Origin of the sequence: Actinoplanes sp. NPDC023936, assembly GCF_040639325.1 — a bacterium.
Lineage (GTDB): Bacteria > Actinomycetota > Actinomycetes > Mycobacteriales > Micromonosporaceae > Actinoplanes.
Genome location: NZ_JBEZZR010000037.1, coordinates 1 through 95,739 on the forward strand (window position 1 = coordinate 1; position 95,739 = coordinate 95,739).

General features: G+C 70.9%; 70 protein-coding genes and 3 pseudogenes. 44 read left to right on the forward strand and 29 right to left on the reverse strand.

The genetic code is table 11. The annotated features are described in order from the left end of the window. Positions 1–634 precede the first annotated feature (634 nt). From AB0F72_RS33520 to metH, 9 genes are all read left to right on the forward strand, one after another. The gene (locus AB0F72_RS33520; protein WP_360439985.1) at positions 635–1,621 is read left to right on the forward strand and encodes a MurR/RpiR family transcriptional regulator; all 987 of its coding nucleotides are present in this window, start codon (positions 635–637) and stop codon (positions 1,619–1,621) included. Between the two features lie 38 nt (positions 1,622–1,659). Then, positions 1,660–2,973 carry an extracellular solute-binding protein gene (locus AB0F72_RS33525; protein ID WP_360439988.1) on the forward strand — a complete coding sequence of 438 codons (1,314 nt, stop codon included), beginning with the start codon at positions 1,660–1,662 and terminating at the stop codon, positions 2,971–2,973. A 56-nt stretch (positions 2,974–3,029) separates the two neighbouring features. Then, entirely contained in the window at positions 3,030–4,007 is a 978-nt protein-coding gene (locus AB0F72_RS33530; RefSeq protein ID WP_360439991.1) for a sugar ABC transporter permease, read from the forward strand. Further along, the gene (locus AB0F72_RS33535) at positions 4,007–4,864 is read left to right on the forward strand and encodes a carbohydrate ABC transporter permease (RefSeq protein ID WP_360439994.1); all 858 of its coding nucleotides are present in this window, start codon (positions 4,007–4,009) and stop codon (positions 4,862–4,864) included. Before AB0F72_RS33530 ends, AB0F72_RS33535 begins: the two co-directional genes overlap by 1 nt. 19 nt (positions 4,865–4,883) lie before the next feature. After that, positions 4,884–6,320 carry an N-acetylglucosamine/diacetylchitobiose ABC transporter substrate-binding protein gene (gene ngcE, locus AB0F72_RS33540; protein WP_360439997.1) on the forward strand — a complete coding sequence of 479 codons (1,437 nt, stop codon included), beginning with the start codon at positions 4,884–4,886 and terminating at the stop codon, positions 6,318–6,320. A 21-nt stretch (positions 6,321–6,341) separates the two neighbouring features. Continuing rightward, a complete protein-coding gene (locus AB0F72_RS33545) occupies positions 6,342–7,241 on the forward strand; it encodes a sugar ABC transporter permease (protein ID WP_360440000.1) in 900 nt (299 codons plus the stop codon). 9 nt (positions 7,242–7,250) lie between these two features. After that, positions 7,251–8,150, forward strand: a complete 900-nt coding sequence (locus AB0F72_RS33550) for a carbohydrate ABC transporter permease (RefSeq protein ID WP_360440003.1) — start codon at positions 7,251–7,253, stop codon at positions 8,148–8,150. A 33-nt stretch (positions 8,151–8,183) separates the two neighbouring features. Next, entirely contained in the window at positions 8,184–9,818 is a 1,635-nt protein-coding gene (locus AB0F72_RS33555) for a bifunctional 3'-5' exonuclease/DNA polymerase (RefSeq protein ID WP_360440005.1), read from the forward strand. Between the two features lie 120 nt (positions 9,819–9,938). Continuing rightward, positions 9,939–13,574, forward strand: a complete 3,636-nt coding sequence (gene metH / locus AB0F72_RS33560; RefSeq protein ID WP_360440008.1) for a methionine synthase — start codon at positions 9,939–9,941, stop codon at positions 13,572–13,574. Positions 13,575–14,201: 627 nt separating this feature from the next. Here metH and AB0F72_RS33565 read toward each other — a convergent pair. Both AB0F72_RS33565 and AB0F72_RS33570 read right to left on the reverse strand, forming a co-directional pair. Then, positions 14,202–15,023, reverse strand: a complete 822-nt coding sequence (locus AB0F72_RS33565) for a metal-dependent hydrolase (protein WP_360440011.1) — start codon at positions 15,021–15,023, stop codon at positions 14,202–14,204. A 110-nt stretch (positions 15,024–15,133) separates the two neighbouring features. Continuing rightward, entirely contained in the window at positions 15,134–15,556 is a 423-nt protein-coding gene (locus tag AB0F72_RS33570; protein WP_360440014.1) for a DUF1707 domain-containing protein, read from the reverse strand. Positions 15,557–15,823: 267 nt separating this feature from the next. Here AB0F72_RS33570 and AB0F72_RS33575 point away from each other — a divergent pair, with 267 nt between their 5' ends. Beyond that, complete coding sequence (locus tag AB0F72_RS33575) at positions 15,824–17,197, forward strand: sensor histidine kinase (protein WP_360440017.1); 1,374 nt, start codon at positions 15,824–15,826, stop codon at positions 17,195–17,197. Then, a complete protein-coding gene (locus tag AB0F72_RS33580) occupies positions 17,194–17,871 on the forward strand; it encodes a response regulator transcription factor (RefSeq protein ID WP_360440020.1) in 678 nt (225 codons plus the stop codon). Before AB0F72_RS33575 ends, AB0F72_RS33580 begins: the two co-directional genes overlap by 4 nt. A 186-nt stretch (positions 17,872–18,057) precedes the next feature. Here the strand turns inward: AB0F72_RS33580 and AB0F72_RS33585 are convergent, their stop codons facing one another. From AB0F72_RS33585 to AB0F72_RS33595, 3 genes are all read right to left on the reverse strand, one after another. Further along, entirely contained in the window at positions 18,058–18,552 is a 495-nt protein-coding gene (locus tag AB0F72_RS33585) for an NUDIX domain-containing protein (protein ID WP_360440023.1), read from the reverse strand. A gap of 194 nt (positions 18,553–18,746) precedes the next feature. Then, positions 18,747–20,219 (reverse strand): GGDEF domain-containing protein, encoded by a 1,473-nt coding sequence (locus AB0F72_RS33590; protein ID WP_360440026.1) that lies wholly within the window; start codon positions 20,217–20,219, stop codon positions 18,747–18,749. 66 nt (positions 20,220–20,285) lie between these two features. Further along, complete coding sequence (locus AB0F72_RS33595) at positions 20,286–22,157, reverse strand: amylo-alpha-1,6-glucosidase (RefSeq protein WP_360440029.1); 1,872 nt, start codon at positions 22,155–22,157, stop codon at positions 20,286–20,288. A gap of 78 nt (positions 22,158–22,235) precedes the next feature. On the opposite strand from AB0F72_RS33595, the gene AB0F72_RS33600 reads away from it, so the two are divergent. From AB0F72_RS33600 to AB0F72_RS33610, 3 genes are all read left to right on the forward strand, one after another. Next, positions 22,236–24,848, forward strand: coding sequence for a glucosidase (locus AB0F72_RS33600; RefSeq protein ID WP_360440032.1), 2,613 nt, complete (start codon positions 22,236–22,238; stop codon positions 24,846–24,848). Positions 24,849–24,923: 75 nt separating this feature from the next. Then, complete coding sequence (locus AB0F72_RS33605; RefSeq protein ID WP_360440035.1) at positions 24,924–25,457, forward strand: SigE family RNA polymerase sigma factor; 534 nt, start codon at positions 24,924–24,926, stop codon at positions 25,455–25,457. Beyond that, positions 25,444–26,631: a hypothetical protein gene (locus tag AB0F72_RS33610; RefSeq protein WP_360440038.1), complete on the forward strand. Its 1,188-nt coding sequence runs from the start codon at positions 25,444–25,446 to the stop codon at positions 26,629–26,631. The genes AB0F72_RS33605 and AB0F72_RS33610 overlap by 14 nt, the downstream gene beginning before the upstream one ends. A 100-nt stretch (positions 26,632–26,731) precedes the next feature. On the opposite strand, the gene AB0F72_RS33615 is transcribed toward AB0F72_RS33610, so the two are convergent. From AB0F72_RS33615 to AB0F72_RS33630, 4 genes are all read right to left on the reverse strand, one after another. Further along, on the reverse strand, positions 26,732–27,019 hold the full coding sequence (locus AB0F72_RS33615; protein WP_360440186.1) for a hypothetical protein: 288 nt from the start codon (positions 27,017–27,019) through the stop codon (positions 26,732–26,734). 248 nt (positions 27,020–27,267) lie between these two features. Beyond that, positions 27,268–28,233 (reverse strand): type IV toxin-antitoxin system AbiEi family antitoxin domain-containing protein, encoded by a 966-nt coding sequence (locus AB0F72_RS33620; RefSeq protein WP_360440041.1) that lies wholly within the window; start codon positions 28,231–28,233, stop codon positions 27,268–27,270. Between the two features lie 390 nt (positions 28,234–28,623). Further along, the gene (locus tag AB0F72_RS33625) at positions 28,624–30,624 is read right to left on the reverse strand and encodes an anthranilate synthase family protein (protein ID WP_360440044.1); all 2,001 of its coding nucleotides are present in this window, start codon (positions 30,622–30,624) and stop codon (positions 28,624–28,626) included. A gap of 188 nt (positions 30,625–30,812) precedes the next feature. Continuing rightward, on the reverse strand, positions 30,813–31,064 hold the full coding sequence (locus AB0F72_RS33630; RefSeq protein WP_360440047.1) for a hypothetical protein: 252 nt from the start codon (positions 31,062–31,064) through the stop codon (positions 30,813–30,815). 166 nt (positions 31,065–31,230) lie between these two features. On the opposite strand from AB0F72_RS33630, the gene AB0F72_RS33635 reads away from it, so the two are divergent. Further along, complete coding sequence (locus AB0F72_RS33635; protein WP_360440050.1) at positions 31,231–31,605, forward strand: response regulator; 375 nt, start codon at positions 31,231–31,233, stop codon at positions 31,603–31,605. Positions 31,606–31,625: 20 nt separating this feature from the next. Here AB0F72_RS33635 and AB0F72_RS33640 read toward each other — a convergent pair whose 3' ends face one another. Beyond that, a complete protein-coding gene (locus tag AB0F72_RS33640) occupies positions 31,626–33,845 on the reverse strand; it encodes a glycoside hydrolase family 3 C-terminal domain-containing protein (protein ID WP_360440053.1) in 2,220 nt (739 codons plus the stop codon). Between the two features lie 156 nt (positions 33,846–34,001). Between AB0F72_RS33640 and AB0F72_RS33645 the strand changes: the two genes are divergently transcribed. Further along, entirely contained in the window at positions 34,002–34,616 is a 615-nt protein-coding gene (locus tag AB0F72_RS33645) for a helix-turn-helix domain-containing protein (protein WP_360440056.1), read from the forward strand. A gap of 18 nt (positions 34,617–34,634) precedes the next feature. Here AB0F72_RS33645 and AB0F72_RS33650 read toward each other — a convergent pair whose 3' ends face one another. Both AB0F72_RS33650 and AB0F72_RS33655 read right to left on the reverse strand, forming a co-directional pair. Beyond that, positions 34,635–35,885, reverse strand: a complete 1,251-nt coding sequence (locus AB0F72_RS33650; RefSeq protein WP_360440059.1) for an NYN domain-containing protein — start codon at positions 35,883–35,885, stop codon at positions 34,635–34,637. Positions 35,886–35,944: 59 nt separating this feature from the next. After that, positions 35,945–36,208 carry a GlsB/YeaQ/YmgE family stress response membrane protein gene (locus AB0F72_RS33655; RefSeq protein ID WP_360440062.1) on the reverse strand — a complete coding sequence of 88 codons (264 nt, stop codon included), beginning with the start codon at positions 36,206–36,208 and terminating at the stop codon, positions 35,945–35,947. A 202-nt stretch (positions 36,209–36,410) separates the two neighbouring features. On the opposite strand from AB0F72_RS33655, the gene AB0F72_RS33660 reads away from it, so the two are divergent. Beyond that, complete coding sequence (locus tag AB0F72_RS33660; RefSeq protein WP_360440065.1) at positions 36,411–36,875, forward strand: hypothetical protein; 465 nt, start codon at positions 36,411–36,413, stop codon at positions 36,873–36,875. Here AB0F72_RS33660 and AB0F72_RS33665 read toward each other — a convergent pair. Next, positions 36,872–38,983 carry a sigma-70 family RNA polymerase sigma factor gene (locus tag AB0F72_RS33665; protein ID WP_360440068.1) on the reverse strand — a complete coding sequence of 704 codons (2,112 nt, stop codon included), beginning with the start codon at positions 38,981–38,983 and terminating at the stop codon, positions 36,872–36,874. The genes AB0F72_RS33660 and AB0F72_RS33665 overlap by 4 nt on opposite strands. Before the next feature lie 200 nt (positions 38,984–39,183). On the opposite strand from AB0F72_RS33665, the gene AB0F72_RS33670 reads away from it, so the two are divergent. Beyond that, positions 39,184–40,836: a DNA polymerase IV gene (locus tag AB0F72_RS33670; protein WP_360440071.1), complete on the forward strand. Its 1,653-nt coding sequence runs from the start codon at positions 39,184–39,186 to the stop codon at positions 40,834–40,836. Between the two features lie 460 nt (positions 40,837–41,296). Here the strand turns inward: AB0F72_RS33670 and AB0F72_RS33675 are convergent, their stop codons facing one another. Continuing rightward, on the reverse strand, positions 41,297–42,967 hold the full coding sequence (locus AB0F72_RS33675) for a thiamine pyrophosphate-binding protein (RefSeq protein ID WP_360440074.1): 1,671 nt from the start codon (positions 42,965–42,967) through the stop codon (positions 41,297–41,299). A 197-nt stretch (positions 42,968–43,164) separates the two neighbouring features. Between AB0F72_RS33675 and ctaD the strand changes: the two genes are divergently transcribed. The 3 genes from ctaD to AB0F72_RS33690 all read left to right on the forward strand — a co-directional run bounded on the left by ctaD (position 43,165) and on the right by AB0F72_RS33690 (position 47,338). Continuing rightward, entirely contained in the window at positions 43,165–44,913 is a 1,749-nt protein-coding gene (gene ctaD, locus AB0F72_RS33680) for a cytochrome c oxidase subunit I (RefSeq protein ID WP_360440077.1), read from the forward strand. 135 nt (positions 44,914–45,048) lie between these two features. Beyond that, complete coding sequence (locus AB0F72_RS33685; protein WP_360440080.1) at positions 45,049–46,590, forward strand: hypothetical protein; 1,542 nt, start codon at positions 45,049–45,051, stop codon at positions 46,588–46,590. A 178-nt stretch (positions 46,591–46,768) separates the two neighbouring features. After that, positions 46,769–47,338: a TetR family transcriptional regulator gene (locus AB0F72_RS33690; protein WP_360440083.1), complete on the forward strand. Its 570-nt coding sequence runs from the start codon at positions 46,769–46,771 to the stop codon at positions 47,336–47,338. A 400-nt stretch (positions 47,339–47,738) separates the two neighbouring features. Here AB0F72_RS33690 and AB0F72_RS33695 read toward each other — a convergent pair. Continuing rightward, positions 47,739–48,119: pseudogene (locus AB0F72_RS33695) on the reverse strand (GtrA family protein); the annotation flags it as partial. Positions 48,120–48,378: 259 nt separating this feature from the next. Here AB0F72_RS33695 and AB0F72_RS33700 point away from each other — a divergent pair. Further along, positions 48,379–49,545: a M20 family metallopeptidase gene (locus AB0F72_RS33700; protein WP_360440086.1), complete on the forward strand. Its 1,167-nt coding sequence runs from the start codon at positions 48,379–48,381 to the stop codon at positions 49,543–49,545. Positions 49,546–49,613: 68 nt separating this feature from the next. Here the strand turns inward: AB0F72_RS33700 and AB0F72_RS33705 are convergent, their stop codons facing one another. The 7 genes from AB0F72_RS33705 to AB0F72_RS33735 all read right to left on the reverse strand — a co-directional run bounded on the left by AB0F72_RS33705 (position 49,614) and on the right by AB0F72_RS33735 (position 57,617). Beyond that, positions 49,614–50,534, reverse strand: a complete 921-nt coding sequence (locus tag AB0F72_RS33705) for an NAD-dependent epimerase/dehydratase family protein (RefSeq protein WP_360440088.1) — start codon at positions 50,532–50,534, stop codon at positions 49,614–49,616. Beyond that, positions 50,531–51,778: a cytochrome P450 gene (locus AB0F72_RS33710; RefSeq protein ID WP_360440090.1), complete on the reverse strand. Its 1,248-nt coding sequence runs from the start codon at positions 51,776–51,778 to the stop codon at positions 50,531–50,533. The genes AB0F72_RS33705 and AB0F72_RS33710 overlap by 4 nt, the downstream gene beginning before the upstream one ends. Next, positions 51,775–52,545, reverse strand: coding sequence for a glycosyltransferase family 2 protein (locus tag AB0F72_RS33715; RefSeq protein WP_360440093.1), 771 nt, complete (start codon positions 52,543–52,545; stop codon positions 51,775–51,777). Before AB0F72_RS33715 ends, AB0F72_RS33710 begins: the two co-directional genes overlap by 4 nt. A gap of 59 nt (positions 52,546–52,604) precedes the next feature. Beyond that, entirely contained in the window at positions 52,605–54,101 is a 1,497-nt protein-coding gene (locus AB0F72_RS33720) for a class I adenylate-forming enzyme family protein (RefSeq protein WP_360440096.1), read from the reverse strand. Beyond that, complete coding sequence (locus AB0F72_RS33725; RefSeq protein ID WP_360440098.1) at positions 54,098–54,832, reverse strand: glycosyltransferase family A protein; 735 nt, start codon at positions 54,830–54,832, stop codon at positions 54,098–54,100. Before AB0F72_RS33725 ends, AB0F72_RS33720 begins: the two co-directional genes overlap by 4 nt. Further along, entirely contained in the window at positions 54,829–55,809 is a 981-nt protein-coding gene (locus tag AB0F72_RS33730; RefSeq protein WP_360440101.1) for a 3-oxoacyl-[acyl-carrier-protein] synthase III C-terminal domain-containing protein, read from the reverse strand. Before AB0F72_RS33730 ends, AB0F72_RS33725 begins: the two co-directional genes overlap by 4 nt. A gap of 140 nt (positions 55,810–55,949) precedes the next feature. Beyond that, a complete protein-coding gene (locus tag AB0F72_RS33735; RefSeq protein WP_360440104.1) occupies positions 55,950–57,617 on the reverse strand; it encodes a serine/threonine-protein kinase in 1,668 nt (555 codons plus the stop codon). Between the two features lie 353 nt (positions 57,618–57,970). On the opposite strand from AB0F72_RS33735, the gene AB0F72_RS33740 reads away from it, so the two are divergent. The 3 genes from AB0F72_RS33740 to AB0F72_RS33750 all read left to right on the forward strand — a co-directional run bounded on the left by AB0F72_RS33740 (position 57,971) and on the right by AB0F72_RS33750 (position 60,906). Further along, on the forward strand, positions 57,971–59,104 hold the full coding sequence (locus tag AB0F72_RS33740; protein ID WP_360440107.1) for a hypothetical protein: 1,134 nt from the start codon (positions 57,971–57,973) through the stop codon (positions 59,102–59,104). Positions 59,105–59,258: 154 nt separating this feature from the next. Beyond that, positions 59,259–59,759, forward strand: a complete 501-nt coding sequence (locus AB0F72_RS33745) for a class F sortase (RefSeq protein WP_360440110.1) — start codon at positions 59,259–59,261, stop codon at positions 59,757–59,759. Then, positions 59,743–60,906 carry a hypothetical protein gene (locus AB0F72_RS33750; protein WP_360440113.1) on the forward strand — a complete coding sequence of 388 codons (1,164 nt, stop codon included), beginning with the start codon at positions 59,743–59,745 and terminating at the stop codon, positions 60,904–60,906. The genes AB0F72_RS33745 and AB0F72_RS33750 overlap by 17 nt, the downstream gene beginning before the upstream one ends. Before the next feature lie 187 nt (positions 60,907–61,093). On the opposite strand, the gene AB0F72_RS33755 is transcribed toward AB0F72_RS33750, so the two are convergent. The 5 genes from AB0F72_RS33755 to AB0F72_RS33775 all read right to left on the reverse strand — a co-directional run bounded on the left by AB0F72_RS33755 (position 61,094) and on the right by AB0F72_RS33775 (position 69,590). Beyond that, positions 61,094–62,653, reverse strand: a complete 1,560-nt coding sequence (locus AB0F72_RS33755; RefSeq protein ID WP_360440116.1) for a hypothetical protein — start codon at positions 62,651–62,653, stop codon at positions 61,094–61,096. Then, on the reverse strand, positions 62,650–64,026 hold the full coding sequence (locus AB0F72_RS33760; RefSeq protein ID WP_360440119.1) for a glycosyltransferase: 1,377 nt from the start codon (positions 64,024–64,026) through the stop codon (positions 62,650–62,652). The genes AB0F72_RS33755 and AB0F72_RS33760 overlap by 4 nt, the downstream gene beginning before the upstream one ends. Continuing rightward, positions 64,023–65,996: a glycosyltransferase gene (locus AB0F72_RS33765; RefSeq protein ID WP_360440122.1), complete on the reverse strand. Its 1,974-nt coding sequence runs from the start codon at positions 65,994–65,996 to the stop codon at positions 64,023–64,025. The genes AB0F72_RS33760 and AB0F72_RS33765 overlap by 4 nt, the downstream gene beginning before the upstream one ends. Positions 65,997–66,196: 200 nt before the next feature. Further along, on the reverse strand, positions 66,197–68,974 hold the full coding sequence (locus AB0F72_RS33770; RefSeq protein WP_360440125.1) for a PAS domain S-box protein: 2,778 nt from the start codon (positions 68,972–68,974) through the stop codon (positions 66,197–66,199). A gap of 112 nt (positions 68,975–69,086) precedes the next feature. Further along, complete coding sequence (locus AB0F72_RS33775) at positions 69,087–69,590, reverse strand: helix-turn-helix domain-containing protein (protein ID WP_360440128.1); 504 nt, start codon at positions 69,588–69,590, stop codon at positions 69,087–69,089. A gap of 422 nt (positions 69,591–70,012) precedes the next feature. Here AB0F72_RS33775 and AB0F72_RS33780 point away from each other — a divergent pair, with 422 nt between their 5' ends. From AB0F72_RS33780 to AB0F72_RS33840, 13 genes and pseudogenes are all read left to right on the forward strand, one after another. Then, a complete protein-coding gene (locus AB0F72_RS33780; protein ID WP_360440131.1) occupies positions 70,013–71,308 on the forward strand; it encodes a hemolysin family protein in 1,296 nt (431 codons plus the stop codon). A 64-nt stretch (positions 71,309–71,372) separates the two neighbouring features. Then, a complete protein-coding gene (locus tag AB0F72_RS33785) occupies positions 71,373–72,605 on the forward strand; it encodes an SLC13 family permease (protein ID WP_360440134.1) in 1,233 nt (410 codons plus the stop codon). A 350-nt stretch (positions 72,606–72,955) separates the two neighbouring features. Beyond that, a complete protein-coding gene (gene kdpF / locus AB0F72_RS33790; RefSeq protein ID WP_360440137.1) occupies positions 72,956–73,045 on the forward strand; it encodes a K(+)-transporting ATPase subunit F in 90 nt (29 codons plus the stop codon). Then, on the forward strand, positions 73,045–74,691 hold the full coding sequence (gene kdpA, locus AB0F72_RS33795; RefSeq protein WP_360440140.1) for a potassium-transporting ATPase subunit KdpA: 1,647 nt from the start codon (positions 73,045–73,047) through the stop codon (positions 74,689–74,691). Before kdpF ends, kdpA begins: the two co-directional genes overlap by 1 nt. Then, complete coding sequence (kdpB, locus tag AB0F72_RS33800) at positions 74,688–76,766, forward strand: potassium-transporting ATPase subunit KdpB (RefSeq protein ID WP_360440143.1); 2,079 nt, start codon at positions 74,688–74,690, stop codon at positions 76,764–76,766. Before kdpA ends, kdpB begins: the two co-directional genes overlap by 4 nt. Before the next feature lie 6 nt (positions 76,767–76,772). Next, positions 76,773–77,579: a potassium-transporting ATPase subunit C gene (locus AB0F72_RS33805; RefSeq protein WP_360440146.1), complete on the forward strand. Its 807-nt coding sequence runs from the start codon at positions 76,773–76,775 to the stop codon at positions 77,577–77,579. A gap of 2 nt (positions 77,580–77,581) precedes the next feature. Then, on the forward strand, positions 77,582–80,083 hold the full coding sequence (locus AB0F72_RS33810; protein WP_360440149.1) for a sensor histidine kinase KdpD: 2,502 nt from the start codon (positions 77,582–77,584) through the stop codon (positions 80,081–80,083). 114 nt (positions 80,084–80,197) lie between these two features. After that, a pseudogene (locus AB0F72_RS33815) lies at positions 80,198–81,574 on the forward strand (DUF4118 domain-containing protein); the annotation flags it as partial. Then, positions 81,571–82,236, forward strand: coding sequence for a response regulator (locus tag AB0F72_RS33820; RefSeq protein ID WP_360440152.1), 666 nt, complete (start codon positions 81,571–81,573; stop codon positions 82,234–82,236). The pseudogene AB0F72_RS33815 and the gene AB0F72_RS33820, both read left to right, overlap by 4 nt. 9 nt (positions 82,237–82,245) lie before the next feature. Further along, complete coding sequence (locus tag AB0F72_RS33825) at positions 82,246–82,398, forward strand: hypothetical protein (RefSeq protein WP_360440189.1); 153 nt, start codon at positions 82,246–82,248, stop codon at positions 82,396–82,398. Continuing rightward, positions 82,386–82,997: pseudogene (locus AB0F72_RS33830) on the forward strand (methyl-accepting chemotaxis protein); the annotation flags it as partial. The gene AB0F72_RS33825 and the pseudogene AB0F72_RS33830, both read left to right, overlap by 13 nt. Before the next feature lie 97 nt (positions 82,998–83,094). Continuing rightward, on the forward strand, positions 83,095–84,210 hold the full coding sequence (locus AB0F72_RS33835) for an exo-alpha-sialidase (protein ID WP_360440156.1): 1,116 nt from the start codon (positions 83,095–83,097) through the stop codon (positions 84,208–84,210). After that, on the forward strand, positions 84,207–84,503 hold the full coding sequence (locus AB0F72_RS33840) for a MoaD/ThiS family protein (RefSeq protein WP_360440159.1): 297 nt from the start codon (positions 84,207–84,209) through the stop codon (positions 84,501–84,503). Before AB0F72_RS33835 ends, AB0F72_RS33840 begins: the two co-directional genes overlap by 4 nt. 75 nt (positions 84,504–84,578) lie before the next feature. On the opposite strand, the gene AB0F72_RS33845 is transcribed toward AB0F72_RS33840, so the two are convergent. Continuing rightward, positions 84,579–85,901, reverse strand: coding sequence for a hypothetical protein (locus AB0F72_RS33845; RefSeq protein WP_360440162.1), 1,323 nt, complete (start codon positions 85,899–85,901; stop codon positions 84,579–84,581). 166 nt (positions 85,902–86,067) lie between these two features. Here AB0F72_RS33845 and AB0F72_RS33850 point away from each other — a divergent pair, with 166 nt between their 5' ends. Next, positions 86,068–86,625, forward strand: a complete 558-nt coding sequence (locus AB0F72_RS33850; protein WP_360440165.1) for a TetR family transcriptional regulator — start codon at positions 86,068–86,070, stop codon at positions 86,623–86,625. Positions 86,626–87,191: 566 nt separating this feature from the next. Here AB0F72_RS33850 and AB0F72_RS33855 read toward each other — a convergent pair. After that, positions 87,192–88,190 (reverse strand): SDR family NAD(P)-dependent oxidoreductase, encoded by a 999-nt coding sequence (locus AB0F72_RS33855; RefSeq protein ID WP_360440168.1) that lies wholly within the window; start codon positions 88,188–88,190, stop codon positions 87,192–87,194. Between the two features lie 116 nt (positions 88,191–88,306). Between AB0F72_RS33855 and AB0F72_RS33860 the strand changes: the two genes are divergently transcribed. From AB0F72_RS33860 to AB0F72_RS33880, 5 genes are read left to right on the forward strand one after another with little or no spacing between them, the layout of a single operon-like run. Continuing rightward, positions 88,307–90,286: an MDR family MFS transporter gene (locus AB0F72_RS33860; RefSeq protein ID WP_360440171.1), complete on the forward strand. Its 1,980-nt coding sequence runs from the start codon at positions 88,307–88,309 to the stop codon at positions 90,284–90,286. A 29-nt stretch (positions 90,287–90,315) separates the two neighbouring features. Further along, complete coding sequence (locus AB0F72_RS33865; protein WP_360440174.1) at positions 90,316–91,521, forward strand: hypothetical protein; 1,206 nt, start codon at positions 90,316–90,318, stop codon at positions 91,519–91,521. A gap of 42 nt (positions 91,522–91,563) precedes the next feature. After that, complete coding sequence (locus AB0F72_RS33870; RefSeq protein ID WP_360440177.1) at positions 91,564–93,834, forward strand: FdhF/YdeP family oxidoreductase; 2,271 nt, start codon at positions 91,564–91,566, stop codon at positions 93,832–93,834. Beyond that, on the forward strand, positions 93,831–94,814 hold the full coding sequence (locus AB0F72_RS33875) for a rhodanese-like domain-containing protein (RefSeq protein ID WP_360440180.1): 984 nt from the start codon (positions 93,831–93,833) through the stop codon (positions 94,812–94,814). The genes AB0F72_RS33870 and AB0F72_RS33875 overlap by 4 nt, the downstream gene beginning before the upstream one ends. Next, positions 94,811–95,404, forward strand: coding sequence for a dephospho-CoA kinase (locus AB0F72_RS33880; protein ID WP_360440183.1), 594 nt, complete (start codon positions 94,811–94,813; stop codon positions 95,402–95,404). Before AB0F72_RS33875 ends, AB0F72_RS33880 begins: the two co-directional genes overlap by 4 nt. Positions 95,405–95,739: the final 335 nt, after the last annotated feature.

Genomic DNA, 95,739 nt, shown 5'->3' on the forward strand with positions numbered 1-95,739 from the left:
CCCTACGGGCCGCCCCAGCGGCAGCCCACCACCCACCCGAACCGAATCACCAGCCACTGCCCACGAGCAGCCAACCCCAAAAACCAACAGGCTCCTCGGCCGGGATCTTGGCGACTGGTGCCCGCAGGCTGACCCTGAGTTGCCAAGATCGCGTCGGGGGCGCGGGCGGCAACGCGGCGAGGCGGCGGCGGGCGGCGGGCAGCGGGCGGCAGCGGGCGGCGGGCAGCGGGCAGCGGGCGGCGGGCGGCGGGCCGGGGTGGTGGGGCGTTGTGGCGGCTTCTGGGGCGGCTGAACCCCCGTACGGTAAATTTTTTGATCTTGTTTCCTGCGTAACGACGGCGTTTCGCCGCGTCACCGAGACTGACCGAACGGACTAGCTTGCGTCGGCCTTTCGGTCGGCTGCGGCATCACGTTCGGTGGATGACAAAACGGGCGTAACCGGTACATGTGATGGCGGACACATCGTAAGGGTTATTTGCTGATTGATGGACGTCATCCACCCTCCCCGAAACATCAGTTCATTACCCCAGCTCAGGTAACGGTTTGAAAACTTCACCCAACTGCTTGACATGAAGGGGCGGTTAGTAAGAACTTTTACCGCGACAGTAAACAGTCCTTCCTGAAAGGGTGTCCGATGGCTGAGCCGAAGATGGACGGCACCGCGTGGACCGCGGTCGCCGACTCGTCGGTTCGCGACAAGGCCGCCCTGAACGGGAGCCCGGAGATCGCGACCGTGCGAGAGGACATGCAGGCGCACGGTGTGTTGCTGCGGGTCCGGACGCTGCTGCCGGAGTTCACCGGCGCGCTGCAGCGGGTGGCCGAGCAGGTGCTCAGCGACCCGGCCGCCGCCTCCCGGGCGACGATCGTCGAGCTGGCCGAGCGCAGCGGCACCTCGCCCGCGACGATCACCCGGTTCTGCCGGGCGGTCGGTTTCGATGGGTACGCGGACCTTCGCCTCGGCATCGCGGCGGAGACCGGCCGGGCGCGATCGGCCGGCTGGACCGTCGACATCGGTCGCGAGATCCAGCCGAACGATCCGCTCGAGCGGGTCCTCGGTCAGATCATGGCGGCCGACACGCGGGCCATGCACGACACCGCCTCGCTGCTGGATCTGGGTGAGGTGGAGCGGGCCGCGGTGGCGATCGCCGCCGCGCCGCGTGTGAACATCTTCGGCGCCAGCGGCTCCGCGCTGGTCGGCGAGGAGATGCAGTTCAGTCTGCACCGCATCGGCATCCCGGTGTGGGCCTGGACCGACGTGCACAACGGTCTGGCCAGCGCCGCGTTGTCCCGGCCCGGCGACGTCGCGCTCGGCATCTCGCACAGTGGCGAGACCGGCGAGACGATCGAGCTGCTCGCGGAAGCGAACAGCCGGGGCGCCACCACGATCGCGCTCACCAGCTTCCCGCGCTCACCGCTGGCCGAGCTCGCCGACATCGTCCTGCTCACCGCCACCCAGGCGACGACCTTCCGGCCGGACGCGCTCAGCGCGCGGCACCCGCAACTGGTCGTCCTCGATCTGCTCTATGTCGCCGTCGCGCAGCGGACTCACGAGCGTTCGCACGCCGCGTTCCAGCGCACCGCCAAGGCGGTGCACGGACACAAGGCCGCGCAAGAAAGCTGAACGTCTTTCTCAAGAATTGAATCCCCTCGGGAGGAAAAGTGAAGCGCAAGTTTGCGGTAGCCGCGGCCCTCGCCGCGACGCTGCTCGGTGCCGCCGCGTGCGGTGGCGGCGGTAGTGAGGACGAGGCCGCCACCTCGGCGACCGGCGCCGTCGACGGCAAGGGCAAGACCCTCAAGGTCTGGCTCATGGTCGACGCCGAGACGGCCTGGAAGGGTGTCGTCGAGGACGCCAGCAAGCGGTTCACCGAGGCCACCGGCGCTCAGGTGAACGTCGAGTACCAGCAGTGGGCGAACCACCTCACCAAGCTGGACGCGACACTGGCCGGCACCGACGTCCCGGACGTGGTCGAGCTCGGCAACACCGAGTTCTCCAAGTACGTCTTCAACGGTGGGTTCGCGGAGCTCAACAAGGGTGACTTCGAGAACTCCGACACCTGGCTGACGGGCCTCTCCGGCGCGTGTGAGCTGGACGGCAAGACGTTCTGCGTGCCCTACTACGCCGGTGCCCGGGTGCTGATCTACCGCACCGACCTCTTCAAGAGCGCCGGCATCACCGAGGCGCCGAAGACCTACGCGGACTTCGTCTCCGCCGCTGACAAGCTGCAGACGGCGAACGCGAAGGACAGCAAGTTCAGCGCGTTCTACATGCCGGGCCAGTACTGGTACGCCGCGATGTCCTGGGTGAAGTCGAAGGGCGGCGAGATCGCCACCAAGGACGGCGACAAGTGGGTCGGCCAGCTCTCCTCGCCGGCCTCGCAGCAGGGCCTGCAGGAATGGGTGGACGTCACCAAGAAGTACTCGAAGGCCGACGTCACCAAGAACGAGAACGAGCAGGCCGGCATCTTCGCGCAGGGCTCGGCCGGCATGTTCTACGGCAACGGCTGGGAGCAGGGCGTGGCCGAGGAGGTCCGCAAGGACCCGAACGACCCGAACTCGGAGCTCGTCCCGACCAAGGTCAAGGGCAAGCTGGCCGCCGCGCCGATGCCGGAGATCCCGTCCTTCCTCGGTGGCTCGAACCTCGGCGTGACCCAGAAGAGCGCCAACAAGGAGCTCGCCGCTCAGTGGATCAAGGCCTTCACCGACAGCAAGTCGATGGAGGGCCTGATCAAGGCCAACGCGCTGCCGAACTCGACCGCGCTGCTGGACAAGGCCGCCGAGAACCCGGCGATCAAGAACCCGGCGCTCGCGGCGAAGTCCAGCTGGTTCCCGCCGAACGCCGAGAAGTGGGCCGACGTCGAGAAGGCCAGCATCCTGCAGACCATGCTGACCGACATCCTGACCGGTAAGAAGACGGTCGCCGACGGCGCCAAGTGGGCCGACGAGCAGATCAACGCCACGCTCAACGAGGCCTGATTCGCCGTGCCGCCCGCGGTGCCTACCGCGGGCGGCACGCCCAGGAGGGATCACTGATGTACGCCGTCGACACCCCGCCCCGGACGTCGGATCCGGCCCCGCAGCCGGCGCCGAAGAAGGTCAACCGGGTCCGCCGCCGCAGCCAGCGTGAGGCTCGGACAGCGTGGCTGCTCTCCCTGCCCACCCTGCTGATCCTCGCCGGTCTGCTGGCCTACCCGCTCTACCGCATGATCGTTCTGTCCTTCCAGAACATGCGGCTGCGGGAGCTGATCACCGGCCTGACCCCGCCGTGGGTCGGCTTCGACCAGTACTCGAAGGCGCTGACCGACAGCGTCTTCTGGGGTGTCGTGGCGCGTACCGCGGCCTTCACGGTCGTCTCGGTCACCATCTCGGTGCTGCTGGGCCTCGGCATCGCGCTGCTCATGCGCCGGGTGCACAGCAAGGTCCGGCTGTTCATGATGATCGCGATGATGTTCGTCTGGGCGCTGCCGGCCCTGGTCGCGGCGCAGGCGTTCCGCTGGATCACCGACTCGGACTTCGGCATCCTGAACTACCTGATCGACAAGATCCCCGGGGTGGACTTCGCGAACCACAGCTGGTTCGTCAACCCGTGGGAGGGCTGGGCGGTGATCACCACGCTGGTGGTCTGGGCCGGCATCCCGTTCCTCGCGATCTCGCTGAGCGCCGGGCTCACCCAGGTGCCGAAGGAGCTGCTCGAAGCGGCCACCGTGGACGGCGCCTCGGCCTGGCAGTCGCTGCGCAACATCACGCTGCCGATCCTCAAGCCGCTGCTCACGATCGTCACGACGCTCTCGGTGATCTGGAACTTCGGGCTCTTCACCCAGAACTGGGCGCTGCGCGACGGTCATCCCGAGCCGGTCTACCAGACTCTGGCGACGTTCTCGTACACGCAGGCGTTCGGTCAGTCCCGGTACAGCTACGGCTCGGCGATCTCGGTGATCACCGTGCTGCTGATGCTCGGCGTGATGGCGTTCTACATCCGCCAGATGTTCAAGATCGGAGAGGTGGACTGATGGCTCGCCACGACGAAGGCGTCGTCACCGTCGGACGCAGCCGGGCCGGCACGATCGCCGCGAACACCACCGGCATCATCTTCGGCCTGTTCATGCTCTTCCCGGTGTACTGGGTGCTGAACACCGCGTTCAAGCCGGAGAGCGAGGTCAAGAGCTTCACCCCGACCTTCCTGCCGATCAATCCGACCCTGGACAACTTCAAGTCGGCGCTGGGGGAGGAGCTCTTCCTGCCCGCGATGGTCAACGGCTTGATCATCACGGCCATGGCGGTCGCCGCGGCGCTCGTCGTCGGCTTCCTGGCGGCGCTCGCGATCGCCCGGTTCAGCTTCTACGGGCGGAAGGCGATTATTTTGGTCGTCCTGGCGGTGCAGCTGGTGCCGTTCCTGGCGCTGCTCATCCCGCTCTTCCTGATGCTCCAGCGGGCGGAGCTGACGAACACTCTGCCCGGGGTCGCGCTGGTCTACCTGGTGCTGCTGCTGCCGTACACGGTGTGGACGTTGCGTGGTTTCATCTCCGGCATCCCGCGGGAGCTGGACGAGGCCGCGATGATCGACGGCTGCACCCGGGCCCAGGTGTTCTGGAAGATCATCCTGCCGCTCACCGGTCCCGGTTTGGTGGCAACCTCGGTCTACGGGTTCATCCAGGCGTGGAATGAGTTCATCATCATCAACACGTTGAACAGCCCGGAAAAACAGAACCTGATGGCCTGGTTGCTCTACAACCAGACCGAACGCGGTACCGCCTGGGGCCCCCTCATGGCCGGTGCGATCATCACGTCGATCCCCGTCGTGATCTTCTTCCTGCTCATCCAGCGCAACATCGCCACCGGTCTGACCGCCGGCGCGGTCAAAGGTTGATTCTCTGAAAGGGACAAAGATGTCTGAGATAACGTCCTCCGAACTGGACCGCCGTACCCTGCTGCGCCGCGCCGCAGCGGTCGGTCTGGCCGCCACCCCCGCCGTGGGCATGCTCAGCGCCTGCGTCGGCGGTTCCGGCGACGACGCCGCACCCGCGCAGGCCACGGGCGAGAAGTCGGCGGAGAACCCGCTCGGCGTCGACCCGAAGACCGGCATCGAGATCATCATCTTCGACGGCGGCCTCGGCACGAAGTACGCGACCGACGTGGACACCCCGCTGTACAACAAGAAGTGGCCGGACTCCAAGGTGACGTACTCCGCCACCCAGGAGGTCTCCACCGTCGTCCAGCCCCGGATCAACGCCGGCGACGCGCCCGACATGATCAACAACTCGGGCTCGAAGCTGATGGACTTCGGCGCTGTCGTCAACGCCGGTCAGGCGCAGGACCTCACCGAGCTGTTCGCCGCCCCGTCCTGGGACATCGCCGGCAAGACCGTCGCCGAGACGCTGGTGCCGGGCGCCATCGAGCAGGGCACGTACAACGGCAAGCCGTACGCGGTGAACTACGCGTACACGGTCTTCGGCCTCTGGTACAACAAGGCGCTGTTCACCAAGAACGGCTGGGTCGTGCCGGAGACCTGGGCCGACTTCACCGCCCTGCTCGACAAGATCAAGGCGGCCGGCATCACGCCGTACGGCTACGCCGGCGCGAACGCGTCGTACTACCAGGTCCGGGCCATCCTGACCAGTGCCGGCAAGATCGGTGGCGAGCAGGTCCTCAAGGACATCGACAACCTGAAGGCCGGCGCCTGGACGAACGACGCGATCGTCAAGGCCGCCGCCGCGTGGGCCGAGGTCGGCAAGAACTACCTGGACAAGAGCTTCCTCGGCCTCAAGCACACCGAGATCCAGCTCCGCCAGAACCAGGACAAGCTGGCGTTCTACCCGTGCGGGTCCTGGCTGGAGAACGAGCAGGCCAAGGACACCCCGCCGGGCTTCGAGTACGCGGTTGCCCCGTACCCGAGCGTGACCTCCGCCGACGCGCTCCCGGCCGCCGCCCTCAACGCCGCGGCCGGTGAGATCTACTTCGTCGCCGCCAAAGGCAAGAACCCGCGCGGTGGCATGGAGTACCTGCGAACGATGCTCTCCAAGGAGGCGGCGCTGGGCTTCACCAAGCTCACCAAGTCGCTTACCGTGGTGGCGGGCGCGGCCGACGGTGTCACCATCTCGCCCGGTCTGACCAGCGCGAACGAGGCCGTCGGCAAGGCCGGCAAGGACATCTTCATGGGCTACCTGTTCGACACCTGGTACAAGAAGCTCGACGACGAGTCCCGCGCCGCCGCGAACGACCTGATGTTCAAGGACTACGACGCGCAGAAGTTCGCGGAGCGGATGGAGGCCGCCGCGCAGGCGGTGGCCGCGGACTCCTCGGTCACCAAGTTCACCCGCAGCTGAGTAGTTAGGCAGGCGCGCACCATGCGGCACGGCAAGTATCCCTTCATCATCGGCTTCCTTGCCGTGCCCGTGGCGCTCTACGGCACCTTCGTCGTCGCGGCATACATCCAGACGTTCCAGCTGGCCTTCACCAACTGGTCCGGGCTGGGGCCGATCAAGTACGTCGGCTTCGACAACTTCGAGCGGCTGTGGAACGACGACCTGTTCTGGCGGTCCGTCGGGCACAACCTCTACCTGCTGATCCTGTTGCCGATCATCACGATCGCGATCGCGCTGGTCTTCGCGTTCCTGCTGAACGCGGGCGGCGGCTCGCACGGTGGCAAGACCCGCGGCATCATGGGTTCCAAGGTCTACCGGGTGATCTTCTTCTTCCCGCAGCTGATGGCGCTCGCCATCGTCGCGGTGATCTTCGGCCGGGTGTTCTCCACGGACGAGAGCGGCATGCTCAACGGCCTCTTCCCGGACTCCTGGTCCCCGTGGCTGTTCCTGGCCGACGAGCAGTGGGCGCTGACCTGCATCCTCGCCGTCATGGTGTGGCAGGCGGTCGGCTTCTACGTGGTGCTGTTCTCGGCCGGCATGGGTTCGATCGAGCAGGAGGTCTACGAGGCCGCGGCGCTGGACGGCGCGAACCGGATCACCCTGTTCTTCAAGATCACGATCCCGCTGCTCTGGAGCACCCTCCAGGTCGCCTGGGTCTACCTCGGCATCGCGGCGTTCGACGCGTTCGCCCTGGTCAACATCATGTCGGTGGACCGTGGCGGTCCGGACGGCGCGACCTCGGTGCTGTCCATGATGATCTACCGGAACGCCTTCGAGTACTCGCAGGCCGGATACGCCTCCGCCCTCGGCGTGGCGCTCTTCTTCCTGACCCTGACCTTCGCCGCGCTGACCCTGCGGGTCACCCGGCGGGAAGCGCACTGAGGTTCACCGATGACGACTACCGCTGCTCCCGTCGCTGAGGTTGCTCCGCCGCAGGTGCAAGAGAAGAAGCGCGAGATAAACGCGCTCAACGGACTTGCTCATGTCGCCCTTTTCGCGTGGGCGGTCGCGACGGCCGGTCCACTGATCTGGGTGCTTCTCGCCTCGTTCAAGAGCAACACGGAGATCTTCCTCGGCAAGCCGTTCGCGCTGCCGTCGTCGTTCTCGTTCGACACCTATGTGAGCGCCTGGAACGAGGCCAACATCGGGCAGTACTTCCTGAACAGCGTCTTCGTCGTCGCGATCAGCACGGCCGGGACGATGCTGTTCGGCTCGATGGCGGCGTACGTGCTGGCCCGGTACCGATTCCGGGGCAACCGGTTCCTCTACTACCTGTTCGTCTCCGGCCTGGCGTTCCCCACGTTCATGGCGATCACCCCGCTCTTCTTCATCCTCAAGAACCTCGGGCTGATCAACACGTTCACCGGCCTGATCCTGGTGTACATCGCGTACTCGCTGCCGTTCACCGTCTTCTTCCTGGCCGCGTTCTTCAAGTCGCTGCCGCACGAGATCGACGAGGCGGCGACCGTCGACGGCGCGTCGCACACCCGGAAGTTCTTCCAGATCATGATGCCGATGGCGAAGTCCGGCCTGATCAGCATCACGATCTTCAACATCGTCGGGCAGTGGAACCAGTACCTGCTGCCGGTCGCGATCATGCAGGGCGCCGGCGCCGACTCGAAGTGGGTGCTCACCCAGGGCATCGCGAACATCAGCGTGCAGGCCGGTTACCACGCCGAGTGGTCAACGCTCTTCGCGGCGCTCACCCTGACGATCCTGCCGATGATCGTGGTCTATGCGATCTTCCAGCGGCAGATCCAGGCGGGTCTGACCGCGGGCGCGGTCAAGTAAGAAGTTGTCGTACCGCGGGCGCAGAATGACGGCGTGCTGGTAGCGGTACTCCCTGACGGTCGGCTGCAGGACCTGCGTGCCGACGGCGGGCCGGCCGGACCACCTCACCAGGTGGCCGACCTGCCCGCGACCATTGCTGCCCGGGAGGCCGCGGACCAGCCACGCTGGGTCTGGCCGTCCACCGCCGGCATCTATCCGGCGCTGCTGCGCGCCGGTGTCCGGGTGGCCCGCTGCCACGATCTGGAGCTCACCGAGGCTCTGCTGCTCGGGCACGCGGGGCGCTGGGGCGAGCCACGGGGGGTCGCCGCGGCGATTGCCCGCATCCGCGGCCTCCCGGCGCCCCCCGATCCGCCGCGTCCCGACGCCGAACCGCCGGGTTTCGCCCAGGCCGCCCTCTTCGAGACAGCCTCGGCCCCGATTGTGGAAATTCAAGACCTTCTTGAGGTGTACGGGGCGCAGCAGCGCCGGATCGCCGAAACTGATCACCCCGGCCGGTTCCGGATGCTCGTCGCCGCCGAGTCGGCCGGCGCCCTCACGGCTGCCGAGATGGGGCACACCGGGCTGCCGTGGCGTGCCGACATCCACGACGAGCTGCTGCGTGAGCTGCTCGGCGCGCCGCAGCCGGTCGGCCCGCCCCGGCGCCTCGCCGAGCTGACCGCCGAGATCAACGCGGCGTTCGGGGTGCGTGGCCTGCACCCGGACTCGCCGGCCGAGGTGGTGAAAGCCTTCGCCCGGGCCGGCATCCACGTGCCGAACACGCGCCGCTGGGTGCTGCGCGGCGTCGATCATCCGGCGGTCGCGCCGCTGCTGGAGTTCAAGGAGCTCTACCGGATCTGGACCGCGCACGGCTGGTCCTGGTGCGACGCCTGGGTGCGCGACGGCCGTTTCCGCCCGGAGTACGTCGCCGGCGGTGTCGTCTCCGGCCGCTGGGCGACCCGTGGCGGCGGCGCGCTGCAGGTCCCCAAGGTCGTCCGCCGGGCCGTGATGGCCGACCCGGGCTGGCAGTTCGTGGTCGCCGACGCCGGTCAGCTCGAGCCCCGCGTCCTGGCCGCCGTCTCCGGCGACTCCCGGCTGGCCCGCGCGGCGGCCGCCGGTGACCTCTACGCGGCGCTCGCCGCCGACTCCTTCAACGGCGACCGGGGCAAGGCGAAGATCGCGCTGCTCGGTGCCATGTACGGGCAGACCGGCGGGGATGCCATTCCGGCGCTCGCGGTGTTGCGGCGGCACTATCCGGTGGCTTTCGAATATGTCGAAGCGGCTGCTCGGACCGGCGAGAGCGGGGGTCTTGTCCGCTCGTGGCTGGGGCGGACGTGTCCTCCCGCTCACGTGGCTCGCGATGCGGGCCTCGACCCACCGGATGACGTCGCGCCGCCACCGGGGCGGGCACGCGGGCGATTTACCCGAAATTTCGTGATTCAGGCGACGGCGGCGGAGTGGGCGCTGGTGTTGCTCGCCCTGCTCCGGACGGCCCTGTCGGATATGTCAGCCGAATTGGTGCTTTTCGTGCACGACGAGGTCGTGGTGCACTGCCCCGAGTCGCAGTCCGCTGCCGTTGTCGAGGCGGTGCAGGAGTGCGCCGCCCGGGCCGGCCGGATGCTCTTCGGCGACACATCGGTCCGTTTTCCCCTGGACGTCTCAGTGGTTGGTGCCTACGCCGACGCGAAGTGAAGAAGTGGGTATCGTGGAGTCTCCGGCCGAGAGGCGCTGCAGCGGGCCACCCGTCACGCTCGACCGGTGATCCACCCCGAAACAAGGGCGCCTCCGACTTTCCTCGGAGGTGTGTACCCCGTGACTTCCACCGTCACCACGCTGCGCGAGTTGCTCGCCGAGCGGATCCTGGTGCTCGACGGCGCCTGGGGCACGATGCTGCAGGGCGCCAAGCTCACCCCGGCCGACTACCGCAACGAGCTGATCCCGGCGGACCACCCCAAGGACGTCACGGGCGACCCCGACCTGCTGATCCTCACCCGGCCGGACGTCATCCTCGACGTGCACCGGCAATATCTCGCGGCCGGCGCGGACATCACCACCACCAACACGTTCACCGCGACGAGCATCGCCCAGGCCGACTACGGCCTGGAGCACCTGGTCCGCGAGATGAACGTGCAGGGCGCCCGGCTGGCCCGGCAGGCCGCCGACGAGGCCACCGCGCGGGACGGCAAGCCCCGGTTCGTCGCCGGCTCGGTCGGCCCGCTCAACGTCACGCTCTCGCTGTCGCCGAAGGTGGAGGACCCGGCGTACCGTGCGGTCACCTTCGACCAGGTCAAGGCGACCTACGCGGAGCAGATCGCGGCGCTCGCCGAGGGCGGAGTCGACCTGCTGCTGGTCGAGACGATCTTCGACACGCTCAACGCGAAGGCGGCCATCGCGGCTGCTCACGAGGTCGCTCCGGACCTGCCTCTCTGGATCTCCGTGACGATTGTCGACCTCTCCGGGCGTACCCTGTCGGGTCAGACGGTCGAAGCGTTCTGGCGCTCGATCGAGCGCGCGAAACCGCTGGTCGTCGGCGTGAACTGCTCGCTCGGTGCGACCGAGATGCGCCCGCACGTCACCGATCTCGCCCGGCTCTCCGACGTGTACGTGGCCTCGCACCCGAACGCCGGCCTGCCCAACGCGTTCGGCGGCTACGACGAGACCCCGGCCGAGACCAGCGCCCTGGTCGCCGGCTTCGCCTCGGACGGCCTGGTCAACATCGTCGGCGGCTGCTGCGGCACCACCCCGGCGCACATCGGCGCGATCGCCACAGCGGTGGCCGGCATGACGCCGCGGGTGATCGACCCGCCCGCCCCGACGACCCGGTTCTCCGGCCTGGAGCCGTTCGAGATCGGCCCGGACACCGGCTTCGTGATGATCGGCGAGCGGACCAACGTGACCGGCTCCGCCAAGTTCCGCCGGCTCATCGAGGCGGGCGACCACCAGGCCGCCGTCGACGTGGCCCTGGAGCAGGTCCGCGGCGGCGCCAACCTGCTCGACGTCAACATGGACGCCGACCTGCTCGACAGCGAGCAGGCGATGACCACGTTCCTCAACCTGATCGCGACCGAGCCCGAGGTGGCCCGGATCCCGATCATGATCGACAGCTCGAAGTGGAGCGTGCTGGAGGCCGGCCTCAAGTGCGTGCAGGGCAAGGGCGTGGTCAACTCGATCAGCCTGAAAGAGGGCGTTGATCAGTTTTTGTCGCAGGCGCGCCGCATCCGTGACTTCGGCGCGGGCGTCGTCGTGATGGCCTTCGACGAGCAGGGCCAGGCCGACACCGCGGATCGCAAGGTGGAGATCTGCGGGCGGGCCTACGACTTGCTGGTCGAGGACGGCTTCGACCCCAACGACATCATCTTCGACCCGAACGTGCTCGCCGTCGCGACGGGCATCGCCGAGCACAACGGGTACGCGAGGGCGTTCATCGACGCCCTCCCGCGGATCAACCAGCGCTGCCCGGGCGCCCGCACCAGCGGGGGCATCTCCAACCTGTCGTTCGCGTTCCGCGGCAACGACGTGGTCCGTGAGGCCATGCACTCGGCGTTCCTGTTCCACGCCGTCAAGGCCGGCCTGGACATGGGCATCGTGAACGCCGGCCAGCTCGCCGTCTACCAGGACATCCCCGCCGAACTGCTGGAACTCGTCGAGGACGTGCTCTTCGACCGCCGCGAGGACGCCACCGACCGGCTCGTCACCTTCGCCTCCACGGTCACCGGCAGCGGCGCCAAGCGGGAGGTCGACCTCTCCTGGCGGGAGGCCCCGGTCAGCGAGCGGCTCACGCACGCGCTGGTGCACGGCATCGTCGACTTCATCGAGGCGGACACCGAGGAGGCCCGTCAGGAGCTGCCCAAGCCGCTCGACGTGATCGAGGGCCCGCTGATGGACGGCATGAAGGTGGTCGGCGACCTCTTCGGCTCCGGCAAGATGTTCCTTCCCCAGGTCGTCAAGAGCGCCCGGGTGATGAAGCGGTCGGTCGCCTACCTCGAGCCGTACATGGAGGCCGAGAAGGAGCAGGCCCGCCTCGAGGGCCGCATCGACCCGGGCCGTGGCCAGGGGAAGGTCGTGCTCGCCACGGTCAAGGGCGACGTGCACGACATCGGCAAGAACATCGTCGGCGTCGTGCTCGGCTGCAACAACTACGAGGTGATCGACCTCGGCGTGATGGTCCCGGCCGCGAAGATCCTGGAGACCGCGATCGCCGAGAACGCCGACGTGGTGGGCCTGTCCGGCCTGATCACCCCGTCGCTTGACGAGATGGTCGCGGTCGGCGCCGAGATGCAGCGCCGCGGGATGAACCTGCCGCTGCTGATCGGCGGCGCGACCACGTCGAAGCAGCACACCGCGGTGCGGATCGCCCCGGCGTACGAAGGCTCCACGATCCACGTGCTGGACGCGTCCCGGGTCGTCGGCGTGGTCTCCAACCTGCTCGACCCGGCCCGGGCCAAGACCCTCGACGAGGACAACCGGATCGAGCAGGAGCGGCTGCGGGTGCAGCACGAGCAGCGGCACTCCCAGCCACTGCTCACCCTCGCGGCGGCGCGGGCCAACCGCGAGTCGGTCGAGTTCAGCGAGCTGCCCACACCGGCCTTCACCGGGGTACGGGAGGTGGCGCCCCCGATCGCCGAACTCCGCCAGATGATCGACTGGCAGTTCCTGTTCCTGGCCTGGGAGCTGAAGGGCAAGTACCCCGCGATCCTCGATCAGCCGGTCGCCCGGGAACTGTTCGACGACGCCAACACGATGCTCGACCAGATCATCGCCGACGGCTCGTTCCAGGCCCGCGGCCGGTACGGTTTCTGGCCCGCCCACGCCGACGGCGACGACATCATCCTGGAGAACGGCTACTCGTTCCCGATGCTCCGCCAGCAGACCGAGAAGCCGGCCGGCCGCGCGAACCGCTGCCTCGCCGACTACATCGCCCCGGCCGGCGCGGGCTCGCGTGATCATCTGGGCGGTTTCGCGGTCGCCATCCACGGCGCCGACGAACTGGCCCACCGCTACGAGGCCGAACAGGACGACTACCGGGCCATCATGGTGAAGGCCCTCGCCGACCGTCTCGCCGAGGCGTTCGCCGAGTACCTGCACCTGAAGGCCCGCCGCGAGTGGTTCGAGCCGGACGCCGAGCCGAAGCTGGAGGACCTGCACGCCGAACGGTTCCGGGGCATCCGCCCGGCCCTGGGTTACCCGGCGTGCCCCGACCACAGCGAGAAGAAGGATCTCTTCAAGCTGCTCGGCACCGAGGCGATCGGCGTGCACCTGACCGAGTCCTACGCCATGACCCCGGCAGCGGCGGTGAGCGGCCTGATCTTCGCCCACCCCGACGCGCGCTACTTCACTGTCGGCCGTCTGGGCAAGGATCAGATCGAGGACTACGCCACCCGCCGCGGCCTCCCGGTCGCCGAGGTGGAGCGCTGGCTGCGGCCGAACCTCGCCTACAACATCGACTGACCCGCGTCCGGCGTGTGGAGGTGGGGCGATCCACACCTCATCCTCCACACGCTCGCTGCGCTGGGTACCGGCCGGAGTGTGGAGTGGAGGCACGGCTCGCCACGGTCGCGTAGTCGAGGGGTTCCGCCGCGGGTTGGGCGGCTCGGCTGGGTTTGGCGGCTCGGCTGGGTTTGACGGCTCGGCTGGGTTTGGCGGCTCGGCTGGGTTTGACGGCCGTATCTGCGGGTCGCCGCCGGGCGAGCCGTAGCTGGCGCAGCTGGTCAGGCCTTGATCCCCGGACTGGGCTACGGCGGGGCCCGGCGAACCGTCCAAGATCGGCCGAGCGAGGGTGGACGAGGACGCACACAACGGCTCCGTGTGCCTTCACCCGTGCCGGGGCGAGGGTACCGGCACACGGACGGCTTCTGTGCGACCTCACCCACGCCGACACGGGCTTGTGTGCGCTTCCGCCCGCGTTCGTGACGCTATCGATCACTCGAGCGGATGCTGCCGCCGGGCGAAAGCCGTCAACCACGTGGCCTTGCACGATTCGCGCCTCAAACTCCACACGTAACGCTGAGCGCACGCGACCGTGTGGGATTGAGGCACGATTCGTGCTCTAAACCCTGATGTAGGAGCGGGCGCGGGTCAGCGACTGGCCCAGACGTCGAGGTTGAGGCGTTCGAGGACGCCGGGCACGAAGAGGCCGGCGATCGACAACAGTGAGATCAGGGTGAACGCCGTGCGCAGGACGATGACCTCGACCTTGCCGCCGACCTTGACCGCCATGCTGTTCGGGATGCCGATCATGCGCCACATGCGACGGTTGATCGGAATCGGCCAGAGGATGGGCACGCCGTTCTTGGTGATCATGTCGCCGAGAATGTGGACCACACACCCGATGGCCACCGCCAGGCCCAGTAGCGGATAGCCCCGATCGCCGGGCAGGTTCGCCGCGGTGAACCAGGCGATGACCGCCGAGCAGAGCGTGACGATGACCCAGCCGGCGCGCTCGGCCCACTCGTCGAAGAGGCCCCGCAGCGCCAGGCCGGCCATGAAGAAGACGATGCCGACGACCGCCCACTTCCCGTAGGTGGACGCCAGCGCCGTGGTACCCCACCCGATCAGCGCGCAGAACGGCAGCGTGTGAGTGAACGTGCGGTGCCCGTTGTCACGCCGCGGGTCACGGCTCAGCTTCGTCGCCGTGTAGACGCCGAGAGAGAACTTCTCGACCACCTCGGCGACGAAGAGCGAGGCGACGCCGAACGTGCGGGCAACCGTCGCGCCGCCCTGGTTGCGGGTGACCTTTCCGGACATGTCCAGGTCGGGCAGGAGCGCGCCGCCGGCACAGACCGCCGTTCCGACCGCGACCTCGAGCGGTGTCTGGCTGACCCCGGCGAACTGAGCAAGCGCCCAGGAACCCGCCAGCCAGGCGGCCGCGCCCGAGAGCGCGTGCGACGGACCCATCATGTGTTTCGTCCCTCCCCGAACAAACTCGGCCACTGTGGCAGAGAGAGGGACGAAGATCAACGACCGTCGCGGCCATGTCGGGGTGGGGTCGGCCACCCGACAATCGGCGGTCAGCCGCAGTGGCCGTGGGCGTAGCTGTAGCGGAATTGATAGCGGCCGTAACGTGCGTGCCGCATCAGCCCGATGACCAGGAAGGCCAGCGGGATGACCGGCCAGAAGAAGTGGGCTCCGGAGAGCAGCCACAAGCCAGTGAGGACACCCGCGATGATCAAAATAAGACTGGCGTGCCGCCACAGGGAGCGGCGTGTCGCCGCCACGGCCTGCGGCGTACGCGCCAGAGCGCCACGGCCACCGTCGGGGAGATCCGCGGTGAGGGGCGCGAGCTCGTCACGAAATTTTGCGGCGTAGGTGGCCGCGAGCCGTTCCTCGCCCTCGGCCAGATCGAGGCGTCCCTCCGCCATCGCGGCGCGCAGGATCTCGGCGACGTGCTCGCGTTCCGTGTCGGAGGTGCGGAACCGGGTCCCGGGTTGCATGGGTCTCCTCCTTGGTGGGTTGCTGTGCTGCCCACCAGAGTCCTCGCCGCGGCGTCCCGGCGCGTCGCCCCGCGGGAGCATCCTGAGGGAGTGCTCGGGACCGCCGGACCCGATCCGGCGTACTCCCGGGGGAGTACGCCGGGAGGGCGAAGTGGGCCCGCGGGCGTATCCGCCGATCGCCCTCGCCGACGATGCCCCGCCGGTGCGAAGTGCCGTAGGTTCGGCGGCATGAGGCATCCGGGCAGGCGTTCGTGGCAGCGCGAGGCCGTGCGCGCTGAGCGAGGCGGCCCCGATGAGCGGCCCCCGCGGGCGCGGCGTGAGTTCGCCGACCGGCCTTCGCGAGCGCGGCGCGAGTTCGCTGACCGGCCGCCGTGGGCGCGGCAGCGGCATGTGGGCTGGCCGCCCGGCGCGGTGGTCGGGGCGCTGCTCTTTCATGTGCTCGGTGTCCGCAACGTCGAGGTGCACACCGATCTCCTCGTGCTCGTCTACGCGCTGCTGCTGATCGGGCCGCTCGCTCTCTTCTGGCGGCGGCGCGCGCCGCTCGTGGTCTTCGCGGTGGCGGCGTCCGCGTCGATCGCGCTCGCCACGATCGCCTCGCCGCACTGGACCTATCTGGTCGCCCCGCTCATCGCGTTGTTCTGCGTCTCCGGCGCGGGCCGGCACCGGACCGCCTTCGTGGCGGCCGGCGTTGCCTTCGCGGCCTATCTGGCGGTCATGTTCGCGCTCCTGGAGCCGCTTGGTCTCCCCGGCGACCCGCCCGGCCTGCGGCAGGCACTGCTGCTGGCGGCCGGACTCGGCGGGGCGGTGGTGACCGGCGTTGCGGGCCGGGGCCATGCCGAGCAGGCCGCCGCCGTGGCGAGGTTCCGGGCGGAGCAGGAGCGGGCCGAGGAGGAGCAGGCCCGGGCCCGCGCGGAGCAGGAGCGCCGGCAGGCTTCCGAGGAACGGTTGCGCATCGCCAGCGAGCTGCACGACGTGCTCGGTCATCACCTGTCGCTGATCAACGTGCAGGCCGGGGTCGGGCTGCATCTGATGGACAGCCGTCCGGAGCAGGCTCGAGAGGCGCTGGCGGCGATCAAGACGGCGAGTTCGGAGGCTCTGCGGGAGGTGCGGTCGGTGCTGGACGCGTTGCGAACCGAGGGCGAGGCGGCGCCCCGGCAGCCCGCGCTCGGTCTGAACCGGCTCGGCGAGCTCACCGCGGACGCCGGGATCCCGGTGCGGACCACGATCATGGGCGAGCCCCGCGAGCTCCCCGCCGAGGTGGACCGGGCCGCCTACCGGATCGTTCAGGAGGCGCTGACGAATGTGCGGCGTCACGCCGGTCCGAAACCGGATGCCGTGGTCTCCATCGGATATCTACCGTCATATCTGCACTTGTCGATCAAAAACGATGGGCCGGTGGTGCGCGCATCGGAGGGAGAGGCCGTGAACAGCGGTGGACATGGGAGTGGCATCGCCGGGATGCGGGCGCGGGCGGAAAGCCTCGGCGGGCGCTTGGAGGCGGGCCCACCGTCGGCCGGGGGTTTCCTGGTCTCGGTGATGCTTCCCGCACCGGGCGTGTACCCCGAGTTCGATGTTCCGCCTTCGCCGGATGGGCCCTTCCACCCGGCGTCCGGCACGGATGCGGAGGCTGAGGCGCGGTGATCTCGGTGGTGCTGGCGGACGACCAGGCGTTGGTGCGAGCCGGGTTCCGGGCGTTGCTCGACGCGGAGCCGGACATCACGGTGGTCGGTGAGGCGGCCGACGGGGTGCAGGCGGTCGAGCTGGTCCGGAGCAAGCGGCCGGACGTCGTGCTCATGGACATCCGGATGCCCGGCGTCGACGGCCTCGAAGCGACCCGCCGGATCGCCGCCGACGCCGAGCTGGCCGGGACGAGGGTGGTCATTCTGACGACCTTCGAGCTGGATGAGTACGTCTTCGAGGCGCTGCGGACGGGCGCGTCCGGTTTCCTGGTGAAGGACACCGAACCGGTGGAGTTGCTGCGTGCGGTGCGCGTGGTGGCGGCCGGGGAGGCGCTGCTGTCGCCGAGCGTGACGCGGCGGGTGATCGGCGGGTTCATGGCGGGGAACGGGCGCGGCCCGGCACCGAACCCGTCGTCCCAGCTGGAGCAGTTGACCGAGCGGGAGAAGGAGGTGATGGTTCTGGTCGCTGAGGGTCTGACCAACGACGAGATCGCCGGACGCTTGATGATCAGCCCAGCAACGGCGAAAACGCACGTGAGCCGGACGATGATCAAGCTGGGCGCACGCGACCGGGTGCAGTTGGTGGTGCTGGCCTACGAGTTCGGCCTGATCCGGCCAGGCTGGCTGACCGGCTGACCGGCTGACCGGCTGACCGGCTGACCGGCTGACCGGCTGACAGCTGGCCCCGCTCCGGCACCCGAAGGGCCGCCCTGGACGGCCGGCTGAGCTTGGACGGCTGGCTGGGCCCTGGACGGCCGGCTGAGCTTGGACGGCTGGCTGGGCCCTGGACGGCTGGCGGGCCGCCCTGGTCGGCAGGCGGTGTCACCAGCCGGGGATCATGCCTTCGCCTGGTTCGGCGAACCAGGCCGGGGCTTCCTGGGCCAGGGACGTTCGGATGCGGTGGTGGGCGTACGGGTTGAGCTCGGGCAGGGCGTCCAGTGGGAACCAGCCGACCTGCAGGGATTCGGAATCGTTCACGCGCGCCTCGCCGCCGACCGCTCGGCAGCGGAACCAGGTGTTGACCATCTGGCATTGGTCGCCGTTCGGGTAGGTGACCTCGTGCAGGGCGATTCCGGCCAGGCGCTCGATCTTCACCTGGACGGCGGTCTCCTCCTCGACCTCGCGGATCACCGCGTCGGCCGGTTGCTCGCCGGGGTCCATGATGCCGGCGATCAGGGTCCATCGGGCGGTGTCGCTGCGCTGGTGCAGCAGGATCTCGCCAAGGTCGTTGAAGACGACAGCGGTCACCGTCGGGAACATGATCAGGCCGGTGCCGACCTTGGCGCGCAAATCGGTCACATATTCGGAAGCAGGCACGCGGAAACCCTAGTGCCGCCCCGCCAACCGGTCCGGCAAGCCCGCGCCGCGCGCAGCCGCGCCGCACAGCCGCGCCGCGCCGCACAGCCGCGCCGCGCCGCACAGCCGCGCCGCGCCGCACAGCCGCGCCGCGCCGCGCCGCACAGCCGGGCCGGGCCGCGCGCAGCCGCGCCGCGCGCCCGCGCTGAGCTCGCTCAGCTCGTGGCCATGACTGAGCGGTTTCGGCCTGCGGCCTTTGCCTCGTACAGGGCCGCGTCGGCGACCCTCAGCAGCTCCTCCGGGTCGGTGCCGGTGGCGGCTCCCACCGAGACTGTCACGGCCAGCAGCATGTCGTCGTCCGCCCGCACCGGCAGCCCGGCCACGGCGGTGCGGATGCGTTCGGCGAAGGCTCGCAGGGCCGCCGGGCTGGTGTGCGGGGCCAGGACCACGAACTCCTCGCCACCGTACCTCCCGACCACCGAGCCGGCACGTGCGTTGCCGGCCAGGCGGTCGGCGACCTCGCGCAGGATGCGGTCGCCGGCCGGGTGGCCGTAGGTGTCGTTGACCCGCTTGAAGTGGTCGACGTCGATGATGAGGAGGCCTGCCTCGTACCCGTTGCGGGAAGCTCGGCGGCACTCCACCGCTAGGGTCTCCTCGAACGCGCGGCGGGTTCGCAGGCCGGTCAGGCCGTCCGTCACGGCGGCCTGGCGCTGGGTGGTGATCAGGCCGGCCATCCGGGCCAGGACCAGCAGGAACATGATGGCACAGGAGGCGCTCGCCAGCGGGACGCTCAGATCCTCGCCGCGCAGATGTTCGATCATCTGCACGGCCGGGGCCATCAGCACGGCGATGGCGAGCAGGACCAGGCGGCCCGGCGACGCGTCCGGGACAGCGGTCGCGGTGCGCTGGTCGAACGTCCGGATGCCGGGATGCAGGGCGGCCATGGCGAGCAGGCCCAGCGAGGCCATCCACACGGCGTCCAGCCAGGCCGCCGACGCGGCTTCGCCGGTGACCACGCCGAGCACCGCGTAGAGCAGGTCGGCGCCGAACATCAGGATCAGGCTGCTGATCAGCAGGTAGAGGACCGGGCCGCGGGTGCCGGCACCCATCACCAGGCGGATCGCCAGGATCAAGAGCATCAGATCCAGGACCGGGTACGCGGATTCGGTGAGCTTGGCGGCCAGCGGCAACTCGGAGTCCGAGGTCAGCGGGTTGACGAGATAGACCCAGGTCAGCAGGCCGGCGCTGCAGGCCACGATGAGCGCGTCCACCCCGCTCGGCAGGTCCCAGCCGGGGGCGCGCCGCCGGATGAAGATGAGGATCGCTGTCACGGCCAGCGCGTAGTAGACGAAGTACACGACGTCGGCGGGTGTCGGCTCGAGGTAGTCGCCCAGCCAGTCGTCGAACACCGACATCCCGTCGCCGACGGCGTAGAGCAGCTGCGCCGCCGCCAGGATCAGCCAGCCCGCGAGGTGCGGTGGCCGGTGCCGGATCGTGCCGACCAGGATGAGGATCGGCGTCGCGATGCTGACGATCATGTACGGGGCGATGACCACCAGATAGGGCTGGTCGGTCCCGCTCAGCCACAGCCGGGCCACCATGCAGGCGACCAGGACGACGAGCCAGCCGTACAACACTCGGACACCGGTCGGGGAACGCCGCCGGTGGGACACCTCATCACCCTGCACCTGGCAAGCATTCGCAGTGCGGGTTGTTTTTCGGGTGCGAACCGGGAAGTACCCGGTTGCCGACCGTCAGGACCGGCGGATGCGCAGGTGTTCGGCGACGGACCAGGCCTGGAAGGGACAGCCCGTCGCGGTGTGCGGGGCGTCGCCGTCGGCGGTCTCGGAGACCGATCCCAGCCCGTACTCGGTGAGGTGCCCGTCGATGTCGGGCGTGACGTCGACGCCCAGCTTGCGCCAGGCGGAGACGTACGGGCCGGTGAGCCAGGGCCAGACCGTGCCGGTGTGGTACGCCGTGTCGCGTTCCGCCGGCGTTCCCCGGTGCCGGCCGGAGTAGCCCGGTTCGCCGGGCGCCAGGCTGCGCGGGCCGAGCGGGGTGAGCAGGGCCGCGCCGAGCCGGGACAGCACGGCCGGGTCCGGGGTGAGCGGCGCGTGCGGCAGTGACCAGGCGAGCAGCTGGTTGGGGCGGAGCAGGGTGTCACCCCGGCCGTCGACCACGTCGTGCAGCAGGCCGCCGGGGGAGGGGAACCGCCGCGCGAAACCGTCCCGGGCAGCGGCCAGAGCACTGTCGAAGGACGAGGCGCCGAACGACGCGACGGTCGCCAGCGCGTTGATCCAGAGGGCGTTCACCTCCACCGGCTTCCCGGCCCGCTGGGTCACCGGCACCCCGTCGACCCGGGCGTCCATCCAGGTCAGCGCCGCACCCGGCGCTCCCTGCCGGAGCAGGCCGTCGGCCGGATCGACGCCGATGCCGTACCGGGTGCCGGCCAGGTGATGCTCGATCACCCCGCGCAGGGCGGGCAGCAGCGCGGCGGCCAGGTCGGTGTCGCCGGTGACCGCCACGTGCCGGCCGGCGGCGTGCACGAACCACAGCGTCCCGTCGACGGTGTTGTACTCGACGCTGCCGGTGTCAGCGGTGTTCGCCAGCATCCCGTCGGACAGCGTCGCGGCGTAGGAGAGCAGCAACTCCCGTCCGGCGGAGAACCGGCGAGTGGCGAGGAACAAACCCTCGTAACTGATCATCGTGTCCCGTGACCAGGCGCCGAACCAGGGGTATCCGGCCACCACGTCCGGCCCGGACGCCCCGCGGATCACGAACGCGTCGGCGGCCAGGACCAGGGCGGCCTGCGTCGAGTCGGCGGGCGCCGCGGCGGCGACCACCGCCCGGTTCCGCGCCCGCGCCGCGTCGACGGCCCGCACGGCGGGTGGCGGCGGGGTGCTCAGGTCGCCGGCCCAGGCGGACACCTCGGCCGCTGATCCAGGGCGGTCAAGTGTGGTGGTGAAGCTCCCCGCGTACACAAGATCCTCGGTTGCCGGGAGGCCGCGTGCCGCCTCCTCGCGGTAGGAGACGGACCGGAACCAGACGCCGGCCGGGAACGACCCGGCGAAGCCGGGGCCGGCCAGCCGGAAGGCGTCCTCGACGACGCATCCGCCGTCGGCCGGAGCGACCGAGAACGGGCCGGCGAGACGAGACCCGTGCGCGTCCCGCCAGGTGCAGAGCGCCTCCAGGGTCAGCGTGACCGGCCCTCCGGAGATCAGCCGGTGCACGATCGCGACCGCCGGGCGGCCGTGCACGGCCGCCAGCTCACGCTCGATCACCACGTCGCCGACCTGCCACCGCCATCGGGGGAGGCCGTCGACGAGCGCGAAGCCGGTGAGCAGCTCATGGCCGCGCGGGGCGATCGTGCCGTCCGCCCACTCGTGGATGCCGAGGCGCACGACCGAGCCTCCCGGGAGCGTGACGACCGGGTCGAGAGCGGCCAGTCCCAGATGGCGGGAGGCGACGGGCTGTCCGGAAACCATCAGAAGGCCGTGGTACCTGCGGGTCCGCAATCCGCTGACGGTTCCCATGGCGTAGCCCCCGGTACCGTCGGGTACGAGCCATTCGTCGTCGCATCGAGCGCCGGCCCGTGGTCCGAAGATGATGGGGCGCACAGCGGGCAACGCAAACGCTCCTCGCTTGACACATGGACTGTGACAGTCTCAGTGTGATCGACTCCGGGGCAGAATGAGGGTTGAGGGGTGAGAACGGACGTGTCGGAGCGCGACCGCCTGGCGCAGGCCGACTCCGGTGAGCAGCCGTGGCGCGCGTGGGGTCCCTACCTGGCCGAGCGGGCCTGGGGCACGGTCCGTGAGGACTACAGCGAGCACGGCACCGCCTGGGACTACTTCCCGCACGACCATGCGCGCTCCCGGGCGTACCGGTGGAACGAGGACGGCATGGCCGGCCTCTGCGACGACCGGCAGACGTTCGCCTTCGCTCTCGCCCTCTGGAACGGCAAGGACCCGATCCTCAAGGAGCGGATGTTCGGCCTCGGCGGCGACGGCGGCAACCACGGCGAGGACGCCAAGGACTACTGGTGGTACCAGGATTCGACGCCGACCCACTCGTGGATGCGCTGGCGCTACCACTACCCGCAGGAGGAGTTCCCCTACGACCAGCTGGTCCGGGTGAACGGGCAGCGGTCCCGCAACGAGGGGGAGTACGAGCTCGTCGACACCGGGATCTTCGACCACGACCGGTTCTGGGCGGTGACAGTCGACTACGCGAAGGCGTCGACGCATGACGTCTGCATCGCGATCACGGTCTCCAACCGGGGGCCGGACGCGGCGACCCTGCACGTGCTGCCGACGCTCTGGTTCCGCAACACCTGGTCGTGGGGCATGCCGAACCGGACCGCGCCGGTGATCGAGGGGACGCCGGGGCGGCTGGCCGGGACGCACAAGTCGCTGGGCGATCTGACGCTCGTCGGCGCGGGCGAGCCACCGGCGCTGATGTGTGACAACGAGACGAACTCGCAGCGTCTGTGGGGACTGCCGGGGCGTAGCCCGTACCCGAAAGATGGTATTAACGATCATCTGATTCACGGAATGACGACGGTGAACCCGGCTGGCCTGGGCACCAAAGGCGCCCTACATTACGAAATATCGCTCAAGTCGGGCGAAAGCCGGACCATTCGCCTGAGGCTCGCGCAGAACAGCGAGGAGTTGGATCTTGGAGCCGGCTGGGACGCGATCATGCGCGCCCGGCAGGACGAAGCGGACACCTTCTTCGACGAGGTGATCCCGGACGCCGCCTCCGACGAGGAGAAATCCGTCGCCCGGCAGGCGATCGCCGGGCTGATGTGGGGCAAGCAGTTCTACCACTTCGACGTGAAGCAGTGGCTGGTCGGCGACCCCGCCAACTCACCACCGCCGCCGGGCCGGCGCTACGGGCGCAACAACGGCTGGTGGCACATGAACAGCTTCGACGTGATCAGCATGCCGGATCCGTGGGAGTACCCCTGGTACGCGGCCTGGGACCTGGCCTTCCACTGCGTCAGCATCGCCCGCGTCGACCCCGGTTTCGCGAAGTCCCAGCTGCTGTTGCTGCTCCGCGAGTGGTACATGCACCCCAACGGCCAGATCCCCGCGTACGAGTGGTCGTTCGCCGACGTGAACCCGCCGGTGCACGCCTGGGCGGCGCTGCGGGTCTTCGAGATCGACGGGTCCCGCGACTACGACTTCCTGTCCCGGATCATGCACAAGCTGCTGCTCAACTTCACCTGGTGGGTGAACCGCAAGGACGTCGGCGGCAACAACGTCTTCGAGGGCGGCTTCCTCGGCCTGGACAACGTCGGCCCGTTCGACAGGTCCGCCGCGCTGCCGGTCGCCGGTGTGCTGGAACAGTCCGACGGCACGGGCTGGATGGCGATGTACGCCCTCAACCTGCTCGACATGGCGATCATCCTGGCGCTGCACGACGCCGCGTACGAGGACATGGCCACGAAGTTCTTCGAGCACTTCACGTACATCGCGGAGGCCGCGTACCGGCAGGGCCTCTGGGACGACGAGGACAGCTTCTTCTACGACGTGCTGCGGCTGCCCGACGGTCACAAGGTGCCGCTCAAGGCCCGGTCGATCGTCGGCCTGCTGCCGCTGGCGGCCACCACGCGGCTCACCTCGGCGACGCTGAACCGGCTGCCGAGCGTCAACTCGCGGGTCCGCTGGATGCTGCACACCCAGCGCGATTACGGCGACGTGATCAGCGCCCGTCGCCTGGGCGGCGCCGATCGGCGTCAGCAGCGGTTGCTGAGCATGGTGGGGCAGGACCAGCTTCTGCGGATCCTGGCGCGACTGCTCGACCCGGAGGAGTTCCTTTCCCCGTACGGGCTCCGCACGCTCTCCCGCTCCCACCTGGAGAAACCGTTCACCGTCTCGCTGGGCGGCTCCGACTTCACCGTCGGTTACGAGCCGGCCGAGAGCACCAGCGGCCTGTTCGGCGGCAACTCGAACTGGCGCGGCCCGATCTGGATGCCGGTGAACTATCTGCTGGTCGAGGCCCTGCGGGAGTTCGCGGAGTTCTACGGTGACGATCTGAAGGCGGAGTACCCGACCGGCTCGCATCAGAAGATGCCGCTCGGCGCGATCGCGGACGACCTGTCCCGGCGGCTGATCGCGCTGTTCCTGCCCGACGCGGAGGGCCGGCGGCCGATCTACGGGGCGACGGAGCTCTTCCAGACCCACCCGGACTGGAAGGACCTGGTCGTCTTCCCGGAGTACTTCCACGGGGACAACGGGGCCGGGCTGGGCGCCTGGCACCAGACCGGATGGACCGCCCTGGTCGTCGATCTGATCTTCGAACTGCATCGGTAGAAACTTTTTCGCTCCGGCGTGCAACCTTCTCGACGGCTGCCACCGTTCCACACCCGTCGAAGGAGGTAGCCGATCTTGAACGCCGAGGAAGAGGAAGGGTTCCGCCAGTTCGTCGCCGCCCAGCTCGGGCCGCTGCGTAAATTGGCGTACCTGACTTGCGGCAACTGGCACACGGCTGAGGACGCCGTTGCCACCGCCCTGGCAAAGCTCTACCCGCGCTGGCGCAAGCTCGACCGGCCGGACCTGTACGCCAAGACCATGGTGTACCGGGCCGCGGTCGACGAGACCCGCCGGCCATGGCGCCGGGAACGCTCCGCGGGTGACGAAATGCCGGACATCGCGCAGCGTGACCCGGCGGCGGCAACCGACGAGCGCATCCGGGTTCAGGTCGCTCTGCGCGCCGTGCCCCGCAAACAGCGCGCCGCCCTGATCCTCCGCTACTACCTCGGGCTCAGCCTGGAGGAGACAGCGGGGGTGCTGGGAATCTCCGTCGGCACCGCCAAGAGCCAGACGTCGCGCGGGCTGAGCCGCCTGCGCGAGGTGCTGGCCGCCGAGAAGATCGACCTTCAGGTCGCGAACATCGAGGAGTTGACCCGTGCGGTTGCATGAGGTGGTGGATCTGGCGACGTCCGACGCTCCGCCGGACCGGAACACGATCGACGAGATCGTCGGCAAGGGTCGCCGTGTGCAGCGCCGCCGCCGGGCGGGTTTCGCGGGTGCGGGCGCGGCCCTCGCGGTGGTCGCGGTGAGCGCGGCGGCCGCGCTTCCGTCGCTTTCCGGGGGTACGGGGGAGACCGCGCTCCCGCCCGCGGCGGCGCCGGCCGTCAGCAGTGTGGCGGAGGCGAACTGGCAGTTCCCGGAGGACCCGTTCACGTTCACGTTCGACGCGTTCGACGTCGGCCGCTGGCACGTGGCGGCACCGATCGTCGCGTCGACGTCGTACCAGATCTCCTCGGTGTACCTCGACGGTCGTAAGACGAACGACCGGGCGGCCACCGAGGAGGAGGCCGCGGAGATCGCCAAGAAATTCGAGCGCATGAAGGACGGCAAGGCGGCTGCCGGAGAGCCGGAGAAGACGATCTACGCGTACCTGGTGCTCTACCGGCCGGGCGCGTTCGACCCGGCCAAGCTCGCCGGGGCGAAGCAGCTCACCGTGGACGGCAAGAAGGCGTATCAGACCGGCGGCCCCGGCAACGGCGGGATGACCCGGCGGACGCTGGCGTGGGAGTACGCCGATGGCGCGTGGGCGGTGCTGGAGAGCCACTCGAACGGTGCGGACGACCCGTCCGCCGAGGAGATGCAGAAGATCGTCACCGGTCTGAAGCCGTCCGCCAAGCCGGCCAAGGCGAAGCTGCCGTTCACGCTCGACTACGTGCCGGCCGGCTACCAGCCGGTGGAGATCGGCGTGCACGCGATGTCCGGTCTCAACGGCATCGCGGCGGCTCGCGAGGGCGACTACGGCGGCGCGATCTTCACGAACAAGCCGCTGGCCACGACCGGTCTCGTCGAGCCGTACGGCGGTGTCGACGGGGCGAACCTGCCGAACAGCTTCGAGATCTTCGTGGTGCCGTCGGCCAACTCGAACCAGACCACCGGCAGCACGGCCATCAAGTGCGGCAACGGGTTCTGCACGCACCGCAGCCCGGACGGCAAGGTGAGCATCCAGGTCGCGAGCGACGGGCGCCTCTCCGACGCCGAGATGACGAAGGTCCTGGAGGGCCTGAAGCTGGCCGACGTGAAGGACGACTCCACCTGGACGGATGCGGCGACAGCTCTGTCGTAGGTAGCTCTGGGGGTGAGACGGCCGGGTCGCTTGTCAGCGGCCCGGCCGTTTCTGCGTCTTCTTCGGTCGGCCGCTTCACTGGAGCTGCCGGTCGGCCGTTCTACTGGAGTTGCTGGTCGTCCGCTCGGGCGACGATCGCCTCGGCGACGTGGCGCAACTGCGCGTCGTCGGGGTGGAAGCCGGCGGCGATGTCGGGGTGCAGGCCGGACTTCGCCTGTTCGAGCAGCATGCCGGTGACCTGCTCGACGCTCTCCCCGGCGTACTGATGCTCGATCTTGACCGTTGCGGCCTGAAGGGCAGAGGTGAGCTGGTCCTCCAGCGGACCGCGAAGCTTTTCCTCCACCGGGTTGAGTGAACGCGGATCCAGGGTGACGTGCGGCTCAGCCAAGGCTCTCTCTCCTCGCCGGTCGTGCTTATCGCCGGTCGTGCTCATTTGCTGGTCGTGCTCATTGCTGGTCGTGCTCATTTTTGCTGGTCGTGCGACGCCGACCGGATTGCCCACCGGGCGGCGCGCGCAAACCCGCCCGAGGTCAGCCGCGCCCCCGTTTCACCTCGAAGAATGACGTGATCCTGATCAGCGCCGCGGTCGCCCCCGGATCTCCAGGACTCCGGCGCCGCGCCGATGATCCCCGGCCGTCAGGCGGCTCGGCGCCGGGCTGTCCGGGGGGCGCGCCAGCCCGCGGCGGTCAGCGCTGCCCGGACGTCGGCGACGACCTCGTCCGGGCGGTGCCGGACGGCCCACCCCGGAAAGCGGAGCAGCCGCACACCACTGATCGCGACCTCATTGCCGGCCCGCATGTCCGCATACCATCCCCGCACCTCCATGTGCTGCGACCCGTCGATCTCCACGTGCACACCCCACGGCTCGAAGAAGACATCCCGGTACCGCCGCCGCCCCTCCCGGTCCGTCCGCACCGCCTGCCGAGCCGGCTCCGGCAACCCGGCCCGCCGGCACAGCCGCAGGAACTCCACCTCGTACGCCGACTCCGAACCCCCACCGGCGTCGGCGAGAGCCGCCGCGATCACCTGCCGCCGCCGAACCCGCCGCCGAGCCCTCAGCGCGGCGGCCAACTCCTCCACCCCGGCTACCCGCTGCTGAACCACCGCCGCGACGAGCGTGATCGCCGCGGTGTCGGTCAACGCCCACTGCGCCGCGTCGACCACGGAACGCGCCGCCGTGGTGCACGGCACCGCGCCGGTCCGGCAGACGTCGGCGTGGGAAAGGTAGCGGCTGCGGTGCACGATGACGTTCCACGGCGGATCCTTCTCGGTCATCCGGGCCGGAACAACGATGTGGATCGCGCCGGCGTCGTCAGGCGTCCCCGGCACCCGCAGACCGAGAACCCGCAGAGCGGTCACGCCGGCGAGAAGGGCAGGACGGCCGTTGCCGACGGCGAGGCTGGCGATCCACCACTGCGCTGTCTCGGTCACCGGTCCGGTATGCGTCAGGTAGACGCCGAGGTGCACGCGCTGCCACCGCCCCGACTCGATACGGTGCCGGATGGCGCTTTCCGTGAAATGCCGGCGGGCCTGTCGCCAGGAGATCACGCCGTGCTGGCGCCGGAGGATGTGCGCGAGCGGAGCACCGTGAACTGCGGTCATCGCTCCAGCATCCCGAGTCCGCGCGGCTCACGGGACGCCCTGTGGACAGCGCGGCAGCCCCCGCGGGCACCTGTGGATAACGACCAGCGGGACGGCCGCGGTGAGGTCGCACGCTAGCGCTGCGCGGCGGCGGTGAGGTCGCACAAAGCCGTTGCACGGCGGCGGTGAGGTCGCACAAAGCCGTTGCGGGCGACCTCACCTGTGCCATGGCGTAGATGAGGTCGCACGGAGCGGGTTTGTGTGACCTGGTCTTCGCTGAGCAACGCTGAAAGCCCACTGAGCAACGCTGAAAGCCCACTGAGCGAGGCTGAAGGGCCTGCGGTGGACCCGGGCGGGGCCGGTGGCCCAAGGTGAGGCTCTCGATCGCCTTGGACCACCGGCATTCTTTCGCTACCCGTTCACGACCGGGCTAACCACGTCGGACAGCAATGGGGTCAACAAGTCTCGCAGGACGTCGATGCCATCGCGGCTCAGCACCGACTCCGGGTGGAACTGGACGCCGGCGAAGCGGGATCCGCGCAGCGCGTGGACCAGGCCGTCCGTGGGGTCGCAGGCCAGCTCGACGTCACCCCGCGGCGACGCCACCACCACCCGCCGGTGCAAGGGCTGCGTGGGCGGGACGGGTGCGGGCTGCGTGGGCGGGACAGGTGGGACGGGCGCGGGCTGCGTGGGCGGGACAGGTGGGACGGGCGCGGGCTGCGTGGGCGGGACGGGCGCGGGCTGCGCGGGCGGGACAGGGGGGACGGGTGCGGGCTGCGTGGGTGGGACGGGTGCGGGCTGCGGGGAAGGGGACGGGAGCGGTGGGGCCGTGGCGGCGAAGCTGGAGTAGAAGCCGACCCGCCGCCGGGCGCCGAACAGGTCGATGTCGCGGGCCAGGCCCTGGTACGGGGAGTCCCGCCGGACCAGCGGCAAGCCCAGCACCGACGCCAGCACCTGCTGGCCCAGGCAGACGGCGAACAGCGGGCGGCCGGCGGCGAGCAGGGAGCGGACCAGCGCGTGCAGGGCGGCCATCTTCGGGTCGCCGGTGTCGGCCGGGTCGCCGGGGCCGGGTCCGACCACGACGAGGTCGGCCGGGGGTACCGGCGCGGACCACGGGACCACCGTGACGGACAGGCCGAGCGCCTTCAGCTGGTGGGCGAGCATCGCGGTGAACGTGTCCTCGCCGTCGACGATCACGGCGGTCCGGCCGGTCAGCGCCGGCACCTCCAGGGCGCCGGGCTGCCGCGAGTCGAGCCAGAACCGGGCCAGATCGGTGTTGCGGGCGGCCAGCAATCGCTCGACTTCCGGGGACTGTGCGGTTTCCCGTACCGAAGCGGAAGCGGAAGTGAAGGCACCCAGAATGCCCGCCGCCTTGGTGTGGGTCTCCGCGATTTCGCCGGCGGCGGTGGAATGCCGGACCAGTGTGGCGCCGACCGGAATGCGCAGGGTGCCGTCGGGGGTGATTTCCGCGGTACGGATCAGAATGGGCGCGTCGAGAGTCTGCCGGCCGGTGGAATCGTGGTCGAGCAGGGCCAGCACGCCGGCGTAATAGCGGCGGCCGCGCTGTTCGTGGCGGGCGATGACGCGGCAGGCGTTCTCGATCGGGCTGCCGGTGACAGTGGGCGCGAACATGGTTTCGCGGAGCACGTCGCGCACGTCGAGGGAGCCGCGGCCGGCGAGGAGATATTCGGTGTGGGTGAGGTGGGCCATTTCCTTGAGGAACGGTCCGGCGACCTGGCCGCCGTGTTCGGCGACGGTGGCCATCATCTTGAGTTCCTCGTCGAGAACCATGTAGAGCTCTTCGATTTCCTTGGGGTCGCGCAGGAAATCGAGGATGTCGCCGGAGCCGTTGCGGAACGTGCCGCTGATCGGGTTCATCATGACGATGCCGTCGGTGACGCTGACGTGCCGTTCCGGGGTGGCGCCGACGAGCGTACGCGTGCCGGTGTGCACCAGGAACGTCCAGTATGTTCCCTGTTCGGAGGCGAGCAGCCGCCCGAATGCCGCCCGCGCCGCCGCCACCGGGTCGCCGTCGACGGTGCCGGTCCAGGTGCGGTGAATGACGAAATTGGCGCCCTCGCCGTGGCCGATCTCTTCTCGCAGAACGCGTTCCACGATCGTGCCGTATTCCTCGTCGCTGATGTCGAATCCGCCGTCGCGCACGGTCAGGTCGCCGGGCGGGAAAGCGTCGAGCGGTTGCCGTTCGACCGAGTCGACGAGGAGGCATTCGAGCGGGGTCCCGTCGTCGACGCAGTCGAAACCGCGTTCGGCGATCTGGCGGAACGGAATCACAGCGAGAACGGGGCGGCCCGGTTCGAGCGGGACGGCGGCGAGCGTTTCCACCGTCACGACGTCGCCGGTCAGCACTTCGACGTGGTCGGCGCCGTCGCGGTGGAGCAGAGCGAATGGCATGTGGTCCTCGTTCCTCGGCGAGGGCCGCCGGCCGAGGATCGGCACATGCAAAACGGCCGCCTCGACTGAGGCGGCCGCGGTTTGCTGTGAAGCGCGCGGGAAGTGGGCCGCCGGTCAGGCGGGCCACCACATCATTTGTGCGCGCATGGCGGAGAGCTTACGGCCTGAGGCGTCGCGCGCGCCAGGGGTCAAGCGAATGCCGTCCGTACGGCTCCGCGCGCCCACCGCATCCGCCCGATGGCGCAGTCCGGGTGCTCGCCGAACTCCTGCGCCACCATCTCGGCGCAGCCCGACTCACCGAGCCGGTCGACCGTGGCGATGACTGCCGCCCGGATCAGCTCCGGGGTCGGCTGCTGTGAGCGCTGCACGTCCGAGGCGAAGAGTGCTTCGGAACGTACGTCGTCGATAACCGCGTTCATCGGGTCCTCCCAGCCGTTCATCAGCGCTGCGATGTGTCGTCCTGTACAGGACATCGCCCTCGGGATGCATCGGCGGGGCGCAGGGGTTGCCGCTGGGTTGCGCCGCGAGTTTCGTTGCGAGGCGTTCGGCTCCCCGGTCGGAATTAACGCGATATCGTCCGGTAAAAGGGTCGAGGGGGGAACTGCCGTGACGACGGTCCTGGTGGCCGACGATGATGCCGACATCCGCGATCTGGTGGCGTTCAAGCTGGAGCAGGCGGGGCTCGAGGTCATCACGGTCGGAGACGGGCAGGCCGCCGTCGAAACCGCACGCGCGCATCACCCGACTCTGGCGGTGCTCGACGTCTCGATGCCGGGGCTGTCCGGCATCGACGTCTGCCGGACGCTGCGGTCCGAGCCCGGCACCGCCGACATGCTGATCATCATGTTGACCGCCCGGGTGCAGGAGCAGGACGTCGAGGGCGGGTTCAGCGCCGGCGCCGACGATTACGTGACGAAACCGTTCAGCCCGCGTGAGCTGGTCTCCCGGATCCAGGCGCTGCTGACCCGCGCCCGCACCTGAATCCGGGTGAACATCCCTTCCTAGCCGTTCGCCTCCGAGATCAGCTTGGCCAGCTGGGAGGCCTGCAACGGGCTTCCCGGGAATTTCGCCATGCGGCTCAGCGGCAGGCTCCCCAGCATCATCATCATGGCCGGGTCGGCGGTCATCGCCGCCATCTGACCACCGTCGGCGCCCGCCTCGGCGGTGGCGGCGGCGAACGCGGCGCCCAGCAGCTCGGCGCCGCGCGGGTCGGCGAACCACTCACCCACGCTGGACTCCGCGGTCAGCGGCACCCGGTCCGCGTCGGCGGGCACCTCCAGGGTCACCTCGGAGCGGATGTCGCGGGAGGAGGCCCCGATGGCCACGTGGTAGGTGCCGCCCTCGACGACCCAGCGGCCCAGGCGGGTCTCCCAGTAGGCCAGGTCGTCGCGATCGATGGTGAGCACGACCTCGGTGGTCGCGCCGGCCGGGATCTCGACGGAGGCGAAGGCTTTCAGCTCACGCGGCGCCCGGCGAACCCGGGAGCCGGGGAGCGACACGTAGGCCTGGACGACCTCGCGGCCGTCGCGGCGGCCGGTGTTGGTGACCGGGACGCGGACCTCGACGCCGGTCGCGGTGGCGCTGGCGCTGGCCGCGCCGTAGCTGAAGGTCGTGTACGACAGGCCGAACCCGAACGGGTACGCCACCGCCTGCTCGCGGGCGTCGAATCCCCGGTAACCCACGTGGATGCCCTCGCCGTAGCGGACGTGGCCGTGCTCGCCGGGGAAGTCCAGGTAGGAGGGGTGGTCGGAGAGCTTCAGCGGGATCGTCTCGGCGAGCCGGCCGGACGGGTTGACCCGGCCGAACAGCACGTCGGCCAGGGCGCTGCCGCCGGCCTGACCCAGCAGCCAGCCCTCGACCAGGGCCGGGACCGACTCGTCCCACGGTTTCGTCGCCAGGACCGCGCCGTTGGACAGCACCACGACCGTGCGCGGGTTGGCGGCGGCGACCCGCTCGATCAGGGCGAGGTGCGACGCCGGGAGCTCCAGCGAGTCACGGTCGGCGCCCTCGGTCTCGTGCACGCTGCCGACGAAGACCACGGCGATGTCGCTCCCCTGCGCCGCGGCGACGGCCTCGGCCAGGAGCGCTTCGTCGGGCTCGACGCCCTCGGCGGTGTAGCCCGGCGCGAACGTGACGCCCGCGCTGGTGGCGGACTGGATCTGGGTGAGCGCGTCGTCCAGCCGGGTCGGCGTGATCTGCGAGCTGCCGCCGCCCTGGTAACGCGGGGTGCGGGCGAACTCGCCGAGCACCGCGATCGACACGCCCGAGCCGGGCAGCGGGAGCAGGTCGCCCTCGTTCTTCAGCAGCACGATCGACCGGCCGGCGATCTCCCGGGCCAGGGCGTGGTGCGCGGCAGCGTCGTACCCACCGGCCGGGCGTTGCCCGGCCTTCTCCACCAGCTTGCGTACGCGCTCAGCGGACGCCCGCAGCAGCCCCGGATCGAGCAGTCCCTCCTCCACGGCGTCGCGCAGCGTGGCGTCACCCTCGGGGTCCGGCCCCGGCATGGTCAGGTCGAGCCCGGCGGCGATCGCCTTGACCCGGTCCACCACGGCGCCCCAGTCCGACACCACCAGGCCCTCGAAGCCCCACTCGTCGCGCAGGACCTCGGTGAGCAGCCAGTGGTGCTCGCTCGCGTAGACGCCGTTGATCTTGTTGTAGGCGCACATGACGGTCCACGGCTGGGACTGCGTGACGACCCGCTGGAAGGCGCGGAGGTACATCTCGCGGAGCGTGCGCTCGTCGACGTCGGCGCTGATCCGCATCCGGTCGGTCTCCTGGCTGTTGACCGCGAAGTGCTTGAGCGACGCGCCGACGCCCTTGCTCTGCAGGCCGCGCACCCACGCGGTGGCGAGCACGCCGGTCAGGATCGGGTCCTCCGAGAAGTACTCGAAGTTGCGGCCGCCCAGCGGGCTGCGCTTGAGGTTGATCCCGGGGCCGAGCAGCACCGCGACGTCCTGCGCGCGGCACTCGTCGCCGAGCGCCTCGCCCATCCGCCGCAGCAGTTCGGGGTCCCAGGTGGAGGCGCTGGCGACGGCGGGCGGGAAACAGGTGGCCGGGACGCCGGCGAGCAGGTCGCCACCGGTGGCCTGCATGCGGACACCGTGCGGGCCGTCGGTCAGGGTGACGGCGGGCAGGCCGGCGGACTCGACCGCGCTGGTGTGCCAGAAGTCGCCACCGCTGGTGATGGCCGCCTGCTCGGCGGTGCTGAGCTCGGAAGACATGAGACAAGGCTCCCTTGGAGAGGGGTGAACCCGCTGGAAAAGAGGCTGAACCAGCTGAGGAACCGGCTTACCTAGTACCTACTAAGTAATTAACTGAGGGGAAACATAGCCCCGCCCGGACCGGCCGGGCAAGGGGCTGCTGGTAGGAAAGACGCTGTGAAGACCCCGCCCATCCGCCGTGAGCGGGCCCGGCTGCCGGCCGCCGAGCGACGCCGGCAGATCATCGAGGTCACCACCCGCCTGATCGCCGAGCGCGGCTTCTGGGGGCTGTCGATGCAGGACGTGGCGGACGGCTGCGCGCTGACCGTGCCGGGCCTGCTGCACCACGTCGGCTCCAAGGACAACCTGCTGGTCGCGGTCCTGGAGCATCGGGACGAGACGGACACCCGCACCCTCGCCGCCGAGCTCGGGGTGGCGGCCGAGGAGCTGTGGGGCGAGGGCCCCGGTGTCACCCTGCGGCAGGTCTGCTCGGCGCTGGTCCGGCGCAACGCGGCGCAGCCCGAGATCGTCCGGCTGTTCGCGGTGCTGGAGGCGGAGTCGCTGGCGCCCGGCCACCCGGCGTACCGGTACTTCAAACTGCGGCAGCGGCGCACCCTGGAGATGCTCTCCCGGATCGCGCCGGGCAGCGGTGAGGCGGCCCGGTGGGCGCTCGCCGGTCAGGTGATCGCGATGATGGACGGCCTGCAGATCCAATGGCTGCGTGACAGGGCCGCGATCGACCTGGTCGAGTCCTGGGAGGCGGCTGCCGACCGGCTCTTCGCGGGACGGTGATCAGCCCGTACCCATGAATCACCCCGTACCCGATGAATCGTCTCCCAGCCAGGCACGCACTTCCGCGGTCTCCTCGTCGGTGAGCGCTATCGAAGCGGCCTCGGCCCGGTTCAGCACGTTGTCGGCGAACGCGGTGGCGATCTCCTCGGCGACCGGCGGTGGCTGGCGGTAGAGCGGCGCCCCGCCGAACGCCGTGCCCCGGGTGACGAAGGCGATCGAGGCGCGGCTGACGTCGACGCCCTGCTCGGCCAGGCGGTCGCGGGCCCAGCGGGTCGCCTCGGTCAGGTTGAAGTGGTGCTCGGCGGCGTAGTCGGCGAGCGCCCGGTAGACCGCCGGCCACATCTCCTTCGGCAGGCGGGGGAGGCTGAGCAGCGCGCTCAGCCGGCCCACCGGCTCGGGCGCGGGGCCGGAACCGCCGGCCGACTCGGGCGGGTCGTGGCGGCTCTCGTCCCAGACGAAGTGGTTGGAGAACTTGGCGTGCGCGAGGCCCAGGCTCTCCAGGCCCCGGACGAATCCGCCGAACCCGAACCAGTTCGTCTCGTCGACGCTCGGGCCCAGCTGGCGGCGCAGGTCGTGGGCGAGTGAGGCGAGGTTGAGCGGGGCGGTGGCGCCGTCGTAGCGCCAGCGGACCAGGTCGCGGAACTGCTCGTAGGAGACCGGCGTCTCGGCGGTCTCCGCGCCCGGCGTGCCCTCCGGCGGCTCCTCGTCGGTCTCCACCGGCTCGCCCTGCACCAGTTCGAGCAGCTCCTGGCTGGTGATCAGGCGGTCCGCGACGGCGACGAACGCCTCGGCGGCGTCCGACGGCGAGACGATCGTGGTACGCCGGTCGGACCGCCGCAGCCGGACCAGGAGCGGCGTCATGTCCGAGTCGCCGGACGCGATCACGAACTCCTCGTAGACCACCGGATCGGCCAGGGCGTCGACCGCGTCCACCACCATCCGGATGTCCGCCGCGTTCTTGGTGTGCGTGAGCCTCGGGCAGTCGATCACCTCGAAGCCGGCGTTCACGAAGAACGGGCGGAACTGGGAGTAGTAGAGGCGGGGCTGGCCGGCCTCGGGGTCCGGGTTCGGCACCCAGCCGCCGGGGTTCATGTAGCAGCGGACCACCAGCCAGCGGCGTGGCCCGTCCACGGTGAGCGACGCGGTCAGCCGGGCCAGCCAGGCAGCCGGCTCCTTGGCGAACCTGATGGCCACGTCCGGGTCCTGTTTGATCAGGCCGCTGAACACGTTGTCGAAGTCGAGGTAGAGAGCCGCACGCACCCGGGCCATGTCCGTGAACCTACCGTGCCGGGCCCGCGGATGTGCTGGCCCGGCACGGTTTGCCGATGTCAGCGGCGTGCACGGACGCCCGCGACCACGGAGACGCCGAGCGCGGCGAGGCCGACCTGCAGCGCCAGCTCGATCCAGTCGACGCCGGGGGTGTCGTCCACGCCCAGCAGGGCGGCGAGGAACGTGCCGATCAGGGCGGCGACCACGCCGATCGCCAGGGTGAGCCAGATCGGGATGTTCTGCTTGCCGGGCAGCACCAGACGGCCGAGCGCGCCGATGATGAGCCCGATGATGATGGCGGTGAAGAAGCCGGTCACTTCCACTGCAAGCTCCTCGGGTCGGGTGTGTTACGCCCTGGGTGTGCCCGCCTGGTCGCCGTTCCCAAACCGGTTCAGTGCGGGATCACGGGCGCCACTACAGCATGACTCGGCTCCGCCACTCTCCGAATCGCACACCGGGGGCGATCCGGATCCGCTGATCCGTCGTTGACTGGCCCGCGGACCCGGACACGATCGGAGGCGGCCGGTGCGACTCGGCGAGGTGCTCGACGTCATCGAACGGCTGCTGACCGAGAGTGGTCACCCGGAGATCGCGGCGGTCACCCGGTACGGCACCGACGTGGTGGCCGGCGGCCCGTCCCCGTCGGGCGTCCGGGTGCGGTACACCAGCGGCGCGGAAGCGTACCTCTGGGGTGCGGTCTGGCCCGGTGAGAACATCCTTCCGACGCCGGACGTGCTGCCCTGGCCGGCCCGCGCCGACCGGATCGCGGTGTTCACCGCCCGGTTGCTGGACGCCGCCCGCCCGGCGACGCTGAACGAGTGGCACGTGGTGGCGCTGGACGGCCTCGGCCCGTCCGGCGCGCGCGGCAAGGCGCCCCGGGGACTGCGGATCGTGGCGGCCGACGGCACCTCGGTGCTGCTGCGGGCCACTGCGGCGGGGGCGCCGATGCCCGAGCCGGCCCTCGACCCGTACCCGGAATGGACGGTCTAGGAGCCGGCCATCGACGCGCCCATGCCGTTGCCGGTGGCGAGATAGCCGGTGGCGGGCAGGCCGCCGGAGGCGGTCCGGGCGCCGTCCGTGCCGGCCGGGTCGGTGGACCCGAACGCGGTGCCCGGCTCCTGCCAGCTGTTGTTGTCCGCCTTCGACCCGGACGACAGCGACACCTCGCCCTGGTCGTTCTCCGCTGCGACGTTGCGGCGCAGCAGCGCCGGCGCGGTGCTCATCGCGAAGCCGAGCCCGGTGTTGCGGAACGCGGTGTTGTTGCCCAGCTCGATCGCCGCGACGCTGCCCTCGTCGACGAAGCCGTGCCCGTTGTTGCCCCAGGACGCGTTGTGCCGGACCCGGTGCGCGCCGGTGGCCGCCGGGCTGCCGCCGCCGAGCGCGAAGCCGTTCGCGCCGTTGCCGAACGACCAGGTGTACTCGACCGTGACAGCGCCGTCGAACGCCCCCAGGTTGACGCCGTCGCCGCCGTTGCCGAACGCCCGGTTGCCGCGCAGCCGGTTGCCCTCGCCGTCGCCGAACTGGACGGCCAGGCCGGAACCCCGGTTGTCGTAGAAGTCGCTGTCCAGCACCTGGTTCCCGGAGGTGCCGGCGTCGCGCAGCATCAGGCCGGCGCTGCCACTGCCGTGGATCACGAGACGCTGGAAGACGTTGCCGGTGCAGGACCGGCAGACGTACGCCTGATCGCGCGCCCCGGAGATCTCCAGGTCCCGGACCGTCCAGTGGGACGCCTCCTGGGTGATCGCCCACTTGCCGGCCGGGATCGCGGACGCGTCGATCACCGGCCGCTCGCCGCGGTAGCCGGTGAGCGTGACGCGCTGCGCGGCGGTGCCGCTCGTAGTAATCGTTATCGGGCTCGTCGGCCGGTAGGTGCCGCCCCGCAGCGCGATCGTCTGTCCCGGCTTCACCACCGAGACCGCCTTGCCGATCGTCGCGTACGGCCGGCCGGCGCTGCCGTCGCCGCCGTCGTCGCCGCCCGGCGCGACGTAGATGTCGGCCCTGGTCGCGGCCGGTGGGTTCGCCTTCGCCGAGGATGCCGCCGACGGCGCGGCGGAGGCGCTCGGACTCGCCGCCGCGGAGGGACGGATCGAGACACGCGCCGACTCGGTGGCGGCCGGCGGGGCGATCGCCGCCGGGGCTTCCGGCTCGGCCGGCTCGTGCAGAACCGCGTAGGCGAAGCCGCCGCCGGCCGCCACCGTCACCGCGGTCGCCATCGCCAGCGCCTTCTGCTGCACCAGCGCGGAGACGTTCGCGACGATGCTCATCGCGGCCGGCTGCACCGCGGCGCTGCCGCTGTGCAGGGCGGCCTGGACCGCCGCGGTGAGCGCGGCCGGCACCGGCAGCAGCGTGACGCCGAGCAGCAGGCGCTCCGGCGAGACCAGGCCGGCCTGGTGGACGTGGCACTTCGGGCAGTCGCGCACGTGCCGGGCCAGGCGTTTGCGCCACAGCGAGTCGGTGCTGCCGTCCCAGACCCGGACCGTGTCCGCCAGCTCCGGGCACATCGGACGCGCTCGCAGCGCCCGGACCACGCCACGGGCCAGGTCGAGCTGCGCCTTCATCCGCTGCACCCGGACCGCGGCGTGTTTCGGCTTCACCGCGAGCGCGGCGGCCAGCTCGGCGCGGCTCAGGTCGCCGCGGGCCTCCTGCCACCAGAGCGCGAGCAGCTCACGGTCGCTCTCCTCCAGCCAGCGGCCGGCCTCGGCGAGCTCGCGCCGCTGGTCGGCGACGACCAGCTCGGCGGTGGTCCGCTCGGCGAAGTCGCCGAGCGGGTCGGGCACGTCGACCGGCTCGGTGTGGCGGCGGGCCAGGGTCATCTTCCGGGAGCGCAGATACATCTGGACCCGGCGGTACGCGATCGCGATCAACCATGATCGAAATCGGTCGGGTTCCCTGAGGGAACAGAGGCTGCGGATGGCCTGGAGCATGGTGTCCTGCACCAGGTCGTCGACGTCCGGATGCCCGTTCAGCGCGCGGCCGACGATGTTGTAGATCAGCGGCAGATACCCGGTGATCAACTGGTCGAGGGCGCCGACGCTCCCGTCCTGCGCGGCACGGACCAGAGCACTGTCGGGCGCGGTCGCAATCTGACTCTCCGTCACGATCCGCTCTTCTCTGCTGGTCCTTGGCCTCGACATGGTCACACGCTGTGACATCGCTCCATCGGGCCGTATCGTGGCACAGGATTTCCGGCGCTGTAAAGTTCGCGTTTCCGAGAAACCTGTTATCCCGCAGGTCGTCGCGCATCTACCGGATGTGAGCGTTCCCAGTTGTTGTCGTACCCCCGGCATAGGCTGCGGTCGTGAGGGGCGAGCCGAGCATCCTGCACGTCGACCTGGACGCGATGTTCGCCGCGGTCGAGCAGCGCGACAAGGTGTCGTTGCGGGGCAGACCCGTGGTCGTCGGCGGCGTGGCGGGCCGTGGCGTGGTGTCCACCGCGTCCTACGAGGCGCGGGCCTTCGGCGTGCGCTCGGCCATGCCGATGGCGCAGGCCCGGCGACGCTGCCCACCCGGTACGGCGTATCTGTCGCCCCGGTTCGCGGCGTACAAGCGGACCAGCCAGGTGGTGATGGCGTTGCTGGCTGAGGTGACACCGCTGGTCGAGCAGGTGAGCATCGACGAGGCGTACCTCGACCTCACCGCCGCTGACCACGACCTGACGCCGCGTGGGATCACCGAGCTGGCCCTCCGCCTCAAACGCGACATCGCGGACGCCACCGGCGGGGTCACCGGCTCGATCGGCGCCGCGTCCTCCAAGCTGCTCGCCAAGATCGGCTCCGAGCTGCGCAAACCCGACGGCCTGACGGTGGTCCCGGCCGGCGAGGAGCTCGCGGTTCTGCACCCCCTGCCGGTGGGCGCGCTCGGCGGTGTCGGTCCGGCGACCGAGCAACGACTGCACCGCTCGGGGGTACGGTCAATCGGCGACCTCGCGAGAATCCCCCTCGACGACCTCGTCGACTGGTTCGGCGTGGCGCACGGCAACGGGCTGTTCCGGCTGGCCCGCGCCGAGGACAACCGTCCCGTGGTGAGCGAGCGGGAGGCCAAGTCGGTCTCCGCCGAGGAGACGTTCGACGTCGACCTGGCCGACCCGGCCCGCCTCAACCGGGAGCTCGATCTGCTCGCCGCCCGGGTGGCCGGCCGGCTGCGAGCCGGCGGGCTGACCGGCCGGACCGTCAACATCAAGGTCCGGCATCCCGACTTCACGACAGTGACCCGGGCGGTGACCCGCGACCAGCCGACCGACGACGGCCGCCTCGTGGCCCAGCTGGCCCGGCGGTTGCTGGCCGAGGTGGACACGTCGGGCGGGGTCCGGCTGCTCGGGGTGGGCGTGTCGACGCTGGCCGACTTCGCCCAGGACGACCTGTTCTCGACGGGGCTGCTGGACGGGTTCTTTCCGGGGTTCGCCGAGCCCTCCGCGGGGCCGGCGGGGCCTGCTGAGCCCGTTGGGCTTGCCGGGGGTGCCGGGGCTGTGGAGCCCGCTGGGTTCGCCGGGCCCGTGGAGCCCGCGGGGCTTGCCGGGGCTGCCGGGCATGTCGGACATGCGGGGAGTGTCGGCCTTGCTGGGCCCGGCGGCGATGCGGTGTCCGAGCCCGTGATGAGCGCGGCCGGCGAGTCGCCGGCTGGTCCGGTGTCGCCGGCTGGCCCGGGCTCGTCGGCGGTTGCTCTCGTTGGTGGTGGTGTGGCGGCGGCTCCAGGCGATGACTCCGTTTCGGTCGTTACGCCCGGAACGGGTGTGGCGACGTCCGCTACGGGTGTGGAGCCGATTCCGGTGTGGCGGCCGGGCCAGGACGTGCGGCACGACGAGCACGGGGCCGGCTGGGTGTGGGGCAGCGGGCTGGGCCGGGTGACGGTCCGCTTCGAGGGGCCGCGCACCCCGCCCGGCCCGGTGCGCACGTTCGCCGTCGACGACCCCCGCCTCCATCCGGCCGACCCGCCGGATTGGAAGCAGGCCTGACCGCTGCCCGCCCGATTGGAAGCAGGCCTGACCGCTGCCCGCCCGATTGGAAGCAGGCCTGACCGCTGCCCACCACCAGGGCCGGGCCGCCGTCGGCGCGAACCGTTGTCACTCAGCGTGTCGGCATCCGCGGTCAACGTCGCGCTTTTTGGAAACCCGCGGACGCCCCAGGCCCCACAGAATGACGCAGACCCCACAGCGCTCACGGTCTACCGGCGACCGACCGTGACACCCGGCCGAATCGGCGCACTACCGGGCCGCGGGTCTGGCCAACAGTGTCAGGCTTGACTGCTTCGGGCCGCCGGGGGTGGAGGCAGCCCTGACCCCGCAGGGCCGGAAGCCGGCCCCACCGCGCAGGGCCGGGAGGCCGGCCCCACCCCGGCGGGCCGGAGCCGGCCCGGCCCCTGCGGAGCACCGGATCGGAGGCCGGCCCCCACCCTGCCGGGCCCACCCTGCCGGGCTATTTGCCGGCGGCGGCGGTCGCTCGTTCGGCCAGGCGGCGGAGCAGGGGCGGGGTGTCGAAGGCGTCCAGCTCGACCTCGACGAAGACCGGGCGGTTCGAGCCGGTCGCGGCGGTCAGGGCCTTGGTCAGCTCGGTGCCGGTGGCCGCGTGGTGGTAATCGGTGTCCGGCCCGGCGAACGCGGCCACCACGGCACGCCAGTTCCAGTCGGCGACGTCGTTGTAGCCGGCGTTCGGGCTCTGCAGCGCCCGCTCGATGGTGTAACCCCGGTTGTTCAGCAGCAGGATGATCGGGCGCAGGCCGGCCGCGACGATCGTGCTCAGCTCCTGGATGGTCATCTGCGCGGCGCCGTCACCGATCACCAGGACGGGCCGGCGGTCCGGGTCGGCGAGGCCCTGACCGAGGACGGCCGGTAGCGCCCAGCCGATCGAGTTCCAGATGGGCTGGCCCAGGAAGACGGTGTCGTCCGGGAGTCGCAGTGCCAGCGCGCCCCAGTAAGAGGTGCCGGTGTCGGCGACCAGGGCGTGGCCGGCGGGGAGCCAGGCTTGCATTTCGTGCCAGAAAGTGTCCTGCGTCAGGATCGCTGTATCCGACATTTCGGAAATATCGGATCGGGCGGTGGGGATTGAGGGGACGCCGCGGGCGGCGGCGCTGGGGGCGAGGACTTCGGCCAGGGCTGCCACCGCGTCCGGGAACAGGACGTTCTCGAAACGGGTCGTGCCGATCAGCGCGGCCGTGGGCAGCAGCTGGACCGTCCGGGCGTCCGGGCGGCGGTGGGTGAAGAAGCCGGTCAGCTCGGCGGTCAGGGCCGTGCCGAGATGCAGCACCACGTCGGCTGAGTCGATCATCGAAGCCGCCGGTCCGTCGAGCATGTCGCCCGCGTAGAGCCCGAGGTTGCCCGGGACGCCCTCGTCGATCACGCCCTTCGCGGAGAGTTGAGCGGCCACCGGGATCCCGGACCGTTTCGTCATCTCGGTCACGAGAGGGCTCAGCCCGTACCGGGAAATCAGCTGTCCCACCAGCATGATCGGCCGTACCGCGGGGGTGAGGAGCTCGCGCACCGCGGCGCGGAAGCGTTCGACGGCGGCCGGGTCGGACGCGGGGGTGAGGCGTTCGCGCAGCGGCGCCGCCGGGATGCGGTGCAGCGCGAGATCCTGCGGGACGCTCAGGTAGACCGGCTTGCGGTGGGTGAGCGCGGCGAGCAGCACGGCGTCGATCCGGGCGCCCGCGTCGGCTGCGGTCACCGTCGCTTGCGCGACAGTCACTTCGGCGTACGCCCGAGCGAAGTGCCCGAATTCTCCGTCGGCGAGGGTGTGATGCACGAGGGCGCCGCTCGCCACGGTCGTGGTGCGCGGGGAGCCCACGACGTGCACGACCGGGGAGTCCTCGGCGGCGCTGCCGGCCACCGCGTTGATCGCGGAGAGCTCGCCCACCCCGTACGTGGTGAAAAGCGCGCTCAGGCCGCGCCGCCGCGCGTAGGCGTCCGCCGCGTAGCCCGCGCCGAGTTCGTTGGGCGAACCGACCCAGCGCAGGCCTTCGACGGTTGCCAGGCCGTCGAGGAGGTTGAGGTTGAAGTCGCCGGGTACGCCGAACAGATGCTCCACTCCGGCTTGGCGGAGGCGAAGTCCGAGGTACTCGGCAACGGTGACGGTCCCATCCAAGTCGATCATGGCGAATAGCGTCCGCATGGAGGACAGGATGCACAACCGAGGCCCGAAAGAGTGGGCAACTTGTACATCGGAAAGATCGTTTCGTGGCGCGTGGATGTGCGAATGGTGCACGGCGCGGGGGTTGATCCATATCGCCGAATATGGGCGTGTTGGCAAGGTGCAGGCCGGGGAGTAGGAACAGTCAGGGAGGACTTTCGATGACCGCTGTTGCGCCTCGTCCCGTGCAGGCCCGGCCGTGGCCGGTCCGGCGTCCGATCCGGGGCTCCTGGCTGGCTCGCACCATCCGCACCACCGACGCGAAGCAGATCGGGATCATGTACCTGGTCACGTCCTTCGCCTATTTCGTGGTGGGCGGCCTGATGGCGCTGATCATGCGCGCCGAGCTGGCCCGGCCCGGCATGCAGGTGCTCTCCCCGGAGCAGTACAACCAGCTCTTCACCATGCACGGCACGATCATGCTGCTGCTCTTCGCGACGCCGATCGTCTTCGCGTTCGCGAACTTCGTGGTCCCGATCCAGATCGGCGCGCCGGACGTGGCGTTCCCCCGGCTGAACGCGTTCGCCTACTGGCTCTACCTGTTCGGCGGGCTGATCGCGGTCGGCGGCTTCCTGGTGCCGGGCGGCGCGGCCGACTTCGGCTGGACGGCGTACACGCCGCTGAGCGGCGGGCAGCACTCGCCGGGCGTGGGCGGCAACATGTGGGTGGTCGGCCTCGCGATCTCCGGTCTGGGGACGATCCTCGGCGCGGTCAACATGATCACCACGATCATCTGCCTGCGGGCGCCCGGCATGACCATGTTCCGGATGCCGATCATGACGTGGAACATCCTGCTCACCAGCGTGCTGGTGGTGCTGGTCTTCCCGTTCCTGGCCGCCACGCTCTTCGCGCTCGGCGCCGACCGGATCCTGGGTGCGCAGGTCTTCGACGTGAACACCGGCGGCCCGATGCTCTGGCAGCATCTGTTCTGGTTCTTCGGCCATCCCGAGGTCTACATCATCGCGCTGCCGTTCTTCGGCATCATCACCGAGATCGTCCCGGTCTTCAGCCGCAAGCCGGTCTTCGGTTACAAGACCCTGGTCGCCGCCACCATCCTGATCACGATGCTGTCGATGAGCGTGTGGGCGCACCACATGTTCGCCACCGGCCAGGTGCTGCTGCCCTTCTTCAGCCTGCTCAGCTACCTGATCGCGATCCCGACGGGGATGAAGTTCTTCGTCTGGATCGGCACCATGTGGCGGGGGCAGATCACCTTCGAGTCGCCGATGCTGTGGGCGATCGGGTTCATGGTGACATTCCTGCTCGGCGGGCTCACCGGCGTGCTGCTGGCCGCGCCGCCGATCGACTTCCAGGTGCACGACAGCTACTTCGTGGTGGCGCACTTCCACTACGTGCTGTTCGGGACGATCGTGTTCGCGGTCTTCGCCGGCATCTATTTCTGGTTCCCGAAGATGTTCGGCCGGATGCTCGACGAGCGGCTCGCCAAGATTCACTTCTGGCTGACCTTCATCGGCTTCCACATGACGTTCCTGGTGCAGCACTGGCTGGGCGCCGAGGGCATGCCGCGGCGGTACGCGGACTATCTGGCGTCCGACGGGTTCACGTTCCTCAACATGTTCTCCACGGTCGGCGCGTTCATCCTCGGCATCGCCACGCTGCCGTTCATCTACAACGTGTGGATCTCGCACAAAGCCGGGGCGGTGGCGACCGCGGAAGACCCGTGGGGCCACGGCAACTCGCTCGAATGGGCGACGTCGAGCCCGCCGCCGCTGCGCAACTTCGACCGGATGCCCCGGATCCGGTCCGAGCGGCCGGCGTTCGACGCCAAGTTCCCGCAGCTTGCCGCCGGTAAGCAGTCGGCAGCGGGTCCGCCGGAGGGCGGGGCGCGGCCGCTGACCGAGGAATCCACCGGCGGCGCGAGCTATCCGGAGGACCGATCGGATCGTTGATTCGAACGGTGATGCGGTGGTCTATCCCTTTTGCCGGTATGCGCTCATAGTGAGTCGTCCATGCGCCTGCCGTAGCTGACAAAGGGTGCATCGCGATGAGAGATCGGACATCTTCCCCACCCGGAAGGCACACACATGCCGATCGTTCGTCGCCCCATCCCGCTGCCCCGCCGACGGCGCGCGGCGGAGACCGCAACAGCCGCCGTCGTGGCCGCACTCGTCGTACCGGCGGTGCCCGCCGCGGCGGTGACGACCGACTGCCGGACCGCCGCGTTCACCGCCCGCTCGCAGGCCGACCTCGCCAAGATCTCGGTACTGGACCCCGGTCCGCTGCACCGTGACCTGCCCGCGCTCGCCGACGTCCGGCTCGGCTCCGCGCGCGGGGAGGCCGACAGCGGCGCCAAGCTGCACAAGGCCGTCGCCACCGCCCGGTACGCCGACGCGAAACTGCTCGGCATCTCCACCGGACAGGCGTCCGCCATCGCCACGGCGCCGCGCAGCAGAGGGCCGGCCAGCATCGACCTCGCCGCGGTCGGCGTGGCGGGGCTCGGCGTCGTCAAGTCGGGCACCGCCACGGCGGAGGCCAACTGGGAGGACGCGTACCGGTGCGGCAAGACCGGGCCGCTCACCCGCTCGGCCACCATGCTCGCCGGGCTGTCCGTGCTCGGCGGCAAGCACGGCGCGCCGGTCCTGCACGCCGTCGACGACGTGACGCACATGTCGCAGAAGACCAGCCTGCTGCGGGTCGGGCCGAGCGGCTCCACGCAGAGCGCCACGGATCTCGTACGGATCAAAGGCGGTCAGGTCGGCGTACGCGCCGGCGCCGGCGCCGCCCTGGGCGACCTGAGCCTCTTCGCGGGCACGCCGCACGAGATCGGCATCAAGGTGGTCAACCAGGCGACGCTGGAGGTGGTCGCCGCCGCCGATCAGCACAGGTCCAGGGTCGACTACAAGCCGGCGGTGCTCAAGGTCAGCTCCGGCGGCAAGCAGGTCAGCATGCTGAAGGATGCCGGCGCCGACGTCTCGCTCGGCGTGGACGGCTCGCTGAGCCTCCCCGGCGGGCACCACGAGAAGTCCGGGATCGCCGTGCGGGTCTCCGTCGGGCAGCCCACCTCGGACATCGGCAAGCGCACCGTCAGCGCCGAGGCCGCCACGCTGCGCGTCGAGGTGACGGTCGGCAAGGCACATCTGCTCGACGTGGCGCTCGGATACCTTTCGGTCAGCGCGTGTGCGCCGGGTGGCGCTGCGTCGTCCCGCGACAATGACCGTGACGACCGTGACCGTGACGACCACGGGCCGGGGCCGTCGTCGTCCTCGTCCCGGTCGTCGTCCTGGCCCGGGGGGTCGTCGTCCGGCGGCTCTTCCTCGGGAGGCTCCTCCTCCGAGGGCCCGCTCGGCTCGTCGCCGGGGGATTCGGCCTCGGCTTCGCCGTCGGCCTCTGCTTGGCCTTCGGGGTCGGCCTCGCCGTCGGGATCGACCTCGGCTTCGCCGTCGGTTTCGGTCAAGCCGGTCGCCCTGGGTGAGCCGCTTCCGGGCAACGGGGGTACGGGTGGCGGAGCGCTCGCGTTGACCGGCGCCAACGTGGCTGTGCTGGGGATCGGGGGAGCCGCGCTGGTGCTGTTCGGGGTGGTGGCGCTGATGCTGGGCCGCCGTCGCCGGAACGTCTCGGGAAGCTGATCAGGGTTACTCCGGTGACGCGATCCCGGCCGGTCCGGCTCTCCGGGCCGGTCGGGACGTGCGGCTGTGCGGGCCGGTCGGGTCGTGCGGCTGTGCGGGCCGGTCGGGTCGTTCGGCCCATGATCACTAGGCCGGGCGGCTGTCCGGCGCTTCCGGGGCGTCGCCCTAAACTGGAACCGTGCAGCCGCAGAACATCCCGTCCCGCGACTCGATCCATCGGGCGGCGGCCGAGTTGTTCGTCCGCGACGGTTACTCGGGCACCACGGTGCGTGGCATCGCGGCGGCCGCCGGCTGTGACCCGGCCCTGGTGATCCGCCACTTCGGATCCAAAGAGGGCCTCTTCCTCGCCACTGTGTCGGTCTCCAGCGAGCTGCCCCGGATCCTCGCCGGGCCGATCGAGTCGATCGGGCGGGAGCTGGTCCGCTTCGTGCTGGACGCGTCGGACACCGCGGTGGCCGGGATCTACCGGGCGATGCTGACCGCTTCTGATCGGCCCGAGATCAAACAGCGGCTGCGGTCGTCGATGCACGACGTCTTCGTCGGCCCGCTCGCCGACCGGATCGGCGGCGCCTTCCCGGAACTGCGTGCCCGTCTCGTCGCGGCACAGTTCGCCGGCCTGATCAACGCGTACTGGCTGGTCGCTGATCCGGTGCTGAGCCGCGCCGACCGGCCGGCGATCGTCGCGCTCTACGGAGACGCGATCCAGCGGCTGCTAGACAGTGACGACCCCGTCGCCGGAGAAGCCTGAGCCCCAGCCGGTGCATCCGCGCCGCGTTCCGGCCGCCGGTCGCGGTCCCCTCGTCGGCCACGATCCGTCCGTCCGCAGCCGTGATTCCCTCGTCGGCCACGATCTGTCCGTCTGCGGCCGCAGGCGGAGCCGTTTGACCGCCTTCTCGCGAGATTTCGGGAATGTCGGATGTGCTCATTCCCGGCTGGCCGAACCGCCCCAGCAGCCGCCCGCGCGGGCGAGGCAGCGGGGTCTCACCGGATTGCTCCAGCCGCCCGGGCCGGCGGGACAACCGGGACCCGCCGGATCGCGCCAGTCGCCCGGACTGCCTCGGCTGGCCGGGCGCTTCGGGCGTGCTGCTGGGGGCGTGTGCCTTTCGGGTGGGCTTCGGCTGGTGGCGGTGCTGGGCGAAGACCCAGCCGCGGAGCAGCACGTAACGAAGGCCCCCGATCAGGCTGCCGGTCAGCGCCAGGATCAGCGCCTCCTCCAGCGAGGTCGGGTGCGGCCCGGCGATGCCGGTGAACCATGGCGCGATGACGAGGTTCGCCAGGTAGACGGCGACCGAGGTGAGGCCGGCTTCCCAATGCAGCCGGGCGATCGCCGAGGTGGTGACGTTGAAGGTGACCCGGCGGTGCGCCTCGGTGTTCAGGGGCGTGATCGCGAAGAGGGCGATCCAACTGGCCCACGTCGCCGGGGCGATGCCGCGCACGCCCACGTAGACGAGGGTCTGCAGCACCGTGCTGAGGGCGCCCACCAGCATGAACCAGAGGAGCTGGCGGGGCAGGGTGGCGAGCCGTGGCATGACTGAGCGCTTTCGGACAGCAATGATTACCGTCGTAGTGTCAACATTGTTGACGGCCCTCGTCAACTATGTTGACGGCGTGACGCCGCTTACCCGTACCCCCGGGTCGTGATCTTTTGATCGTCGTGTTTTAGCTGGTCAGAAGCGGTTGCTGTGGAGCTCGCGGGGTGCGGGCGTGGCCACACTGCAACCTGTCCGTGATCGGACAGGCGCCGGATTCGCAGCGGGGGTACATACCTCTGCGGCGAGAGGAGTGCGGATGAGCGCGGGCAAGTGGTACGGCGTCGCCGGCACGGCCGTCGGCGAGTGGCGGGAGCGGCTGGTCGCTCTCAGTCACAGCCTGCACGACGAGCCGGAGGTGGCCTTCGCCGAGCACGCCTCGGCGGCCAAGCTGGCTGATCTGATGCGGTCAGCGGGGTTCAAGGTCACCGAGGGCGTCTGCGACCTGCCGACCGCGCTCACCGCGGAGTACGGGAACGGCGACCTGACCATCGGCCTGTGCGCGGAGTATGACGCGCTGCCCGGAATCGGTCATGGCTGCGGGCACAACGTGATCTGCGCGATCGCGGCGGGCGCGGCGATCGGGCTCAAGGCCGCCGCCGATCGGTACGGGTTCCGCGTCAAGCTGCTCGGCACCCCCGCCGAGGAGAGCGGTGGCGGTAAGCAGTTGATGGTGGAGCGCGGAGCGTTCGCGGACGTGACCGTCGCGATGATGGCGCATCCCGGGCCGATCGACACCGCCGGGGCGCGGGACAGCACCCAGGCGTGCACCCGGTTCGAGGTGACCTATCGCGGACGTCCGGCGCATGCGGCCGGAGCGCCGTGGGACGGGGTGAACGCGGCGGACGCGGCGACCGTGGCGCAGGTGGCGATCGGCCTGCTGCGGCAACAGGTGCCACCGAGCAACCGGATCGCCGGATTCGTCCGAAGTGGTGGGATGGTCACCAACATCATCCCGGAGGTCAGCGTGCTGGATTACGAGGTGCGCGCGCCCGATATTGATCGGCTTGACGCGTTGCGGCGGAGGGTCCGGGACTGTTTCACGGCGGGGGCGATGGCGACCGGGGCCGAGGTGTCGTTCCGGCAGACCGGGCCGGACTATGCGGACTTGCGGAACGATCCGTGGCTGATGGAGACGTATCGCTCCCATCTCGCGGATTTCGGGCGGACGGCGGTGGTCCTGCCGCCGGGGGCGAACAGCGCGTCCACCGACATGGGCAATGTCAGTCACCTGGTTCCGTCGATCCACCCGATGATCGCGCTGCGGGGCGCGGAGGCGATGCCGCACACGCACGAGTTCGCGGTGGCGGCGCGGACAACGGCCGCCGACGAGGCGGTGGTCGACGGCGCGAACCTGCTGGCCCGGACGGCGATCGACCTGGCCCGCGACACAACCCGCCGGGCGATGTACGTGGCAGCCCGCTGACGACGGCCGGGGTGGGCGCTGGACAGTCGTCCCACCCAAGCAGAGACCGCGTCACGGCCGGCGGGGCGCTACGGGCGGGTGGACAGGTAGTCGGTGAAGGTTCGGGTGGGAGTCCAGCCCTGACTTCGGGCCTTCTCCGTGTTCAGCACTACGGCCGTGGTCAGCTGCTCCACGGCGTACCGGGAAAGGGTTGCCTCCCGGCGCGTCAGGCGCGCCGCCAGGACCGACACCGCGGCGGCCGCGCGGACCGCCGGGATGGGCAGGTGCTGGACCGGGACGCCGCAGGCCGCGCTGATGACGGCGTCGCGCCGGTAGACGGGTTCGTCCGCGATGTTGTAGGCGCCCGGTTCCCAGCCGCGGGCGGCCAGGCAGGCGTCGGCGAGGTTCTCCACGGCGGTCAGGCTGAGCGGAATGTCCGGTCCGGGGAGCAGCGCCCGGCCGCCGCGGACGGCTCGGCTCAAGCGGGGGAGCAGGTGCGGGTCGCCCGGACCGTAGACGGCGCGGGGCCTCAGCACCACCGCGCCGGCCGTCAGGGCGAGGCGTTCGCCGGCTGCCTTGGTGCGACCATAAGCGGTCAGGCCGCCTAGCGGATGATCCTCACGGACGGGTTCCGGGCCGGCCGGGGCGTAGACGCTTGCGCTGCTCACCCAGACCACCGTCCGGGTGCCGGCGGATTCCAGCAGGCGGGCGGTGCCCTCGACGTTCACGGCGTGGAAGGCGGCTTCGGCGGCGCGGCCGGGCGGTGGGTCACCCACCGCTGCCGCGAGATGCAGCACGAGATCGGTTCCGGTCAGATCCGGTGGGGTACGGGTGGCGTCCCAGTACCGGTGCTCCCCGGCCGGCCCGGGTCGCCGCCCCAGGCAGACCACCGTGGCGCCGGCCGCGGCGGCAGCGCGCGCGACGACGCCACCGCAGAAGCCGCTGGCCCCGGTGACGGCGACCCGAAGCCCGTTCAGGGCGCGCCCGCGGTGGTGCGCGGCGGGGGTCATCGGGTGGGGGCCAGGATCAGGGCGGCCCAGCCGGGGAGAGCGCTTCGCCGATCGGGCCGGGCGCTGATCACCTTCGGACGGTACGGGGCCAGCGCGGCGAGGGTGTCGGCCATTTGGGCGCGGGCCAGGCGGGCGCCGGGGCAGGCGTGCGGCCCGGCGCCGAAGACCAGCTGGGCCACCTGGGGTGGCGCCGGCGCGGCGGGATCCGGGTCGGTGCGGTGGGCGTCCACGGCATGCCGGGCCACCAGGACCAGGCGGTCGCCGGCGTGGACCGGGCAGCCGGCGACGGTGCCGGACGCGGCGGCCACCCGGGGCAGCAACGGTGTCGGTGTCGTGGCCCGGAGCAGCTCGGTGACCAGGGAGTCGAGGGCGATCTCCGCGTAGGGCCAGAACCCGGCGTCGGCGCACCAGGCCGCCGCGCGGGGCAGCGCTGCCACCGTGGTGTTGATCGCCGCGACGGCGAGCATCGCGGCAAGCCCGCTGTCGTCGTCGTGCGGCCCGGCCGGTATGCCGGGATCGGCTGGCCGCGCGCCGGGAGAGGGCGGGGGATCGATCCGCTTGGCGGCAGAGACCAGGCTGCTGAGGCGGGCTGCCGCGGCCTCGGCGGCTTCGCGGGCACCGGGGCGGCGCGGGCCGGGCAGGTGTTCGCGGGCTCCGGCGGCCGCGGCGTCGCTCGCGACCGCGGCCAGGTCGCGACCGGAGACGTCCAGGTTCAGCATCGCGGCCGTTGTCGTGCCGGCCAGGTCCGCGGCGACGTCCACCAGGTCGATCGGGCGGCCCGTTGCCAGCGGCGCGAGCCGTTCGGCCAGCACCGCCATCCAGATCGGACGGAGCGTCGTCACGCCCTCCACGCTCAGGGCGTCGGCCAGCCCGCGGCGCGACGATCGGTGGTCGTCGCCCTCCTGGTCGAAGAGGAGACCGCCGCCGGTCAGCCGGCCCGCGGCGCCGCCGGTGGTGCCGTCGGCGGTGCGGTCCAGCGGCACCCGGAGCAGGCCGTCGAGGTAGGCGGTTCGGGAGTGGGCGAGGACGGTGCTGCCCAGGCGGGTGACCGGCCATCGGCGGGTCGCGGCGAGCAGCGCGAACAGCACCGGATGGCTGGCGAGGTAGACGCGCCGGTCACGCCGCCGTGCCCGGCGCATCCCGGCGCGGCCCGCCGGAACGCTGGGCGGGGGAGACGTGGGCGCCGAGGGAGAGGCGCGCGCGGGGGAGGACGCGGGCGGCGTGCTCGGGAAGGGGCCGGTCACCGGATGTGCACCTCGTCCGGCGTGGCGGGGTGCCAGCGACGATCCCAGTGCCAGAGCAGGGTCCGCCTCGGGCCCCACGCCCGCAACCGGCGCAGACTCGACTCGACGACCAGGTCCTCGGCCCGGACGATCCGGTCGGTGTGACGGCGGGCGCGATTGAGCAGCGTCACGTCCTCGGACCCCTCCTCCAGCGCCTCCCGCGCCGTGCCGCCGCAGCTCAGGTAGAGCCACGATGACATCGCCAGATTGTGACCGTGCACCAGGACGTACGGCGAGCGGAATCCGGCGGACCGGTGCGCGCGGCGGTGCCGGCCGTAGAGGGCGGCCAGCCGGACGGCCGCCGGGTAGAGGGTGCGCTCAGCCCAGGACGGGTGCTCGTCGCGGCGGGGGACGCTGCGCCCGCAGACCATCTCGGCCCCGCCGTCCAGGTACGCCCGTGCCGTCGCCACCCAGTCCGGTGCGGGCCGGCAGTCGGCGTCGGTGCGGGCCAGCTGGGTGGCGCCGGTGGCGATCGCGTGCCGGAATCCGGTGTCGGCGGCTGTTCCGGCGCCGGGGGCGGGTTCGGTGACGATGTCGATCGGGAACGGGGCCGTGGCGGCGAAACGGGTGACGATCGCGGTGGTGTCGTCGGTGGAGGCGTTGTCGGCGATCACCAGGCGGAAGCGGGTGTCGGACTGGGCGGCGAGCGCCTCCAGGGCGCCGGTGATCGACGCGGATTCGTTGAACGCGGGGATGACGACCGTGAAGGGGGTGCTCGCTTCGCCCATTCCCACGTCCGCGGGTTGAACCCGGATGGGGCGGGACGGTTGCGGTGCGGTCGGGGAGCTCATCCGCGTACTCCCGGGGGGAAGCCGGCGGCGAGCCTCGCCGCCGCGGCCCGGTCGGGTTTGCGGGAACGGCCGGCGAGCGGGACGGGGGTGAAGATCACGCGGTCGGGCGTGGCCGCGCCCATCCGGCGGAGAGGCTCGCGGAGGGCCGCGCGGACGGAATGGAGGTTGGCGCCGGGACTGGTTTCGATCAGGGCGACCAGCTGTTCGTCGCCGTCGCCCGCGGGGACGCCGACCAGGACGGCCAGGGAGACGCCGGGCACGTGAAGGGTGGGTTCGTAGAGGCCGGGATAGATGTTCTCGGCGCGGCGCAGGATCATGTCCTTGCTGCGTCCGGCGAGGACCACCCGGCGGCCGGCCAGGCGGGCTATGTCGCCGGTTTCGACCCATTCGTGCGGTTCGTTCCCCAGGTAGCGGTCGCACACGCCGGCCCCGGCCAGCAGAAGCTGCCCGGTGCCGGCCCCATCGGGTGGCGTGAGATGGCCGGCGGCGTCGGGTGGCAGGAGGCGGGCGCGCACGCCGGGCAGCAGGTCGCCGACGAGGTCGCCGGGCTCGTCGAACGCGGTCTTCGCGGTCGCCTCGACGGCGGCCGCGGGGAAGACCTCGGTGAGCGCGTAGACGCACCACGCCTCGTCCGCCCCGGCCGCCCGGACCCGGCTGAGCAGCGGGGCGGAGACCGGAGCCGATCCACTGTAGACGCGCCCGGTGAGCGGGACGCCGGCGTCGAGCGCGGACCGCAATTGCGGCGGTGTCAGATATGTCGCCTGCGGGCGCAGCGTGCGGGCCTGCTTCGCCAGGGGCCTCGGGCGGCGGGCCGGCAGGGCTACCGGAGCGCCCGTGGCCAGCGCCGGGAGCATCACGAAGAAGGTTCCGCCGAGGATGGGCAGATTCGGACGAGGCCTCACCAGCTCGGTCACGGCACTGAGTCCCGCAGCCAGGCCGGCGCGGGTGTGCACGACGGCTCGGGGGCTGCTCGTGGTGCCCGACGTGAAGATCACGACCGCGTCGCCGTCGCCCTCGTAAGCCGGTGGCGGAGCGCCGTCCACCAGCTCCAACGCGGGTGCGTTGCCCGGCAGGCGGCGGCCGGCGGTCACCGTGGGCGCCAGCGACGTGAGGTCCGGCAGGGCGAGCCCGGCGCGGCGGGCGAGCGGCGCCGCCCACGTCGCGACGGCTTGCGCGGCCGCGTCCGCGACAATCAATTTCGGCTTCGCGAGCGCCAGGCGGGCGGTGAGCACGTCGGGTCCGGCATGCGGGTCCAGGACCGCCACGCGCAGACCCATCCGGTACGCGGCCAGCAGCGTCGCCAGGGCACGCGGACCGGGCCGCACCGCCACCCCGAGGGTGTCACCGGCCCGCAGCCCTCGCGCGTGCAGCGATGTCGCATAACGATCACGCAGCTCGGCCAGCTCGCCACGACTCAGCGTGCCTCGCCCGGCGATCAGCGCCGGGGTGTCGTCGCCGGGCCGCAGACCGGCGTTCAGCTCGTCGATGGTCATCGCGGATCCGGGGTGAGCGGGCCACTGCCCCGGTCGAGGTACCACTTCGCGGTCCGCAGCACGCCGTAGGCGCGGATCCGCCGCGTCGAGTTCTCCACCACCATGGTCCGGCTGCGGGCGATCGACGCCGTGGCGCCGCGAACCCGATTCAGGAACAGCCGATCGGTCGGCGAGGGCCGCCGGGGCATCCCGCCGCACGCCTCGTAGAGCGACGCGGTGATCGCCATGTTGTTGCCGGCGTGCATCCGGTACGGCGCCAGGTATCCGCTGCTCCGGTGTGCCGGGCGCAACCGGCCGAAGAGCGCCGCGAGGCCGACCAGCCCGGCGAAGAAGGCCCGCCCGGCCGGACCGTGCTCGTCGCGGCGGGCGGTGATCCGGCCGCACACCATCCCGGCGCCGCCGTCCAGCGCGGCCTGCGCGGCGGCCACCCATCCCGGGCGGGGAAGGCAGTCGGCGTCGGTCCGCGCGATCCGTGTCGCGCCGGCCGCGATGGCGTGCCGGAACCCGGTGTCGACAGCGCAGCCGACACCCTTCTCGGGCTCGATGATCACGTGTACCGGGAACGGCGCGCAGGACTGGAACGCGCGCACCACGTCCGCCGTGCCGTCGGTCGAGCCGTTGTCGACGACGAGCAGCGTGAAGCCGGTGTCGGTCTGTGCCCCGAGCGCGTACAGGGTGGCGCTGATCCGGGCCGTCTCGTTGTAGGCGGGTACCACCACCCACAGGCTCACGACAGCTCCCAGACCATGGTCATGACGCTGACGCCGCCGCCGAGCCCGACGAACAGCACGCGGTCGCCCGGCGTCAGCGTGGGGTGGATCCGGGCCAGCTGGACGCCGAGCGTGGCGCTGGCCATGTTGCCGAGACCTGTCACGGTGATCTCCAGCTTGTCCCGCGGCACGCCGGTGACCTCGACGAACCGTTCCAGGTACGGCAGCGTCACCTGATGGACCAGGACCTTGGCGTAATCGGTGTGCTCCAGGCCGGTGCGGCTGCGGACCCGGTCCAGGATGCCGGCGCCGACCTTCTCGAAGACGCTGCGCAGGCGGTGCCCGTCGCCGGTGAAGTAGGTGTGCTCGTCGCCGCGCGGATGCCGGGAGCCACCGCCCGGGATGCCGCCGGCCGTCCAGTGTTCGGAGTGCGTCTCGGTGTCGATGTCCAGGATGCCGCCGCGGCCGACGGGTTCCACGACGACTGCCGCTCCGGCGTCGCCGAACGTGTACCCGGCGAACGACCGGCGGGCGTCGGCCAGGCCGGTGGCCGGTCGCATCGCCCGGGTCGGGGTCTCGCCGGTCACCACCAGGGCGCGCCGGGCCCGGCCGGCCAGGATCATCGACCGGGCCAGGTCGATGCCGTTGACGAAGCTGTTGCAGGCGTTGGTGACGTCGAGCGCGTGCGCCCGGCTGCCGAGCGCGGCCTGCACGATGTGCGCGGTGGCCGGCTCGACCATGTCCCGGCTGGCCGAGGCGAACAGCAGCAGGTCGATGTCGAGCGGATCGAGATCGGCGTCGGCGAGGGCGGCCCGGGCGGCGCGCAGGCCCAGCGTGGAGGCGTACTCGTCGGCGGCCGCGATCCGCCGCCGCTCGATGCCGGTGAGCCGGGCGAACAGGCCGCGCCCGAGCCGTGCCGAAACCCGTTCCTGCAGCTCGGCCGTGGTGACTTCGTGCTCCGGCAGGTGCGCGCCCACTCCGGTTATGCCGACCCGCATCTGGTGCGCCAACCCCCGTCAGTCGATCTTCAGCCGGCCGTCAGCTGACCAAAGGGGTTCATTGTGCGGCCCCGCGGGAAAGACGTCCATTCGGCTGTTCCGGCGAGGTGCTGCTCGATCATTCGGTGACGGCTGCTCGATCACCCGGTGAAGCTGGAGAGCACCACGGTGAGCTGAGGCAGGGCGCCGATCCAGGCGTCCCGCGCGGTGCGCCATTCGATCAGGTACGCCTCCGCGCCGCTCTCCACCACCCGGTGCAGCCCCCGCATCACCACCGCGTCGGGGTTCAGGAACGTGTACTCCCAGACCGCCCCGCCGGCCGACGGCAGCGCCTCGATCCGCAGCCGCCGGTACGCCGGAAACGCGATGTCCCGCTCCTCGGCGAGCAGACCGGCCACCATGTCCCGGGTCGAGCCCTGCCACCGGCTGATCCGCAGGCTCGCCTCGCCGATCGGGTCGGCGAACGAGACCACGCCGTCGGCGAGCGGATCCGGTTTCCAGCCGTCCGGCACCGCGACCCGGAAGCCGCTCGGATCGGTCCACCAGCTGAAGTCCTCCGGCAGCACTGTCGCGGCCGGCGACGGCGGCGACTGGGCGCTGCCGGTGTCCCGGTGGGTGCTCGCGGCCACGGTGGTGAGCAGGGCCAGCAGGGCGATCACCACGGCGGCGGCGGAGAGGCGGTGCCGCAGCGCGGGGCGGGCGGGTTCGGCTGGCTCGTCGACGGATCGGCCGAAGTTCTCTCCCGGGGCCGGGCCGGGGACGGGGTTTCCGGCCGGTACCGGGTTCTCGGCGAGCGCGGGGCTGTCGGCGAGCCCGGAACCGCCGGCGGCGAGCCCGGGGCCGCCAGCGGGCTCGGGGCCGGCGGGCATCGGGCTTCCGGTGACGGCGGCTCGTTCGGCGGCGGTCGGTTCATGGGTGGGCTCGGGCAGGCCGCGGCGCAGCCACCGCGGCGGCCACCAGCGGTTGCCGGACCGGGGGCGTTTCGCCCCGGCCACCTTGCGCAGCTTCGCCTCCAGCTCGGTGACGCTCAGCCGGCTGGACGGGTCGCGGCGGAGCAGCCCGGCCAGGATCGGGGCGAGCGGGCCGGCCAGGCTGGGCGGGTCCGGTTCGGTGTCGGCGAGGTCCCGCAACACCTCGGTCGTGCTGGACCGCAGGTACGGCGGGCGGCCCTCCACCGCGTGGTAGAGCGTGGCGCCGAGCGACCACAGGTCCGAGGCGACCGTCGAGGAGTGCTCGAAGAGGCGCTCCGGCGCGATGTATTTCGGGGAGCCGAGCACCACCCCGGTGTCGGTGAACGCCTTGATCCCGGCGGTGGTCACCGCAGGGCCAAAATCGGTCAGCACGATCCGGCCGTCGTCGCCGACGAGAACGTTTCCCGGCTTGACGTCCTGGTGCAGCAGGCCGGCGTCGTTCGTGGCGACCAGCGCGGCCAGCACGGCGAGACCGATCCCGGCCACCCTGGCCGGCGGCAGCGGGCCCTCGGACTCGATGATCTCCAGGAGCGAGCGGGACGGTACGTACTCCATCACGACCCACGGGCCGGCTTCGTCGGGGTAGACCTCGAAGGTGTGGATCAGGTTCGGGTGGCGGACCCGGGCGGCGGCCCGGGCCTCGGGGAACACCCACTCGCGGATCACGTCGCGCTGTGCCGGGGTCAGGCCCTCGGGAAGTGTGCACTGCTTGATGGCCACCTGGAACGGGACACCGGCACGGTCGTCGGTGGCGAGCCAGACGCGGCTCATCCCACCGTGCGCGAGCGGGCGGACGACGCGGTAGCGGTCGGCGACGACCTCTCCCACCGGAACCATGCCGTCCCCTCGTTTGTGGACGTTCACAGGAGCGCTGTCGACGCTACTGGACGCAAGTCGCAGTGCGACTGTCGGATTTCTGGTGATGCGTGACGATAGTGATCACTCGACCGAAGTGATGGGTGGGCGTAACGTCTGCGGTGAGGTGACCCTCGGCGATATTTCGATTATTCACTGTAATCAAACTCGGGCATCGCGAGAAGTGGCTGGGGTGGGAGATCATGCGCGCAACTGGGCGGATGCTGCAATGGCTGGCCGTCCCGATCTTTTGCGCCGCCCTGCTCACCGGTGGCTCCCCCGTTCGGGGCGGACATCCTCCGTTGACAGAGAATTCAACAGTCCACGTCCAGCATGTGAGACAGTCGGCCGCTGACCTCGCGGTGCGCCTGCAGGCGCTCTTCGGCCAGCACTCGGTGCTCGCGGCCGACGCGATGCGCAGCCGGATCCGCGGCGACGACGACTTCGTGCAGGCCGCGGACGCGGCGCTCGGCCGTAATACGGACGCGATGACCGATCTGATGGGTCAGCTGTTCGGACCCGACATGGTGGCCGCGTTCGGTCCGATGTGGTCGGGTCACGTGGTGGAGCTGGTCGCCTACGCCAGCGCGGTCGCCGGACGCGACGACGCCTCCCGGGAGGACGCCCGGGCGGAACTCGTCGAGTACGAACGCAAGCTGAGCGAGCACCTGGCCGGGCTCTCGGACGGCCGGCTCGACCAGCCGGCCGTTCACCACGCCCTCGCCGCGCACATCGAGCACCTCACCGAGCAGGCGGACGCCTATGCGGCGGAGGACTACGCCGCTGCGGACCGGGTCTACCGGGACGCCTACCGCCACCTCTACGACGTCGGGCTGGTCCTCGCCGACGGGCTGCTGCCGGTCCGCGACCGGGCCGAGCTGCGTGAGCCGGTGTGGCGGCTGCGGTCCCAGCTCGGCCGGGTGCTGGCCGAGCACGTGGTGCTGGTCGAGCACGTGACCCGGGCGGCGGTGGCGAACACGCCGGACTTCGACGCGGCGGCCGCGATGGTCAACGCGAACACGAAGGATCTGGTGGCAGCGATGTCGGCGCTGTTCGGGACGGACGTCGCCGGGGACTTCGGCAAGATCTGGGGCGATCACATCGAGTCGCTCGTGGCCTACAGCGGGGCGCTCGCGGCGGGAGATCAGGGTGCGCAGGCGCGGGCCAAGGACGAGCTTCGGGGGTACGAGCGGAGGATCGCGGAGTTCTTGAGCGCTGCCACCGGCGACCGGCTGACGTCCGAGCGGCTCGCGACGGCGTTCGCCGGGCACGACGGGATGCTGCTGAGGCACGCGGACGCCTTCGCGGCACGGGACTACGCGACGGCGCATGACATCGCCCATGCGGTCTACGAGCACGGGTTCGACCTGGCGCGCGAGCTGGCGGACGCGTTCGGGGAGACGGTCGCGGCCGCGCTGCCACGCGGCGGGGCGCAGACCGGGTACGGCGGGCTGGCCGTTGGCGGATAGGACGGGGGACTCCGGCATCGCACCGGGCTCGCGTGCTTTACGCGCGCGGCGTGGTGGGAGTGTCTGGCGGACGGCGGGGAGCGTATGCGCGTACCTCTGCGTGGTTGTCGTGGTGGGGGCGCCGGAAGCGCCGCGCCCGGAAGGACCACCGCCGGTGATCGCGCGGGAACCGATCCGGGCTGACCGATTCCGGTCCGAGAGCGGGACCGTCGGCGTCGCGGAGCCGGTCCGGCTGCGCATCCCGCAGCTCGGCGTGCGCAGCTCACTGCAGCGGCTCGGGGTGCTGACCGACGGGACGATCGCGGTGCCGGACGATCCCGGCGTGGCCGGCTGGTACGCGGACGGGCCACGCCCGGGACAACCCGGACCTGCGGTCGTTCTCGGACATGTCGACTCGCGAACCGGGCCGGGGATCTTCGCGAGGCTGGCCGGGGTGGCAGCCGGGACATCGGTGCTGGTGGATCTGGCCGACGGGACGACTGTGACGTTCCGGATCAGTGCGGTGTCCCGGGTGTCGAAAGAGGAGTTCCCGACCGCGCTCGTCTATGCGCCGACGCTCGACGCGGCCCTGCGATTGGTGACCTGCGGTGGTGAATTCGATGAGAGGCGGGGGAGCTATCGGGACAATGTCATCGCGTATGCCGAGCTCGTCTGAACGGCGATTCGCGGCCGTCGCCACGGTCGTCTCGCTCGCCGTGCCCGCGCCTGTTCCGACCGCGATCCCGGCCGCCGTGCCTGCGCCTGTTTCGGCCGCGATCCCGGCCGCCGTGCCCGCGCCTGTTTCGGCCGCCGTGCCGGCGCCGGTTCCGCTTCCGGTGGCCGGGGTGTTCGCCGGCGAGTCCTCGACGACGCTCGTGGTGGACCTCGGCGCCGACGGGCCGGGCGCGGTCACCGTCACGCGCAACGGCGTCCCGCAACCCGCCCGCATCGAGCCGGTGCTCTCCCCGGAGCTCGCTGTGACGTTCGTGGTCGATTCGTCGGCGGCCGGCGCCGCGGCCCTGCCCGGCTGGCTCAGCGCCGACGCCCGGTTCGCGCTCGGACTTCCGGCCGGGGCCCGGGCCGCCGTCGTGGCCGACCGGGCGCCGGCCACCCTGGTCGCCGCGCCGCAGCAGGGACCGTCCGGAATCGTGCGGGCGCTGGGGGCGATCCGGCCCGGCGGGGATCGCGACACCCAGCGGGCACTGTCCCTGGCCCGGGCGCAATTCCCGGACGCCGAAGCCGGTCGCCGAGTCGTTTTGCTCTGTACCGGCGGCATAGGCGTGGGTGAATTGCCACCCGACGCCGTGGCGTCGGAGTTCCAGCGAGCCGGCGTGATTCTCGTGGTGGTCGGCCGCGGACCCTATTGGGCGTCGGCGACCGCCGGAACCGGTGGATTCCTCGCGCCGGCCGGGGAACCCGGAGTGGCGCCGGCGCTGGACCAGGTGGAGGAGGTGCTGGCGGGCCGTTACCTGGTGCGATTCCCGACGCCGTCCGACGCGGGAGACGTGGTGGTCACCGTGGACGGTGGTCAGGTCGTGTACCGCGGGGAGGCGTTCGTCGACCCGCCCGCGCCGGGACGGCAGTGGTGGTGGTTCGCGCTGCCGGCCCTCGTGATCGTGGTGATCGCGCTGGCCCTGTTCAGCCGGTTCCGGCGGCGCCCGGAGCCGGCTGCCTCAGTTGTGGATCCGCCGGCGGTTCCATGGGCGGACCCGGCGGCGGCGGCGGACCCGGCACCGGCGGCGGACTCGGGGTCGGCGGCGGACTCGATGAGGCCGGCGCCGCGGGGACGCGCCACCGTGATCCCGCGGAGGCCCGGCCCGTAGCCACCGACCGGGCGTGGGGATTTCCGGTGCGGACCGCGCCCGAAGTCAACACGTAGACCGGCTTCCTGGCCTGTGTGTGGAGTTGGGGTGCGGAGCGCGCCGGAAGTCAACACGTAGACCGGCTTCCTGGCCTGTGTGTGGAGTTGGGGTGCGGAGCGCGCCGGACGTCAACACGCCGGAGGCTTGGTCAGAGGCGGATCAGGAACCATTCGACGCTGCCGTCGGCCTTCCGGTAGGGGGTCGCGTTGTCCGGCGGGACCGGGCCGGCGCCGTAACGGGCCAGGCGAACCGCGTCGGCGGAGCCGTCGGCGGACACCAGCAGGTACTGGACTCCGTGCGCGGAGGGGTCGCCCGCCGCGGCGGTGAAGTCGCGGTCCGGGGTGATGACGAACTGGTCCGGATCGTCGCTTGCCAGGACCACCGCGAAGGAGTAGGCGACATCGGTCAGGACCGCGCCGTCGGGGAGGTTCATGGCGTCCAGGTCGGCGGCCACTAGGGTGTTGACGCGGTGCAGGTCAGCGGTGTTGAAGCGACCGCTTCCGGTCACCCACTGGGCCTCCTCGCGGGACAGGTTGGAGTTGCCGAGGATGTTGACCATGGTGGGGAAGGCGGCCAGCAGCAGAACCAGGGTTCCCGCGGTGACGGCTGTCCGGCGGGTGTCGGCGATCAGGTGGGCGGCCAGCAGCACGACCAGCGGGACGACGGCGATGTGGAAGCGCAGCCAGCCGAACGACGTGCCGGAGAGGAAGGCCATCGCGTCGAAGGCGAGCACCGAGCCGAGGACCGTGACCGGGGCGAGGACGGCGAGGTCACGGCGGCGCCAGGCCGCCGCCAGGGCGGCGATCAGCAGGACGGCGGCGAACGGCGCGAGGCCGGTCATCTGGTGTCCCCAGTACGCGAGCCGGCCGCCCAGGTCGTCGCCGGTCACCGAGTTGATGTCCGCCGCCGCCGTCGTCACCTGCGCCGAGTTGCCGTACTCGGAGGAGAATGTGGCGAACCACTGCCCGACGATGATTTTGCTGGCCAGCGCCCAGAGCGCCACCGCCAGCAGCCCGGGCAGGCCGACGATGACGGCGTCCGTGCGGGCCAGAGCCCCGTTGCGGCCGGCCCGCCACCAGGTGATCGCTCCGACCAGGACGGTGACGGCGGCCACCGGGGCCAGGGCTTCGTACCGGGCACCGTAGGAGAGCGCCAGCGCCAGGCCGAGCGGGACCAGCGACTCGACCCGGCCCTCGGTCAGCCACCGGTGCAGGGAGCGGACCGCGAGCAGCAGGCAGAACAGGAAGCACGCTTCGCTCATCCCGTTGCCGGCGTAGAGGACGGTCATCGGGTGCAGGGCGAAGGCGGCGGTCAGGGTCAGCCGGACCGCGCGGGAGGCGACGACCCTTGCCAGCACATCGTGCATCAGGCCGACCGTCGCGGTCATCAGCGCGGCGGAGGCCAGCACCGCCAGCAGCGACTCCTCGGTGAGCGCCGGGAAGAGCATGGTGAACGGCAGGAAGGGGATCAGCAGCAGTGACGGCAGCGGATTCCAGACGAAGCCGATCGCGGCCAGGTGCGGGTCGCGGCTGAAGATCGTGTAGTAGGCGTTGGCGAGGCGGCTGACGGAGTCGCCGGGTATCACATGGTTACGCCAGAACCAGATCGCGACGGCCAGGTAGAGGACGCCGGTGATCAGCACGACCGCTCGATGTTCCGGAATCCTCCGGGTACGGGTGGGAGTCTCGATCGTGGCCAGGGCCGTCATTTCGCGGCCTCCTGCAGGTGCAGGCCGTGCGTGGTCTTCTCCCAATACGACGGCTTGACGACCAGCTGCCACGCCGCCTTGGCGCCGGCCAGGCTCATCATCGCCCAGTACACCGGGGAGAGCAGCGCCGTGCCGAGCAGGTCGGGCCGGTCCATCGTGCGTACCGACAGGACGTTCAGGTAGATCACGGTGGCGTTGCCGAAGATCAGGCAGAAGAGGCCGACGTAGTAGAACGGCGGGATGAAGATCTGCTCCATGATCGAAGGCTGGTCCAGGAACCAGAGCAGTGTGGTGGCCCAGAGCAGCGCGTTGAGCAGCGCCGCGAGCGGTGTGCCGCCGACGAAGAGGTTGAGGCAGAGCACTCCGCGCCAGCCGAGCTGGCGGATCGTGGCGCGCGGCGACCGCAGGTGCACCAGCCAGGTCATCAGGTAACCCTTGTACCAGCGGCTGCGCTGCTTGATCCAGTTGATGAAGTCGGAGTTCGCCTCCTCCAGGGTCACCGAGTGCAGCACCCCGACCCGGTAACCGGAGCGGGCCAGCCGGATGCCGAGGTCGGCGTCCTCGGTGACGTTGTACGGATCCCACGCCCCGAGCTCCCGCAGCTGGCGGGCGCGGAAGTGGTTGCTGGTGCCGCCGAGCGGAATCGGCATCCGCAGCGCCACGAGCCCGGGCAGCAGCGAGCGGAACCAGGTCGCGTACTCCAGGGCGAACCAGCGGGTGATCCGGTTCTGGTCGACGTTGAAGTAGCTGAGCTCGGCCTGCAGGCACACGTAGGACGAGCCGAGCCGGCGCAGCGCCACCACGGCCCGGCGCAGCTGGAGCGGGTCGGGGATGTCCTCGGCGTCGTAGATGGTGACGAACTCGCCGGTGGCCTGTTCCAGCCCCGCGTTGCACGCTTTCGGCTTGGTCTTCGGCTGTGACTCGGGCACCACCAGGATCCGGATGTGGTCGCCGCTGAGCGCCGCCTCGGCCGCCTCGATGGTCTCCCGGTCGTCCTCTTCGAGCAGCAGGATCACCTCGAGCTTGTCGCGCGGGTACTCCAGCGCGCCGAGGTGCGACATGAGCATCCCGATCACGCTGGGTTCCCGGTACGCGGGGACGAGCACCGTGTAGACCGGAAGATCCTCGTCGGGCACGGCACGGGCGTCCTCGTCGCTGACCCGTACCTGATGGTCGCCGCGACCGGCGGCGTAGACCAGGACGACCCGGAAGACGATCGCCGCGCCGTAGGCGAGCGTCACCACCGCGACGATGGTCTGCAGGACCAGCATCGGGCGGATCACCGCGACCACGCCGATGATCACGAGGGCGGCGATGAGGCCGGCGCGTTGCCGGCGGGTCAGCACGACGTGTGCGGAGTAGGTGCCGGTCACAGGGTGCCTCCGAGGACCGCCGCGACGGCGGTGAGGGTGAGCAGGGCGAACCGCGCGCGGGGAAGGTAGATCCGGAGCTGCGGGGACACGACGCCGCTCCATCGCGTCACGAAGATGCCGACGGTCGCCGCCAGCACGAGATCGATCACCGCCGGCGACTGCGCGACCCGGAACGCGTCCGCACCGAGGATCCGCCCGATGAGCAGCACGACGAGGACCGCCGCGACGGTCACCGCGATCACCGTGAGCGTGCCGGTGACGGTCCGCACCAGAGTGACCCGGCCGAATCCGGACAGGACGGCGGCGCTGATCGCCAGGCAGAGAATCGCGCCGATCATGGCGAGGCCGGGCAGTTGCTGGTCCGGCAGGACGAGGCCGTCGACGACGAGGCCGTCCGGGCCGCCCACCGGACCCGCGGGACGGCCGAGCAGCTCGACGACGGATCGCAGCGCGGCGTCGGCCGGGTCCCGGACCGCGGGGGAGGAGAGCGCGGCGACCGGCAGGAGCAGCAGGGCCCAGCGCAGCCGTGCGGCGGTCCGGGTTCCGAGCAGCAGGACCGCCGCGCCACCCAGGTAGAAGAGCGCCGCCACGCCGGTCGCGTCCACGAGGACGAGCAGGGCGGCGGCGGTCACCAGGCACGCGGTCGCGATCAGGCCGTCGGTCTGCCGGTCGTGCACGTCCGGTTCGTGGCCCGCGGGTCGGAGCAGCCCGGCGACCAGGGCAGCCGCCGCGACCAGCGGAATGATCAGCGGAACCGCCGCTCCCCGCTGCGTGACGCCGTCCCAGCCGGCCGCGAGCAGCGCCGGGAAGGCGGCCGCGGTCAGCAGGACGGTGAGCAGGAGCCGGACGTGGGCGGTGCGCCGGATCGTGTGCAGCAGTCCGGCCGGCGACGCGCCGTAGACCCAGGACGTCGTCACCACGTACCGGAGCAGGAACACCGCCACGATGGCGAGCAGGTTGGCGGCCAGATAGTGCAGCTCGCCGAGCCGCACGAGCAGATAGAGCAAACCCAGATGTACGGGTGTGAGCGTGTTGTTGAGCAGCAGGAACCGGCCGAACCGATGCTGTCGCGTGCGCTTGCCGGGCGGCATCACCAGGCTGTCGACGACCGCGAAGTTCCAGACGATGGCGACCTGCACGGCGAGGAAGGCGGCGAGCAGGTAGGGCAGCCCGGCCGCCTCGCCGAGCGCCCAGAGCGCGGCCGAGTTCACCGCGGCGCCGGCCGCGCCGGCGAGCGCGAAACCGAGCATCCGGCCGCTCGTCGACTGTGGGTGGCGCAGGGTGGACAGCCGCAGTCCGGCGAGGTGCCGTGCGTAGCGCAGCCCTTCGCGCAGGGAGGCCTTGCTGTCGCCGGCGGCGCGCGGCTGGAAGACGTACGGGATCTCGGTGATCCGCTCGATCCGGTTGCGGACCAGCACCTCCAGAAGGATCTTGTAGCCGTCCGGGCGCAGGTCGCCGGCGCGTATCGCGTCCCGGCGGATCGCGAAGAAGCCGCTCATCGGGTCGGTGACCGCGCGCAGGCGGCGCGGGAAGAGGATCGTGGCGGCCAGCCCGGTGGCGCGCGACGCGAACCGGCGGAACAGGCTGCCGAGCCCGTCGACCCGTCCCCGGTCCCGGTACCGGCTCGCCACCACGGCCTGTGCCGTTCGGTCCCGGCCGGCGGCGAGGAGGTCTGGCACGGCCTCCGGCGGGTGCTGCAGGTCGCCGTCCATCACCACGACCCAGGGCGCCCGGGCTTCGGTGAACCCGGCGGCCACCGCTCCGCCGAGGCCGCCGTCGCGTGCGCCGGCCGGCCGGTGCACCAGGCGCACGTCGTCACCGGGCAGGGCGGAGATGACGGCGGGGGTGTCGTCGTCGCTGTCGTCGACGAACACGATCTCGCCGGATGTCTCGCCCAGCGCTGACCGGAGCCGGTCGACCAGCGGGCCCACGTTCTCCGCCTCGTTGCGGGTCGGTACCACCACGCTCACCAGGGGTGGTGCTTTCAGGCGCACAGGTGCGAAGTCCACCATTGACTCTCCTCATCGGACACTCTGCGAAACCGAGCCAGAGATCACTTCTGAGGCTAGACGCGGATCATTTCCGGGCAGGGGTGCGAAATGAGAAAAGGCAATGACGTCCATGATTCCCTGAGGTTTCGTGACCGTCCTCAGTGGAAATTGATCTTCGCTTATTCGTCCCGGGAGGCGGGGTCCGCCTCGAGGATGAAGAACGAGCCGCCCGCGGGGTTGGGCTCATGGTGGACGTCCCCGTGGTTGGCGCGGGCCAGGCTGCGGACGATGTAGAGGCCCAGGCCGGTTCCGCGGATGGTGCCGGCGTCGCGATCGGCGCGGGCGAGGCGGTCGAAGAGGCGCGGGCAGAAGTCCTCGGGGACGCCGGGACCGTTGTCCTCCACCCGCACGTAGACGCGGCGGGCGTCGGAGGAGATGTGGATCCGGGTGGCGCCGCCGGCGTACTTGGCGGCGTTGGAGAGCAGGTTGACCAGGATCTGCTGCAGGTGGCCGGGGTGGAACAGGATCTCCGCGTCGTCGCCTGCCACGGGAACGTCCGGAGCGTCGAGCACCTGCTCCAGCTCGTGGCGCAACGACAGCTTCTGCCGGACCGCGTGGATGTTGCCGGTGTCGATGCTGACCATGGCGATCATCTCGCGGACGATGTCGTCGAGGCGCTGCGCGTGCCGGCCGATGATGGCGACCGACCGGCCGTGCGGGGTGTCCGGTGGCAGTTCGTCGGCGAGCAGGTCGCTGTATCCGAGGATCGCCGACAACGGGTTGCTGATCTCGTGCCCGAGCATGCCGATGATGTCGAGTTTGAGGGCGTTGGCGGTCTCCAGCTCGGCGTTGCGCTCGGCCAGGGCGGCGGCTGCCTGGTCGCGGGCGCGTTCGGCGGCGCGGCGCGCGGACGTGTCGGTGCAGACCAGGATCAGGTGCTTCGGGCCGCCGTCGGCGCCGCGGACCAGCGAGACCGTGGACTCGATGTCGACCAGCCGGCCGTCGGCGTGGCGGATCTGCATCTCCTGGGTGTAGGAGTCGAACTCGCCGGCGAAGAGGGCGGCGATCTGCTGGTGTGCGGCCCGCCTGTCCTCCGGCGTCATCACCTCCTCCTCGACGATCCGCCCGACCAGGTCCTCCGGGCGGCGCCCGAGCATCTGGGCGAACGCCTTGTTGACAGCGATCAGGGTCCCGTCGAGGGCGCGGATCGCCTGGCCGGCGGCGGAGTGCGTGAACTGGGCCCGGAACCGCTGTTCGTTGAGCGCGAGGGCCTGCTCGGCGGCGCGGGCCGCGGTGATGTCGGTGTTGATCTCCAGGACCTGGGGCGGCCCGTCGGACTGGTGGACGACCTGGCGGCTGAGCACCGTGACGGTGCGGCCGGTGGCGGTGAGGTGCTGCAGCTGCCCCTCCCAGCGGCCGTCGGCGGCGAGCGCCGCGGACTGCTCGGCGAACGAGCCGCCGCCGACGAACGTGGCACCGAGCAGCCGGTGGGTGGGCTTGCCGCGGGCGGCGTCGAGCGACCAGCCGTACAGCTTGCTGGCGCCGGAGTTCCACCACTCGATGGTGCCGTCCATGTCCCGCACGATGATCGCGGCGGGGATCGTCTCCAGCAGTTTCGCCTGCCGATGCAGGCGGGCATCGGCGGTGCGCTGCGCGGTGACGTCCTCGGCCTGCACCACGACGTAGGACGCCGCGCCACCGGACTCGCGGACCACCGCGATCCGGACGTCCACCCAGATGGTGTGCCCGTCCTTGTGCCGGTATCGCTCCTCGGCCCGGATCGTGTCGATGCCCTCGTCGATCATCCGGCGCAGGGCGGTCTCGGTGGCCGGCCCGTCGTCCGGGTGCTGCAGGTCCCGGAAGCTCATCCGGGTCAGCTCTTCGGCGGTGTACCCGGTGATCGCGGTCATCGCGGGGTTGACCTGGAGGTATCGGCCGAACAGGTCGGGGTCGAGGCTGGACAGGGCAAGCCCGAGCGGCGAGTTCTCGAAGGTGAGCCGGAACCGGGTCTCGCTCGCTTCGAGCGCCTTCAAGGCCCGGACCCGCCGGGCGTAGTCGTCGGCGTGCTTGAGCGCCGACGCCAGTCCGGTGGCGAGCAGCTCCAGCTGGTGCATGTCGTCGTCGTCGAACGCGTCCCGCTTCGTGCTCGTCACCTTGAGCACGCCGATCACGTGCTCGCTGTAGTAGAGCGGTGCGACGCAGAGGGACCGCGCGTTGAGCCGCCGGTTGGCGTCCCGGTCCGCCCGCGGATCGACCCGGGTGTCCCCGGAGCGGGCCGCCGTTCGCTCGAGGACGGCCAGGCCGCTGAGCGAGCCGTTGAGGGGCAGGCGGTACCCGGCGTATTCGATCATGGTGCCGGCGCCGGACTTGTAGACGAGCTCGTTGCCCTCGATCAGCTCGACCGCGGCGCCGTCGGCGGCCGGGAAGACGGTCACGGCCTGCTCGGCGACGACCCGCAAGGCCAGCTTCCGGTCGTGGGTGGCGAGCGTGACGGTCCGCTGCGCCTCGATCGTGGAGAGCAGCGCATCGGTTCGCCGGGCCGCCCGCTCGGCTGCCGCCCGCTGCTCCGAGGTGTCCCGCAGGAACGCGTAGAAGTGCCGCTGCCCCTGCACCCAGGACGGCCAGATGGTCAGCTCGATCTCGACCCGGGACCCGTCGCGGTGCAGCGCCGGCAGGCTCACCGGGCGACCGATCACCGACGGCCGGCCGGTGGACATGTAGCGAGCCATCCCGGCGGTGTGCGCGTCGCGCAGTTCGGCGGGGATCAGCGTCTCGGTGAGCGGCTTGCCGACGACCTCGTCGGCCTGCCAGCCGAGCAGGCGGGTGGCGGCCGGGTTCCAGACCGTGATCAGTCCGGCCTCGTCGATCGAGACGAGTCCGGTCGGGCCGGTGGCGATGACTTGGCGGAGCCGTTCCAGTTCGGCTCGCTCGTCCGCGCTTGTCGCGTTCTGGGCCACATCTCGCCTAGTCGGCAGTGGCGGGCCGAACCTGAGCGGGCCGGCTGCGCTGACCAGCCGGCCGGCTGCGCCGTCCGGCGGGCCGGCTGCCCCGTCCGGCGGGCCCGCTCCGCTAGCCGGCGGGCCGGAAGACTCCCTCCAGCACGAGGTCGACCGATCGGTCGGCGGCGGCCCGGGCGGCTGTCACGTCGGCGGTCGTCTCGGCGACCGCCTGGACCATCGCGAAGAGCAGTGCCAGATCCTCGGGGACCAGGTCGGGACGGACGTGCCCGGACTCGCGAGCCCGGCGCAGCGGCACGGTGAACGCGGCGACAACCCGTCGCAGGTACCGCTCCTGCATCGCTGGGTCGAGCCGGCGGGCCAGGCTGACCAGGCCGCGCAGGGTGATCAGGGACTGCAGGGTCTCGCGGAGCAGCCGCCGGAACTCGGTGTGCGCCGCGTGCGTCTCGAGCCGCTCCAGCTGGTGTCCGATGACGCCGGCGAGCAGGGCGTGCCGGTCCGCGAAGTGGCGGTAGAGCGTGGCCTGGCCGACGCCGGCCCGGCGGGCGATCTCGGGCATCAGGGCGAAGCCCTCGCTGTGGGTCAGCACCTCGCTCGCGGCCTCGAGAATGGCCACCCGGTTGCGCTGTGCGTCACGGCGACGCGTGGCCGGGGCTCCGTACAGCAACCTGCACCCCCTTTGCTACCGACGAGTCACGTTACTAGCCGGTAACGAGAATGTCACCATCTTCGAATTCTCGGAACCGGCTCCTACGCTGCCGCCGCCCTGCCTCTCCCTTCGAGGAGCGCTCATGGACGGGTCCTACCTGGACCTCCCGCTGCGCCGATCCGGGCGGAGCCGTGATCGGTGTTTCCGGCCTCCTCGCGGGGGGAACACCACCGCGTCGGTGACGGGCCGGACCCACCCGGGGTCCCGGTTCGACGGTCGCTCCGGCGGTGGGTCTTCGGGTACGGACGGGCCGGGCGGCAACGGCGGCCCTGCTCACCCGGTAACCTGGGAACTTCGCATATCCAACAGCGAAGGAGTTGATTTCCGCCGTGGGCGGATACGGTTGGCAAGTTGTCCTCGTCGTAGTGCTTGTCCTGCTCAACGCGGCTTTTTCCGGCAGCGAGATGGCTCTCATCTCACTGCGTGAGGGCCAGCTGCAGCGGCTGGAGAAGCAGTCACGCACCGGGAGGACGCTCGCCAAACTGGCGCGGGATCCGAACCGGTTCCTGGCCACCATTCAGATCGGCATCACGCTGGCCGGCTTCCTCGCCTCAGCGGCCGCCGCGGTCTCCCTGGCGCAGCCGCTGATCAAGCCGCTGGGCTTCCTCGGGTCCGCCGCCGAGTCGGTCGCGATCGTGCTCGTCACGATCGTCCTGACGTTCTTCACCCTGGTCATCGGCGAGCTGGCGCCGAAACGGATCGCCATGCAGCGCGCCGAGGGCTGGGCCATGCTGGTCGCCCGGCCGCTCGACCTCGTCGCGACGCTGAGCCGGCCGGTGATCTGGCTGCTCGGCAAGACCACCGACCTCGTGGTGCGCCTGGCCGGCGTCGACCCGAACGCCGGCCGTGAGGAGGTCAGCACCGAGGAGATCCGGGACATGGTCGCCCAGCAGCAGGACTTCACGGCCGAGCAGCGCACCATCATCAGCGGCGCGTTCGAGATCGCCGACCGGATCCTGCGGGAGATCCTGGTCCCGCGCCGGGACGTGCTGATCCTGCCGGCCGACACGCCCGCTGCGGAGGCGCTCGACCGGCTGGTCGCCGGCGGCCACTCGCGGGCGCCGGTCACCGGCCCGATGGGTCTCGACGACGTGCTCGGCGTGGTCCACCTGCGCGACCTGATCGGCGCCGACGGGCCGGTCCGCGACTACATGTTCAACCCGCTGTTCCTGCCGGAGACGCTCAAGGTGTCCGACGCGATGCGCCAGCTGCGTACCCAGCACCAGCAGTTCGCCATGGTGGTGGACGAGCGCGGCGCGATCGACGGCATCGTGACGATGGAGGACCTGGTCGAGGAGGTCGTCGGCGAGATCTACGACGAGACCGACCGGGACGTGCAGTCGGTGATCCGGGAGGACGACGGGACGATGCTGCTGCCCGGCACGTTCCCGATCCACGACCTGCCGGACATCGGCGTGGACATCGAGGAGCTCGACGCCGGGGACTACACCACCGTCGCCGGCCTGGTCCTGGCGCGGCTGGGTCACATCCCCACCGACCCGGGCGAGACGGTCACCATCGACGGCCATGTCGCCGAGGTCGTGGAGATCACCGGGCGGGCCATCACCCGGTTGCGGCTGCGCCCGCTGGCGGAGAAGCCGGCGGAGGAGGACGCGCACGTCTGACCGGTGGCCGAGGTCATAATCCTCCCGGTCGCGGGCCCTCACCACGCGCCTTACGCTCCGCTTCATGATCATCTCGCTGGCGCTGCTCGGCGCGGTGCTCGCTTTCGCCGTGGCGCGGCCCCGGGGACTTCCCGAGGCCGCCGCCGCGGTTCCCGCGGCAGCGCTGGCCGTTCTTCTCGGCCTGGTCACTCCGGCGGCGGCTCTCGATGAGGTACGGGAACTCGCACCGACCGTGGCATTCCTGGCAGCCGTGCTGGTCCTGGCGTTCACGGCGGAGAAGCACGGCGTGTTCAGCTACGCCGGGGCGATCGTGGCCCGCTCCGGCAAGGGCAGGCCGCGCCGCCTGCTCACCGCGGTCTTCGGGGCCGCCGCGCTGACCACCGCCGTGCTCAGCCTGGACGCCACCGTCGTGCTGCTCACCCCGGTCGTCTTCGCGGTGGCGGCCCGGGCCGGAGTCCGGCCCCGGCCGCACGCCTACGCCTGCAACCACCTGGCGAACTCGGCGTCCCTGCTGCTGCCGGTCTCCAACCTGACGAACCTGCTGGCGTTCGCCGCCAGCGGGCTGACGTTCGCCGGCTTCGCGGCGCTGATGGCCGCACCCTGGATCGCGGTGATCGCGGTCGAATACCTGATCTTCCAGTTCTTCTTCGCCCGGGACCTGTCGGAGCCCGCCGCGAAGGAGCCGTCGCCTCCCGGGCCGGCCCCGCGGTACGCCCTCGCCGTCCTGGCCGTCACGCTGATCGGTTTCGCCGCGCTGCAGCCGCTCGGGGTGTCGCCGGCCTGGGTGGCGTCCGGCGGCGCGGCGCTGCTGGCCGGGCCGCTGCTGCGCCGGCGCACGATCACGCCGGGTGCCCTGCTGGCCGAGGCCAACCCGGCGTTCTGCGCGTTCGTGCTGGCCCTGGGCGTGGTGGTGCTGGCGGTCCGGGACAACGGGCTCGGCGAATGGGTGGATCGTCTGGTGCCGCAGCACGACGACATGCTGGGGCTGCTCGGGGCGGCGGCGCTCGCGGCCGTGCTGGCGAATCTGCTGAACAACCTGCCGGCCACGCTGGTGCTGCTGCCGGCCGCCTCGTCGTCGCCGGGGCTGCTGCTCGCGGTGCTGATCGGCGTGAACGTGGGACCGAACCTGACGTATGCGGGGTCGCTGGCGACCCTGCTGTGGCGCCGGATCCTGGATGCCCGGGACGCGGCGCCGCGTCCCGCGGAGTTCGTGACGCTGGGGGCGGTGACGGTGCCTTTGGGGCTGGTCGCGGGGGTGACGGCACTGTGGGCGGGCCTGCACCTCTCCGGCGTGTGAGCAGCCGCGGCGCCCGCCGAGTGTGTGGAGTTGGGGCGCGATCCGAACCCTGATTCCACACGCAGCTCGGGAACCACCTGCGCGTGTGGAATTCGGGTGCGCTCCGCACCTCAACTCAACACGCACCGGCGGTGTGAGCGCGGGGCGTCAACAGGGTGTGAATAACGGGCGGGTGGGCGTCTGCGTGGCGTGAACGAGTCTGTTCGCGCGCCGGTGGGGCGGGATTTGCTCTCGGGGTAAGCAAAAACCCCTTCCCTCAGGAGTCACCCCGTGGCTGATCTCGGGTTCGTCGTTCTCACGGTGGTGCTGTTCGCCGCACTGACCGTGCTGATCCGGGCGGCCGAACGCTGATGAGCGCCGTCAATCTGGCCGGCCTGGTGCTGGCCGTCGTGCTGGCCGCCTTCCTGGTTGCCGCCCTGCTCTTCCCGGAGAAGTTCTGATGGCCGGCTGGATATTCGTGCTGTCGCTGGTCGCGGCGGTCGTCGTGGTGTACCGGCCGTTCGGTGACCACATGTACCGGGTGGTCAGCGGCACGCGGCACAACGCCGTGGAGCGGACCGTCTACAGGGTCGTCGGCGTCGACCCTCAAGCCGGGCAGACCTGGGGTGTCTACGCCCGCTCGGTGCTGGCGTTCTCGCTCGTCTCGCTGCTCTTCCTCTATCTCTTCCTGCGGGTGCAGGACCGGCTGTGGCTCTCCCTCGGCCGGCCGGCCGTCACCGACCACATCGCCTGGAACACCGCTGTCAGTTTCGTGACGAACACGAACTGGCAGGCGTACTCCGGCGAGTCCACGATGGGTCATCTGGTGCAGATGGCCGGTCTGGCCGTGCAGAACTTCGTCTCGGCGGCGGTCGGCATCGCGGTGGCGGTGGCGCTGATCCGCGGGTTCGCCGCGCGGAAGAAGACCACGCTCGGCAACTTCTGGGTCGACCTGACCCGGATCACGCTGCGGATCCTGCTGCCGGTCTGCGTGCTCGCCACGATCGTCCTCATGGTCGGCGGCGTGGTGCAGAACCTCTCCGGCGGCGCCGACGTGACCACGCTGACCGGCGCCACCCAGCACATCACCGGCGGGCCGGTCGCCTCTCAGGAGGCGATCAAGGAGCTGGGCACCAACGGCGGCGGCTTCTACAACGCCAACTCGGCTCACCCGTTCGAGAACCCGACGACCTGGACGAACTGGTTGCAGATCTTCCTGATCCTGCTGATCCCGTTCAGCCTGCCCCGGGTGTTCGGCCGGATGGTCGGCCAGAACCGGCAGGGCTACGCGATCGCCGCCGTGATGGCCGTCCTAGCGCTCGGCAGCATCGCGCTGACCGTGGCGTTCGAGGTGCACGGCGCCGGAACGGTTCCGCAGGCGGTGGGCGCGGCCATGGAAGGCAAGGAGACCCGGTACGGGGTGACGAACTCGGCTGTCTTCGCGGCGGCCACGACCCTCACCTCGACCGGCGCTGTCAACTCGTTCCACGACTCGTACACGGCGCTCGGCGGCATGATGCCGATGGTCAACATGATGCTCGGCGAGGTCGCGCCCGGCGGTGTCGGCTCCGGCCTCTACGGCATGCTGATCCTCGCCGTGATCACGGTGTTCGTCGCCGGTCTGATGGTCGGCCGCACGCCGGAGTACCTCGGCAAGAAGATCGGCGCCCGGGAGATGAAGCTGGCGTCGCTCTACTTCCTGGTGACGCCGATCGTGGTGCTCGCCGGGACCGCCGCGGCGTTCGCCACCGGCAGCAACGCGACGGCGCTGAACAGCGGACCGCACGGCCTCTCCGAGGTTCTGTACGCGTTCACCAGCGCCGCCAACAACAACGGCTCGGCCTTCGCCGGCATCACGGTGAACACCGGGTGGTGGGACACCGCGCTCGGCCTGGCCATGCTCCTCGGCCGGTTCCTGCCGCTGATCCTGGTCCTGGCGCTGGCCGGATCCCTGGCGAAGCAGCGGCCGGCGCCCGAGTCCGAGGGCACGCTCCCCACCCACCAGCCGCTCTTCGTCGGCATGGTCGCCGGCGTGACGGTCGTGCTCGTCGCGCTCACCTTCCTTCCCGCTCTCGCTCTCGGACCCCTCGCGGAGGGCCTGTCATGACCGCCGTACTGGAGAAACCCGCCGTCGACGCCACCGAGACATCGGTGCGAGCCGGCCTGATCGACCCGAAGCAGTTCCGCAGGTCGCTGCCGGACGCCCTGCGCAAGCTCGACCCGCGCACCCTGTGGCGCAACCCGGTGATGTTCCTGGTCGAGGCCGGCGCGGTCTTCACGACCGTGCTGTCGATCGCCGACCCCAGCCTGCTGGCCTGGCTGATCACGGTCTGGCTGTGGCTCACCGTGCTGTTCGCGAACCTGGCCGAGGCGGTCGCCGAGGGCCGGGGCAAGGCGCAGGCGGCCGCGCTGCGCGCCGCCAAGCAGGACACCGTCGCGTACCTGTCCGACGGCCGGCCCGTCGCGGCCACCGAGCTCCAGCAGGGCGACGTGGTGGTGGTCGAAGCCGGTCAGATCATCCCCGGCGACGGTGACGTGATCGAGGGCATCGCCAGCGTCGACGAGTCGGCGATCACCGGCGAGTCCGCGCCGGTGATCCGGGAGTCCGGCGGCGACCGGTCGGCCGTCACCGGTGGCACCAAGGTGCTCAGCGACCGGATCGTCGTGCGGATCACCCAGCGGCCCGGCGAGAGCTTCGTGGACCGGATGATCGCCCTGGTCGAGGGCGCGAACCGGCAGAAGACGCCGAACGAGATCGCGCTGAACATCCTGCTCGCGGCGCTGACGATCATCTTCCTGCTCGGGGTGGTGACGCTGCAGCCGCTGGCGATCTACTCGAAGGCGTACCAGGCGGCGGCGCCGGACACCTCGGCGATCGACGCGCACGGCGTCACCGGGATCGTGCTCGTCTCGCTGCTCGTCTGTCTGATCCCGACCACGATCGGCGCGCTGCTGTCGGCGATCGGCATCGCCGGTATGGACCGTCTGGTGCAGCGCAACGTGCTGGCCATGAGCGGACGGGCCGTGGAGGCGGCGGGTGACGTGAGCACGCTGCTGCTCGACAAGACCGGCACGATCACTCTCGGGAATCGGCAAGCCGCTGAGTTCGTACCCGTCAATGGGGTTGATCCGGAAGATCTCGCCGACGCGGCGCAACTGTCCAGCCTTGCTGATGAGACGCCGGAAGGGCGCTCGGTGGTGGTGCTGGCGAAGGAGCTCTTCGGCATCCGGGAGCGGGAGCCGGGGCTGATGGCGGGCGCGACGTTCGTGCCGTTCACCGCGCAGACCCGGATGAGCGGGGTGGATATCGGGGGGCGGCAGATCCGCAAGGGCGCCGCCGCTGCGGTGATCAAGTGGACCGGAGCGAGCAGCGCCGAGGTCGACGCGATCGTCGACCGGATCAGTGATGAGGGCGGTACCCCGCTCGTGGTGGCCGAGAACGATCGCATCCTCGGGGTGATCCACCTCAAGGACGTGGTGAAGTCCGGGATGCGGGCGCGCTTCGACGAGATGCGCCGGATGGGCATCCGCACCGTGATGATCACGGGGGACAACCCGCGCACGGCGGCCGCGATCGCCGCCGAGGCCGGCGTCGACGACTTCCTCGCCGAGGCGACGCCGGAGGACAAGCTCGCGCTGATCAAGAAGGAGCAGCGGGGCGGGCGCCTGGTCGCGATGACCGGTGACGGCACCAACGACGCGCCGGCCCTCGCCCAGGCGGACGTCGGCGTCGCGATGAACACCGGCACGTCGGCCGCGAAGGAGGCCGGCAACATGGTCGACCTCGACTCCGACCCGACCAAGCTGATCGAGATCGTGGAGATCGGCAAGCAGTTGCTGATCACGCGGGGCGCGCTGACCACGTTCTCGATCGCCAACGACATCGCGAAGTACTTCGCGATCATCCCGGCGATGTTCGCGGCGGTCCATCCCGGCCTGGACACGCTCAACGTCATGCGGCTGCACTCGCCGGGCTCGGCGATCCTCTCCGCTGTCGTCTTCAACGCCATCGTGATCGTCTTCCTGATCCCGCTCGCGCTGCGGGGGGTGCGGTACCGGCCGTCGTCGGCGAGCGCGCTGCTCCGCCGGAACCTGCTCGTCTACGGCCTCGGCGGCGTGCTCGCGCCGTTCCTCGGCATCAAGCTCATCGACCTGTTCGTCCAGTTCATCCCGGGGATCTGATCCGTTATGAGAATGCCGTCGTGGCTGAGCCAGCACCTCGCGGCCCTGCGGGCGCTGCTCGTCTTCACCGTCCTGCTGGGACTCGCGTACCCACTGATCTTCGTGGGTGTGGGCAAGATACCCGGCATATCTGACAGATCCGGGGACATGACGCTGATCGGTCAGTCGTTCGCTGACGCTGACGGCAACCCGGTGGTCAGGTATTTCCAGAGCCGCCCGTCCGCCGGTGGCTACGATCCCACCGCCACCGGGGCCAGCAACCTGGGCCCGGAGGATGTGGTCGACACCCCGGACCGGCAGAGTCTGCTCACCCAGGTGTGCTCGCGCAGCCTCGCCATCGGCACGCTGGAAGGCGTCGACGGGAGCCGTCCCTACTGCACCGCTGACGGAGTCGGCGCGGTGCTGGCGGTCTTCCACCGGGACGGCTTCACCGGGCCGATCACCCGGGTCGTCTCGGTCAACCAGACCGGCACTCCCTTTGTCGCGACATACCGGGGCGTCGCCGTCGAGCCGGCGCGGGCCGGCGAGGACTACCGGGCTCTCGGCGGGGTGATCACCCCGGTTCGCGGGGACGCTCCGGCGGAACCGGCCGTCCCGGCGGACGCGGTCACCGCGAGCGGCAGCGGGATCGACCCGCACATCAGCCCGGAGTACGCGGAGTTGCAGGCGCCTCGGGTGGCACGCGAACGGGGCATCAGCCTCGACCGCGTCCGGAAACTGATCGCGGAGAACACGGACGGACGAGCGCTGGGCTTTCTCGGTCAGCCGGTCGTGAACGTACTCAAGCTGAATCTGGCTTTGGACGGCCGGTAACCATGCCCGCCCGCGGTGAGTTGCGGATCTATCTGGGCGCCGCCCCCGGTGTGGGGAAGACCTACACGATGCTGGAGGAGGCGCACCGGCGGGCCGAGCGCGGCACCGACGTGGTGATCGCCCTGGTCGAGACGCACGGACGCAGGCACACCGCCGCGATGACCGCGGGCCTGGAGGTGGTGCCGCGCCGGGAGGTGACCTATCGCGGCGCCGCCTTCGGCGAGATGGACCTGGACGCGGTGCTGGCCCGCCGGCCGGACGTGGCGGTGGTGGACGAGCTCGCGCACACCAACGTGCCGGGCTCGCGCCACGCCAAGCGCTGGCAGGACGTCCAGGAGCTGCTGGCGGCCGGGATCAGCGTGCTGACCACTGTCAACGTCCAGCACCTGGAGTCGCTGAACGACGTGGTCGCCCGGATCACCGGCGTCCCGCAGCGGGAGACCGTGCCGGACGCCGTGGTCCGCGCGGCCGAGCAGGTCGAGCTCGTCGACATGACTCCCGAGGCGCTGCGGCGGCGGATGGCGCACGGCAACGTCTACCGGCCGGAGAAGGTCGACGCGGCGCTCGGCAACTACTTCCGTACCGGAAATCTCACCGCCCTGCGCGAGCTGGCCCTGCTCTGGCTCGCCGACAAGGTGGAGCAGCAGCTCGGCCAGTACCGCGCCGACCACGACATCGACTCCACCTGGGAGACCCGGGAACGGGTGGTGGTCGCGCTCACCGGCGGGCCGGAGGGGGACACGCTGATCCGCCGGGCGGCCCGGATCGCCGCGCGCGGCAGGGGCGCCGACCTGCTCGCCGTGCACGTGGCCCGCAGCGACGGACTGGCCGGCGCCAGCCCCGCCGAGCTGGCCCGGCAGCGGGTGCTCGCGGAGAGCCTCGGCGGCACCTACCACCAGGTCGTCGGCGCGGACGTGCCGCGGGCGCTGCTCGACTTCGCCCGCGGGGTGAACGCCACCCAGATCGTGCTCGGCGCGTCCAGCCGGGGCCGGTTCGCGCAGCTCTTCGCGGCCGGCGTGGGCGTCACCACGATCGCCCGGTCCGGCTCCATCGACGTGCACCTGGTCACCCACGAGCTCGCCGGTCGCGGTCGCCGGCACGGGCCGCTGCCGCCCGCGCTCTCCCGGAAGCGGCGGATCACCGGGTTCCTCGTCGCGCTGCTCGGCCTGCCGCTGCTCACCGGCGTGCTGGAGGCCGGTCCGCCGCTGCCGCTGATCGACGACATCCTGCTGTTCCTGGTCGCGGTCGTCGGGGTGGCGCTGATCGGCGGGCTCTGGCCGGCCCTGCTCGCGGCGGTCGGCGGGTCGCTGTTGCTGAACTGGTTCTTCACCGCGCCGGTCGGCCGGTTCACCATCGCCGAGGGGCAGAACCTCCTGGCCCTGGCGATCTTCGTGCTGGTGGCGGTGGCGGTCAGCTGGGTGGTGGACACCGCGGCCCGGACCACCCGGCAGGCCGCGCGGGCGTCCGCCGAGGCGCAGACCCTGGCGACCGTGGCGGGCAGCGTGCTGCGCGGCGAGCGGCCGCTGACGGCGCTGCTCGACCGGCTGCGGGAGACGTTCGCCCTGGACTCGGTGACGCTGGTGGAGAAGGGTCCCGGCGGGACCGGCACCGTCGTCGCGTCGGTGGGTGAGCCGGTGTGCGCGTCGCCCGGCGCCGCCGACGGGGAGGTCACCGCCGACGGCGACCTGACGATCCTGCTACGCGGCCGGGTTCTGGAAGCGTCCGACCGGCGGATCGTGGAGGCGTTCGCCGCGCAGGCCGCCGTCGCGCTGCGTCAGGAGCGGCTGACCGCCGAGGCAGCCACCGCGAGACCTCTGGCCGAGGCGGATCGGTTGCGCACCGCGTTGCTCGCGGCGGTGAGTCATGACTTGCGTACGCCGCTCGCGTCAGCGAAGGCAGCGGTGGCGTCGTTGCGCAGTTCCGACGTGGAGTTCGACGACGAGGACCGGGCCGAGCTGATCGCCACCGCCGACGAGTCGCTCGACCGGCTGGACCGGCTCGTGGCGAACCTGCTGGACATGAGCCGGCTGCAGGCGGGCGCTCTCGGAGTCGTTCCGATCGAGGTGGGCGCGGAAGAGGTCGTACCCCGGGCACTTGATGATTGTGGCCCGGAGGGCCGGACCGTGGCCGTGCGTGTCCCGGAGGACCTGCCGCTGTTGCGGGCCGACCCCGGTCTGCTGGAGCGGGTGCTGGTGAACCTGGTCGCGAACGCGCTGCGCCACAGCCCGCCGGACGCGCCGCCGATGATCACCGGCAGCGCCCACGGGGACACGGTGGAGCTGCGGGTGATCGATCACGGTCCGGGGATTCCGGCTGATCGGTGGGACGACGTGTTCCTGCCGTTCCAGCGGCTCGGCGACCGGGACAACCACACCGGCGTGGGTCTCGGGCTGGCGCTGTCCCGGGGCCTGACCGAGGCGATGGGCGGCACGCTGACGCCGGGGGAGACGCCCGGTGGCGGGCTGACCATGGTGCTCGCCCTCCCGGTGGCCCGGCTGTGCTGATCGTTACCGGACCAGTCGTCGCCGGAACCGAGTGTTGATCATGAAACGGCGTAAGTTCGATACGTGGCGGGCGGGGAGTTCTGGGAGTGGATAGGTCGCGGCGTGTGGCAGGCGCCGTCACCGGCGCTGTCCCGCCGCCGCCGGGCCGCCGGATTCCTCGTCGTCCTGCTCGGGCTGCCGTCGCTCACCGCGATCCTGCTGGCGGTGCCGCACCAGCAGCTCGTCACCGCGATCCTGCTGTTCCTGGTCGTGGTCGTCGGGGTGGCGCTGATCGGCGGGCTCTGGCCGGCCCTGCTCGCGGCGGTCGGCGGGTCGCTGCTGCTGAACTGGTTCTTCATCCCGCCGTACGGGCGGTTCCTGATCGCGCAGGAGCAGAACCTCCTGGCCCTGGCGATCTTCGTGCTGGTGGCGGTGGCGGTCAGCTGGGTGGTCGACGTCGCAGCCCGGACCACCCGGCAGGCCGCGCGGGCCTCGGCGGAGGCGCGGACCCTGGCGACCGTGGCCGGCAGCGTGCTGCGCGGCGAGCGGCCGCTGACGGCGCTGCTGAGCCAGCTCCGCGAGACGTTCGTGCTGGAGTCGGTGGCGCTGCGCGAGGGTGCGGAGACGGTCGCCGAGGTGGGCCGGCCGGGGCTGCTCCCGGAGCTCGCCGACGACACCGTGAGAGCCGACGGTGACCTCGTGATCCTGTTGCGCGGGCGGGTTCTGGAGGCGTCCGACCGGCGGATCGTGGAGGCGTTCGCCGCGCAGGCCGCCGTCGCGCTGCGTCAGGAGCGGCTGGCCGCCGAGGCGGCCACCGCCAAGCCGCTCGCCGAGGCCAACAAGCTGCGGACCGCGTTGCTCGCGGCGGTGAGCCACGATTTGCGGACGCCGCTCGCGTCCGCGAAGGCCGCGGTGGCGTCGCTGCGCAGTTCCGAGGTGGAGTTCGACGACGAGGACCGGGCCGAGCTGCTCGCCACCGCCGACGAGTCGCTCGACCGGCTCGGCCGGCTCGTGGCGAACCTGCTGGACATGAGCCGGCTGCAGGCGGGCGCTCTCGGCGTGGTCCCGATCGAGGTGGGCGCGGAAGACGTCGTACCCCCGGCGCTTGATGATCTTGGGGTTGCCGGGCGGGCGGTGACCGTGCGTGTCCCGGACGACCTGCCGCCGCTCCGCGCCGACCCCGGCCTGCTGGAACGGGTGCTGGTGAACCTGGTCGCGAACGCGCTGCGCCACAGCCCGCCGGACACGCCGCCGATGATCACCGGTAGCGCGCGCGGCGACACGGTGGAGCTGCGGGTGATCGACCACGGGCCCGGCATACCCGCCGATCGGTGGGACGACGTGTTCCTGCCGTTCCAGCGGCTCGGCGACCGGGACAACCACACCGGGGTGGGTCTCGGCCTCGCGCTGTCCCGGGGCCTCACCGAGGCGATGGGCGGCACCCTCACTCCCGACGAGACACCCGGAGGCGGCCTCACCATGATCATTTCGCTGCCGGCGGTCGCGTCGTGACCCGGATCCTGGTGGTCGACGACGAGCCACAGATCGTCCGGGCGCTCCGGATCAATCTCAAGGCCCGGGGGTACGAGGTGGACACCGCCCGGGACGGCGCCTCCGCCCTGCACCTGGCCGCCCACCACCACCCCGACCTGGTCGTGCTCGACCTCGGCCTGCCGGACATGGAGGGCACCGAGGTGATCGGCGGCCTGCGCGGCTGGACCACGGTGCCGATCATCGTGCTCTCCGGACGGGCCGACAGCACCGACAAGGTGGCAGCGCTCGACGCCGGCGCGGACGACTACGTGACCAAGCCGTTCGGTGTCGACGAACTGCTCGCCCGGATCCGGGCGGTGACCCGCCGGGCGCAGCCGGTCGACGCCTCGCCGACAGTGCGGATCGGCTCGTACGTGGTGGACCTGTCCGAGCGCTCGGTCACCCCGGACGTGCGGCTCACCCCGACCGAATGGCAACTGCTGGAACACCTGGTCCGGCACCCCGGCAAGCTGATCACCCAGCGGGACCTGCTGCACGAGGTGTGGGGTCCGCAGTACCAGACCGAGACGAACTACCTGCGGCAGTACATGGCCCGGCTGCGCCGCAAGCTGGAGACCGACCCGGCCCGGCCGCAGCACCTGATCACCGAACCCGGCATGGGCTACCGCTTCCGGCCGTAGGCTGCCCTGGTGCGGTTGTTCGGTTCCCGTCAGGAGGCCCCCGAGACCGGCCGGATCACCGCGCAGCTGCAGGCCGCGTCCGGCGGGCTCACCCCGGGACGGACCACGGACGCCGACACGGAGATGGTCGGCAAGGTGTACCGGACCCGGCAGGCGATCTAATCGTCGGCACGATGGACTTCTTCACCACCGAGTACATCGATCTCTCCCCGTCCCGGGCCGCGGCGCTGCGCAACGTGCAGCAGCTCGTCTCCCAGCGCCTCGACGTGCTGCGCACCGTCGAACGGTCCGCGGCCAACGCCCGCGCCCTGCTGGACACCGTCGAACGGCTGCGCAACGCGAGCGGCGACGCCACCTCGGTCGCCGAACAGGCGGTCGACCGCGCCTCCGCGATGACCGCCGAGGTCGCCGCGCTCGGTCAGGCGTCCGCCGCGATCGGCGACGTCATCAAGATCATCGAGTCGATCGCCGAGCAGACCAACCTGCTCGCCCTCAACGCCACCATCGAAGCCGCCCGGGCCGGCGAGAGCGGCAAGGGCTTCGCCGTCGTCGCCGGGGAGGTGAAGGAACTCGCCCGGGAGACCGCCGAGGCCACCCAGAAGGTCGCCGAACAGATCGCCGGGATCCAGGCCAGCGCCGAGACCGTGGCGGCCGGCATCCACACCACCAGCGAGACGATCGGAAGGATGGACAGCGTGCAGGCCCGGATGAACGAGGTCCTCGCCGAGCAGGCCGAGATGGCGCGGGCCCTTCAGGGTTGAGTCATCGGGTCCCTTTCGGTCGAACACGCGTTTCAACCCCCACAGGATCCCAGCGATGGGCCAGGATGTGTCGTACGGCACACCGAGGGGAGCAGACATGAGCGGCGTTCGATTGCTGGTGGGCACCCGTAAGGGCGCTTTCGTCCTCACATCCGACGGTAAGCGGGAGAACTGGGAGGTGAGCGGGCCGCACTTCCCGGGGTGGGAGATCTACCACGTGAACGGCTCGCCGGCCGACCCGGACCGGCTGTGGGCGTCGGCGTCCGGGGGCTGGTTCGGCCAGGTCATCCATCGATCCGACGACGGTGGGGTGAGCTGGCAGCAGGTCGACCACGACTTCACCTACCAGCCACCGGTCGGCGACCACCTCTGGTACGACGGGACACCGCGCCCGTGGGAATTCAAACGGATCTGGCATCTCGAGCCGTCCCGCACCGATCCCGACGTCGTCTACGCCGGCGCCGAGGACGCCGCGCTCTACAAGTCCACCGATGGCGGGCAGAAATGGGTGGAGCTGGCCGGTCTGCGTACCCATGTCTCAGCGCCGCAATGGCAGCCCGGCGCCGGCGGACTCTGCCTGCACACCATCATCCTCGACCCGGTGAACACGGACCGGATCTTCGTGGCCATCTCGGCGGCCGGCGCGTTCCGCAGCGACGACGGCGGCGTCAGCTGGCAGCCGATCAACCGGGGCCTGGTCTCCGACGGCATCGCCGACCCGGACGCCGAGGTCGGCCACTGCGTGCACCGGCTCGCCATGCACCCGTCCCGGCCGGAAACGCTCTTCATGCAGAAACACTGGGACGTGCTGCGCACCGACGACGCCGGCGGCAACTGGCGCGAGGTCAGCGGCAACCTGCCCACCGACTTCGGCTTCCCGATCGCGGTGCACGCCCACGAGCCCGAGACGATCTACGTAGTGCCGATCACCAGCGACTCGTTGCACTACGTCATGGACGGCAGACTCCGGGTCTACCGCAGCCGGACCGGCGGCGACGAGTGGGAACCGCTCACCGCCGGGCTGCCGCAGGAGAACTGCTACGTCAACGTGCTGCGCGACGCGATGGCGGTCGACACGCTCGACGAGTGCGGCGTCTACTTCGGGACCAGCGGCGGTCAGGTGTACGGGTCGTCGGACAGCGGGGACAGCTGGCGGACGCTCGTCCGTGACCTGCCGCCGGTGCTCTCCGTCGAGGTGCAGGTGCTGCCGTGATCAGGGTGATCCTGCCGCCGCACCTGCGGGCCCTCGCCAATGTCGGCCGGGAGGTGCGGGTCGAGGTCCCCGGGGTGGTCACTCAGCGGACGGTGCTCGACGCGGTGGAGCGGGAGTACCCGATGCTGCTCGGCACCATGCGGGATCGGCAGAACGGGCAGCGGCGGGCGCTGGTGCGGTTCTTCGCGTGTGAGGAGGACCTGTCGAACGAGTCGCCGGACGCCGAGTTGCCGGATCGGGTGGTGAAGGGGGAGGAGCCGTTCATGGTGGTGGGGGCGATGGCCGGGGGGTGAGTTTCCGGGCTCCGGCGGCCGGGGTCGCCGGGGGTTCCGGCGGCCGGGGTTGGGCCGGCCGCCGGAGGGAGCGGGTCAACTGGTGACGCCGGCGACTGTGGTGGTCGTTACGGTGTCGGTGCCGCCGGTTGTGTCGGTGCCGGTGGTTCCGGTGTCAGTGGTTCCAGCGTCAGTGGTTCCGGCGTCAGTGGTGCCAGCGCCGGTGTCCGTGCCGGTGGTTCCGGTGTCGGTGCCCGCGGTTCCGGTGTCCGTGCCGGTGGTTGCGGTGTCGGTGCCCGTCGTTCCGGCTCCGGTGTCGGTGCCGGTCGCGGTGGTATCAGTGCCGGTCGCGCCGGTGTCGGTGCCGGTGGTGTCGGTGCCGGTCGTGCCGGTGTCGGTGCCCGCGGTTCCGGTGTCCGTGCCGGTGGTCCCGGCGTCGGTGCCGGTCGCGCCCGTGTCAGTGCCGGTCGCGCCGGTGTCGGCGCCCGTGGTGTCGGTGCCGGTCGTGCCGGTCGCGGTGGTGTCAGTGCCGGTGGTGCCGGTGTCGGTTCCGGTGGTTCCCGTGTCGGTGCCGGTCGCGGTGTCGGTGCCCGTCGCTCCGGTGTCCGTGGCGCCGGTTCCGGTGTCGGTGCCCGTCGTTCCGGCTCCGGTGTCGGTACCGGTCGCACCAGTGTCAGTGCCGGTTGTGCCGGTGCCGGTGTCGGTTGTGCCGGTGCCAGTGTCTGCGCCGGTCGCGCCCGCGCCCGTGTCAGTGCCGGTTGTGCCGGTGCCGGTTGCGTCGGTGCCGCCGGTGGTCCCTGCGCCTGTGGTGCCAGTGCCGGTGTCAGTTCCAGCGCCTGCTGTTCCGGTGCCGCCGCCTGTGTCGGTGCCGGTTGTTCCGGTCCCGGTGGTCCCCGCGCCTGTGGTGCCAGTGCCGGTGTCAGTTCCACCGCCTGCTGTTCCGGTGCCGCCGCCTGCGTCGGTGCCTGCTGTTCCGGTGCCGCCGCCACTTGCGCCCGTGTCGCCGCCACTTGCGCCCGTGTCCGTGCCGCCGGTCGCTCCGCCGCCGCTAGCGTCCGTGCCGCCGGTCGCTCCGCCGCCGCTGGTGTCGGCGCCGCCGGTCTGGCCGCCGGTGTTCGAGCCGGACGAGGTGCCGGCACCGGCGTTGTCACCGGAAGGCGTGCCCTGGTCATGGGGCTTGTCCGGCACGCCACTCTCGTACTCGATGTAGAGCACGTACAGCCGGTGTGCCCCGGCGAAATGCTTCTCGCAATCGCCGTCCTTGTTGTCCCATATGCCGAGGCGGGAGCCGATCCGGCTGAGGGCGTCGCACGCCAGCTTGGTGTTCTGGTACCCGGCGACGCTGTCGAGCTTCTCCGGTTGTGGAATCCCGGGGGACGCCTGTGCGGCGCTCATCCCGATCGTCGCGCCGGCCAGCACTCCGAGGCCAGTCATGGTCAGGCACCGTTTTGCCTTGCTCATGTCGTACCTTTCTATCCGATTTGCCGTGTCCCGGATAGCTGAGCATGGTTTGGGGGAGTGGTTCTCGCGTTCGACCGGGGCTGGCCCATCGGGGGCAAGGTGGGAGTCGGCTTACGATCGGAATATGGTGAGGCGTACGGGTGAGGCAACCCGCGAGGAGATCCGCACGGCGGCGACCCACCTGTTCCGGGAGCGCGGTTTCGCCCGGACCTCGGTGCGTGACATCGCGGCACTCGCGAGCAGCAATCCGGCCCTGGTGATCCGGCACTTCGGGACCAAGGAGCTGCTGTTCCTGGAGACCATGCACCTCACGATCGACGACGAGCCGCTGCTGGACGTGCCGATGGAGCAGTTCGGGGAGCGTTTCATCGAGGTGCTGCTCGCCGACGACGACATTCGCGGGGTCTATCTGGCCCTGGTCCGGGGCAGCAACGAGCCGCAGATCAGAACCCGGTTGCAGGACATTCACGAGAAGATGTTCGTTGGCCCGGTGCGGGCCCGGCTCGCCGGTCCGGACGCGGACATCCGGGCGCGCCTGGCCGCCGCCGTGGTGGGCGGCCTGCTCTACGTGCTCTGGGTGGTCGGCGACGAGGCGCTTGTCGCCGCCGACCCCCGCGAGCTGGTGGTGCGCTACGGCGCGCTGCTCCAGCAGGCACTGACCGACGGCACCGGACAGCGCTGACCCCCGGCGGCCTCAGTGGTTCGTGGTTCGTGGATGCCGGCTGCCGCTCAGCGCTCCCAAACGGACGCCTAACAGCACTGACACTGCTGGTTGATCAAGGAAGTCGTCCACCGGCTTCCACTAGTAGCTAGCACGAGCTACGGCTGGGCGACGCCAGCCGTAGGCCAGAGCGGCTACCCGGGCTTGATCACATGCCTGAGCTACGGCCGGGCGACGCCAGCCGTAGGCCGGAGCGGCTACCCGGGCTTGATCACATGCCTGAGCTACGGCCGGGACGGCGCGTTCCAAGATCGGCGAGGCGGGAGGGTGGCTGGTGCGAGATGCCAGCCGCAGGACGCCAGCGCGGGGTCAGCACTGTCAGCCATCCGGGCGAGACGAGCTTGCTCCCAGCGCTGTCGGCGCACGCCTCACCAGCGCTGGCAGCCAGCTGGTCCAGCTGGGCGCCGGCGCTGCCGGCACAGCACTGGCAGCCAGCTGGACCAGCTGGCTGCCAGCGTCGCCGGCAGCTCCTGCGTGGGGACCTCGGGTACCGGAGCGCGTCCGAACTCAACACACGGGAAGCTGGGTTACTGGACGGACCAGCCGCCGTCGCTGGGGAGGATCACGCCGTTCAGGTTGACGCCGTCGTCGCTGAGCAGGAACGTGATGGACGCCGCCAGGTGTTCGGGCATCGCCACGCCGGGGATCGTGCGGAGCAGCGGTCCGGTGCGCGCCATGCCGAACTCCGACTGGTCACGCGGCACCATCCCGGTGGCCACGCCGCCCGGGGCCACCGCGTTCACCCGGATGCCGTCGGCCCCGTACATGAAAGCGGTGTTCTTGGTGATGCCGACGACGGCGTGCTTGGACGCGGTGTAGGCGACGCCCGCCGCGCTGCCGCGCAGGGCCGCCTCGGAGGCCACGTTGACGATCGAGCCGCTCTTCGCGGCGAGCATCGACGGGATGACGGCGCGGGTCAGCTTGAAGACGCCGTCCACGTTCACCGCGAAGACCCGGTCCCAGATCGCGTCGGCGGTCTCGTGGATGGGGGAGAAGTCGTCGACGACGCCGGCCACGTTGGCGAGGCCGTCGATCGTGTCGCCCGCGGCCTCGACGATCCGGGCGATGTCCGCGTCGACGGTGATGTCCGCGGTCACCGGCACGATCGCGTCGCCGAGGTCGTCGACGAGGGCCTTGAGCTTGTCGGCGGTGATGTCGACGGCGATCACCCGGCCGCCCTCGCGGACGATGCGGGAGGCGGTGGCCCGGCCGATGCCGGAGGCGGCGCCGGTGACGATCACGGTCTTGCCGTCGAAGCGGCCGCCGGTGACCTTCTCGCGCCAGGCGCCGGACGACTCCTCGGCCGGTGTGACGCCGCCGTTGACGGCCATCACGAGACGGTCGACGGCCTCCTGCGGGATCTGGCCCTGGCTGAGGGCGACGAGCTGCTGCAGCGGCAGGCCGCGAGCCGGGGCGAGGCGGGACTCGTCGAAGTCACCGCCCTGCCCGAGCAGTGCCCGGATGGCCGGGCCGCCCTCCGGGTGGTCCAGCCATTCACCGACCGTGCTGCCCGCGGTAAGCGCCATCTCGAATCCTCTCAATACAAGCTGTGAACTGCTGAAACGTTGAAGTCAACTTAGTTTACTTCGCCTGTTTCGCCATTGCCGCCACAGGGCGGAACAAAAAGCAGAAGATCGGAAACATGCCCGTCCTGAGCCGGCGACAGATCAACGTCGTCTTCGTCGCGATCCTGCTCGGGATGCTGCTGGCGGCCCTCGACCAGACGATCGTCTCGACCGCTCTGCCGACGATCGTGGCCGATCTCGGGGGCGCCGGGCACATGTCGTGGGTGGTCACCGCGTACCTGCTGGCCGAGACCATCGCCACGGTGCTGGCCGGCAAGTTCGGTGATCTCTTCGGCCGCAAGGTGATCTTCCAGATCAGCGCGGTGGTCTTCGTGGCCGGCTCGGCGTTCTGCGGCGTCGCGCAGGACATGCTGATGCTGGTGGCCGCGCGGGTGGTCCAGGGCATCGGCGCCGGTGGCCTGATGGTCACCGCGATGGCCCTGATCGCGGACGTCATCCCGCTGCGCGAGCGGGGCAAGTACCAGGGCGCGCTGGGCGCGGTCTTCGGCGTCACCACGGTCGTCGGGCCCACCCTGGGCGGCCTCTTCACCGACCATCTGAGCTGGCGGTGGGCGTTCTACGTCAACGTCCCGATCGCGATCATCGTGATCGGCATGGCGGCGAAGACCATTCCATCGGTACGGTCCCCGGGCCGCCCCGTCATCGACTACGCCGGCATCGGCCTGATCGCCGCGGCCGCGACCACGATGATCCTGGCGCTGGAGTGGGGCGGCAGCGAGTACGCCTGGAGCTCGCCCACCATCATCGGGATGTTCGCCGGCTCGATCGCGCTCTTCGCGGCCTTCGTCGCCGTGGAGCTCCGCGCGCAGGAGCCGATGCTGCCGATGCACCTGTTCCGCAACTCGGTCTTCACGATCTGCTCGACGCTCAGCTTCATCGTCGGGTTCGCGATGCTCGGCGCGATGACGTTTCTCCCCACCTATCTGCAGTACGTGGACGGCGTCTCGGCGACCGCCTCCGGGGTGCGCACCCTGCCGATGGTGGCCGGCCTCTTCCTGATGTCCATGTTCTCCGGCAACGTGGTCAGCCGCACCGGCCGGTACAAGGCCTTCCCGATCGCGGGCGGCGCGGTGATGTCGGTCGGCCTCTACCTGATGTCCACGATGGGGGCGTCGACCAGCACGTGGCTGGAGTCGCTCTACATGTTCGTGCTCGGCTGCGGCATCGGGCTGTCGATGCAGGTGCTCACGATCGCCGTGCAGAACACCGTGCCGTACGCCGATCTGGGGACAGCGACCTCGGGCGTGACCTTCTTCCGTACCCTGGGAAGCTCTTTCGGAACGGCGATCTTCGGCACGCTCTACAGCGGGCGGCTCGAGGACAAGCTCGCCGAGGCGCTCGCGCAGACCGGCGTCCCGGCCACGGTGGCGCAGAGCCCGGAGGCGCTGAACGCGCTCGATCCGGCGCAGTCCGGGCCGATCATCGCGGCCTACGCCGACTCGATCAACTACGTGTTCCAGTGGGTGGTCCCGGTCGCGGTGCTCGGTTTCCTGGTGGCCTGGCTGCTCAAGGAGGTGCCGCTGCGGGACAGCGCCCGGGTCGCCGCGAACGACGTCGGGGAGGGCTTCTCGCCACCCGCGGCGGACGATCGGATCGGTCAGCTGGAGCGACAGATCAGCGACACCATGCGGCGGGCGCGCGACGACCGTACCGTGCTTGATCGGGTCTTGGCCGAGTCCGGCGCCGACGTCAACCCGTCACAGGCGTGGGCGATCGGACAGACGCATCTGCACGTGACCGCGAAGGGCCGCGCCGAGCTGCCGGCCATCGCCCGCCAGCACCGGATGCCCCCTGAAGTGCTGGAACCCGCCTTCGCCGATCTTCAACAGGCCGGATATGCCCGGGTGGAGGGTGACCAGGTGCACCTGACCGAGGCCGGTCAGGAGCAGTTCGAGCGGGTCCGGCACGCGTGGCGGCAGTGGCTCGACGCGAACCTGGACGACATCGCGCGCACCGATCCGGACGACCGGATCCTGATCGATCAGGCGTTGAACAACATCGCCACCCGGCTGGTCGACGAGCCTCGGCCCGTTTGATCCAGGGTCCGGCAGGCTACCGTTCACCAATGGGATTGCTGGACAGGTTCGTCGGCTCACCGCAGCGCCGGTTCGCCCAGCTCGCCCTCCGGGTGGCCCGCAACACCCCGGGGGTGGACCGCGCGACCTACCAGCCGGAGGAGTTCGCGATCGCGATTCATCGCACCGGCGACGCGGGTCCGGCCCATCTCTACCTGTCGAACGTGTTCCGGGAGACCGCCGACGCCACCCCGGCGGAACGCCGGGAGCGGCTGGAGCGTCTGGTCCGGCTGATGGCCTCGCCGCCGGCCGAGGACACCTGGGAGACGGTACGCGGAAAGCTCCGTCCCGTGATCCGCCCGGTGACGTTCGGCGTCGCCGGCCCGGTCGGCATGCGCCCGCCGCTGTCCCGCCCGGCCCTGCCGTTCCTGCGCGAGCTCGTGGTCGTCGACAGCCCGGACGCGATGGCCTACGTGATCCCGGACCGCCTGGACGAGTGGCACGTCTCCGCCGACGATGTCTTCGCCGCGGCCCGGGAGAACCTGGCCGAGCTGGCCCGCCGCTCGCTGAGCCGGCCGTGGCCGTCCGGACCGAGCCTGATCCGGATGCTCGACGACGGCGACGGCTACTTCACGTCCCTGCTGCTCGCCTCCGGCTGGCTGGCCGACGTCGGCGAGCGGATGGGCACGCCGGTCCTGGCGTTCGCCCCGGACAACAACACGCTGCTGATCAGCCCGCTGCCGGAGAACGAGGCGGACCAGCTCTACGCGGTGGTGGAGCGGACCTTCCAGGAGGCGGTGCGGTACCTGTCGCCGGTCGGCTACGTCGCGGCGCCGGGGGGCGGGGTGGTGCCGTACACGCCGCCGCCGGGCCACCTGCACCACCTGGCGGCCCGCCGGGCCGAAGCGGTCCTGGCGCTGACCGAGTACTCCAACCAGACCGACTGGCTGACCGAGCAGTACGAGAAGGCCGGCGTCGACGTGCACGTCGGCAAGCTGATCGCGGTGGAGCCGCCGGACGGCGGACCGGCCGAGACGATCGCGACCTGGACGGAGGGCGTCAGCACGCTGCTGCCGCGCGCCGATTCGGTGGCGTTCGCCCGGGCCGACTCCGGTGTGGAGTTCCGGGTGCCGTGGCGCGTGGTCGAGCGGGAGGCCGGGCTGAGCCCGGAGCCGCTGCTGGCGCCGTCCCGCTACCGGGTGGAGGACTGGCCGGCCGCCGCCGTGCTGAGCAGCCTGCGACAGAGCGAAATCTAAGCTTGTTTGCCTGTGGATCTCCACGGCAGCAGACTGTGGCGCATGACGGACGAGGACGCCTCGCTACGGATCGGCGCTCCGGCGGACCACGCGGCAGGGTTCCCGGCCGTGCGGCTGAGCCTGACGAACGCCGTACGGCGGATGGGTGTGCGCAAAGCGGTGCGCAACCTGCGCACCCTGAATCAGCACGACGGCTTCGACTGCATGAGTTGCGCCTGGCCGGACCCGCAGGGGCACCGGCACGCCGCCGAGTTCTGCGAGAACGGGGCGAAGGCGGTCTCCTGGGAGGGCGATCGGCGGACCGTCGGACCGGAGTTCTTCGCCGCGCACTCGATCGCCGACCTCGCCGGCCGGACCGATCACTGGCTGGAGAAGCAGGGCCGGCTCACCCACCCGATGGTCCGGCGCGACGGTGCCGCCCACTATGAGCCGATCTCCTGGGATGAGGCGTTCGCGCTGGTCGCGTCTTTCCTGCGGAACCTCCCCAGTCCCGACGAGGCGGCTTTCTACACCTCCGGGCGGGCCAGCAACGAGGCCGCGTTCGTCTACCAGCTCTTCGCACGCGCGTTCGGCACGAACAACCTGCCGGACTGCTCGAACATGTGCCACGAGTCGACCGGCACGGCGCTGCTGCGCACGATCGGCGTCGGCAAGGGCTCGGTCACCCTGGAGGACCTGCACCAGGCCGATCTGATCGTGGTCTCCGGGCAGAACCCGGGCACGAATCATCCGCGGATGCTCACCGCCCTGGAGATCGCCAAGCGGGACGGCGCGAAGATCCTCGCGATCAACCCGCTGCCGGAGGCCGGGCTTCTGCGTTTCGACAACCCCCAGCGGGTACGGGGGATGGCCGGTCACGGCACCGCCCTGGCGGATCGGCTGCTCCGGATCCGATCCAACGGCGACCTGGCGTTGTGGCAGGCGATCGGCCATCTGCTCCTGCGGCGTGGCGTGGCCGACCGGGAGTTCATCGACACGAGCACCGTCGGTTTCGCGGCCTGGGCCCAGCATCTCTCCGAGATCGACAGGGACGCGGTGCAGGCCGCCACCGGCCTGACCTGGGCCGAGATCGAAGAAGCCGCCGACATGCTGGCGAGCGCGAAGCGGATCGTGCACTGCTGGGCGATGGGAATCACCCAGCACCGCAACGCGGTCGCCACGATCAAGGAGTTCGTCAACGTCGCGCTGCTCCAAGGCATGATCGGCAAGCCGGGCGCCGGACTCTGCCCGGTCCGCGGGCACTCCAACGTGCAGGGCGACCGCAGCATGGGCATCTGGGAGAAGCCGCCGCCCGCGCTGCTGGACGGAATCCGCGCGGAGTTCGGCTTCGAACCGCCACGGCACCACGGATTCGACGCCGTCGACACCGTGAAGGCGTTCCGGGACGGGCGGGCCTCGGTGTTCGTCGCGCTCGGCGGCAACTTCGTCGGGGCGATGTCCGACACCGCTGTCACCGCGGCGGCGATGCGCGGGGCCGCCCTGACCGTGCAGATCTCCACGAAGCTGAACCGCAGCCACGTCGAGGCCGGGCACACCGCGCTGATCCTGCCCACGCTCGGCCGCACCGAACGGGACCACACCGGCGGCCGGGAACAGCGGATCACCGTGGAGGACTCGATGTCCGCGGTGCACGCCTCGCGGGGGCGGTCCGCGCCGGCCGGTCCGCTGCTGCGCTCCGAGGTGGACATCATCTGCGGGATCGCGGCGGCGACGCTGGGTGCCCGGCACGGGATCCCGTGGGCGGCGTTCGCGTCCGACTACGACCAGATCCGGGAGCGGATCGGGCGGGTCGTGCCGGGGTGTGACGGGTACCCGGAGAAGATCCGGGCCGGTGGCTTCACGATGCCGCACCCGCCGCGCGACGCCCGGACATTCCCGACGCCGGAGGGAAAGGCGGTCTTCACCGTCAGCCCTCTGGAGGTGATGACGGTTCCGCCGGGCCGGCTCGTTCTGCAGACCCTGCGCAGCCACGACCAGTTCAACACCACGATCTACGGCCTCGACGACCGTTATCGCGGTGTTCACGCCGGTCGTCGGGTCGTCTTCATCAGCCGCGCCGACCTGGACGAGCTCGGCTTCGCCGACGGCGATCCGGTCGACCTGATCTCGGAGTTCTCCGACGGCGTGGACCGCCGGGCCGACGGCTTCCGGCTGGTCGAATACGACACCCCGAAGGGCTGTGTGGCCGCCTACTACCCGGAGACGAACCCGCTCGTACCCCTGGAGTCGCAGGCCGAGGAGAGCGGAACCCCCACCTCCAAGTGGGTGGTGGTCCGCCTTGTCGCCGCGGCGGTCCGGGCGGTGCCGCGATGACCAGCTTTCTGCTGGGTCCTTCCGATTTGCGGGTACGGGCGGAGCACGGTCCCGTGGTCATCCTCGACGCGACGGTCGAGCTCGCCAAGCCCGCGCACGACGGCGATCACCGTTCGGCGCCGGGGCGGGCCGGCTGGGCGGAGGCGCACATTCCGGGCTCCCGGCACGCCGATCTGCTGCATGATCTGAGCGACAGGGACGCCGGCTACCACTTCGCCCGTCTCGACGCGCCGGTGCTGGCCGAGCGGCTGGCGGCGCTGGGTGTGCGGGACGGGGTGCCGGTGGTGGCGTACGACCGGGCCGGCGGCATCTGGGCGTCCCGGCTCTGGTGGCTGCTCGACTGGCTCGGCCTGGAGGCGTACGTCCTGGACGGCGGCCTGCGGGCGTGGCAGTCGGAAGGTGCCCCGACCGCGCGTGTGGAGTTGGGGTTCGGAGCGCGCCGGAGTTCCACACGCGGTGCTGTTGCTGGCCTGCGTGTGGAGTTGGGGTTCGGAGCGCGCCCTAATTCCACACGCGGGGAGGCTTCTGGGCGGCGGTGGGTGGGGCGGGCCGACGTGGAGGCGTGGCTCGCCGGGCGGGTCGAGGCGACGGTGGTGTGCGCGCTCGACCCGGCGGCGTTCGCCGGGGAGGTGCCCACCCGGTACTCGCGGCGCGGCCACATTCCCGGCACCGGCAACGTCCCGGCGCGCTCACTGCTCGGCCCGGACGGGCGGTTCCGCCCCGAGCCCGAACTGCGTGAGATCCTCGGCCACCTGCTCGACGACCCCGGGCCGATCTGGCTCTACTGCGGCGGCGGCATCTCGGCAACCACGCTCGGGCTGGCGCTGCGGGCGCTCGGGCGCGCGGATGTGGCGATCTACGACGGTTCCCTGGAGGAGTGGTCCGCCGACCCGGCCCTCCCGACCGAGCTGGGCGGGCCGATCGAGCTGGGCGGGCCGAGCGGGCTGGGCGGGCCGAGCGGGCGGGCTTCGCAGGGATGACCGAACAACTGGAGGCCGCCGTCGACCGGGTCGTCGCCTGGGCCCGGCAGCAGCCGCCGTCAGCCGGGAACCGCCGGGTCCTCGCCGTCGAAGGCCGCTCCGGATCGGGCAAGACCACCCTGGGCCGGGCCGTGAGCGTTCGGCTCGGCGCACCGCTGATCTCCATGGACGACCTGTATGCCGGGTGGGACGGGCTCGACCGGGGCGTCACCGCGCTGCACGACTGGGTACTGCGGCCGCTCGCCGAGGGCCGGGCCGCGTCCTGGCGGCGGTGGGACTGGGCGGCGGGGGAGTACACCGGTCACTTTCCGGTGCCCGACGCGGAATGGCTCGTGATCGAGGGTGTGGGTGCGGGCGGGAGGGTGCTCCGGCCGTACCTGTGCGGGGTTGTCTGGTTGGAAAGTTCCGCCACGGTGCGTAAGCGACGAGCGCTGGCGCGTGACGGAGAGACCTATGCGCCGCACTGGTCACGGTGGGCGGGGCACGAGGACGCGTTCTATGCGACCGAGGGCGTCCGCGACCACGCCGCTCTGGTGATCGAGAACGATGAACCTGGTGCCGCTGGCGACATTCCATGCGCATCCGCGTGAATGCCTGCGGCAGTCCCCCCGTCGGGCACACGGCGATCGGCCTGCGGCGGCACTCGGATGACCTGCGCCAGCTACGGCTGGGGTTTGCGAGCCGTAGTGTGCGCATGTTTCCGGCGCGGATGGCCTGCGCTGGGTACGGCTCGGGGTCGCGAGCCGTAGTGTGCGCATGTTTCGGGCGCGGATGGCCTGCGCTGGGTACGGCTCGGGGTCGCGAGCCGTAGTGTGCGCATGTTTCGGGCGGGCGGATTCAATCGGTGGTTGCAACACAGTCTGTTTGTGCTGGTAGCGGTGCTGAGAGTAGCGCGTTGAGGGCTTGAGCGGGAGTTCTCATGCCG

Excerpts from the sequence above, each read along its gene's own strand:
- AB0F72_RS33835 (WP_360440156.1), top strand. The coding sequence starts at position 83,095 with ATGAGCGGCGTTCGATTGCTGGTGGGCACCCGTAAGGGCGCTTTCGTC.
- AB0F72_RS33720 (WP_360440096.1), bottom strand. The coding sequence starts at position 54,101 with ATGACCATCGACGAGCTGAACGCCGGTCTGCGGCCCGGCGACGACACC.
- AB0F72_RS33545 (WP_360440000.1), top strand. The coding sequence starts at position 6,342 with ATGCGGCACGGCAAGTATCCCTTCATCATCGGCTTCCTTGCCGTGCCC.
- AB0F72_RS33640 (WP_360440053.1), bottom strand. The coding sequence starts at position 33,845 with ATGTCTTCCGAGCTCAGCACCGCCGAGCAGGCGGCCATCACCAGCGGT.
- kdpF (WP_360440137.1), top strand. The coding sequence starts at position 72,956 with ATGAGCGCCGTCAATCTGGCCGGCCTGGTGCTGGCCGTCGTGCTGGCC.
- AB0F72_RS33685 (WP_360440080.1), top strand. The coding sequence starts at position 45,049 with ATGCCGATCGTTCGTCGCCCCATCCCGCTGCCCCGCCGACGGCGCGCG.
- AB0F72_RS33565 (WP_360440011.1), bottom strand. The coding sequence starts at position 15,023 with ATGATGGGTCCGTCGCACGCGCTCTCGGGCGCGGCCGCCTGGCTGGCG.
- AB0F72_RS33880 (WP_360440183.1), top strand. The coding sequence starts at position 94,811 with ATGACCGAACAACTGGAGGCCGCCGTCGACCGGGTCGTCGCCTGGGCC.
- AB0F72_RS33785 (WP_360440134.1), top strand. The coding sequence starts at position 71,373 with ATGATCATCTCGCTGGCGCTGCTCGGCGCGGTGCTCGCTTTCGCCGTG.
- AB0F72_RS33730 (WP_360440101.1), bottom strand. The coding sequence starts at position 55,809 with ATGCGGGTCGGCATAACCGGAGTGGGCGCGCACCTGCCGGAGCACGAA.
- AB0F72_RS33535 (WP_360439994.1), top strand. The coding sequence starts at position 4,007 with ATGGCTCGCCACGACGAAGGCGTCGTCACCGTCGGACGCAGCCGGGCC.
- AB0F72_RS33810 (WP_360440149.1), top strand. The coding sequence starts at position 77,582 with ATGCCCGCCCGCGGTGAGTTGCGGATCTATCTGGGCGCCGCCCCCGGT.
- AB0F72_RS33675 (WP_360440074.1), bottom strand. The coding sequence starts at position 42,967 with ATGATCGACTTGGATGGGACCGTCACCGTTGCCGAGTACCTCGGACTT.
- AB0F72_RS33875 (WP_360440180.1), top strand. The coding sequence starts at position 93,831 with ATGACCAGCTTTCTGCTGGGTCCTTCCGATTTGCGGGTACGGGCGGAG.
- AB0F72_RS33625 (WP_360440044.1), bottom strand. The coding sequence starts at position 30,624 with ATGCCATTCGCTCTGCTCCACCGCGACGGCGCCGACCACGTCGAAGTG.
- AB0F72_RS33715 (WP_360440093.1), bottom strand. The coding sequence starts at position 52,545 with ATGGGCGAAGCGAGCACCCCCTTCACGGTCGTCATCCCCGCGTTCAAC.
- AB0F72_RS33650 (WP_360440059.1), bottom strand. The coding sequence starts at position 35,885 with ATGGCCCGGGTGCGTGCGGCTCTCTACCTCGACTTCGACAACGTGTTC.
- AB0F72_RS33620 (WP_360440041.1), bottom strand. The coding sequence starts at position 28,233 with ATGACCGCAGTTCACGGTGCTCCGCTCGCGCACATCCTCCGGCGCCAG.
- AB0F72_RS33865 (WP_360440174.1), top strand. The coding sequence starts at position 90,316 with ATGGGATTGCTGGACAGGTTCGTCGGCTCACCGCAGCGCCGGTTCGCC.
- AB0F72_RS33755 (WP_360440116.1), bottom strand. The coding sequence starts at position 62,653 with ATGACGGCCCTGGCCACGATCGAGACTCCCACCCGTACCCGGAGGATT.
- ngcE (WP_360439997.1), top strand. The coding sequence starts at position 4,884 with ATGTCTGAGATAACGTCCTCCGAACTGGACCGCCGTACCCTGCTGCGC.
- AB0F72_RS33735 (WP_360440104.1), bottom strand. The coding sequence starts at position 57,617 with ATGGTTCCGGTGGGAGAGGTCGTCGCCGACCGCTACCGCGTCGTCCGC.
- AB0F72_RS33860 (WP_360440171.1), top strand. The coding sequence starts at position 88,307 with ATGCCCGTCCTGAGCCGGCGACAGATCAACGTCGTCTTCGTCGCGATC.
- AB0F72_RS33520 (WP_360439985.1), top strand. The coding sequence starts at position 635 with ATGGCTGAGCCGAAGATGGACGGCACCGCGTGGACCGCGGTCGCCGAC.
- AB0F72_RS33550 (WP_360440003.1), top strand. The coding sequence starts at position 7,251 with ATGACGACTACCGCTGCTCCCGTCGCTGAGGTTGCTCCGCCGCAGGTG.
- AB0F72_RS33530 (WP_360439991.1), top strand. The coding sequence starts at position 3,030 with ATGTACGCCGTCGACACCCCGCCCCGGACGTCGGATCCGGCCCCGCAG.
- kdpA (WP_360440140.1), top strand. The coding sequence starts at position 73,045 with ATGGCCGGCTGGATATTCGTGCTGTCGCTGGTCGCGGCGGTCGTCGTG.
- AB0F72_RS33705 (WP_360440088.1), bottom strand. The coding sequence starts at position 50,534 with ATGACCCCCGCCGCGCACCACCGCGGGCGCGCCCTGAACGGGCTTCGG.
- AB0F72_RS33630 (WP_360440047.1), bottom strand. The coding sequence starts at position 31,064 with ATGAACGGCTGGGAGGACCCGATGAACGCGGTTATCGACGACGTACGT.
- AB0F72_RS33570 (WP_360440014.1), bottom strand. The coding sequence starts at position 15,556 with ATGCAACCCGGGACCCGGTTCCGCACCTCCGACACGGAACGCGAGCAC.
- ctaD (WP_360440077.1), top strand. The coding sequence starts at position 43,165 with ATGACCGCTGTTGCGCCTCGTCCCGTGCAGGCCCGGCCGTGGCCGGTC.
- AB0F72_RS33805 (WP_360440146.1), top strand. The coding sequence starts at position 76,773 with ATGAGAATGCCGTCGTGGCTGAGCCAGCACCTCGCGGCCCTGCGGGCG.
- kdpB (WP_360440143.1), top strand. The coding sequence starts at position 74,688 with ATGACCGCCGTACTGGAGAAACCCGCCGTCGACGCCACCGAGACATCG.
- AB0F72_RS33750 (WP_360440113.1), top strand. The coding sequence starts at position 59,743 with ATGCCGAGCTCGTCTGAACGGCGATTCGCGGCCGTCGCCACGGTCGTC.
- AB0F72_RS33870 (WP_360440177.1), top strand. The coding sequence starts at position 91,564 with ATGACGGACGAGGACGCCTCGCTACGGATCGGCGCTCCGGCGGACCAC.
- AB0F72_RS33850 (WP_360440165.1), top strand. The coding sequence starts at position 86,068 with ATGGTGAGGCGTACGGGTGAGGCAACCCGCGAGGAGATCCGCACGGCG.
- AB0F72_RS33855 (WP_360440168.1), bottom strand. The coding sequence starts at position 88,190 with ATGGCGCTTACCGCGGGCAGCACGGTCGGTGAATGGCTGGACCACCCG.
- AB0F72_RS33700 (WP_360440086.1), top strand. The coding sequence starts at position 48,379 with ATGAGCGCGGGCAAGTGGTACGGCGTCGCCGGCACGGCCGTCGGCGAG.